Genomic DNA, 115,343 nt, shown 5'->3' on the forward strand with positions numbered 1-115,343 from the left:
ACCTGTACTCGCCCGCCCCGCCTCATCAAGCCCTAAATGGTCCATCAGCGAATCGGTCGCATAGCTGAAGATCAGCAGGTAAAAGGCATCGCGCAGATGCTGATTGTAATCAACCCACTCAGGCAACACTTCGGTTTGATAAGTGGTTAGCCGGGTCATTGGACGACTCCTAAAGTTGCTATGCCAGGCCCGGCATAGGTATCCAGATCAATCAGCGAAGTCAAGACCGTGCCTGGCCTTGGTTTGCCGGATCGCCTCTTGAACGGCAATCAGGCAATCATCACGGTAGCGCTCCAGCTCGGCAATACTACGCTCGCCTTGCTGGGCCGCCGTGCCTTCGACCACGCTGTCGATCAGGCCTTCAGTCAACTCTGGCGCCTCCAGATAGGTCCAGGGCAGTTTCAATGCCGGGCCAAACTGATTCATAAAGTGCCGCATGCCAGCATTACCACCGGCCAGGGTATAGGTCAGGAACGTACCCATGAATGACCAACGCAGGCCAGCGCCAAAGCGAATTGCATCATCGATCTCGCCCGTGGTCGCAACGCCATCATTGACCAGGTGCAGCGCTTCACGCCACAAGGCTTCGAGCAGGCGGTCGGCGATAAAGCCCGGCACTTCCTTGCGCACATGCAACGCACGCATGCCGATGGCCGTATACACCTGCATCGCGGCCTGTACCGCTTCGGGCGCGGTGTTCTCGCCACCGACCACCTCGACCAATGGCAGCAGGTAAACCGGATTGAACGGATGCCCCACCACGCAGCGTTGCGGGTTTCGTGAGTCGGCATAGAACTCGCTGGGCAAGAGCCCCGAAGTGCTTGAACCGATCAGTACATCTGGTCGTGCAGCAGCGCTGATCCTGGCGTGCAGATCGAGTTTCAACGCCAGCACTTCGGGCGCGCTTTCCTGAATAAAATCCGCATCGCGCACACAGTCTTCAATGCTCTGGGCAAAACGCAAGCGATCCTGCGCGGCACCTGGCGCCAGGCCTTGCTGCTCAAGCGCAGGCCAGGCGTTGGCTACACGCTGGCGCAATGCAGCTTCAGCACCCGGTGCGGGGTCCCACGCCACCACATCGAGGCCATGGGCCAGCGCCCGCGCCACCCAGCCACTGCCGATCACACCGGTACAAATGGCCGCAAAGGTCTTTACTTCAGTCACAAATTTCATATCGGCTCCTTCAAATCGCAAGCAGAGCTGGTCGGGCGTGTCGCCCAACCAAGATGGTTAGATAGCTTTGAGCTTCATCTTTTCGCGACCTTCGGCGGGGGTCAGTGCGCGGCCACCCAGGCGCTGGATGATTTCAATCACGCGCTCGACCAACTGGCCGTTGGTGGCATGAACACCGCGATCCAGCCAGATATTGTCTTCAAGACCGACACGAACATGGCCGCCCAGCAACATGGCTTGCGCCGCCATTGGCATTTGCGTGCGACCAATGCCAAAGCCGGCCCAGGTTGCGCCCGCAGGCAGGTTATCGACCATGGCCTTCATGCTCACGGTATCGGCCGGAGCGCCCCACGGAATGCCCAGGCAAAGCTGGAACAACGGATCTTCGAGCAAACCTTCCTTGAGCATTTGCTTGGCAAACCAGAGGTGGCCGGTGTCAAAGATTTCCAGCTCGGCCTTGACGCCCAGCTCGGTAATGCGTTTAGCGCCAGCGCGCAGCTGGGCAGGAGTGGAGACATAGATGTAGTCGCCATCACCAAAATTCAGGGTGCCGCAATCCAGGGTGCAGATTTCCGGGCGCAGCTCTTCAATATGCTTGAGTCGCTCCAGCGGGCCGACCAGATCGGTACCAGCGCCAAACTCCAGCGGCTGCTCGCCAGGACCGATCTCAAGATCACCGCCCATACCGGCTGTGAGGTTGATAATGACATCGGTGTCGCTTTCACGAATGCGTTCGACCACTTCGCGGTACAACACGACATCGCGGCTTGGCTTGCCGGTTTCAGGATCACGCACGTGGCAATGTGCAACCGTAGCGCCTGCCTTAGCCGCTTCGATTGCCGCATCGGCAATCTGTTTAGGAGTCACGGGAATTGCCGGGTGTCGGCCGACTGTATCGCCAGCCCCGGTGACTGCGCAGGTGACAATGACTTCATAATTCATGGCTGTGACTCCTAATTCCAGGCAACAGAAACCCATACGTGGACAAAGCCGCGCATGGGGTTTTCAGGGTTGGTTTACTTCAGCGCGGCAATTGCGCTGTCTGCAGGCTTACCGTCAAAGGTGGTGACACCCTTGAGCCAGCCGCTGACGACTTGTGGATTAGCCTTGATCCAGTCGCGGGCGACATCTTCTGGCTTTTTACGATCCATGATCGGCTGCATCAGCTGGCTTTCCTGCTCACTGGTGAAGCGCATGTTGCTCAGCAGTTGATTCACGTTCGGGCAACGCTCGGCGTAATCTGGCGCGGTAACGGTCGAAACCGTGGCAGCGCCATCATTCGGGCCGAATACATCTTCAGTGCCGGTCAGGTAAGTAATTGGGTGTTGCAGGTTCATTGGGTGCGGCTTCCAGCCGAAGAACACGATTGGCTTGTTGCTGCGCGTGGCCCGGTTTACCGCAGCCAGCATGCCCGCCTCGCTGGACTCGATCAGCTTGAACTCGCCCAAGCCAAACTGGTTGGTATCGATCATCTTCTGAATTGCGGTATTGGCGCCTGAACCGGCATCAATGCCGTAGATCTTGCCATCGAGCTGATCCTTGAACTTTGCAATATCAGCCATGGTTTTCAGGCCTTTTTCTGCTGCATAGGTCGGCACGGCAGGCGCAGCGACGGCGTCACTGAGCGATGGCGTGTCCATTACCTTGACCGCTTTTTTCTCAAGGAACGGCTGGATGTTGTCATCCATGATCGGCTTCCAATAGCCAAGGAACACATCGATCTGGTCTTTCTGGATACCGGCGAAAATAATCTGCTGCGATGCTTGGGTCTGCTTGGTTTCATAACCAAGCCCTTCAAGCAAAGTGGAGGCCACAGCGGTGGTTGCAACAACATCCGTCCAACCGACTGCACCGACACGCACGTTCTTACAGCTTGCTTGATCCGCAGCCAACAACGACGAGCTGCACAGGGCGAGTACACAGCCACCGGCGATTGCATTTAGACGTTTCATGGTTTTGCTCCCTCACTTTACGGTTTATATCCAAGGCCTCGGTGTGCAGCAAAACAGCCTGCGACAGGGCCTGGATTTTGTTCTGTAGAGGCCGTCAAGCCCCTCCGTGTTCGGACTTGATAGCGCCCGATGCAGCCACAATACCCAAGACAGCGCTGGATAAAGCGCACTTTAGCGACTACTTGTGGAACTATAGCGACTGCGGCGCAATCAGCTTTACGGCGCCGAGCCGTACCTAACCAAGCCCTTCAGAGGTGAACCAACGCAATGCCAACAACCTTCTGGTTCCTGCTGCTTCCGGGGTTTTCGATGATGGGCTTGATGTCCTCGATCGAGCCGCTGCGCGTTGCCAATCGCTTTAAAGACGAGCTGTATGACTGGCGCCTGCTCAGCGTGGACGGCGGCCCGGTGCAAGCCAGCAATGGCATGTCGCTGAACGTTGAAAGCGCGCTGGATCACGACGACTGGCCGCATACGGTGTTCGTAATCAGCGGCTTCGAACCACTCGGCGGCTACAGCCAGCCATTGTCGGCATGGCTGCATCGGCTTGATCGCGAAGGCGTGGTGATAGGTGCAATAGACACCGGCAGTTTTATCCTGGCCGAGGCCAAATTGCTGGACAAACAACGCATTACCTTGCACTGGGAAGCAATCAACGCATTCCAGGAACGCTACCCGAGCCTGAAGGTTACCCAGGAATTATTCGAAATCGATGGCAAACGCATCACCACGGCTGGCGGTACATCGACCATAGACATGATGCTGACGCTGATTGCCCGCGATCACGGTGAGCCCATGGCGGTGAAGGTGTCCGAACAGTTTGTCCTCGGCCGCATTCGCTCACGCCAGGACCATCAGCGCATGCAGGTCACCAGCCGCTACGGGGTGCATAACAAAAAGCTCAGCCAGGTGATCGCCGAGATCGAGCGGCGCAGTGAAAACCCACTCACCCCACAACAGCTGGCTGACCTGGTGCAGATCACCCCGCGCCAGCTTGAACGCTTGTTTCGCCAGCACTTGAATGACACGCCGGCCAACTTCTACCTCAACCTGCGCCTGGATAAGGCCCGGCAATTGCTCCGTCAAAGCGACATGAGCGTGCTCGAAGTCGCCCTCGCCTGCGGGTTTGAGTCCTCCTCCTATTTCTCGCGGCGCTACCGCAAGCGCTTCCAGACCAGCCCCAGCCAGGATCGCCACGAGCACCAATAGCCTGCTGGCGGATACGCTCCGCGCGTGTCGCGCCCCAACAGAGCACCGGGCGTAGGGTGCCTCCCACCATTGTCAGCGCATCCAGATGCCCAGTGGACGGTAATTATTTGCCCGCCAGCCGGAATACAAAGCTGCGCCCATTGTTCGAGAGCCGGTGGACACGCTTCGCCCTGTCACACCCCAGGTGGTGACGATGGCTAGGGAGGAACACCCTTTATCCTTCCATCAGATGACCTATCCGTTTGCGACCTGGGCTTGACGCTTTCGGCAATCCCTCAGTCGTTTTTGCATCGGGTTACTTCACCCCCCGGGGATATGCTCACCTCAAAGCGTCATCAATAGATATGACGTCACAACTTGAGGGGACAGCCTGATGAGCCCAGCCGAACTACACGCCGACAGCATCGTTATTGACGGGCTGATCATCGCCAAATGGAACCGCGAACTCTTTGAAGACATGCGTAAAGGCGGCCTCACCGCAGCCAACTGCACCGTGTCGGTCTGGGAAGGTTTCCAGGCCACGGTGAACAACATCGGCGCCAGCCAGAAGCTGATCCGCGAGAACAGCGACCTAGTGATGCCGGTACGCACCACGGCCGATATCCGCGCGGCGAAAGAGCAAGGCAAGACCGGAATCATCTTTGGCTTCCAGAACGCCCATGCCTTTGAAGACCAGATTGCCTATGTTGATGTCTTCAAGCAGCTTGGCGTTGGCATAGTGCAAATGTGCTACAACACCCAGAACCTGGTGGGTACCGGTTGCTATGAGCGCGACGGCGGTCTTTCCGGATTTGGCCGCGAAATCGTAGCCGAGATGAACCGCGTCGGCATCATGTGCGACCTGTCTCACGTGGGCTCCAAGACCAGCGAAGAAGTCATTCTCGAATCGAAAAAACCTGTGTGCTATTCGCACTGCCTGCCAAGTGGACTCAAGGATCACCCGCGCAACAAGTCCGATGAAGAACTGAAGTTCATCGCCGACCACGGCGGCTTTGTCGGCGTCACCATGTTTGCGCCCTTCCTCGCCAAAGGCATCGATTCCACCATCGATGATTACGCCGAAGCCATTGAGTACGTGATGAATATCGTCGGTGAGGATTCCATCGGCATTGGCACCGATTTCACCCAGGGTCACGGCCAGGAGTTCTTCGAATGGCTGACCCACGACAAAGGCTACGCACGCCGCCTGACCAGCTTCGGCAAGATCGTCAACCCGCTGGGCATCCGTACCGTGGGCGAATTCCCCAACCTCACCGAGACCCTGCTCAAGCGCGGCATGCCCGAGCGCGTGGTGCGCAAGGTCATGGGCGACAACTGGGTCCGTGTGCTGGCTGATGTCTGGGGCGAATAACCCTGGCGCAAAACAGCTAATGAACGGGTATGAGCCCCGTATTTTTCAAGGCAAGGCCCTGGCTTTGCAGACCTGGGATTTTTGGAGTTTGAACATGTCCACACACGCACCCGAGATGCCGATCCAAGTTGATGATGAAACCGGGGTTTGGACCACCGACGCCCTGCCGATGCTCTATGTTCCGCGGCATTTCTTCGTCAACAACCACATGGGCATCGAAGAGGTTTTGGGCGCAGATGCCTATGCCGAGATTCTCTACAAGGCCGGCTATAAATCCGCCTGGCACTGGTGCGAAAAAGAGGCTGAATGTCACGACCTGAAAGGCGTGGCCGTATTCGAGCACTACATGAAACGTCTTTCGCAGCGTGGCTGGGGCCTGTTCAAGATCGAGCACATCAATCTGGACAAAGGCACCGCCGAGGTGCGCCTCGAACATTCGGCATTTGTCTATGTATACGGCAAGTGCGGACGCAAGGTCGACTACATGTTCACCGGCTGGTTCGCCGGCGCCATGGACCAGATTCTCGAAGCCAGCGGCAGCCCAATCCGGACCGTAGCCGAGCAAGAGTTCGGCGCCTCCGAAGAAGGGCATGAGCACGGGCTTTTTGTTGTTAAACCTATTTGACCCAGCCGTTTTAAAGCACCATCAGCTGAGGAGTAAGAAATGGCTTTCGAGGCAATGTTCCAGCCGATCCAGATCGGCAAACTGACTGTCCGCAACCGTGTAATCAGCACGGCGCACGCCGAGGTGTACGCCACTGATGGCGGTATGACGACCGAGCGTTACGTCAAGTATTACGAAGAAAAGGCCAAGGGCGGCATCGGCCTGGCGATTTGCGGCGGATCATCGGTCGTTGCCATCGACAGCCCGCAGCAGTGGTGGAGTTCGGTCAACCTTTCGACCGATCGCATCATCCCGCACTTCCAGAACCTGGCCGACGCCATGCACAAGCATGGCGCCAAGATCATGATCCAGATTACCCACATGGGCCGCCGTTCTCGCTGGGACGGTTACCACTGGCCAACGCTGATGTCGCCATCGGGTATCCGCGAACCGGTTCACCGCGCCACCTGTAAAACCATCGAGCCCGAGGAAATCTGGCGGGTCATCGGCAATTACGCCCAGGCCGCACGCCGTGCCAAGGAAGGCGGGCTCGATGGCGTCGAATTGTCGGCTGTGCACCAGCACATGATCGACCAGTTCTGGTCGCCACGGGTCAATAAGCGTGATGACGAATGGGGCGGCACCTTTGAGAAGCGCATGCGCTTTGGCCTGGAAGTGCTTAAGGCGGTACGTGCGGAGGTCGGCGATGACTTTTGCGTGGGCATCCGTTTGTGCGGTGATGAGTTTCACCCGGACGGCCTCACCCACGAAGACATGAAGCAAATCGCCAAGTATTACGACGATACCGGCATGCTCGACTTTATCGGCGTGGTCGGCTCGGGGTGCGACACGCACAATACCCTGGCCAACGTGATTCCCAACATGAGCTATCCGCCTGAGCCCTTCCTGCATCTGGCGGCGGGCATCAAGGAAGTGGTCAAGGTGCCGGTGCTGCACGCACAGAACATCAAGGACCCGAACCAGGCCACGCGCATCCTTGAAGGCGGCTATGTCGACATGGTCGGCATGACTCGCGCGCACATCGCCGACCCGCACCTGATCGCCAAGATCAAGATGGGCCAGGTGGACCAGATCAAGCAGTGTGTCGGCGCCAACTACTGCATCGACCGCCAATACCAAGGCCTGGATGTACTGTGCATTCAAAACGCTGCCACCTCCCGTGAATACATGGGTGTGCCACACATCATCGAGAAAACCACCGGGGTCAAACGCAAGGTGGTCGTGGTCGGCGGTGGCCCGGCCGGGATGGAAGCTGCGCGTGTGGCGGCGGAGCGTGGCCATGATGTGACCCTGTTCGAGAAGAAAGACCAGCTCGGCGGGCAGATCACCACGGCATCCAAAGCCCCGCAGCGTGACCAGATTGCCGGTATCACCCGTTGGTTCCAGCTTGAGCTGGCACGCCTGAACGTAGACCTGCGCCTTGGTACTGGCGCCGATGAAGCGACGATTCTCGACCTGCGCCCGGACATTGTTGTGCTGGCCAACGGCGGCCATCCCTTTGTCGAGCAAAATCCGCAATGGGGCGCGCAAGAAGGTTTGATCGTCAGCAGTTGGGACATCCTCGATGGCAAGGTCGCGCCAGGCAAGAACGTGCTGGTCTACGACACCATTTGCGAATTCACCGGAATGTCAGTGGCCGACTTCCTCGCGGACAAGGGTGCACAGGTCGAGATCGTCACCGACGACATCAAGCCCGGCGTCGCCATCGGCGGTACATCGTTCCCCACTTACTACCGCAGCATGTACCCCAAGGAAGTGATCATGACCGGCGATTTGATGCTGGAAAAGGTCTACCGCGAAGGCGACAAGCTGGTCGCGGTACTGGAAAACGAATACACCGGCGAGCATGAGGAACGGGTGATCGACCAAGTGGTTGTGGAGAACGGCGTACGTCCCGACGAACGCCTGTACTACGCACTCAAAGATGGCTCGCGCAACAAGGGACAGATCGACGTCGAAGCACTATTCGCCATTCAACCCCAGCCTTGCCTGAGCGAGAGCGGCGATGGCTACTTGCTGTTTCGTATCGGTGACTGCGTTGCCCAGCGCAATACGCACGCAGCCATCTACGATGCCTTGAGGCTCTGTAAAGACTTCTGATCGCCCGCTGAGCGCGCTGAGCAGAGTTGTTCGCCTTGCCAATAGAACCATATTGGCTGCGGTGAACGCCTTGCTCGGCATACTCAGTGATTCGATCGGGTGACTGATGGATTGATAAGAGCAAAGGCTTGGGCTCAGAGCTATTCGTTGGTGAGTTAGCACTAGACCAACTTGCCCTGGATTATGCGGTCCCGCCAAGGAGACCCAATGATGTTGAATACCGTTTTGCCAATTCTGCTCTTTGCCGCGCTGGCGCTGGCCGTGATCGGTGCCATGAAACGCTTTGCCATGTGGCGCCGCGGCAGGGCTGCCCAGGTTGACTGGATCGGCGGGCTGCTGGCCATGCCACGCCGCTATATGGTCGACCTGCACCATGTGGTCGCCCGCGATAAATATATCGCCAACACCCACGTCGCCACCGCCGGAGGCTTCGTCCTGGCGGCGGTGTTGGCCATTTTGGTACATGGCCTTGGCCTGCATAACAGGATTTTGGGCTTCACCCTCTTGGTTGCCACTGGGCTGATGTTTGTGGGTGCGCTGTTTGTGGCCAAACGCCGCCTCAACCCACCGGCACGGCTGTCGAAAGGGCCGTGGATGCGCCTGCCGAAAAGCCTGCTGGCGTTTTCCGCCAGCTTGTTTATTGCCACATTGCCGGTTGCCGGGATTCTGCCAGCAGGCTTTGGTGGCTGGCTGCTGGCGGCAATTCTGCTGCTGGGGATCGCCTGGGGCGTTAGCGAACTGTTCTTCGGCATGACCTGGGGCGGACCGATGAAGCACGCCTTTGCCGGGGCACTCCACCTGGCCTGGCACCGGCGTGCCGAACGTTTTGGCGGTGGCCGTTCCACTGGGTTGAAAGCCCTCGACCTGGATGACCCGCAGACGCCACTTGGGGTTGAGAAACCCAAGGATTTCACCTGGAACCAGTTGCTTGGCTTTGATGCCTGCGTGCAATGCGGTAAATGCGAAGCCGCTTGCCCGGCCTTTGCCGCAGGCCAACCGCTAAACCCGAAAAAGCTCATTCAAGACATGGTTGTTGGCCTGGCTGGTGGCACTGACGCCAAATTTGCCGGCTCGCCCTATCCGGGCAAGAAGATCGGCGAACACAGCGGCGCTCCGCACCTGCCTATTGTGTCACTGGACGGCAAGGCCCTGGTCGACGCTGAAACACTGTGGTCGTGCACCACCTGCCGCGCCTGCGTTGAAGAGTGTCCGATGATGATCGAGCACGTCGATGCCATCGTCGATATGCGCCGTCACCTGACGTTGGAAAAAGGCGCCACACCCAACAAGGGCGCTGAAGTACTGGAAAACCTGATTGCCACTGACAACCCCGGCGGTTTCGCACCCGGCGGACGCTTGAACTGGGCTGCGGATCTCGACCTCCCCCTGATGCGCGACAAGCAAGAGGCCGATGTACTGTTCTGGGTCGGTGACGGTGCCTTCGACATGCGTAATCAACGCACCTTGCGCGCACTGGTCAAAGTGCTTAAAGCCGCCAATGTCGATTTCGCCGTGCTTGGACTGGAAGAGCGCGACAGCGGCGATGTGGCGCGCCGGCTTGGTGATGAAGCCACTTTCCAGCAGTTGGCCAAGCGCAATATCAGCACACTGGCGCAATACCGCTTCAACACCATCGTCAGCGCCGACCCGCACAGTTTTCATGTACTGAAAAACGAATACGGTGCTTTCGGGGGGGACTACAGCGTTCTGCACCACAGCACCTATATCGACCAACTGATCAGCAGCGGAAAACTCAACCTGAGCCAGCACCAGGGGGCCTCGGTTACCTATCACGATCCTTGCTACCTCGGACGCTACAACGGTGAATATGAAGCCCCGCGCAGCGTGCTCAAGGCAATTGGTATCGAGGTCAAGGAAATGCAGCGCTCTGGTTTTCGCTCTCGTTGCTGCGGCGGCGGCGGTGGCGCACCTATCACCGATATTCCGGGCAAACAGCGGATTCCAGACATGCGCATGGTCGATATCAAGGAAACCGGCGCTGAAATTGTCGCGGTGGGCTGTCCACAATGTACCGCCATGCTTGAAGGTGTGGTCGAGCCTCGCCCGCAAATCAAAGACATCGCCGAGTTGGTTGCCGAAGCCTTGGTTGAAACAACCGCGACTCGCCCTGCCCAACGCGAAGCAGTGGAGGCCGTATGAGTGACATTATTCGCCGCGACCCGCGTGCCGAGTGGATAGCACGCAATCGCCTGCATCCGCTGCATTCGAGCATGCAAAGCAGCGTGACTCGATGGCTCAGCGCAGCAGGAGTAACCCGCAAAAACCCGCATGCCGTAGGTTTTATTGGCCCCAACGGCATCAAGCGTATCGACCGCTCGGGGGCACAGCAAAGCAGCGGCAGCAAGCGCAGCAGCCCAACGGCTGAGAAGCAATTGCCACTGCATATTGTCGAGCAGCCGGCATTCCATATCTGTGTGGTGCCTGACATGGTCGGTGGTCGCCTGAGCAGCCACGACAAGGACCTGCTTGGCCTTGCCCATAAACTGGCCGGCACAGAAGGCGCCGTGGTTGCGGTTGTCTTTGCCGAGCATAAGGAAAACGGATTCGACACCGCAGGCGTCGACCGGATCCTGCACTTTACTGATGCCGTGTTTGATGGCTACTCGCCAGAGCAGCGCGTGCAGGCGCTGGTGCGAGTTGAAAACCAGCTTGAGCCGCGCCACTGGTTACTGCCAGACAGCCGTAATGGCGGCGGTGAACTGGGGCGCAGGCTGGCCGCGAGCTTGTCAGAGCGTCCGGCAACCCGTGTTTGGCAAGTCGCCGATGAGCAAAGTATCGGGCGCGCAGGTGCTGGCCAGCAGGACCTGCACCGTCCCGCGCCACGCCTGATCCTGGCCTCTGCCGAATGCGCAGAGCCGATCAGTGAAACCCGTCATCAGGCGCAACCCATGCAGCTGCAAGACGCAATCAACCCGAGCCGCTCGCGCATCAAGGATCTGGGAGCGGTGGCTGTCGACCCGGCGTTGATTCCAATGGCAGAGGCTGAATTTATCTTGTCCGGCGGCAATGGCGTGAGCGATTGGTCATTGTTTCACCAGGCAGCCGAGACATTGGGCGCAACCGAAGGCGCATCGAGGGTGGCCGTCGATGACGGGTTCATGCCACGCAATCGCCAAGTGGGTGCGACCGGAACCTGGGTCACGGCGCGGGTCTATCTGGCCGTGGGTATTTCAGGCGCCATCCAGCACTTGCAAGGTATAGGCGCGTGCGACAAGGTGATCGCAGTGAACATGGACGCCAATTGCGACATGGTTAAACGCGCTGATCTGTCGGTCATTGGCGACTCGGCGGCCATCCTTCAAGCATTGATCGCACGTATCGATGCTCATCGTCAGGGAGGCATTCGCGATGCAGCCTAGCCCCATGGACACAACAGCGCTCAATGTCGTGGCGCTGGTTTCAATCGGTGCCCATCCGACCTCCGGCAGGCCCCGGCGCGCCGAACAAGATGCCCGCGCAGTCGAACTCGGCTTGCGTCTTGCTGGCGAAGCCATGCAAGTGGTGCATGCTGGCGACGCGCGACAGGAAGCCTTGCGCGGTTACCTGGGCATGGGCATCAAGCAACTTCATGTACTTGAGCAACCGGCGCAAGCCGATGTGCTGCATGCGCTGAGCGATTATTTACTCGACAGCGACGCCCAGCTGATCCTGACCGGCAGCCAGGCTGAAACCGGCGAAGGCTCGGGCATGCTGCCCTATTTGCTGGCCGAGCAACTCGGCTGGCCAATTGTGGTGGGGTTGGCCGAGGTTGAGCGCATCGACCATGGCATTGCCCATGTATTGCAAGCCCTGCCTCGTGGCCAACGCCGACGCCTCCAGGTACAGATGCCCTTTATCGCCAGCGTCGACAACGCCGCCCCGCTCGCCAGGCAAAGTGCTTTCGGTCCTGCACGGCGTGGCGAGCTGACCGTAACAGCCGCCAATGTCTGCCCGGACCAGCTGTTCAAGGAAGGTCAATTGCAGCCGGCGCGACCACGCCCTAAAAGGCTTAAGGTCATCAAGGCCAAGACCGGCGCAGAACGGATGAAAGCGGCTACGGCCAAGGCATCAGGCGGTGGCGGCCAGGTCCTTAAAGACTGCTCGCCAACCGAGGGCGCCGAGGCTATCTTCAAATTATTAATGGATGAAGGCGTGCTGCGTTAAGCCGCCAGCACAGGAGATTAATCATGATGCACGCTGACCTGATCGACCAGGAAGACCTGCGCGAACGCCTCAATGCCATCGGCCTGGCGATTCCATCAGGAGCGAGTGCTGAACAAGCCTGCGCTCAGGCCGTCAGCGGCCTGAGCCCGGACCGGGCAGTGGCGTTACGCCGCGTAGTCGAAGAATTGCTGGGCGGCAGCGCGACCCTGCTGCCAGCCGTGCGCGAAGCCGTTTCCCGCACCTTGTTACCGGCACTGGTGCCTAAACCGAAATAAACCGGCATTTATGCCTTAGGCGCATGGCATTTTCAGGAGCCAAGGCTGCTGGCGTCCGGATAATCTGTCTGAACGGTTTCAGCCATGGCGGACTGCTTGGCGTTGTCGCGCCCCGTTAATCACCACCAATGGCGGGCAAACTGCGCGTTGCCCGCCCGACTCCAAGCCTTTAAATACGCACGCTGGCAAAGGTAGACTCGCCTTGCGCACGCGTCAGCGCAGCCATGGCGCTGGAGGACGAAGGCCGCATCAGGTCTTCGGTCACAGGCACCAGCGAGACGATCTTCGACAGGCTGTTGCCTGCACGTTCATCACGCGGTGGAATACCAAAGTACTCGCGGTAGCATTTGGAAAAGTGTGGCGTCGAAACAAAGCCACACACCGAAGCCACTTCGATAATCGACATCGAGGTCTGCTTGAGCAACTGGCGCGCACGAATCAGGCGCAGCTTCAGGTAATAGCGCGACGGCGAACAGTGCAGGTACTTCTGGAATAACCGCTCCAACTGGCGGCGCGACACATCGACATAACAAGCCAGCTCGTCGAGATCGATGGGCTCTTCCAGGTTTGCCTCCATCAAGGCCACGATTTCCTGCAGCTTTGGCTGGTTGGTCCCGAGCATGTGCTTGAGTGGAACCCGCTGATGATCCTGCTCGTTACGAATTCGCTCGTAGATAAACATTTCGGAGATGGCCGCGGCTAATTCGCGCCCATGTTCGCGACCGATCTTGTGCAGCATCATGTCCATCGGCGCGGTGCCACCAGAGGAGGTGTTACGGTTGCGATCAATCGAAAACAGGCGCGTGGTAATTGCCGCACGAGGGAAGGCTTCCTGCATGGAAGCCAGGCATTCCCAATGCACGCTGCAATCATAGCCATCGAGCAGACCCGCCTTTGCCAAGGCCCAGCTACCCGTGCAGACAGCGCCGATGTGACGTCCCTGGCGCGCCTGTTGCTGCAGCCATTGCAAGTGTTCGCGGGTGACGCTGCGCTGAATATCAACACCACCGCAGACAATCACCGAGTCCAGTTTAGGCACGCTTGAAAGCGAAGCATCCGGGCTGATGTTCAGTCCGTCGCTGGCCGAAACCGTTTCACCCGTCAGTGTAATGGTGTACCAGCGATACAGCTCTTTGCCAGAAAGCTGGTTTGCCATGCGCAGCGGCTCAATTGCCGAAGCCAGTGAAATTAAGGTGAAGTTGTCCAGAAGCAAAAAGCCGATGGTTTGAGGCAACTGGTTCGGAGGCTGCGCCCCGCTGGTTGACTGCGACATTAAGCAAACCCTCACACAAGCACGTAATTAAGCTTTGAGAAGCCTCCGAAAAATTCTGCGCTAGATATCATGGCGTTAAAAAACTGCTAAAAATGCTCGTTCAGACCACTAAAGCCGAGCGCGACCCCGGTCGCTTTTTCGCATTTTTTGCCTTGTACTATCGTCGCTCGTTACCTTTTTCAGAGATTCTTTGACAGCTTTTTTTTGGAGTAATTTTACGATGTGCCAGTGCCGACTCAGGTTCAGGATCAACAGTTTCAGTCTCTGATTGATAAACCCCAGCCAGTACCGCATATCGTAATCAAGCACGCATAGGTCTGGCTTACGGCAACCCCAGACAGGCCCTAATCGCAACGCAAAGGCCATGCCTAAATTGATTAGCCGTTCAATAAAAATGATGAGTTGTCGCAAGCCGTGCAAAACCGGCATTCCCAGTTGCGACAAAGGGTTTCGGAAAACGACCTGAAACCTAGCTACCATGGGGCTTTGAGCATTTCGGTAGCACCATTCAAACGACCGTTTGTAACCAGGCCCCAATTTATATGCAGCGCAGTAACAGACAGGCGGTCAACCAGCGAATCGGGGGTTGTCGAACGCGCTGGCCATACTGCGACAACATGCCCGCACCAAAAGCAGGCATGCCCCGATTTAGTGACCTGCAAATGCTCGAAACTTCAACATTCGATCGCACTCACGGCCAAGCCTCCGCGTGAGGTTTCCTTGTATTTGTCCTGCATGTCCGCGCCGGTATCACGCATGGTGCGGATCACTCGATCCAGAGAGATGAAATGCTTGCCATCACCGCGCAGTGCCATTTGCGCAGCATTGATGGCCTTGACCGCTGCAATTGCATTGCGCTCGATACAGGGCACTTGCACCAGCCCGCCGACCGGATCACAGGTCAGGCCAAGGTTATGTTCCAAACCAATTTCCGCTGCGTTTTCCAATTGCTCCGGAGTGGCGCCTAGCACCTCAGCCAGCCCCGCCGCAGCCATGGCGCAGGCTGAACCCACCTCCCCCTGGCAGCCCACTTCAGCGCCGGAGATGGATGCGTTCTTTTTGCACAGGATACCGATGGCAGCAGCACTGAGCAGGTAATCGACCACGTCGTCTTCGCAGGCGTCGGGGTTGAATTTCATGTAGTAATGCAACACAGCTGGAATAATGCCCGCAGCGCCATTGGTGGGCGCGGTCACCATGCGCCCACCGGCAGCGTTCTCTTCGTTGACTGCCAGCGCAAAAAGGTTGACCCACTCCATTGCCGACAGCGTCGAACCAATCACATTCGGCTTGCCCAACTCTTGCAGGCTACGATGCAACCTGGCCGCGCGGCGCTGAACCTGCAGGCCTCCAGGCAATACGCCTTCATGACGCAAGCCCTGTTCCACGCAATCACGCATGGCCCGCCACAGTTCCAGCAAGCCGCTGCGAATCTGGGCCTTGGTACGCCAGGCTTGCTCATTGGCCATCATCAATTCGCTGACCCGCAAGTTGTGCTGCTGGCACAACTGCAGCAACTGGGCAGCACTGGAGAAATCATAGGGCAGCTCGGTATCATCCTGGTCCAGCTTGCCGGTCGCCGCTTGCTCCTGGTCAACCACGAAGCCGCCCCCGACGGAATAGTAGGTATTGCGATGCAGCTCCTGCTGTTCGGCACCAAAGGCAATCAGGGTCAACGCGTTGGGGTGGTACGGCAGGTTCTCGTCGAGCAGCAACATGTCGCGCTGCCAGTCGAAGCGGATCAAGGGTCCGCCGCCCAGTTGCAATTGCTGTGCAGTCTTCAGAACCTCGATTCGCGGCAGCACCTGACGTGGATCAACACTGTCTGGCAATTCGCCCATCAACCCAATGAGCACCGCATTGTCACTGCCATGGCCGACGCCAGTCGCGGCAAGCGAACCATAAAGACGCACTTCTATACGCTCGATTCGCGCCAGCAGATGGCGTTCCTGCAATGCGCCTAGAAACAGGGCAGCCGCACGCATGGGGCCAACCGTGTGCGAGCTGGAGGGGCCGATACCAATCTTGAAAAGGTCAAATACGCTGATAGCCACGACAGTTTCCTCAAGGGAATTGTTGTTTGGCGGCCATGATCAAGTTTTCAGCGCACAACAGACGCCTGACACCGACTTACTCATATCCAAATCCGTCAATGCCAGTCGCCAGCACTGTTTTGCTGGCTAGAAGCCAAACGGCAATCAATAGCCATGCGCGGTGTTTTTCAACAACATGGGCAGTTTGACTTGCAGGGCATTTCCGGGGGCCTGAAATGCTGTTTATCAAGTTGCCCAAATCAATGAAATATCTAACAAAATCCATCCGGAAAAACCGCGGATAAGAGCGAAAAAAACAACAACGGATCGACGAAATCCACCTCGCGACAGCGGTAAAAATGTGCAATAAAAACTACACTCGAGTGCGAAAAATCGCAAAAAAACAGATTTTTTTCAGATTTTTTTATTTGCGCCACAGCCCCCGAACTACGGCGCCTGCGACCTATCGAAACGCTGCAAACCACGGCCGGCGCGGGTTCTAGCCTTGGCCTTGGGACTAAAAAGTCTGTTATGGTTTTAATAGGTATGCGCAATGTCGCCGCCCAACACGTCAGGGTCGCTAATCGACAATTGTCGCCACTAGAAGCCTATATCGTTGAGTCAGCCGATTTCGTCGCTGTTGCTTGAAACCGAGCAAACAGACCGAGGCAAAGTGCCTTGGACCGAAGTAATAAAAACGTGCTGGCCAACCATCGAACGGGCGCCAGCCCAACAAGAAAATTCGGATGTACGCGCATCTCAGGTTGAGATGTGTTCACCCAAAGGATTGGGCTTCAAAACACTGCCAGAGGGTTTGGAAAGCAGTTTGCAGCACGGCACAACGAGGGTTTATCACAATCACTACACTGAATCGTCCACCGCCTTAGCGGCACATGGAGCGAATCTGTGGTGGCGTTTGATAAAACCTCAAGTGCAATGCAGCAATTGGCCAACCATGTCCTGGAACCACGTAAACCCACACAGACACGAACAGTCGGCATCACCCTGCTTTGCAGGGCTCCGCGTAACTGATCTGGATGTCTTCTGAAGGGGAACAAATCCCATGCAGTCTGGAAAAATCGTCGTAAAGAACCTGTACAAGGTTTTTGGCCAAAATGAACAAGAAGCAATCGACCTGCTTAAAGAAGGTTGGAGCAAAGATAAAATCCTTGCGGAAAAGGGCTCTGTAATCGGGGTCAGCGACGTATCCTTTAGCGTTGAAGAAGGTGAGATTTTTGTACTGATGGGCCTGTCCGGCTCGGGAAAATCCACCCTGATTCGACTGATAAACCGACTGGTCGAACCCAGCGCTGGTGATGTTTTCATCGATGGGCAAAACGTTGCAAAACTGCCCAAGTCCCAATTGATTGACCTGCGCCGCCGCGACATGAGCATGGTCTTCCAGTCCTTCGCACTGATGCCGTCGCGCACCGTGCTGGACAACGCGGCGTTCGGCCTTGAAGTGGCCGGTGTCGGCCGCAAGGAACGTGAAGAGCGGGCAATGAAAGTGCTCACCCAAGTGGGCCTCGACACCTTTGCCAACAAGCATCCCCATGAATTATCCGGCGGTATGCAGCAACGTGTTGGCCTCGCCCGCGCACTGGCAGTCGATCCTTCGATGATCATCATGGACGAGGCCTTCTCGGCACTCGATCCACTCAAGCGTCGTGAAATGCAGGACGTGCTGCTGGAGCTGCAAAAGACCCATCGCCGCACCATCATCTTCGTATCCCACGATATTGAGGAAGCCATGCGCATCGGCAATCGCATCGGCATCATGGAAGGTGGCAAGCTGATCCAGGTCGGGACGCCGCAAGAACTGGTCGATAACCCCGCCAATGATTATGTACGTAACTTCTTCGACACCGTAGACACCAATCGCTACCTCACTGCTGGCCAGCTCAAGGCTGACAGCGTGCCACTTTTCGTCCACAACGGCAGCGCCCCCGACGCCCAAATGGTGTGCCAGAAGCTGCAGGACATGGACAAGCATTACGCATTTATCGTCGACCAGGACAACGTTTTCCAGGGTTCTATCAGCCTTGAAAAAATTGCCCTGCTGGTCGAGGACGGCCAGCCACATGCACTGGATGCCGATGTACTCAAGAAGATTGAATGCGCCCCCGAAGACTTGCCATTGAACGAAGTGATCGAGCGTTTGGTTGATAACGAAGGCCCGATTCCGGTCAAGGATGAAAATGGTCGCTACAGCGGTGCAATCAGCAAGGGTCGTCTGCTGACCCGCATGCAGGGAGACTAATCATGAGCGATAAAAAACTCGACCTCGGCAGTTGGGTAAATGATGTTGTCCAGCACTTGCTGGATAACTACAGCGGCGCATTCGACAGCATTGGCCAGGTTGTCAGCGGCTTCTCCGAAGCTATCGAATCCATCCTTATGTTCCCGCCAGCCTGGCTGTTGATCGCTATTTTTGTAGCCCTGGGCATTTGGCGAATCGGCCTGCGCTTTGCCATTTTCACCGCCGTTTCATTTGTGCTGATCGTCATGACCGGCTTCTGGGAACAAACGGTTGTAACCCTTGGGCTGACCTTCTCGGCAACGCTTATCAGCCTGATCCTGGGAATTCCGCTGGGCATATGGGCGGCTAAAAGCGAGCGCGTGGCGATGATTATCCGTCCCGTCCTCGACTTCATGCAGACCATGCCAGCCTTCGTCTACCTGATCCCTGCTGCCATGCTCTTCGGCCTCGGTCGCGTACCCGGCATCATCGCAACGGTGATCTTCGCGATGCCTCCAGCCGTACGCTTGACCAGCCTGGGCATCCGCCAGGTCAACAAGGAAATCGTCGAAGCCGGTCAGTCGTTCGGCTGTAACGGTCGTCAATTACTGTTCAAGGTACAGCTGCCAAATGCGATGCCATCGATCATGGCGGGCGTTAACCAGACCATCATGATGGCCCTGTCGATGGTGATTATTGCCTCGATGGTCGGTGCAGGCGGCTTGGGTAACGATGTACTGGCAAGCATCCAACGTCTGGATATCGGTCTAGGCTTTGAAAGCGGCATGGCCGTGGTGTTGCTGGCTATCATCCTCGACCGTATTACTGAAAGCTTCGGCACACCTAAGCAAGAGAATAGTCGTAGCAGCGTTGTCTCTTGGTTGAGCGCAAAACTACAACGCCAATAAATAAGCCTTACATTCTAAAAAGACTAGGGAGTTGCCGATGAACAAGATCAAGACACTTGCGGGAGTAGGCCTTCTGGCCTGCGCAATGATGCAAGGCGCATGGGCTGCAGAGCCTGCGAGCTGTAAACAGGTCAAGTTTGCCGAGATTGGCTGGGCCGATATCTCCGCCACCACCGGCGTGGCCATGACCCTGACTGAAGGCTTGGGCTATCAGCCGCGCAAGATCCTCGCTTCAGTGCCTATCGCGTTCACTGGCGTACAAAAGAAACAAATTGATGTGTTCCTCGGCTACTGGGCGCCTTCGATGGATGCGGTCATCGAGCCCTTCCTCAAGGATGACGGAGTCAAGGTTCTGCCCAAGGCCAACCTCGAAGGTGCCAAGTACACATTGGCGGTACCCACCTACGCAGCAGAAGCTGGCCTCAAGAGCTTCCAGGACATCGCCAAGTTCAAGGACCAGCTCGGCGGCAAGATCTACGGCATCGAACCCGGCAATGACGGCAACCTGCTGATCGAGAAAATGATCAAAGGCAACCAGTTCGGCCTTGGCGACTTCCGCATGGTTGAATCCAGTGAAGCCGGCATGCTGGTCCAGGTTCAGCGGGCGGTGAAAAAGAAAGAGCCAGTAGTTTTCCTGGGTTGGGCGCCACACCCGATGAACACCCAGTTTGACCTGACCTACCTGTCCGGCGGTGACGACGTATTCGGCCCGGATTACGGCGCAGCCAAGGTCTACACCGTGGTTTCTCCCGGTTATGAAGAGCAGTGCCCTAACGTTGGCAAGCTGCTGAACAACCTGCAGTTCACTGTCGAAATCGAAAGCCAGCTGATGGAAAAGGTGCTCGATAAGCAGAACCCGACCACCGTGGCCAAGGAATGGATCAAGGCGCACCCCGAAGCCCTCGACAAGTGGCTTGCAGGTGTGACCACCGTAGACGGTGAAGACGGTGTTGCCGCCGTCAAGAAATTCGTCGGCCTGTAACACAGCCGATTGTTTCAATGCCTTCCCGAGGTATTTTCGGGGAGCTTTGATAGAGCCGGCAAACCCAGTTTGCCGGCTAAACCGGGCGACTCATTTTGCAGTGAGCGTCCCTGTGGCCCCCAAGGGTGCAGCCTGCATCTTTGCAGCTGCAACAAGGCCCGCAATCAGAACGAGCCAGTAAACCTACAACAACTGCCACTCACACTGACGGAGCAAAACCCTATGCGTAGAATCAAATCACTGTGCCTGCAAGGTCTCGGCGTTGCAGCCCTGGCACTTGGCATGTCATCGGCAATGGCAGCTGACAAGCCTGAGCTGAAAATCGGTTTCGTAAACGGCTGGGACGACAGCGTCGCGGTCAGCAACGTTGCGGCTGAAGTACTCGAAAGCAAGCTCGGCTACAGCGTCAAGCTGCAAGCCGTGGAACCAGCAATCATGTGGCAAGGCGTGGCCCGTGGTGATCTTGACGTCACCCTTTCAGCCTGGCTGCCGACTACCCATGGTGAATACTTCAAGCGCTTCAAAGACAAAGTTGAAGTCCTGGGCACCAACTATCAAGGCGCCAAGATCGGCCTGATCGTGCCTGACTACTTCGCGGCAAAAAGCATCGAAGACCTGAACAAGTACAGCAAGGACATCGACGGCAAGATCACCGGTATTGATGCCGGTGCAGGCGTTATGCGCCGCACCGAAGACGCTATCAAAGAGTACAACCTCGACATCAAGCTGATGCCAAGCTCCGGTCCAGGCATGGCAACCGCCCTGGCGCGCGCCGAGAAAGACAAGAAGGCAATCGTTGTAACCGGCTGGATTCCACACTGGATGTTTGCCAAATGGAAACTGCGCTTTCTTGAAGACCCGAAAAAGGTCTTCGGTGATGACGAGCACGTAGACACAGTGGCCAACCCGGCACTGGCTACCAAAGCGCCAGACGCTGCTGCCTTCCTGAAGAAAATCTCCTGGAGTGGTGAAGAAGTCGGTTCGGTCATGCTGGCCATCCGTGAAGGCGCTGACCCTAAAGACGCCGCCAAAAAGTGGATTGCCGATAACCCTGAGCGCGTAGCTGAATGGCTTAAATAAGCCCTATTGACCTCGGTATTAGAAAGCGGACTTCGGTCCGCTTTTTTTATGGCCAAACAATCCAGGCTTAATCGGCAGGCAGACACTTGCTAAGCAGCGCTAGCAAGGTTTCGCGCTCTGCATCGCTAAGAGGGGCGAATGCAGCCGTTTCAGCCTCATAAAAGATTGCCAGTGCCTGATCCTTTACCTGGGCGCCTTGCCTGGTGAGGCTCAACTGCACGCTGCGTTGATCTTGCGGGTCTGGCTCGCGCTTTATCCAGCCGCGCGCCTCAAGGCTGCGTACCCTGCGTGTAATCAAGGCCTTGTCACAGCCATTGAGTTTTGTCAGCGCGAGCGGGTTGAGGCCCGGCTGCTCCGCCAACTGTTCCAACAGCAAGACATCTGGCGGATTAAGCGCAAGATTGGCATCGCGCAGGTCGCGCAGAACATGGTGTTTCATACCCATGATCAGACGACGCAGGGTGCGGGATAACGCTTGGTTGGTCACGGCGGAAACACTCAGAAGTAAGGATTCTGTAAACAATGTTGACTCAATCAACCTTATCGCGAGAATGTTGACCCCATCAACTATATCGCCATATAAGCTGGACCAGCCTGCTGGACACAGCAACGCGGATTACCAGCAGGTCGTAATGGAGAGCAGGGCATGCAAGGCTTCTTTAAACCCTTACTGATTAGCTCGATAGCTGCATTGAGCCTTGTATTGACTGGCTGCAACGACAGCAGCGCTCCCACAGAAAAAAAGCCACAACAGGTTGGCGTAGTCACCCTCAAAGCCAAACGCTTCGAGCAAACAGTCGAGTTGCCTGGCCGCACCACGGCACTAAGGATTGCCGAGGTTCGTCCGCAGGTTGATGGCATCATTCTCAAGCGCCTGTTCGAGGAAGGCCATGATGTAAAGGCAGGCCAGGTGCTCTACCAGATAGACCCGGCCACTTATCAAGCAACACTGAAGAGTGCCGAGGCGACGCTGGCTTCAGCCAGGGCCAAAGCCAAGCGCTACCAGTTATTAGTCGCCAGCCAGGCGGTGAGCCAACAGGATTACGAAGCCGCACGGGCCGCCAGCCTCGAGGCCGAAGCCGCCGCGGACCAAGCCAGGATCAACCTGCGCTATAGCAAGATCACAGCCCCCATCAGCGGCCGCATCGGGCGCTCGGCGATTACCGAGGGCGCGCTGGTGACCAATGGCCAAAGCACCGCCCTGGCCACCATCAAGCAATACGATCCTATTTATGTCGACGTTACCCAGTCGGTCAAAGACCAACTGGCGCTGCGCTCGGCCATCGCCGCAGGAGAGCTCGACAAGGCCGGCAAGAACCAGGCGCAAGCCCGGCTGATTCTTCCGGACGGCAGTCAATACCAGCACACTGGCACGCTACAGTTTTCCGAGGTTTCTGTTGACGAGACCACCGGCTCGGTCACCTTGCGTGCAGTATTTCCCAACCCCGACCATATCCTGCTGCCCGGAATGTTCGTGCATACCAAGTTGATTAGCGGCGTGCGTAAAAAAGCCATACTCGCGCCCCAGCAAGGCATTACCCGCGACCACAAGGGCGAGCCTGTTGCCATGTTGGTGGATGCAAACAACAAGGTTGTGCTGCGCCCAATCACGACCCACAGCACCTCCGGCAGCAACTGGCTGGTCACCGCAGGGCTCAAGGATGGCGACCGCCTGATCACCGAAGGCCTGCAATATGTATTGCCTGGCGACAGCGTCAAACCTGTTCCAGCCCAGAACATCAAGGCCGAAGTTGAAGCTGAACCGCAAGCCGAGGTCGAGACAGAAGTCGACCCTGCCACCATTCCGGCACCTGCCGCTGACCCTCAATAAGGAGCGGCACGCATGTCTCGTTTTTTTATCGACCGGCCGATCTTTGCCTGGGTCATTGCCCTGATGATCATGCTGGTCGGCAGCCTGGCCATCCTCAATCTGCCGATCAACCAGTACCCGAACATCGCCGCACCGGCCATCGGCATCAGGGTCAACTATCCCGGCGCCTCAGCACAAACCGTCCAGGACACTGTCGCCCAGGTGATCGAGCAGCAACTCAATGGCCTCGACAACCTGCGCTATATCTCCTCGGAAAGTAACTCAGATGGCACCATGACCATCACGGTGACGTTCGACCAGGGCACCGATGCCGATACCGCTCAGGTACAGGTGCAGAACAAGTTGCAACTGGCAACGCCTCTGCTGCCGCAAGAAGTGCAGCAGCAAGGAATTCGTGTCACTAAGGCCGTGCGTAACTTCCTGATGATCGTCGGTGTGGTATCGACAGACGGCAGCATGGATCGCGACGACCTCGCCGACTACATAGTCTCCAATATCCAGGATCCACTGCTGCGGGCCAAAGGCGTCGGCGACTTCCAGATTTTTGGTGCGCAATACGCCATGCGTATCTGGCTCAACCCGGAAAAGCTGAACAACTACCAACTGACGCCGGTGGATGTCAAGACCGCCATTCAAGCGCAGAACGTGCAAATTTCATCGGGCCAGTTCGGTCAATTACCCGCCCAGTCTGGCCAGCAACTGAATGCGACCATCATTGGCAAAACCCGGCTGCAAACCCCGGAGCAATTCGAAAACATCCTGATCAAGGTCAACGCTGATGGTTCCCAGGTCCGTCTTGGCGATATCGCCAAGGTTGAACTGGGAGGAGAAAACTACAGCACCTCGGCAGAATATAACGGCAAGCAAGCCGCTGGCATGGCCATCAAGCTGGCCACTGACGCCAACGCGCTGGAGACGTCAGCAGCCATTCGCAGCACCCTCGAAGACCTCAAGCCATTCTTCCCGAAAGGCCTTGAAATTGTTTATCCCAACGACACCACCCCAGTGATCGCCGGCTCGATCAAAGAGGTGATTTTCACCCTGATGGAAGCCATAGTCCTGGTGTTCTGCGTGATGTACCTGTTCTTGCAGAACTTCCGCGCCACGCTGATCCCGACCCTGGCCGTGCCGGTTGTGTTGCTTGGCACTTTTGCGGTGCTCGATGCATTCGGCTTCAGCATTAACACCCTGACCATGTTCGGCATGGTGCTGGCCATTGGCTTGCTGGTGGATGACGCCATCGTAGTGGTCGAAAACGTTGAACGGGTGATGGCCGAGGAAAAGCTCTCCCCGCTTGAAGCCACACGTAAATCCATGGGCCAGATCCAGGGGGCGCTGGTCGGCATTGCCTTGGTGCTGTCTGCCGTATTCCTGCCGATGGCGTTCTTCGGCGGCTCGACCGGCGTTATCTATCGTCAGTTCTCAATCACCATTGTTGCCGCCATGAGCCTTTCGGTACTGGTTGCACTGATCTTCACCCCAGCGCTGTGCGCGACCCTGCTCAAGCCGATCAAGGACGGCCAGGTTCACAGCAAGCGGGGCTTCTTCGGCTGGTTCAACAACACCTTCGAGCGCGGCGTAAGCGGCTATGAGCGTAGCGTTGGCAGTATTCTCAGGCACAAGCTGCCCTACCTCATCCTCTACGCATTGATCCTGTGCATCATTGCCTGGATGTTCAGTCGTATTCCCAGCGCCTTCCTGCCCGAGGAAGACCAAGGCTCGTTCTACGTTCAGGTGCAAACACCCGCAGGCTCCAGCATGGCCCGGACCAAGGATGTAGTGGATCAGGTGCGCGACTATCTGCTCGATGAAGAAGGCGATATCGTCGAGTCGGTGTTCAGCATCAGCGGTTTCAACTTTGCAGGGCGCGGTCAAAGCTCCGGCATGGCCTTTGTTACCCTCAAGCCTTGGGAAGAACGTCCCGGCGAGGTCAACAGCGTGTTCAGCCTGGTAACCCGCGCCCAGGCGCGCTTTCGTTCGATCACCGACGCCCTGGTGTTTGCCTTTGCCCCGCCCTCGATCCGTGAGCTGGGTAACTCCAGCGGCTTTGACATGTTTCTGCAAGACCGTGCAGGCGTCGGCCACGAGGTCATGACTGAAGCGCGGGATCAGTTGCTCAGGATGGCACGTGAGAACCCGGCACTCACCGGCGTGCGGGCCAACGGCCTGAAGGACGAGCCGCAATACCAACTGGAAATCGACGATGAGCGAGCGCGAGCCCTGGGCTTGAGCCTCAACGACATCAACAACACACTGTCGATTGCCTGGGGCTCCAGCTACGTTAACGACTTCATCGACAAGGGACGGGTAAAGAAAGTCTACCTGCAAGGCGAAGCGGCGGCACGCATGTCCCCTGAAGACTTGAACAAATGGTATGTGCGCAACAGCGACGGCAAAATGGTGCCTTTCAGCGCCTTTGCTGGCGGCAAATGGGTCTCGGGCTCACCAAAGCTGCAGCGCTATAACGGCGTTTCAGCCATGGAGGTTCTCGGCGCGCCAGCCGAGGGCTACAGCACTGGCGATGCCATGCAGGCGATGGAGGAAATGGCCGCCCAGCTGCCGGTGGGCGTGGGTTATTCCTGGACGGGCATATCCTATGAAGAACGGCTTTCTGGTTCACAAGCTCCAGCGCTGTATGCCTTGTCGATGATCTTTGTGTTCCTGTGCCTGGCCGCACTGTATGAAAGCTGGACCATTCCGCTGGCGGTCTTGCTCGTGGTGCCGCTGGGCATCGTCGGTGCGCTGCTGGCGACCAGCATGCGCGGACTGTCCAATGACGTGTTCTTCCAGGTTGGCCTGCTCACAACCATTGGCCTGGTGGCAAAGAACGCCATTTTGATCATCGAGTTCGCCAAAGAACTCAACGACCAGGGCAAGGGCCTTGTCGAGGCCACGCTGCAAGCCTGTCGCATGCGTTTGCGGCCGATCATCATGACCTCGCTGGCCTTTATCCTCGGCGTGGTGCCACTGGCCATATCCAGCGGTGCAGGCGCGGGCAGCCAGCATGCAATAGGCACAGGCGTTATCGGCGGCATGCTTAGCGCCACCCTGCTGGCCATCTTCTGGGTGCCATTATTCTTTGTCCTGGTCAGTTCCTGGTTTAAACCCAAAAGGCGTGCAAGGACTGCGCAGGATGAGGTGCAGCCATGAATAAATTTACCCTGAGCCTGCTCAGCCTCGCCCTGCTCAGCGGCTGCTCGATGAACCCGGAATACAGCCAGCCGGAGTCACCGGTTACTGCAGTTTACCCAAGTGCCGGTGCTTACCCCGCCCAGGGCACTACCGAAGCGGCGCAACTGCAGGAATGGCGCAGTTTTTTCAAGGACCCTGCGCTGATCAAGCTGATCGAGCAATCACTTAACAACAACCGCGACCTGCGTGTTGCGGCCTTGAATGTAGAGGCGTATCAGGCGCAATACCGCATCCAGCGGGCCGAACTCTTTCCCGAGGTAAACGCCAATGGCACGGGCACCCGCCAGCGCATACCGGAAGGCGTCAACCAGAGCAGCGACTCAAGCATCAACAGCCAATACAGCGCCACCTTGGGTGTCAGTGCCTGGGAGCTGGATTTCTTTGGCCGCCTGCGCAGCCTTAACCAGGCGGCGCTGGAGCAGTACTTCGCGACTATCGAGGCGCAACAAAGCGTGCGCATCAGCCTGATCGCCAGCGTTGCCAATGCCTGGTTTACCTTGCAAGCCGACCGACAACTGCTGGAACTCACAGAGCAGACGGTCAAGACCTACCAGGACAGTTATGACCTGACCAAGCGCAGCCTGGAAGCAGGGGCTGTTTCGGCGATTGTTCTGAGTCAGGCGAAAACCTCACTCGATAGCGCCAAGGTGGTATTGGCCCAGTATCGTCGGCAAGTGGCACAAGACCAGAATGCACTGGTGCTATTGCTCGGCAGCGACCTGCCGCAAAACCTGCCAGCCAGTCCGCAGCTGAGCGATACGTTGCTCACGGAAGTACCGGCCGGCCTGCCCTCGCAGCTGCTGCAACGTCGCCCGGATATTCTTCAGGCAGAACACCGGCTCAAAGCCGCCAACGCCAATATTGGCGCTGCCCGCGCGGCCTTCTTCCCCAGCATCAGCCTGACCGCCAATGCAGGCACAATGAGCTCGTCATTGTCGGACTTATTCAGTGGTGGCAGCGGCACCTGGCTGTTCCAGCCAGAAATCAACCTGCCGATTTTCAACGCCGGACGCCTGAGGGCATCACTGGACGTGGCTGAAATCGAGAAAAACAGCCAGGTCGCGCAATACGAAAAAGCCATTCAACTGGCCTTTCAAGAAGTCTCGGATGGATTAACCGCGCGCCTGACCTACAAAGAGCAGCTCGCAGCGCAACAGGCATTACTCGACAGCACCCAGCAGTACTTCGATTTGGCGCAGCAGCGCTACCGTGGCGGGGTCGACAGCTACCTGATCTTCCTTGATGCCCAGCGCTTGCTGTTTCAGGTGCACCAGGACTTGATCAGCGACCGCCTCGCCCAGCTCAGCAGCGAAGTGAACCTGTACAAAGCCCTGGGCGGAGGCTGGCAACCGGGAAGCGAGCTCGCCGACGGATCAGAACCCTAGCCCGGGCTTGCCCTTACTGCGCCAGTGCGAACACCTCGGCCAGGTGCGCCGCATAGCGTTTGCGATCCTGTTCGATTGCCGGGGCCTTCATCACATCGTTACAGATGAAGGTCGGCAGGCCACTCATACCCAGAAACTGGTTGGCCTTGTGAAACGGCAGGTACACCGCATCAACGCCTTTGCCGGCGAAGAAGTCAGACGGGTCATCAAAGGCCTGGGTTGGCGCATTCCAGGTCAATGAAAGCATGTACTGCTTGCCCTGCAACAAACCACCGCTTCCGTATTTCTGCGAGCTGTCGGAACGCGTTCGCCCATCATTGGCGTAGAGGCTGCCATGGCCTGCGGTAAACACCTCGTCTATGTACTTCTTGACAGTCCAGGGCGCGCCCATCCACCAGCCCGGCATTTGATAGATGATCACGTCTGCCCAGAGGAATTTCTCAACCTCCTGCTGAATATCGTACCCCTCATCGATACGGGTTGTTTTCAGCTCAAGACCTGCGTGATCAAGCACCTGCAACGCAGTCTCATGCAGGGTGCTGTTATAGCGCCCTGCTGAGTGAGCGAACTGTTTACCACCGTCGAGCAGCAAAACTTTATTCATAGTGTCGGCCATCCCAATAAGTTCAAAGTTGCGCGCAGTCTAATGGCCCCGCGCGCAGCTAAAAACAGGCTGCCGGGCAAATAATAATTGCTTAAAAATCACGAATAAAACTTAATTTACTGACTTAAAGTGAAGCTATCAATCCAGCCTTCCTTGAGTGCACCTTATGAACCAGCCATACGCATTTATCCTCGACGCCTACACCCAGCCGGAACAGTCTGAGGCGTTTGCCGAACTGTTCGCCGGTTATATCCAGTCCAGCCGCGCCGAAAGTGGCTGCATCGAATACCACATGCTGCGCGATCCAACTGAGCCTAGCCGTTTTACCTTTTATGAGGTTTGGCAAGACCAGGCGGCCTTCGACAAACACGTCGCCCTACCCCACATGCGCCAATTCCATGAGCAACGCATGAACTACCTGAGTCGCGAGTTGCAGGTGCGCATGATCAATCCCATCACGCCATCCACCTGGCAGCCGATGCCGCCGGTTGGCAGCGCATAAGCGAGGCTAATATTGATTGATCGATCAATAAAAAAGGCCATAGACTGGCGCTCCTTTCATGTACCCATTGGAGTCTCTGATGCCCAAGGTCGGAATGCAGCCGATCCGCCGTTCACAGCTAATAGCCGCCACGTTGCAAGCTGTTGACCAGGTTGGCATGAGTGACGCCAGCATTGCCTATATCGCCAAGCTGGCTGGCGTTTCCAACGGCATCATCAGCCATTATTTCCAAGATAAGAACGGCTTGCTCGAAGCCACTATGCGCCACTTGATGCTGGCCTTGAGCGATGCGGTCCGCTCAAGGCGCAGCGCGCTCAAGGACAACAGCCCAAGGGCTCACTTGCGTGCAATCATCGACGGCAACTTTGATGACAGCCAGGTCAACGGCCCGGCGATGAAAACCTGGCTGGCCTTCTGGGCCAGCAGCATGCACCAACCTTCGCTGCAACGCTTGCAACGGGTCAACGACCACCGCCTTTACTCCAATCTTTGCGGGCAATTTCGCCGCGTGCTGCCTCAAGAACGGGCACGCACTGCCGCACGGGGCATGGCCTCGCTGATCGATGGCCTATGGCTGCGTGGCGCATTGTCCGGCGAGGGTTTCGATACCGCCGAAGCGCTCAACATCGCCTATGACTATCTCGATATGCAGCTCGGCGACGCTGCCTAACTCTCTGCACAGCAGCGAAATACTCTGCAAGTTGCCAGCTCGCTGCAGGGCTGAGCGCTGCTCTGGCTCGGCACTCAACAACCTGTAAACCGCGTAGAGCCTGTCGCTAACAGAGCGGTTTCGGTCGCCCGCAGGATTTTTGTTGATTGATCGTTCAATAAAAATAACGTAGCCTAATGGCATCATTTCCGGCCGTCACAACGCAGCTAAATACGCACTGCTCAACCGCCGACATATCCGACAAATGCGCATCAAGCATTTTGTCTGCCTTGCACAGCACCACGAAAAGAGGATTTCCCATGGCTCGTTTCGAAGACCAGAAACTCTATATTGGCGGCCGCTACGTCGACTCCAGCAGCGGCGCCACATTCGAAAGCATCAATCCCGCCACCGGTGAAGTCCTGGCCAATATCCAGCAAGCCAACCAGCAAGATGTCGATCAGGCGGTAGCCAGCGCCAGCGCAGGGCAAAAAGTCTGGGCCTCCATGACTGCCATGCAGCGCTCAAGAATTCTGCGCCGCGCTGTCGATATCCTACGCGAACGCAACGATGAACTGGCTGAACTTGAAACCCTAGACACCGGCAAGCCCCTGTCGGAAACGCGCTTTGTCGATATTGTCACCGGCGCCGATGTACTTGAGTACTACGCGGGCTTGATCCCGGCTATCGAAGGCGAGCAGATTCCGTTGCGTGACAGTTCATTCGTCTACACCCGCCGCGAACCCCTTGGCGTAGTGGCCGGTATTGGCGCGTGGAACTATCCAATCCAGATCGCCATGTGGAAATCCGCACCAGCACTGGCGGCTGGTAACGCGATGATCTTCAAGCCCAGTGAAGTCACCTCGCTGAGCGCGGTGAAACTGGCTGAAATCTACACCGAAGCCGGGGTTCCGGACGGTGTATTCAACGTCCTCACCGGAAGCGGCAGCACGGTTGGCCAGATGCTGACCGAGCATCCGGGCATCGCCAAGGTGTCTTTCACCGGCGGCACCGTCACCGGCAAGAAAGTCATGGCCAGCGCCTCCAGCTCCTCGCTGAAAGAGGTGACCATGGAGCTGGGCGGCAAGTCTGCATTGATCATCTTTGAAGATGCGGATCTCGACCGCGCCGCCGACATTGCGATGATGGCCAACTTCTACAGCTCAGGCCAGGTCTGTACCAATGGCACCCGGGTGTTTGTGCCACGCATGCTGCAATCGCGCTTCGAGAACAAGATTGCCGAGCGGGTCAAGCGTATTCGCCTGGGCGATCCGCAGGACGAAAACACCAATTTCGGCCCCCTGGTCAGCGAAAACCACATGCACAACGTGTTGCGTTATATCGAGACTGGCAAGGCCCAAGGTGCACGTTTGCTCTGTGGCGGCGCACGCGTGACCGAGGGCGAATTTGCCAAAGGCACCTATGTGGCGCCAACCGTATTCACCGACTGCACCGATGACATGACCATCGCCCGCGAGGAGATCTTTGGTCCGGTCATGAGCATTTTGGTCTACGACACCGAAGATGAAGTGGTGCGCCGCGCCAACGATACCGACTATGGCCTGGCCGCTGGCCTTGTGACCCGTGACCTGAACCGTGCCCACCGGGTTATCCACAAGCTCGAAGCCGGTATTTGCTGGATCAACACCTGGGGCGAGTCTGCTGCCGAAATGCCTGTGGGCGGCTACAAGCAGTCTGGTGTTGGCCGCGAGAATGGCCTGAGCACATTGACCCACTACACGCGCATCAAGTCGATTCAGGTTGAATTGGGCGATTACGCCTCGGTTTTCTAAACGCCAGCCACAGGGCCGGCAGCGCTGGCCGGCCCTCGTTTAGCACGACGCTCCAGGCAGTGCCGTCACTGTGCAGAGCGCGCCATCGCAACCGCCGCAACGCAGGTAAAGATCATGAAGCAGGAATTTGACTACATCATCATTGGCGCTGGCTCAGCTGGTAATGTGCTGGCCGCCCGACTCACCGAAGACAGCGATGTCAGCGTACTGCTGCTCGAGGCCGGTGGCCCGGATTATCGCCTGGATTTCCGTACGCAAATGCCTGCTGCGTTGGCCTTTCCCCTGCAAGGCCGTCGCTATAACTGGGCGTACGAAACCGACCCGGAACCGCATATGAACAACCGGCGCATGGAATGCGGTCGCGGCAAGGGCCTGGGCGGCTCATCGCTGATCAACGGCATGTGCTACATCCGTGGCAATGCCATGGATTACGACGGCTGGGCAAAAAATGCCGGGCTCGAAGACTGGAGCTATCACGACTGCCTGCCGTATTTTCGCAAGGCCGAGAGCCGCGACATTGGCGCCAATGCCTATCATGGCGGCGATGGGCCTGTGAGTGTATGCACGCCGAAAACCGGCAACAACCCGCTATTCCAGGCCATGATAGAAGCCGGAGTGCAGGCCGGTTACCCCCGCACCGACGACCTCAATGGTTTCCAGCAGGAGGGCTTCGGGCCAATGGATCGCACGGTCACGCCAAAGGGCCGTCGCGCCAGCACCGCTCGCGGCTACCTTGACCAGGCCCGTGAGCGCAGCAACCTGACGATAGTCACCCATGCCCTGACCGACCGTATCCTGTTCAGCGGCAAGCGTGCGACTGGCGTGGCCTACTTGCAAGGCGACAGCAATACCCCGGTGAACGTCACTGCACGCCGAGAAGTGCTGCTGTGCAGTGGCGCGATCGCTTCGCCGCAAATACTGCAACGCTCGGGTGTTGGCCCGGCAGCCTTGCTCAAGGAGCTGGACATTGCCCTGGTCCACGACCTGCCAGGCGTGGGTGAAAACCTGCAGGACCACCTGGAAATGTATCTGCAATACAGCTGCAAACAGCCGGTGTCGCTCTACCCTGCCCTCAAGTGGTGGAACCAGCCGGGCATTGGCGCCAAGTGGATGTTCATGGGTGATGGTGTTGGCGCCAGCAACCAGTTTGAAGCCGGTGGCTTTATTCGCTCACGCGAAGAGTTCGAATGGCCAAATATTCAATATCACTTCTTGCCCGTGGCGATTAACTACAACGGCAGCAATGCGGTCAGCGAGCATGGTTTCCAGGCGCACGTGGGTTCCATGCGTTCACCAAGCCGTGGCCGTGTGCGCGCCAAGTCTAAAGATCCACGCCAGCACCCAAGCATCCTGTTCAACTACATGGCGCACGAGCAAGACTGGCAAGAATTCCGCGACGGCATTCGCATCACCCGCGAGATCATGGCGCAAGTTGCGCTAGACCCGTACCGTGGCCGCGAAATCAGTCCTGGCGCCGATATCACCAGCGACGCGCAACTGGACAACTTTATCCGTGAACATGCCGAGACCGCATTCCATCCATCCTGCTCCTGCAAGATGGGTGAAGACGAGATGGCAGTGGTTGACGGCCAGGGCCGAGTGCATGGCCTGCAGGGCTTGCGCGTAGTCGATGCCTCGATCATGCCGCTGATCACCACCGGTAACCTGAACGCCCCAACCATCATGATGGCCGAGAAAATCGCCGATAAAATTCGCGGCCGCGAGCCTCTACCGCGCAGTACCGCCCCTTACTTTGTTGCCAATGGCGCGGTAGTGCGCGGGCCAGCCATGCGTACAACGGCAACCGCTCGATAAGCCGGCAAACAGCAGGCCGCGACAACGCGAAGCTTGTCCAGCGGTGTTCAATCAATAGCCGCAGGTTTGTCCTGTGGCTGGGCACTGCTCGCGTATCTGCGAACAACGCTGGATAACGCCTTCTTCGGCAGTGAAGATTGGTTCTTTGGCTGATCGTTAGCGGGCTTGTGTGCATGGTCGGCAAGCTTCGCGTTGCACAGCCTGCTCGTTGTCCCCACACCGTAAGCCGAACCCTCTAGCCCGCTGCATTGCTCAGCAAGGGTTCACAGATTGCATTACAGTTGTAAGGATCTGCTGTGACCGAGGTTCTCTATGCTGCCGCTTGACGCACGCACAGCCCGCCTGCTGCCCTGGATTGTTGCCATCGCGTTTTTCATGCAAACGCTCGATGGCACCATTCTCAATACTGCCCTGCCGAGCATGGCCCATGACCTGGCCGAAGACCCCTTGCGCATGCAATCGGTGGTCATCGCCTATATGCTCACCGTGGCCCTGCTCATTCCTGCGTCCGGCTGGATTGCCGACCGTTTTGGCACCCGGCGAATATTCTTTGGCGCAATCTTGTTGTTCAGCCTCGGCTCGCTGCTGTGCGCACTCTCGCAATCACTCAACATGCTGATCGGTGCCCGGGTCATCCAGGGCCTTGGCGGCGCCCTGATGATGCCGGTCGGGCGTCTGGTGGTGCTGCGAGCCTACCCGCGTAGCGATCTGGTGAGGATCATGAGTTTCATCACCCTGCCGGGCTTGCTGGGGCCCCTGATTGGCCCAACCCTGGGCGGTTGGCTGGTTGAATACACCAGTTGGCACTGGATTTTCCTGATCAATCTACCGGTGGGCGCACTGGGTTGCTGGGCAGCATTCAAGCTGATGCCTGATCTGCGCGGGCCGCACCGCACACGCTTTGATGCCATAGGTTTCATCCTGTTCGGCACCTCAATGGTGCTGATCACCATTGCCCTCGAAGGCTTGGGTGAGTTGGGCATGGCCCATGTCCGAGTGATGTTGCTGCTACTTGGCGGACTCGCCTGCCTGGCCGCTTACTGGCTCAGGGCCGGGCGCACGGAAAACGCGCTGTTCTCGCCCAAACTGTTTAACACCCGCACATTCGCCGTCGGGATACTGGGCAATATGTTCGCTCGCCTGGGCAGCGGCTCGTTGCCGTTTTTGACGCCGTTATTGTTGCAACTGGCCATGGGTTACTCACCGTCTCAAGCGGGCATGAGCATGATCCCGCTGGCGCTCGCGGCGATGCTTATGAAGCCGCTGGCCAAACCATTGATTGATCGCCTCGGCTACCGCCGCATCCTCACGGGCAACACCTTGCTGCTCGGCGCGCTTATCGCCAGCATGGCCCTGGTTGATGGCAATAGCTCGCCACTACAGCTCATCGTCCAGTTGTCGCTCATTGGTGCCTTCAACTCACTGCAATTCACCGCCATGAATACCGTGACCCTGATCGATCTGCGCGACGATGAAGCAAGCAGTGGCAACAGCTTGCTGTCGGTGGTAGTGCAACTGTCGATGAGTATCGGGATTGCAGCGGCGGCGGCGTTATTGAGTGGTTTCAGTGCAGAAAACAAAGGTAATCCCGATGCGGTTGCCTGGGCGTTCCAAGCCACCTACCTGTGCATCGGTCTACTCTCGATGTTCGCGGCCGCGATCTTCCTGCAACTTTCCCCGGCCGAAGGACGCAGCCCAAGGCGGGCCAACCCTGAAGTCGACCCACAGGACTAGCCAGCCTGGCTCGCGAAATGCTGTGGCATGCGCAGGCGGCGACCTGTAACCCAGGGCGCGGCTTCAGCTGTAGAGCAAAATCACCACCAGAGGCCCAAGTGCGGTAAGCAACACGTTGGCAATCGCATAGGGTACGGTAAAGCCCAGTACCGGCAAGGTGCTGCCAGCGGCGTCAGATGCAGCAATCATCGCCGCGTCCTGGGTTTGCGAGCCTGCCAGCGAGCCGACCAGAATCACTGTCGGAATCGCCAGCACGAAGCGACCAAAAAACAAGCCGACCAACAGCGGGATAAACGTCACCAAGGCGCCACAGCCGAGCACCAACAGGCCCTGGCTTTGCAATGCGGCGTAGGCTTGCGGGCCTGCAGACAGGCCCACCACGGCGCAAAACAGGGCCAACCCCAAATCCCACAAGACGCGCCCAGCCGGTGCGGGCATGGCGGCATTGCGTGGTGAGCGCGCGTTCCACCAGCCAATCACCAAGCCGGCAACCAAAGCACCACCGCCACTGCCCAAAGTCACCGCCACGCCGCCGATGGTCACCGCGGCCAAACCAAACACCGTGCCGACACCCAAGCCAAGGCCAAGCCAGACCAGATCCGTGCGCTCATCACGCGACACAATCGGGCCAATCATCTGCTGGATCCGGGCGATATCTTCCGGCAATCCCGAGAGCACCAATACATCACCGTTAAGCAGCACCAAATCCTGATGCATGGGCAACTCACGCCCTGAGCGGGTGACACGCTCAAGAAAAACCCCACGCGCCATCTCGCCTGCGCGCAGGGCGATCTCATGCACGGGCAGGTTGTGGTATTGATGGTTACTGAACACCAGCTCAATGGTTTCGATGGTCGCGCCCAGCAGCTCGGGTTCCTGAACCTCGCGTCCGACTAAACGCCGGGCCTGGATAAGATCTTCCCGGCGCCCGACCATCAGCAATAAATCGCCGCGTTGCAAAACCACCCGGCCAACGGTTTCTATCCAGGCATTGCCGCGTTTAATCCGCTCACAGGACGCGCGCCCCGGAAGCATGGCTTCGAATTCAGCAATGGTTCTACCCGCCAGGCGCCTTACTTTGTAGACCCTGCGCTCCACCGGCCGCAGATTCAAGCCGATGGTGTCGTCCTCGATATGCTGCGCCTCATAGCGTCGCGCATCTTCAGCCAGGTCGACCCCAAGCAGGCGCGGGCCGATTTGCGAACAGAACAGGACCACGCCCACGGTGCCGAGAATATAGGTCAGGGCATAAGCCACCGCGGCATTGCCCTCCATCAGCATCAGCTCATCATGACTGATTGGCAGCGAAGCCAATGCGCCATACCCCGTACCGAGCATGGCGGTCTGGGTCATGCCGCCTGCCGCCAACCCCAAAGTGGTGCCGATATCCAGCTGGAAATACCAGGACAACAACATCGCCGTGCTCAAGCCGGTTGCGGCAATAACCAGGGTCACCACGGCCTGCTTCAAGGTTCCAAGGCCAAGGGATGCAAAAAACTCAGGCCCACCCCGGTAACCGACGGCAAATACAAAGAGTGAAAAGGCCAAGGTCTTGATTTGCCCCGACAAGGCAAAGCCATCGTCACCACCGAGCAGGCTGCTCAACACCGCAGACACCAACAGCACCCCGGCGGCATTGCCCAGGCTGAAGCCAAACAGCTGTATCCGGCCCAGGCCTACACCCAGGGCCAGGCTGAAAAACAGCATCACTTCGGGATGCTCACCCAGCCACTGGATTAAGACGTCCATTACAACCTCCTGTTGGCAAGCCAGCGGTACCCTGCGCGAAAGTTTCCGGATTCAAGGCTACTGTTCCAAAGCATAGGCGCAGATTTAAAAATCCCCTTGCCGGCATCCAACTATTTTCCGGTGCTTCGGTCGGCCCGAGCACAGTGCCGGGCGCCGCACCTGTTACACTGCGCGCCATTTCGTTTTTGCAGGTCTGTATCGTGACTAACACCGCCTTTTCATCTTTGCCACTTTCGCCCGCCATGCTGGCGAATCTCGAATCGCTCGGCTATGCGCAGATGACCCCGATTCAAGCGCAAAGCCTGCCGGTGATACTCAAGGGCATGGACCTGATCGCCCAGGCCAAAACCGGCAGTGGTAAAACCGCCGCCTTTGGTATCGGCCTGCTCAACCCGCTGAATCCTAGATTCTTCGGTTGCCAGGCACTGGTGATGTGCCCGACTCGCGAGCTGGCCGACCAGGTGGCCAAGGAAATCCGTCGTCTGGCGCGTGGTGCTGACAACATCAAGGTATTGACCTTGTGCGGCGGCGTGCCGTTTGGCCCGCAGATCGGCTCGCTTGAGCACGGCGCACAGATCATCGTTGGCACACCGGGGCGTATTCAGCAGCACCTGGCCAAAGGCACGCTCAAGCTCGACGGCCTCAACACGCTGATTCTCGATGAAGCCGATCGCATGCTCGACATGGGGTTCTACGACAGCATCGCCGAGATCATCAGCCACACCCCGGATCGCCGCCAGACGCTGTTGTTCTCGGCCACCTATCCGAGTGCCATCAAGCAGTTGTCGGCCTCGTTCATGCGCGACCCGCAGCGGGTAAAAGCCGAAGCCCTGCACGATGACACGCAAATCGAGCAGCGTTTCTATGAGATCTCCCCGGAGGAACGCATGGATGCCGTGGTCAAGGTGCTGGCAAGCGCTCGCCCGGAATCAGCCGTAGCCTTCTGCTTCACCAAGCAGCAATGCCAGGAAGTGGTTGACCACCTGAGCGCCAATGGTATTTCCGCCGGTGCGCTCAATGGCGACCTTGAGCAGCGCGACCGTGACCAGGTGCTGGCGATGTTTGCCAACCGCAGCCTGAGCGTACTGGTGGCAACCGATGTGGCAGCGCGTGGCCTGGATATCGATGCCCTCGACATGGTGATCAACGTAGAGCTGGCCCGCGATTCGGAAACCCATATCCACCGCGTTGGCCGTACCGGTCGCGCAGGAGCCAAGGGTGTGGCCGTAAGCCTGGTTGCGCCACCTGAAGCGCACCGCGCCCAAGCGATTGAAAAGCTCCAGCAAGGCGCCCTCAACTGGCAGCCCCTGAGCAGCCTCAAGCCCCTGGTCGGCGAACCCTTGCAGCCACCGATGATTACCCTGTGCATTGGCGCCGGACGCAAGGACAAGCTACGTCCCGGCGACATTCTCGGTGCACTGACTGGCGATGCCGGTATTGCTGGCACCCAGGTCGGCAAGATCGCTATTTTCGACTTCCAGGCTTACGTGGCAGTCGAGCGCGGTGTTGCCAAGCAGGCCCTCAAACGCCTCAACGACGGCAAGATCAAAGGCCGCAGCCTGCGCGTTAGAGCGCTTTAGGCCCGTCGACCCAGCGCTTGCCAGTCAAGCGCTGAAACAAAACGACCAGCGCTCGCTCTATTGCCTTGATGGACTCTCCAATCAAGGCAGGAGCAGCACATGAACGCTCGCAAATTATTTACCAGCCTGATCCTGATGGCGGTCAGCTCGATGAGCGCTGCAGCCGAAGGACTGGTTAGGCTTAAAAGCCCCTACGATGTCAGCCAGACGATGCAACGTGTCGAGCATGCAGTCGGCACCCGTGAGCTGACGGTTTTTGCCAAGGTCGATCATGCTGCCGGCGCGGCGAAGGTCGGCTTGCCCCTGCAGCCGACCCAACTGCTGATATTCGGCAACCCCAAAGGTGGCACGCCGCTGATGGAGTGCGCGCAGACCTCGGCAATCGATTTGCCGCTCAAGGTCCTGGTCTGGCAGGATGCCTCGGAACAAGTCTGGGTCGGTTACAACGATCCAGCGTACATAGGCGCACGGCACAGTGCCGGCGACTGCCCGGTAATTGGCAAGCTGCAAGCCGTTCTGCAGGCCATCGCCGATGAGAGCGTCGCGCCTCAAGCACCCTGATCCGGCGATACGCGGCTGGCGCCTTCGGGTAATATGCCCGCACTTTGTGCCTGGGTTGAGGAAGTTGCTGTGCTCGCTGCGAATGTTGTGATCATCGGTGCCGGTGCCGCCGGACTTATGTGCGCCCTGACTGCGGCGGGTCGGGGTCGTAGTGTTCTGTTGCTTGACCACGCCAACAAGGCGGGCAAGAAGATCCTTATGTCTGGCGGTGGGCGCTGCAACTTCACCAACATGTATTGCGAGCCGGCCAACTTCCTTTCGGGCAACCCGCACTTCTGCAAATCAGCCCTGGCGCGCTACAGCCAGTGGGACTTTATCGGCCTGGTCGCCAAGCATGGCGTGCCCTATCACGAAAAAAAGCTCGGCCAGCTGTTTTGCGACAACAAGTCCAGTGACATCCTGCAAATGCTCTTGGCTGAATGCGCGGAAGCAGGCGTTGACCTGCGCCTGGATACCTCGGTCAAAACCATCAGCAAGCAAGAAAGCGGCTACAGCCTTGAAACCACCCTTGGCCCGGTGCAATGCCAGTCGCTGGTCATTGCCACGGGCGGGCTTTCCATCCCGACCCTGGGCGCCACGGGCTTTGGTTATCAGGTCGCCAGGCAGTTTGGCCATGAGCTGCTGCCAACTCGCGCAGGCCTGGTGCCATTTACCATTACCGACCCGCAACTCAAAACCCTGTGCACGGAACTGTCCGGCACTTCGGTTGAAGACTGCATGGTCAGTTGCAACGGCACCAGCTTCCGCGAAAACATCCTGTTCACCCACCGTGGACTGAGTGGCCCGGCCATCCTGCAGATTTCCTCGTACTGGCAACCTGGCGACAGCATCGCAATCGACCTGCTGCCCCATATCGATCTTTCCCAATGGCTGGCAACCCAGCAACTTGAACGCCCTAACTCCGAACTCAAGACCCTGCTCGCGGAGCTTTTCACCAAGAAAATGGCAGCTTTGCTTGCCGACAGCTGGTTTGCCTCCAAACCCATGAAGCAGTACACACCGGGCGAACTGAAGACTATTGCCGAGGCGTTATCCAACTGGCAATTGGTGCCCTCAGGCACCGAAGGCTACCGCACGGCGGAAGTCACCCTGGGCGGAGTCGACACCCGCGAGGTTTCATCGAAAACCCTTGAGTCTTTGAAGTCCCCAGGGCTTTACTTTATCGGCGAAGTACTGGATGTCACCGGCCACCTGGGCGGGTTCAACTTCCAGTGGGCCTGGGCATCAGGCTATGCAGCCGCCCAATATGTCTAACCACTGAGCCGGGACCAAACCGACCTGAATAGACGGCTCGGCAACCCAGATCTTTGGCGCAAATTAATCCTGGCATGGAACTGCCGCTTGGCTGTGTGATCTGCTTTATTAGATAGAGTATTTGTAGCACGAGTGTCTAGCTGACAGTTGTCCGACCCTGCACAGGATTATCCGCTACATGACTCAAGACCAAGGATTGATCTTTGCCATTCTCGCCATCACCATGGGCTTGTTTATCTGGGGTCGCTGGCGACACGACATAGTCTCGCTCGGCGCATTGCTTGCCTGTGTTATCTGCGGCCTGGTGCCCGACCGGGACGCCTTCGCCGGCTTCGGCCACCCTGCGGTAATCACGGTCGCCTGCGTGCTCGTGCTCAGTCACGGCCTGCAGATTACCGGCGCGGTGGATGCCTTGGCGCAGCGGGTTATCCCCAAGAAAGCCGGGCCATTGCTCACCATGGCCGCACTGACCATTCTCGGCGCCATGTTGTCGGCCTTTATGAACAACGTCGGCGCGCTCGCCTTGCTGATGCCGATCGCCTTGCAGGTCGCCAACAAGCAATCGATGCCGCCAGGCCGCGTCCTGATGCCGCTCGCCTTCGGCACCATCCTTGGCGGCATGACCACCTTGATCGGTACGCCACCCAACTTGATAGTCTCCAGCTTCCGCGCGAAAACCGATGCGGGTCCATTTAGCATGTTTGACTTCAGCATGGTCGGCGTCGCTGTCGCCCTGATCGGCATTGCCTTTATCTTGCTGATTGGCTGGCGCCTGGTGCCAAAACGTCAGGTCGGCAATGCGGCCAGCTTCGAAACCGGCACCTACCTCACCGAAGCACGCGTACTCAAGGGCGGCAAGGCCGTTGGCCAGAGCATTCGAGAAGTCGAGCAATCGCTGGAGGAAGCCGACGCACAGATTGTAGCCATGGTGCGCAACAAAATGCGTCTCTCCGCGCCCAACCCGCGCCGGGTGCTTGAGATTGACGACGTGCTGGTGATCGAGGCCGAACCCGAGTCATTGGGTAGCGTCTTGAGTAATCTCGGGCTGACCCTGGAAGCCAGTGACTCGGCGAAAAAGAACAAGGAAGCAGACCCGAAAAATGAACGCGAGCCCAGTACCGGCGAAGACCAGCCAGAGGCCGAGGATTCGGACAAGAAGGACAATGGTGAAGCCAGTGTGCTGCAGGAGCTATTGGTCAGGCCTGATGCCCAGCTGATCGGCCGCACGGCCAGCGGCACCAGGTTGCGCAGCCGGTACTCCATCAACCTGCTGGCCATTTCCAGGCAAAGCCACCGCTCTGTCAAACGCCTGCGCTCGACACAAATCCAGAGCGCCGATGTATTGCTGATGCAGGGTTCATTGGATGACATTGCCGAGTTTGCCGCCGACTATGGCTGCGTGCCCCTGGCTGATCGCGCAATCAGCATTCCCAACCCGGGTCAGGCCGGGCTGGCCATTGGTGTAATGGTCTGCGCTATTGCCCTGTCTGCGTTCGGGCTGTTGTCTGCTGCGGTTGCCTTTGCCTGCGGGGTGCTGGTGTTTATGGTGATGCGCGTGGTGCCGTTGCGTTCGCTGTACGAGTCGATCGACTGGCCGGTGATTGTCTTGCTCGGTGCCTTGATCCCCGTGGCTGGCGCCATGTCCAGCAGCGGCGCGGCGGACTTGCTGGCCCGGCTGCTGATGGAAAACATCGCGCAGGGGCAACCTGTCGTGGTGCTTGCGGTATTGCTGATCGTCACCATGACCCTGTCAGACTTTATGAATAACGCCGCTACCGCCGCCGTGATGTGCCCGATTGCGTTGAGCCTGGCGACTCAGCTTGAGGTCAACTCAGACCCCTTGCTGATGGCGGTGGCCATTGGTGCATCCTGCTCCTTCCTCACCCCAATCGGCCACCAGAACAACACTTTGATCCTCAGCCCTGGCGGGTTTCGTTTTGGCGATTACTGGCGCCTCGGTTTGCCGCTGGAAATTGTCGTGGTCTTGGTCAGCGTGCCAATGCTGCTGTGGGCCTGGCCGCTGTAACGACCAGGCCCGCAAGCAACTCAGAGCTGTTCAAGCATGCCGGTTGCGCTGTGATACTCCAAGCCATGGGCTTCTGCCACACTGGAGCAGGTCAGCCTGCCCTTGGCAACGCTGAGGCCGTTGCACAGGTGCTGGTTTTCTTCGAGGGCACGACGTGGCCCCTTTTGCGCCAACTCGATAACAAAAGGCAGGGTTGCGTTATTGAGCGCCAGTGTCGAGGTGCGCGCCACAGCGCCCGGCATATTGGCCACGCAGTAATGCACCACATCATCGACTACATATGTTGGCTCTGCATGGGTTGTGGCTTTGGATGTTTCAGCGCAACCGCCCTGGTCAATGGCAACATCCACGAGTACGGCACCAGACTGCATCTGCTTGACCATTTCGGCACTGATCAACTTCGGTGCAGCAGCCCCTGGAATCAGCACCCCGCCGATTACCAGGTCGGCCGCCAGGATCTGCTCACGCAAGGTCGAACCCGTCGAATACAGGGTAGTGATGCGGTTACCGTATAACGAGTCGAGTCGGCGCAGGGCATCGACGCTTTTATCCAGCACAGTGACATCAGCCCCCAGGCCAACGGCCATGGCCAAGGCATGACTGCCAACCACACCGCCGCCGAGAATCACCACTTTACCTGGCGCCACGCCAGGCACCCCGCCGAGCAGCACGCCACGGCCGCCCTTGGCTTTTTCCAGGCAATTGGCGCCGGCCTGGATCGACATACGCCCCGCCACTTCGGACATGGGCGCCAGCAAGGGCAAGCGACCATGGGCATCGGTCACGGTTTCATAGGCGATACAGGTGGCACCGCTGTTGATCAGGTCATCGGTTTGCGGGCGGTCCGGGGCCAGGTGCAAATAGGTGAACAGGGTCTGCTCCGGGCGAAGCCGGGCACGCTCTTGGGCCAGCGGTTCCTTGACCTTGACGATCAGTTGCGCGTCAGCGAAGAGCGCCTCGACGCTGGTCATTATTTGCGCCCCGGCGGCCACGTAATCGGCATCGCTAAAACCGATTGCAGCACCAGCCTGTGTTTCGACCAGCAACTCATGGCCCAAGGCAGATAATTCAGCAACAGAGTGAGGTGTCAGGCCGACACGGTATTCATGGTTCTTGATTTCTTTGGGTACGCCAATACGCATAGCCACCTCCGGCAGGTCAGGTATGTCAGTGTTGTATCTCCTAAGTTTAGGAAAACTGACGTACAAGCCCGTCTGAAATAACCACTGATTTCAGTTAAAACGCCTGAAATCCAGAGTAATTCGGCACTAATCAGGCGCTTGATCAGGCAACAAGCACATCGCGGGTCAGTTGCCTTGGCCAAACAACAACTTGCGCGCCTGCGCCGAAACCAGGGCATCCGGGTCCGGGTTTATCTGATCGACCAGGGCATAGGCGCGCTGCACTGCAGGTCGCTCGGCAACACGCTCCAGCCAGGCAGCCATATTGGGAAAGTCAGCAAGATCCTGCTTCTGCCCTTCCCAGCCCCTGGCCCAGGGGTAGATGGCCATATCGGCAATCGAGTAGTCACCGGCAACATAGTCGCGCCCCTCAAGCTGTCGGTTGAGAACGCCATACAGACGCGCCGTTTCCTTCACGTAACGCTCGATTGCGTAAGGGACAGGCTCAGGCGCATAACGATTGAAATGGTGATTCTGCCCGGCCATTGGGCCGAGCCCACCCATCTGCCAATGCAACCATTGCAAAACCTCGGTACGGGCGCGCAACGAGCGTGGCAAAAACTGCCCGCTCTTGTCACCCAGGTATTCAAGGATCGCGCCCGACTCGAACACGGCAAGCGGTTCACCACCATCGGCGGGCTCATGATCGACAATGGCCGGGATACGGTTGTTCGGCGCTATCTTCAGGAAGTCAGCGGCAAATTGTTCCCCTTTACCGATATGCACTGCACGAACCTGATAGCTCAAGCCCGATTCCTCAAGGAAGATACTGATCTTGTGGCCGTTGGGCGTTGTCCAGTAATACAGGTCGATCATGGCTTACCTCCGATCAATTCAAGCCGCGCGTTTTACCACCCCGAACTCAGCCTCATAGCGCTTTAGGATACGCTGGAACCAAGCGTCGACTGCCGATTCGGCAGGCCATGGCTGCTCGCCAAGGCACCAGGCCCAGAAGAACAGACCTGCGACCAGATAGTCGGTGCCTGCAGGTTGCTCGCCATCCAGATACGGTTGTGTCTTGAGCCAGGCTTCAAGCGGGCCAACCGCCAGTACAAATGAGTCCAGGCCAAGCTGCCTGTCGGCAAAGGCTTCCAAGGTCATGCCAAGGGCTTTCTCACGGCTAGTGCGGAAATAGTCCTTGTCCGCGTCATCAATTGCAGCGTACACCCGGGGTACCAAGAGCTTCAGCAGTGGCATGCGCAATGCGGTAAAGGTCAGTTTTTCCAGCAATCGCGCGCGGTTGGCAGCCAGGCTGTCGCCGAGCAAGGGTTGCTGCGGATAGGTGGCGTCCAGGTACTCGAATATGGCAACACTGTCGTTCACCACGGTTTCACCATCGCGAATGACCGGAACCAGGTTTTGCCCCGAGCACGCCAAGGGCTCTTTGTCGGTAAAGCGCAAGGGGCTCCCAGTAAATGGCAAGCCCTTGTGCGCCAGTGCCAAGCGCACCCGCCAGCAATAGGGCGAAAACAGAATCTCTGGGTCAGCGCCCCGTAGTTCGAATAGCTCCAGCATGCATGCCTCCTTTTTTAGGACTGATCAGTCCATATTTTGCTAAAAAAATTACCTTAACTGGCTCATCACCAGGTCCACGGTGGATGCGATTCGCTGCGCCGACACCCCCGACTTTACTTGCGTGCGCAAACCACTGATCACGGCTTGCAGGTAAAACCCCAAGGCTTCGGTGTCAGCCTGCGCACTCAATTCCCCCACGGCTTGGGCGCGCTTGAGCGCAGCGCCCAAGACCTGGGAAAAACCTTCTGTGGCCTGTTTGGTCAGGCTCAGGATCTCGGGTTGATTGAGCGAGAACTCATTGGCCACATTGACCAGCATGCAGCCGCGCGGTATGCCATCAAGGCCATCGTCATCGAGCACGCCCAGCAAGCGACCGCGAATGTACTCAAGGGGCGAGCTTGCTTGCTCGAGTGACTCGATCAACAGTGCCTGGCGGTGCTGGCAATAACGCGTAAAGGCCGCCTCGAACCAGGCCTGTTTGCTCGGGTAGGTTTGATACAGGCTGCTTTTCGACAAGCCGGTAGCCGCAAGCAGATCTTGCAGCGACGTGGCTTCATAGCCCCGCTGCCAGAACACCTGCATGGCGCTTTCAAGGGCTTGCTCGGGGCAAAATGATTTAGGGCGTCCGCGATTCATTGGCACATTTAGAACCGATCGGTTCCAAATATCAAGCCCGAGGTTCAACCCGTTCATTGGCGACTGCCCGCAGCCTCGCATGTATCGCCTGACCGGTAGCACTCGTCATAACTGATCCGTTAATCTGCAAGCACTCATGCAGCAAGGCCAGCCGATGACTCGTCCTTCATTACGCCAATCTTTGCGCCGTCTCTGGGCGTTGGACAAATTCAGCTACAGCCTGCGCGTCTTTATCGCACTGAGCGGCAGCCTGATCCTGTGCTGGTCGCAGGACCAGATGCACGCGCTGATCCCACTCTTCCTCGGAGTTATCGCCAGCGCCCTGGCCGAGACCGATGACAGCTGGCAAGGTCGCCTGACGGCGCTCTTGGTGACACTGTGTTGTTTCAGTGCCGCTGCGCTGACTGTGGAGTGGGTCTTTGGCTACCCTTGGCTATTTGCCGCTGCGCTGGCCGCCTCGGCCTTCTCACTGACCATGCTTGGCGCACTGGGCGAGCGCTACGCAACACTGGGCTCGGCGACACTGATCCTGGCGATCTACAGCATGATCGGCGTAGAGCAGCGTGGCGGCACCAGTGGTTCGCTTGTGCAGCCCATGCTGTTGGTTGCGGGCGCCGCTTGGTATGGCTTGCTGTCGGTAGTCTGGCATGCGCTGTTTTCCAATCAGCCGGTCCAGTTGAGCCTGGCCCGGTTGTTCCGTGAACTGGGCCGCTACCTGAAGCTCAAGGCAGCCCTGTTCGAGCCGCTGCGCCAATTGGATGTCGAGGAGCGCAGGCTGGCACTGGCGAAACAGAATGGCCAGGTGGTCGCCGCGCTCAATGCCACCAAGGAAATAATCCTGCATCGCGTCGGCAACGGCCGGCCTGGACGCAAAGTCAGCCGTTACTTGAAGCTGTATTTCCTGGCCCAAGACATTCATGAACGCGCCAGCTCATCGCACTACCCGTACAACGAACTGGCTGAAGCCTTCTTCCACAGCGATGTGATGTTTCGCTGCCAGCGCCTGTTGCGGCTACATGGCGAAGCCTGTGAGCGGCTGGCTGAGGCGGTCGAGTTACGTCAACCCTTTATGTTTCGCGAGCTGTGCAGCCAGGCCCTGGCCGATCTGCATGATTCGCTCGACTATCTGCGCCAGCAAGCCAGCCCCACGCAGCGTCATCTACTGCGCTCACTCAATGCCCTGGCCAACAACCTGGGCACCCTGGACAACCTGTTCAGCAATGCCAGCAACCCCGATGCGCTGGCGGACGAACAAGACAGCAGCCTGCTCGATCGCGAACCACAGTCGTTCAAAGAAGTTCTTAACCGCTTCCGCGCCCAGCTCACACCCAGCTCATTCCTGTTTCGCCACGCATTGCGCCTGGCGATTGCGCTGACAGTCGGCTATGCCGTGCTCAACTGGATTCATCCGGCGCAAGGCTACTGGATATTGCTGACCACGGTGTTTGTCTGCCAACCCAATTACGGCGCGACACGGCGCAAGCTGGTCCAGCGGGTGAGCGGCACGGTACTTGGCCTGCTGATTGGATGGGCATTGTTTGACCTGTTCCCAATCCCGCTGATCCAGTCGCTGTTCGCCGTAGCAGCCGGGGTTGCATTCTTCGCCACGCGCACCAGCCGCTATACCCTGGCCACCGCCGCCATCACCTTGCTGGTGCTGTTCTGTTTCAACCAGGTGGGCAATGGTTACGGGCTGTTTATACCGCGCCTGGTCGATACCTTGCTCGGCAGCTTGATTGCAGGGCTGGCTGTGTTCCTGATCCTGCCAGACTGGCAAGGCCGCAGCCTCAACCGCATGGTCGCCACAACCCTAAGTTGCAACAGCACTTATCTGCGACAGATCATTGAGCAATACGCCCAGGGCAAGCGTGACGACCTCCGCTACCGGCTGGCGCGGCGCAATGCCCACAACGCCGATGCTGCGCTGTCGACCACGCTGGCCAACATGCTCATGGAGCCAGGCCATTTCCGCAAGGAGTCGGACATTGGTTTTCGCTTCCTGGTGCTGTCGCACACCTTGCTCAGCTATCTCTCCGGCCTCGGCGCGCATCGCGGTGAAATCCAGCTGGATGAAACCCAGCAACACCTGCTGACCAGTGCCGAGCAACTGGCGGCCAGTCTCGATGAAATCGCCAGGGGCCTGATTGATAAAAGCGGCGTGGCGATTCACAGCGACGCAGAAGAACAGCTTGCCCTTGAACTGGAACAGGTTCCCGATGAACTGGACGACCAGCAGCGCCTGGTGCAAACCCAGCTGGCGCTAATTTGTCGGCAGTTGGGCCCTATTCGCACGGCCTCGGCGCACTTGCTCAAAGGCGCAGCCCCCGACTAGGCCCGTGCACGCCGCCAATAGCAGGCTCAGGCCAGTCGCGCCTTGGCCGCCTGCGCCCGGCGTCGAATGGTCAGGTCGATCTTCAGGCAAATGGCCGCCAGCGCCAGAAAACCAATACCCAGCGAGGCGCGGGTGACATCCGTGCCGAACAGCTCGGATAACCACTGCGCGATTCCCGAAGGATTACTCGCCAACAGAGCCCCCAGCGGCACTACTATTCCCAGGAAGCAAAAGCCAATTGCACGTAACAGGTCCATCAAAGATCCTCCGGCCGGGCCTAACCAGCGCAGTATTTTCAGCAGTGACCAACTATCGTCCAAGCACTGACTTGGCAACACTAGACCTTGGTGCAAGACAATTGCAACGTTCCCGCAACTCGGTCATTTCAGTTACCCTGCGCGCCAGCTCCCACCCAGTAGCCACTGCCCATGGATAAATCACTGCTGCAGCAACTCGTACTGACCCGCCTTGAGGCAGACCTGCAGGCTGCGACGCACGCTGCGCAAGTCGCGCACGAAAGCGCAACCCATGAAGAGAACATCGCCGAGAACAAATACGACACCCTGGGCCTGGAAGCGGCCTATCTGGCAACCGGCCAGGCGCGCAGGGTCGAGGCAATCCGCCAGGCAATCACCCTGTGGCGTCAGTTGCAGCTGCGCCCTTTCACAGAAGAGTCCGGCATCGCCCTGGGCGCATTGATTTGCCTGGCGGATGAAGATGCAAGCGAGCAGTTGTTTCTGCTCGGCCCCAACGGCGCGAGCATGAAGTTGCACCATGGCGAGCGGAGCATTCAGGTAATCAGTCATGAGGCCCCGCTGGGCAAAGCCATGCTCGGCAAGACCCTTGGCGATGAAGTGATCTTGAAAATTGCCAATGGTACGCAACACTTCGAGGTTCTATGGGTCAACTAACCTAAGATTAGAAGACTGAGCAACACTAGGTTGCAACAGCCACATCATCGACGGAGAGCCCCATGGAACAGCCTGTTCATGATCTACCCAGCTTGTTTGCCCAACTCGGCTTAGCCAACGACCCCGCAAGCATCGACGCATTTATCAGCACCCATTCGCCACTGCCTCAAGACTGTGTACTGGCCGAAGCCAGCTTCTGGAACAAGGCCCAGGCCGCTTTCCTGCGTGAAGAAATACGCGAGGATGCCGACTGGGCGGAAATCGTCGACCAGTTGAACCTGATGCTACGCGGTTGACGCACCTCAAATAGCAGCCAGGCACTAACGGCCAGCCCGATGCTGGTCTAGGCTCATACAGCCATCACTTTAGATTGTTGGAGCCTGTATGAGAGTCCTTCGCCTTACGCGACTGTGCTTGCCCTTGTGCTAAGCTGTAGTTGGCCCATCGGCGCTGGCCGCCGAATCGCAAGAGGCCCCGGACAGCGCGGTGACCGCCGAGGCCCGGGCTGTCTATGAGCGTATGCACACCAGCCTGCAGGCGCTCAAACGGTACTCCGTCAGCGTGCAGTCGAGCCAGGACGAGGTCCTCGACTACGGCTACAAGCTGCAACACAACTCACAGGCAACCCTCGATGTGCAAGCGCCCACGCACTTGCGAGCGCAGATCAGCGGCGAAGCGCCGCGCCTGATCGTCTACGACGGTAACACCCTGACCCTGGCCAGCCCAGAACAGGGTTATTACGCCCAAACGCCCGCCCCGGCGACCCTCAACCAACTGGTCAACGGGCTGATTGCCCATGATGTTGAAATGCCCCTGGTCGACTTTCTCAGCCAAACCCGGCAAGCGCAATTCCTCGCGGGCGTTAAGCGTGGCGTGCTGGTCGATAGCGAACAGATCGATGGGCAAACCTGTGACCACCTGGCCTTTCGCGAACCAACTATCGACTGGCAACTCTGGGTCAGCCAAGGCGCGCAGGCGTTGCCTTGCAAACTGGTGATTACGACCCGATACACCCTCGGTGATCCGCAGTACCAGGCGACCATGAAGTGGAATACCAATCCCGGTTTTGCAGCCGATCACTTCACCTTCGTGGCTGGCAAGGATGCCAAGCGTATTCCCTTCACCCGAGACAGCGTTGCGCCCCAACAGGAGCCACAGCCATGACAGCTCAAGTACCGCAGCTCCTTGGTTATTTGGCCCTGTCATTGCTGCTAATCGGTGCGCCACTGGTTGAAGCCGCTCGCCTCGGCGGGCACGGCGCTGGTGGAGGCGTGAGGGCACACAGCTCGGTGAGCCATGCGCGTGCGGCAAGCCAGCCGCGGGTGCAACCGAACCGCAATATTCAGCGTCCGCCAGTCAGGCGCGACAATAACGTCAATATCAATAAAAACATCAACATCAACGATAACCGCAACTATCGCCACGGCGACGTCGATATAGATGTCGACCATCACGGCTGGGGCTGGGACGAAGACGTAGATATCGACGTTGACCACAATGGTCGGGGTGACTGGGATATCGACGTCGATGTCGACCATCACCACCCGGTGGCGACTGCGGCCATTGTCACTGGCAGTGTCTTGGCCATCGGCTCGATGATCAACAGCCTGCCGCCCAACTGCCAGCAGGTCTACCGCCACGGCAACGAATATTACTACTGCAATAACCAGTACTACCAAGCGCAATGGAACAACAACTCGGTGGTCTACGTTGTGGTCAACAATCCATAGGCCACCGGCGCATTCAAGCCTGCGCCTTGGGCAGTTCCAGCCAGGTCAGGTAAACACGCAGGTCGAACTCGATTTGCTGGTAGCCCGGCAGCATGTATTCGCAAAGCTTGTAGAAGGCCTTGTTGTGCTCGGACTCTTTAAGGTGCGCCAGCTCATGCACCACGATCATGTTCAGGAACTCTGGGGCTGCATCCTTGAACAGCGCAGCCACGCGAATCTCTTTCTTGGCCTTGAGCTTGCCGCCCTGAACCCGTGAAATCGCAGTGTGCAGCCCCAATGCACGATGCGTCAGGTCGAGGCGGTTATCGAATAGCACCTTGTCGATATTCGGCGCATTGCGCAGGTGCTCTTGCTTGAGCCCCATTGTGTAGCTGTACAGGGCCTTGTCGCTCTGCACACTGTGCTTGCCACTGTATCGCTGCGCCAGGTAGTCACCCAGGCGACCCTGGTCTATTAATTGGCGTACCTGATCTTGCAGTGCAGCGGGATAGGCCTGCAGGTATTTAAGCGGCGTCATGGTCACAGATTACAGCGCAATGAGGCAGACCATTATGCCGCAATGCCTCACTCGGTCGGAATGACTTTGAGCACCCGCCCTTCAGCGTTGTCGGTAAGCAGGTAGATGTTGCCATCCGGACCGCCGAACACCCCGCGAATCCGCTCATCGAGCTCTTCGAACAACACTTCCTGGCCCGCCAGCATGCCATTTTTCATGCGGATTCGCCTGACGCTTTTTTCCGCCAGTGTCGAGGCAAACAAATCACCCTTCCAGTATTTGAAGCCTGAGCCGCTGTAGAGCATCAAGCTGGAAGGCGCGACCGAAGGTGTCCATTGCAGCAAGGGTTGCTCCAACCCAGGAAGCTCGGTGTAAGGCGAGATTTGCGCGCCGTTGTAATCGACTCCGTAGGTGATCAACGGCCAGCCATAGTTGACGCCCGGCTTGATCAGATTCAGCTCATCGCCGCCCCGCGGGCCATGCTCGTGGCTGTAGACACGCTTGAGCTGCGGCGCATAAACAATGCCTTGCACGTTGCGATGGCCGTAGCTGTATACCTCTGGTGCCGCATCTTTGACATCCACAAAAGGATTGTCCTCAGGCACGCTGCCATCGCGGTTGATTCGAACAATCTTGCCCAGATGATTGCTCAGGTCTTGCGCCTGTTCGCGGTAGTCGAAACCATCGCCCAGGGTTAGCAACAAGCTGTTGTCCGGCAGAAAAGCTATCCGCCCGCCATAGTGAGAACTGCCAGCCTTGGCGGGCAGTGCGGTGAACAGGGTTTTCACATCCTGTAACTGTCCATCGACCAGCCGGGCACTGGCAAGGCGCGTGTTGTTGGCACTGCGATCGCCGTAGGAATAGCTGAAGAAAATGCGCTGGTTTTGCTCGAACTCAGGGTCCAGCACCACGTCCAGCAGGCCCGCCTGGGAGGTTGCGTATATCTCGGGCAACCCGCCAACGGCTTGCTCCTGCAACTGGCCGCTGGCGGCGATGATGCGCAAACGGCCGCCACGCTCGGTCACCAACATGCGCCCATCGGGCAAAAATGCCATCGACCAGGGATACTCAAGACCTTCGGTAAAGGTCTCTATACGATAATCGGTGGTGGCTGACGCCGGGCTCAGCCAGAAGCAGGCAAGCAAGAGTACGGCGGATGGGCTACGCGCTTTTTCGATCATGGTAAAACCTTCTAGTCGGCGCAAAATTACGTTGCGGTTCGGCAACGCACGGCAAAAAACAATGCGCCAACACTACCGCTGGCCATTAATCCAAGGGTGCCCACGAACGAACGGTTGGCACCAATAAAGGTCGGCATCGGCAGCACTGCATTAACCAGCGTAAGGCCCAGGAAAATTGCCAGGGCACCCGCCAGGGCGAATAGCATCCAGCGGGCATCAGGTACCTTTTTGCTCAGCCAGGCGGCCATGGGCAGTGCGCAAGCGAAACCCAGCAACACCAGGATCGCAAATACCGGGCTAAACCCCAGAACATCCAGGCAGGTCGTTTCCACGCGCACATCGATTGGCATCGGGGCGCCCAAGGCCTGCAACTGAGCGAGGTTGTACTGTGTTTGTAGAATGCTTCCCACCAGCGTTGTCACCAACACGGCGAGGACAAACTGCAGCAAGACTCGCGAGTTGTTGGGCATAAAGGAGAACATCCTGGGCGAATTATCAGGCAAGTATGAGCCAGACCCGCGCAAGAGGGGCGTTAGGAGTTTTACATGGTTTTTCGTAAAGCCCTCGAGGGCCGTAAAATGTGCGAACAGAGCGCGGCCCAGCGCTACCAAATTCAATGTTCCAGACACCAAAAAGCCCGCAATTGCGGGCTTTTTGGCTGCTGCAAAGGCTTTACTTGACCTTGGAGGCCAGTTCGCCGCTTGCATAACGTTGAAACATAGCTTCGAGTGAAACGGGCTTGATCTTTGATGCATTACCCGCTGTGCCGAAGGCTTCATAGCGCGCAATACAAATATCACGCATGGCTTCTACGGTTTTGCCGAAGAACTTGCGCGGATCGAACTCGCTCGGCTGTTCAGCCATCATGCGACGCATGGCACCGGTTGATGCCAGGCGCAGGTCGGTATCGATGTTGACCTTGCGTACACCGTGCTTGATGCCTTCAACAATTTCCTCGACTGGCACGCCGTAGGTTTCCTTGATGTCGCCACCGTACTGGTTGATGATCGCCAACCACTCCTGCGGGACCGAAGATGAACCGTGCATGACCAAGTGGGTGTTGGGAATGCGCTGGTGAATCGCCTTGATACGGTCGATCGCCAGGATGTCGCCAGTTGGTGGCTTGGTGAACTTGTAGGCCCCATGGCTGGTACCAATCGCGATCGCCAAGGCATCAACCTGAGTGCGCTTGACGAAGTCGGCGGCCTCTTCCGGGTCAGTCAGCATCTGGCTGTGATCCAGAATGCCTTCGGCACCGATACCATCTTCTTCGCCAGCCTGACCAGTTTCCAGGCTGCCCAGGCAACCCAGTTCGCCCTCTACCGAAACACCGCAGGCATGGGCCATGGCCACGGTTTCCTGGGTGACACGCACGTTGTAGTCGTAGTCAGCCGGGGTCTTGCCGTCTTCTTTCAGTGAGCCGTCCATCATCACCGAGCTGAAGCCCAGCTGAATCGAACGCTGGCAAACCGAAGGACTGGTGCCGTGATCCTGGTGCATGCACACGGGGATATGCGGGAATTCTTCGATTGCCGCCAGAATCAGGTGGCGCAAGAACGGCGCACCGGCATATTTGCGAGCACCTGCCGAAGCCTGAACGATGACCGGTGAATCGGTCTTGTCAGCAGCTTCCATGATGGCGCGCATTTGCTCAAGGTTGTTAACGTTGAATGCTGGAACGCCGTAACCAAACTCGGCGGCGTGGTCGAGCATCTGGCGCATGCTGATAAGTGCCATATTTTCCTGTCTCCCGATTGGGCTGTTAATCATCAAAGCCTGTCGCAAGAACAGGCTTAGTTAAATAGTGCTTAACCTTAGGCTACCGCTTAAGGTGCTTTACAACCACGACCAATCAAATCATCAGTGGCAGTACGGTAAATCAAGCCTTCGTTGCCCTTGGTATGAAAGGTCAACATGCCATCGCTGTACATGGCGCCGGAACCCGAAGGCTGGCGCTCAAGACGATGTACGATATCGCCACCGCCGACCCGCACATCCACTGCGTCCTGGGACGAATCGACAAAGCGCCACAGCACTTCAGCCTGACTGTCACAAACCCAGCGTGTCCAGTTATCGGTCGGTGCCTCGGTCGCACATCCAGCGACAAAGCCCAAGCCTGTGAACACAACTGCAGCGCAGAGTGCCTTAACGTTCATCGCATTGCCCCATTAGCAATCGTTCATCAATTCTGGTCCCGCCGCCGGAACCTCATGCCGCAGCACATGTCGGCTAACGCCGTCACGACTGTAACGGTCGTATGTCACCGCCGGCCGTTCTGGCTGCATAAACACCATGTCGCAGTGTTGGTCCTGATCGAGTGCCGCCGAACTGCAAGCCACAACCGACAGGCAAGCGCACAGCAACATGGTCAAGGCACTTAAAGACTTCAACATCACACCAGCCGTTTACAGGTCAGCCAATCAGCAGTTGGTTTCTTCATAGGAGGTACCTGTTGGATCGCCGGTGCTCTGCGATTCGATACGCATATCCTGGTTTTCAGTCGGTGACTCGATGTTGGCAGGGCTGAATATCTTGCAGGCACGCTCATGACGCGCCTCGCTCAAGCAACCTGCCAGCAAGGTGGCAGACGCCAACAAAACCATAGTATTTCGCATCTTAACTTACTCCTTATCCATTCAGCCCAGCTCCTGCTAGGTCATTATGTGACGCCGCAAGGCCAGGTTTAGCCTTTAGCGCGCTGTTCCAACATATCCACAGCAGGCAATACCTTACCTTCAACAAACTCAAGGAAGGCGCCACCGCCAGTGGAAATGTAAGAGATCTTGTCGGCGACTGCGTATTTGTCGATTGCCGCCAGGGTATCGCCACCGCCAGCAATGGAGAATGCCGAGCTTTCGGCAATGGCCAGCGCCAGCGCCTTGGTGCCTTGGCCAAACTGGTCAAACTCGAAGACACCAACCGGGCCATTCCACAGGATAGTCTTGGAAGACTTGAGCAACTCGGCAAATTGCGCGGCGGTTTGCGGGCCGATATCGAGAATCATGTCGTCTTCAGCCACATCAGCGACCAGCTTGACCGTGGCCGCTGCTGACTCGGCGAACTCCTTGGCGACCACCACATCAACTGGCAAGGGTACATTGACCTTGGCCGCGATGGCCTTGGCAGTCGCCACCAGATCCGCTTCGTACAGCGACTTGCCGACCGGGAAACCGGCGGCGGCAAGGAAGGTATTGGCAATACCGCCACCGACGATCAACTGATCGCAAATTTCACTGAGGCTATTGAGCACATCGAGCTTGGTCGAAACCTTGGAGCCAGCAACGATTGCAGCCATTGGCTTGGCGGGATTGCCCAGGGCCTTACCCAGGGCATCCAGTTCGGCGGCCAGCAACGGGCCAGCTGCAGCCACCTTGGCGAATTTGGCTACGCCATGGGTCGAGCCCTGGGCGCGGTGCGCGGTACCGAATGCGTCCATCACGAAAACATCACACAAAGCAGCGTATTGCTGCGCCAATTGATCGGTGTTCTTCTTTTCACCGGCGTTGAAACGCACGTTTTCCAGAAGCACCAGATCACCGGCGGCCAGTTCAACACCGCCCAGGTAATCCTTGATCAGCGGGACCTCGCGGCCGAGCGCCTTGCTCAGATAGTCAGCCACGGGCTTGAGGCTGTCTTCTTCTGAGTACTGGCCTTCGGTCGGGCGGCCGAGGTGCGAGCAAACCATGACCGCCGCGCCTTTCTCCAATGCCAGCTTGATGGTTGGCAAGGAGGCCAGAATGCGAGCGTCGCTTTTTACAACACCGTCTTTTACCGGCACGTTGAGATCTTCGCGAATCAGTACGCGTTTACCTTGCAGATCAAGGTCGGTCATTTTCACTACGGGTTTAAAAGCAGAGGCCATGTATTCAGTCCTTCACGGGGGCTGTTTGGGTGGAAACATTCAAATAGTGTTCGGCAACATCGAGCATGCGATTGGCAAAGCCCCATTCATTGTCGAACCAAGTCAGTATATTCACCAGCCGCGGGCCAGAGACGCGCGTTTGGCTGCCATCGACAATCGCAGAATGCGGGTCATGGTTGAAATCGCAACTGGCATGCGGCAGTTCAGTGTAGGCCAGCAAACCACGAAGCGGACCAGCTTGCGAGGCTTCACGCAGTACCCGGTTGATTTCCTCGGGGCTGGTGTCACAGCCAGTCTGAATCGTGATGTCCAAGCAAGACACGTTAACCGTTGGCACGCGTATAGCTTTGGCCTGAATCCGCCCGGCAAGTTCCGGCATTAACCGCTCAATGCCACGGGCAAGGCCTGTGGACACCGGAATCACTGACTGGAACGCCGAGCGGGTGCGACGCAAATCTTCATGGTGATAGGCATCAATGACCGGCTGATCGTTCATCGCCGAGTGAATCGTGGTGATCGAAACATACTCGATGCCAACCGCTTCATTGAGCACCTTCAACAAGGGCACGCCGCAGTTGGTGGTGCAGGATGCGTTGGACACCAAGCGCTCGGCACCGGTCAAGGCATGCTGGTTAACGCCAAATACGATGGTCGCGTCGATATCCGCTTCACTGGCCATGGGTTGTGACATCAACACCCGTGGCGCGCCCGCGTTGATAAAACGCTGCGCCTCGATGCGCGTGGTGTATTGCCCCGAACATTCGAGCAGCAAGTCGATATCAAGCGCCGCCCAATTGATGCTTTCCGGGGTTTCGCCGCGCAGTACCTTTACGCAATCACCATTGATATGCAGACAGTCGCCGTCGACCCGAACCTCGCCGGGAAAACGCCCGTGGGTTGAGTCAAAACGCGTCAAATATTCAATGCTCGACTGATCAGCCAGGTCGTTAAGCGCGACAATCTCAATACCCGCGCCCTCTCCACGCTCATGCAAGGCACGCAGCACGCAGCGACCGATACGACCGTAGCCATTGAGTGCGATTCTGTAGGGACGCTTGGACATGCTGGACTCAGCTCTCGACAAGGTGCGGGAATAGACTGCAAGTCAGCCGGCAACACCGGCCAACCTGCACGTACAGAGGTTCCTTAGCCTTCAAGCATTTCGGCAGCGGTTTCCAGAATATTCTCGACTGTGAAACCAAAATGCTCGAACAACGCAGGTGCCGGTGCAGACTCACCAAAGGTGGTCATGCCGATGACCTGGCCCTCAAGGCCGACGTACTTGTACCAGAAGTCTGCGTGAGCAGCCTCGATGGCGATACGCGCGCCCACCTGGACCGGCAATACGGACTGCTTGTAGCCGGCATCCTGTGCGTCGAAAACGCTGGTGCACGGCATCGAAACCACACGCACATTCTTGCCCTGGGCCGTCAGCTTGTCGTAGGCCTCAACCGCAAGGCCAACTTCCGAGCCGGTGGCAATCAGGATCAGCTCTGGCTCGCCAGCGCAATCTTTAAGCACATAACCACCACGGGCGATGTCGTTCAACTGGGCGACTTCACGGCCTTGGTGCGGCAGGTTCTGACGCGAGAAGATCAGCGCCGACGGGCCATCGTTACGCTCGATTGCGTATTTCCAGGCCACTGCCGATTCGACCGCATCGGCTGGACGCCAGGTATCGAGGTTCGGCGTTGAGCGCAGGCTGGTCAATTGCTCGACCGGCTGGTGAGTCGGGCCGTCTTCGCCCAGACCGATTGAGTCATGGGTGAATACATAAAGCACGCGCTTCTTCATCAGTGCCGACATACGCACCGCATTGCGTGCGTATTCCATGAAGATCAGGAACGTCGCGCCATACGGCACGAAACCGCCGTGCAGGGCGATACCGTTCATGATCGCGCTCATGCCGAACTCGCGGACACCGTAGTACATGTAGTTGCCGGATGCGTCTTCAGCCGAGACGCCCTTGCAGCCTTTCCACAAGGTCAGGTTGGAACCAGCCAGGTCAGCCGAGCCGCCAAGGAACTCAGGCAACAGCGGACCAAAGGCATTCAGGGTGTTCTGGCTGGCCTTGCGGCTGGCAATGGTTTCGCCCTTGACCGCAACTTCAGTGATATAGGCAGCGGCTTTCTCGGAGAAATCAGCCGGCAGCTCACCGGCCATGCGGCGTTTCAGCTCGCTGGCCAACTCTGGGTACGCGGCGGCGTAGGCAGCGAAGCGCTGATCCCACTCGGCTTCAACAGCAGCACCCGCTTGCTTGGCATCCCACTGCGCATAGATATCGGCAGGGATTTCAAATGGGCCGTGGTTCCACTCCAGCGCCGCGCGGGTCAGTGCGATCTCGTCATGGCCCAGTGCTGCACCGTGGCAATCTTCCTTGCCCTGCTTGTTCGGCGAACCAAAACCGATGATGGTTTTGCAGCAGATCAGCGTGGGCTGTTCGCTTTTGCGGGCAGTCTCGATGGCGATCTTGATTTCTTCGGCGTCGTGGCCGTCAACATTGCGGATCACTTGCCAGCCATAGGCTTCAAACCGCTTCGGCGTATCGTCGCTGAACCAGCCTTCAACTTCGCCGTCGATGGAAATGCCGTTGTCATCGTAGAAGGCAATCAGCTTGCCCAGGCCCAGGGTGCCCGCCAGGGAGCACACTTCGTGGGAGATGCCTTCCATCATGCAACCGTCGCCCATGAAGGCATAGGTGTAGTGATCGACAATCTTGTGACCATCGCGGTTGAACTGGGCCGCCAGGACTTTTTCAGCGATGGCAAAGCCTACGGCGTTGGCAATCCCCTGGCCCAACGGACCGGTGGTGGTTTCAACGCCCGGGGTGTAGCCGTACTCAGGGTGACCAGGCGTGCGGCTGCCCATCTGGCGGAATTGCTTGAGGTCTTCGATACCCAGGTCATAGCCGGTCAGGTGCAGCAGCGAATAAATCAGCATCGAGCCATGGCCGTTGGACAGTACAAAACGGTCACGGTCGGCAAACTCAGGGTTATTCGGGTTGTGCTTGAGGTAATCGCGCCACAATACTTCAGCGATATCGGCCATACCCATTGGGGCACCCGGGTGGCCGCTGTTGGCTTTCTGCACGGCATCCATACTCAAAGCACGGATGGCATTGGCGCATTCACGACGGCTGGGCATCGCTGATCTCCTGAGGGACAAATTTGAAAAGGCACCCATTTTCGCCCACCAAGGCGGTGCGGGGCAATGACAGATAGTCATGCAGCGGCGAATACTTGAGGAAAAGCTGCAATCTTGTCGATTTTCAGCCGTGTAACCGGCAAATCTGCCGTCAGAGCGACATATTTGCAGTCATATCCCGCCGAGTTCGCTCATGCAGGTACAAGCCAGCCCGATTCGCGCTCGAACAGTTGCACCTGGAGCGATGATCGCAAGAAACACTTGGCGAAGGCTCTACCTGAAGCACTGCAACCAGGCCCGACAACAGCAATATCAAAATATTTTGATATTGCTGTTGCTGTATGAAAATTGACCGCTTAGACTGCCCACCTTATGAACATGCGTGTGCCCCAGCTCCGTTTTGAGCCAGCCGATGAACTGGCCGCCCTGTGTAAAGCTGGCGGCGACCCACTGCGCCTCAATGTATTGCGCGCCCTGAGCAACGATTCATTTGGCGTACTGGAACTGGCGCAGATATTTGCCATTGGCCAATCAGGCATGAGCCACCACCTCAAGGTGCTGGCGCAAGCCAAGCTGGTGGCCACGCGTCGCGAAGGCAATGCGATTTTTTACCGTCGCGCCTTCGCCGACAACAAACGTTTTGGTGGCCGGCTGCACAGCGCCTTGCTTGATGAAGTTGATGCGCTAGCCTTACCCGCCGAGGTGCAGGCCCGCATTGCTGCGGTCCATGCCCAGCGTGCAAGCGCCAGCCAGGAGTTTTTTGCGCGCATGGCAGATAACTTTCAAGCCCAGCAGGACTTGATCGCAGGTCTGCCACAGTATCGCGACAGCGTGCTGGCGGTGCTGGATACGCTGGGCTTTGCCGCCAGCGCCAGCGTGATTGAAGTAGGCCCCGGCGACGGCGGTTTTCTGCCTGAGCTTGCGAGTCGCTTTAGCCAGGTGACGGCGCTGGACAATAGCCAGGCGATGCTCGAAATAGCACGCCAGACATGCGACAAAAGCAGCTTGAGCAATGTGCAACTGGTGCTCGCTGATGCGTTGAATGATTCATACCCAAGCGCCGATTGCCTGGTGCTGAACATGGTGCTTCACCATTTTGCAGCGCCGGCAGAAGCCCTTAAACAGCTTGCGGCGCGGGTTAATCCCGGCGGCAGCTTGCTGGTAACCGAGTTATGCAGCCATAACCAGAGCTGGGCCAGGCAGGCCTGCGGCGATCTTTGGTTGGGCTTTGAACAGGACGACTTGGCCCATTGGGCCATCGCCGCAGGGCTGACGCCAGGTGAAAGCCTGTATGTCGGCCTACGCAATGGATTTCAAATTCAGGTGCGGCACTTTGCCAAGCCCGATGAATACACAGGCTTCAGAGCGAATTTCCGCCCGCAGCCGATCTCACCCACCGGTATTAATTAGGAAGACCGATAGATGAGCGAATACTCCCTGTTTACCTCTGAGTCTGTGTCTGAAGGGCACCCGGACAAAATTGCTGACCAGATTTCCGATGCAGTGCTCGACGCAATCATCAGCAAAGACAAGCACGCACGCGTGGCCTGCGAAACCATGGTCAAGACCGGTGTTGCCATTATCGCCGGTGAAGTCAGCACCTCGGCCTGGGTTGACCTTGAAGACCTGGTACGTAAAGTCATTATCGACATTGGCTACGACAGCTCGACCGTTGGTTTCGACGGCGCGACCTGCGGCGTGTTGAACATCATCGGCAAGCAGTCGGTAGACATCAACCAGGGCGTTGACCGCAGCAAGCCGGAAGACCAGGGCGCCGGCGACCAGGGCCTGATGTTCGGCTACGCCAGCAACGAAACCGACGTACTGATGCCTGCACCGATCTGCTTCTCGCACCGTTTGGTCGAGCGCCAGGCAGAAGCCCGCAAGTCTGGCCTGCTGCCTTGGCTGCGTCCTGATGCCAAATCACAAGTCACTTGCCGTTACGACAATGGCAAGGTTGTCGGCATCGACGCCATCGTATTGTCGACCCAGCACAACCCGGAAGTCAGCTACAACGACCTGCGCGAAGGCGTGATGGAGCTGATCGTCAAGCACGTGCTGCCAGCAGAATTGCTGCACAAGGACACCCAGTTCCACATCAACCCAACCGGTAACTTTGTGATTGGCGGCCCGGTTGGCGACTGTGGCCTGACCGGCCGCAAGATCATCGTCGACACCTACGGCGGCATGGCCCGCCACGGCGGCGGCGCGTTCTCCGGCAAGGACCCGTCCAAGGTTGACCGCTCGGCAGCCTATGCCGGCCGTTATGTTGCCAAGAACATCGTGGCGGCAGGCTTGGCCGAGCGCTGCGAGATCCAGGTGTCCTACGCCATCGGCGTGGCGCAACCGACCTCTATCTCGCTGAACACCTTCGGCACCGGCAAGATCAGCGATGACAAGATCATCCAGCTGGTTCGCGAGCACTTCGATCTGCGCCCATACGCAATCACCAAGATGCTCGATCTGCTGCATCCGATGTACCAGCCGACAGCTGCCTACGGCCACTTCGGGCGCAACCCTTATGAAATGACCTTTGACGGTGACACCTTCACCGCATTCACCTGGGAACTCACCGACAAGGCTGCGGACCTGCGCGCTGCCGCTGGCTTGTAATTCAAGCAAGACCCTAAGCCCCGCCAAGTGCGGGGCTTTTTTTGGGCTGAAATTTATAAATCAGCCAGGCCCCGTTAAAAGTCGGGCTGCTGCCAGTGCCTTGGACAACTAGGCTGAGCGGGGTATCAAGGCAACGCAAGGATGCGCATGAACAACCCACTGCTATTACTCATAGCGGTCGCGGCTATTGCCCTGCACAGCGAACCTGGCCTCAGCGCTGATTGTCCGCAATGGCCTGCACAGCAGGCACGGGCTGAGATCAGCCAACTGAGCAGGCAAATTGCCGAATGGGACGACGCCTACCATCGCCAGGGCATCTCCCTGATCGCCGACGAACTCTATGATCAAGCCCTGGCCAAGCAGCAACGCTGGCAACGCTGTTTTCCCTTCGCAGCACAAGACTCGGGACAACCATTGGCCACCAGTCGCGGCACGATCAAACACCCGATCGCCCAGACCGGCCTGAACAAACTGGCCAGTACCCAGGAGCTGGATGCCTGGATCAGCACACGACAGGACATCTGGGTGCAACCCAAGGTCGACGGCGTGGCGGTTAGCCTGATCTATGACAAAGGCCAGCTTCAGCAGATGATCAGTCGGGGCGACGGCCAGCACGGCCAAGACTGGACATCACGAGCACTGCTGATAACCGCCATTCCCAAGCGGATTGCCTCTCAAGACCCGCTCATTCTCCAGGGCGAGCTGTATTGGCGACTGGAAAATCACATTCAAGCCAAAGCAGGTGGCGTCGGCGCGCGCAGCAAGGTCGCAGGCCTGCTCGCTCGCAAACAGCTCGACATTGAATTGGCTGATGGCGTGGGACTGTTTGTCTGGGACTGGCCACAAGGCCCAGCCGATATGAGTGAACGCCTGGAGCGCTTGGATGAATTGGGATTTCGCGATAGCAAGAACTTCAGCCAGCCCATTCAAAATGCTCGACAAGCCCAGGACTGGCGCACCACCTGGTATACCAGCGCCCTGCCCTTTGCCACCGATGGCATTGTCTTGCGCCAAAATGCCCGCCAGGCAGCGCAACACTGGCAGGCCAGGCCACCCTCCTGGGCCGTGGCCTGGAAATACCCGGTTAGCCAGGCGCTGGCGGAGGTGCGTGAAGTCAGGTTCAAGATCGGTCGCAGCGGACGCATCACCCCGGTACTGAGGCTCGCCGCCACACAACTGGATGACCGCATCATCCAGTATGTCAGCGTCGCAAGCATGCAACGTTGGCAGGCAATGGATATCCGCCCCGGTGACCATGTTGCGATCCGGCTATCAGGCCTGACGATTCCGACGCTTGAAAGCGTGGTCATGCGCAGCAGCATTCGCCAACCGCTTACAGCCCCCGATACGGCAACCTACAACCGCTTGAGCTGTTGGCAATATTCAGCAGCCTGCGCCCAGCAATTTATCGCCCGTCTCAGTTGGCTTGGCGGCAAAGGCGGCTTGGACATGCAAGGCGTTGGCGTAGGCACATGGCGCAAGCTTATCGACGCACGGCATCTTGTCGGTTTACTTGACTGGCTCGACCTGAGCCGCGAACAGCTTGAACAAACCGCAGGACTCGGCGACCGCAGCGCCGCGCATTTAAGCCAGCGCTTTAATGCAGCCCGCCAGCAACCATTCGCGACCTGGCTTGCCGCCCTCGGAGCACCGCCCGGACTGCGCCTGCAGCCTGGCGACAACTGGCAACGGCTAGCCCGGCGAGACGCTCGTGCCTGGCTGCAACAACCGGGGATCGGCGAGGTTCGCGCCAAACAGCTTCAAGCATTCTTTGCCCATCCGCAGGTCGTCAGGCTCCAGGAGAAGCTGCACGCGGCTGGAGTTAATGGCTTTTAGCTGTGGTTTCGGCGCCCAGCAAGCGCAGCGCGCGGAAAACTTTAGCGAACAACCGCAGTCAAAATCAGTTCGCAAAAATAATAAAACGGAGCGAACAGCATGCTTAAGCGATCAACACTTATTTTCCTACTCAGCGGCGCCGCACTATTAACCAATGCCGTGATCACGGCCCAAGCCAGCGACCCGCTAAAAAACTGCATCAGTAAACGCCAGGAACTCAGAGACAAAACCGAAGAAGTTGGCAAACTCGGCGATGCAACCCGGCTGGCGAATATCCAGCAAGAACTGGGCAAGCTGGAAGCACAGTGCGCAAAACTAGGCCTGCACTCAACCCAAGGCACAGAAGTGTCCGAAGCCCAGTTAAAGGTCAGCGCCCGCAAGAAAAACCTGGTTGCAGCACTCGGCGCGGGCGATGCCAACAGCATCGCCGAAAGCCAGAAACTACTGAGCAAGGCCCGCAAAACCCTTGAGCAAGTGGAGTCCCAATCTACGCGCAGCTAGTAAAGCCTTGGGAAGCTCTGAAAAAAGGAAGCGAGCGAAGACAGGACAAAGCGCAACGGGAGTAATAGCCAAGGGCCAGCGCAGCCGCTCCAGGGGCTCCTCAGTGGTTGCGGAACTCCTGATGGCAGGCCTTGCAACTGTCTTCAACAGCCTGCACCGGCGCAACAAGGTCCGTGCTTTTCAATGGCTTGGCAGTGGTTGCCACCACCAGTGCAGCAGTGTTGGCCTCAAGCTCATCTGCTAACTGCTTGAACCGCGCCTGACGCTTCCAGACATCATCACGGGCATTGGTAGCATCTTGCTCCTTGACCTGCGGAAAGTGCTGCCATGGCGTTTTCGACAATGCATCCAGCTTGGCAGCCCCCTCAATAAACCGCTGCTGGTCAAAAACGATACGCCCACGCATCATGCCGCCAAGGTCTTCGCTGGTCTTGAGCATCTGCTTGAAAATAGCCTGGCGCTGACCCAGCGGTGAATTGGGATCAACACCCCCACAGGCGACGAGGGTCAGACTGGCCAACAGAACAAGTAAAACATTTCTCAGCTTCATAACACCTTCGCGCCGCAATCAGGCTCAACAAGCCCGACAGTATCCATGCTCCGACCGCGCCGGCCAAGCGCGGTAATTTGCCGCACGCAGCGACTGCCACGGGATTTGTCGCATAAATACCTGGTCGCCCAACTGCCGCATAGCCCCTTAGGCTCAGGCCGCAACCACAAACAAGCTGATAATCAGGCCCATATTGATAAACCACATGAGCGAACGCACGGGCGCAAGATCGGCAAGGTAACAGGCGGTGTAGAGGATCCGGCTGATGATAAAAGCAATCGCCAACTGATCAATTAGGCTTTGCTGGGCGCCACCGGCCATGTGGGCGATGATCACCGCAGCAGCAAAGGCCGGGGTGACTTCAAAACCATTGAGCTGGGCATTGTTGGCACGTCTGGCGACGCCTTCAACACTGCCAAGATAGGCCCTCGGGTCATGGTTGTTTCGCGGGGTAAAGCCTTGGCTAAGGCCTTTGGCCAGCGCGGTCGACACATAAGGCAGGAAGATCGCAATCAGTACGCACCAGAAGGCAATGGTCATAACAGCTCCGCTGTAAGTCAGATAGGCCCTACAGCTTGAGCTGCAGGGCTCTGATCGTCCATTGTCAGAAGCGCTAACTTGAAGGCAAATCAGGCAATCATGCGGCTAATTTGCCGTTGGCTAATACACAGGCGAGCGACGTCGCGACCCGCTCAGACCTTTACCCCCCAAAAATTGCCAAGTAATTGCCCAAGACGACCACAGTGTTACACCCATGGCGACAGAAAGCCTTGGGCAAAACCGCCTGGCCCGCTATAATCGCCCGGTTTCACGTGACCGACACCGCTTCGGTTACGCCCGCCACCCATCCGAGGGGCGCTGCAGCAGACCCTGGTCTGTCAGGCTCGGATGGGGCGTTAACCATACGCATCAACGGCGCCCATTCGCAGACAACGAATGGAGACTCATTTTATGAGCGCTGTTATGACGCCTGAAGGTTTTACCGATTTTAAAGTGGCTGATATTTCCCTGGCTGCCTGGGGCCGCCGCGAAACCATCATCGCTGAATCCGAAATGCCAGCCCTGATGGGCCTGCGCAGCAAATATGCTGGCCTGCAACCGCTCAAAGGCGCCAAGATCATCGGCTGCATACACATGACCATCCAGACCGCTGTGCTGATCGAAACCCTGGTGGCGCTGGGGGCAGAAGTGCGCTGGTCATCATGCAATATTTTCTCGACTCAAGACCAGGCCGCTGCTGCTATCGCCGCTGCTGGCATCCCGGTATTTGCCTGGAAGGGCGAAACAGAAGAAGAGTACGAGTGGTGCATCGAGCAGACCATTCTCAAGGATGGCCAGCCTTGGGATGCCAACATGATCCTCGACGACGGTGGCGACCTGACCGAGATCCTGCACAAGAAATACCCGGCCATGCTGGATAAAATCCACGGTGTGACCGAAGAAACCACCACTGGCGTACACCGCCTGCTGGATATGCTGGCCAAGGGCGAGCTGAAAATCCCGGCAATCAACGTCAATGACTCTGTCACCAAGAGCAAGAACGACAACAAGTACGGTTGCCGTCACAGCCTTAACGACGCCATCAAGCGCGGTACCGATCACTTGCTCTCGGGCAAGCAAGCGCTGGTAATTGGCTACGGTGACGTGGGCAAGGGTTCCTCGCAGTCGCTGCGCCAGGAAGGCATGATCGTCAAGGTCTCCGAGATCGACCCAATCTGTGCCATGCAAGCCTGCATGGACGGTTTCGAACTGGTTTCGCCCTACATCGACGGCCTCAACGACGGCACCGACGCTTGCATCGACAAGGCCCTGCTGGGCAAGATCGACCTGATCGTGACCACCACCGGCAACGCCAATGTGTGTGACGCAGGCATGCTCAAGGCCCTGAAAAAGCGTGCCGTTGTCTGCAACATCGGTCACTTCGACAACGAAATCGACACCGCTTTCATGCGCAAGAACTGGGCATGGGAAGAAGTCAAACCGCAGGTACACAAGATCCACCGTACCGGCACTGGCAGCTTCGACGCGCACAACGATGACTACCTGATCCTGCTGGCCGAAGGTCGCCTGGTCAACCTGGGTAACGCCACTGGTCATCCAAGCCGCATCATGGATGGCTCGTTCGCCAACCAGGTTCTGGCGCAGATCTTCCTGTTCGCGCAAAAGTACGCCGACCTGACTGCCGAGCAAAAAGCTGAGCGCCTGACGGTTGAAGTCTTGCCGAAGAAACTCGACGAAGAAGTGGCACTGGAAATGGTCAAGGGCTTTGGCGGCGTAGTCACTCGCCTGACCCAAACCCAAGCTGATTACATCGGCGTAACCGTTGAAGGCCCTTTCAAGCCGGATGCTTACCGCTACTAAGTAGCCGACTGGCCGCATGCCTGCACACAGTTGTGCGGCCAGTGCTCACAAGGACATCGTCATGAGTCAAGAACGCCGTTTCAGCTTCGAGTTTTTCCCGACCAAAACCGAAGCCGGACACGAAAAGCTGATGGCCACCGCGCGCCAGTTAGCAACCTACAACCCGGACTTTTTCTCCTGCACCTATGGCGCAGGCGGCTCTACCCGCGATCGCACCGTCAATACCGTCTTGCAGCTTGATGGCGAGGTCAAGGTTTCGACCGCGCCACACCTTTCCTGTGTCGGTGACAGCAAGGCCGAGCTGCGCGAACTGCTGGACCTCTACAAGAGCAACGGCATCAAGCGCATCGTCGCCCTGCGTGGTGACTTGCCGTCAGGGATGGGGATGGCCAGTGGCGAGTTGCGCTATGCCAATGAACTGGTCGGCTTTATCCGCGAAGAAACAGGTGATCACTTCCACATCGAAATTGCTGCATACCCGGAAATGCATCCGCAAGCACGCAACTTTGAAGATGACCTGGCCAACTTCGTGCGCAAGGCCAAAGCCGGTGCCGACAGCGCCATTACCCAGTACTTCTTCAATGCCGACAGCTACTTCTACTTCGTCGAGCGCGTGCGCAAGATGGGCATCGAGATTCCGATTGTGCCGGGTATCATGCCAATCACCAACTACAGCAAGCTGGCGCGTTTTTCGGATGCCTGTGGCGCCGAGATCCCACGCTGGGTGCGCAAGCAACTGGAAGCCTACGGCGATGACATCGACAGCATCCAGGCTTTCGGCCAGCAAGTGATTACAGAAATGTGCGAGCAACTGCTGCAAGGTGGTGCGCCAGGTCTGCACTTCTATACGCTGAACCAGTCCGAGCCTAGCCTGGCGATCTGGAACAACCTGAAGCTGCCGCGCTGACCAATGCTTCAAGGCCGTTGTTACACAGATTGAAGCCTTGGCCCTGTGCTCTGCCGCAGGCCCAAGGCAGTGCTATAAATACCCCTGTATGCAGCAATTTCAGCGCCATTAAGCAGGCAACTACTGCGCAACGGCCAAGCTCTGTTATACTCGGGACTTCCCGCCAGGCTTGCGCCCGGATGCTAGCCCCTCCCAGAGGCAGCAGTACCGGACGGGATTGCGCGCCCCACGTGCGATTCAAGCCAGGCAATACACCATAGGGCTACGCCCTCACTAGACAGGATTTCACATGTCCTTTGCTTCCCTCGGTCTCTCCGAGGCTTTGGTTCGTGCGGTCGAGTCCGCCGGCTACACCCAGCCAACTCCGGTGCAACAGCGGGCTATTCCCGCCGCGTTGCAAGGTCGCGACCTGATGGTAGCGGCACAGACTGGCACGGGTAAAACAGGCGGTTTCGCCCTACCAATCCTTGAGCGCTTGTTCCCCAACGGTCACCCGGACCGCGAACAACGTCACGGCCCGAAACAACCACGCGTACTGGTGCTGACACCAACCCGTGAACTGGCCGCCCAGGTGCATGACAGCTTCAAGCTGTATGCCCGCGATTTGAAATTCGTCAGCGCCTGCATCTTTGGCGGCGTTGGCATGAACCCACAGGTCCAGGCACTGGCCAAGGGCGTTGACGTTCTCGTCGCCTGCCCCGGCCGCCTGCTCGACCTTGCCGGCCAAGGCAGCATAGACCTGTCGCACGTCGAGATCCTGGTGCTCGACGAAGCCGACCGCATGCTCGACATGGGCTTTATCCATGACGTCAAAAAGGTCCTGGCCCGCCTTCCGGCCAAGCGCCAGAACCTGTTGTTCTCGGCAACATTCTCCAAGGACATTACCGACCTTGCAGGCAAGTTGCTGCACAACCCCGAGCGCATTGAGGTCACGCCGCCGAACACCACGGTAGAGCGTATCGAGCAGCGCGTATTCCGCCTGCAGGCCAGCCACAAGCGCGCACTGCTGGCTCACCTGGTAACCGCCGGTGCCTGGGAACAAGTGCTGGTCTTTACCCGCACCAAACATGGCGCCAACCGCCTGGCCGAATACCTCGACAAGCGCGGCCTGCCCGCAGTTGCGATTCACGGCAACAAGAGCCAGAACGCTCGCACCAAGGCTTTGGCTGACTTCAAGGCCAACAAGGTCCGCATTCTGGTTGCCACGGATATCGCCGCTCGCGGCCTGGATATCGACCAACTGCCGCACGTGGTCAACTTCGAACTGCCTAACGTTGAAGAAGATTACGTGCATCGCATTGGCCGCACTGGCCGTGCGGGTCGCAGCGGTGAAGCGATCTCGCTGGTAGCGCCAGACGAAGAAAAGCTGCTGCGCGGCATCGAACGCATGACCAAGCAGAAGATTGCCGATGGCGACATGATGGGCTTCGACCCCAGCACTGTTGAAGCTGAGCGCCCAGAAGTCCGCGAACCACGTCAACCGCGCCAACAGCGTGCCCCGCGCCCGGCCACACCGGATGGCGAGCGTCATGGTGGCGGACGCAAAGACAAGGGCAAGGACACCGGTCGTGCAGCCAAGCCTGCTGGCAGCCGTGATGGCCGTGGGCGCAAGCCTAGGCCGCAAGGTGAACGCAGCAATCGCCCGGCAGTAGCGGCCATTCCTGTATTGCCTCCCGACCGGGCTCCTGACGAGTTCCGCGACGACGAAATTGATAACTTTGGTAACCGTGTAGACTACGTCAGCCCGAACCAGAGCAAGCCGCAGAACCGTGGCCGTCGCCCGGCAGCCGCCGCAGCACAGCCAGTAGGTCAACCACGCAGCCAGGGCCGCGGCCCACGCAACAATGGCAGCGCTGACGGCGCTCAAAAGCCACGCGGTAGCGGCCAAGGCAAGCGCCAGGCAGGCCAGGGACGCAATGGCTCTGGCGCCAATCGTTCGCGTCCGCCACGCGACCGTGAACGCAGCACCTCACTCAATCGTGACGAACTGCCACGTAGCGAGAGAAGTGCAAGCAAGGCGACAGAGAAACAACCTGTCATCATGCATAAAAGCTCGCGCCTTGATCGGTTCCCGACCCCGGAACAACTCGATCAGCTACCAAGCAGCCGCCCACGCGGCGAAAAGCCAGCCCTGCTAACGCGTAACCGCGACGAGTAACCCGGCATTGGCTGCACCCAACAACGCCAGCCGAGTGCTGGCGTTGTTGTATCTGCAGGTCACGAACTGCAGATGCGTCGCCCATAAAAAACGCCGGCACTAGGCCGGCGTTTTTTATGGGCAGCCAGTAATTACTGACGAACACCTTCGAACGAAATGATCAGCTCAACTTCTTGCGAAGCAGGGCCCAGGTCTTTTTCGATGTTGAAGTCTTTCATCTTGATCGTGGTGGTGCCTTCAAAACCCGCGCGGTAGCCGCCCCATGGATCATCACCTTCACCCACGAACTTGGCCTTGACGACAACAGGCTTGGTCACGCCATTGAGGGTCAGGTTGCCGGTCACGTCGGCAGTGCCATCGCCAGTCGATTTAACCGAGGTCGACTCGAAGGTGGCAGTCGGGTTTTTGCTGACGTTGAGGAAATCGCCGCTGCGGATGTGCTTATCGCGCTCGGCGTGGTTGGTATCAACGCTTTCGGTCTTGAGGGTTACTTTAACTTTGCTGGCTTCTGGCGCTTTGGCGTCGTAGCTGAAGCTGCCATCGAACTCTTTAAAGGTGCCGTACAGCCAGCTGTAGCCCAAGTGGTTGATCTTGAAGTTAACAAAGGCGTGCTGGCCTTTGGTGTCGATCACGTAATCGGCAGCAGAAGCCTGACCCGCGCCGATCAAAGCAGTACCTAGTGCAAGTGCAGCAAGCGTTTTTTTCAACATGGAATCGTCCTTTCAAAGTGATCTTGCAAAAATCATGGTGCAAGGTTTCAGGGATGCGCGGAGCAGGCCGCGCGATTCAACAACTAAGGAACCTCTGAATTTATTCGCGACCGAGCATGCGTTTCAGCGTGCTGTCACGGTCAATAAAGTGGTGCTTGAGCGCCGCCAAGCCGTGCAGACCGGCAAATATGACGATGGCCCAGGCCAGATATTCGTGGACCAACCCGGCCCAGTCCTCTTGATCAGGAATGCTGGTCAAGGTCGCCGGCACTTCGAACCAACCAAAAACGCTGATACCACGGCCATCCGCGGTTGAAATCAGGTAGCCGGCGATCATCAGCACAAACAAGCCGATATACAAAAACGCGTGGCCCCATGTGGTGGCCAACTGCGTCATGCGGCCATGGCTTTGCAAATGCCCCGGTGGCGGGCTGATCCAGCGCCAGGTCAGCCGCAGAAGCATGGCGACAAACAGCAAAATACCGATACTTTTGTGGACCATCGGAGCAACGGTGTAAACGCTGCTGTAGTAATCAAGGTCGACCATCCAGAAGCCGAGGCCGAACAAACCAAATACCGTCACTGCCACCAGCCAATGCATCAAAATACTGATCACGCCATAACGTGATGAAGAGTTGCGCCACTGCATCAATATGTTCCACAAAACCATGACTATTTAAGTTGGGCCAAGATTAGCAACAAAACTATCGATATAAAGCGTAAATTTTCGCTTTGAAATATCGGGAAATACGATAGCTAATCATGCCCCGCTGTTTTCACACTGAACCTCTGTGAATCTAGAGCCTAATGACCGGCCTGCGTTACAACAAGGCTGCGCAGTGACCAGGGCATCAGGGGCGTCCGTCTCATCGGCTCGCCAAGCCTGGCGGCTTGAAACCCAATCATCAATTGAGCCCAAGCCCGGCATTGCCATCTGGTAGGCTGTGCCTAAAGATTTGGAGAACCCAATGAGCCTGAACGATCAATGGATGCAACGCGACCTCGCCGTAGTTTGGCATCCTTGCACGCAGATGAAAGACCACGAGCAACTGCCCCTTGTACCGATCAAGCGCGGCGAAGGCGTATGGCTCGAAGACTTCGATGGCAAGCGCTACCTTGATGCGGTCAGCTCCTGGTGGGTCAATGTCTTTGGCCACTGCAACCCGCGAATCAATCAACGCATCAAGGATCAGGTCGACCAACTTGAGCATGTGATCCTCGCCGGGTGCAGCCACCAACCCGTCATTGAATTATCCGAGCGCCTGGTCAAGCTGACACCGGACGGGCTCGACCGGGTGTTTTACGCCGACAACGGCTCGTCGTGCATCGAAATCGCCCTGAAGATGAGCTTTCATTACTGGCTCAATATCGGCCAACCTGCGAAGAAGCGCTTCATCACCCTGAGCAACAGCTACCACGGCGAAACCGTCGCAGCCATGTCGGTCGGGGATGTCGCCCTGTTCACCGACACCTATAAAGCCCTGCTGCTCGACACGATCAAAGTCCCCAGCCCGGACTGCTACAACCGTCCGAAAGGCGTCAGTTGGGAAGAACATTCGCGCCTGATGTTCACCCATATGGAGCAAGCCCTCGCCGAGCATCATCACGAGGTTTCAGCCGTCATCGTCGAGCCGCTGATCCAGGGCGCGGGCGGTATGCGCATGTATCACCCGGTCTACCTGACGCTGCTGCGAGAGGCCTGTGACCGTTATGGCGTGCACCTGATCCTGGATGAGATAGCCGTTGGCTTTGGTCGCACCGGCACCATGTTTGCCTGCGAGCAGGCTGGGATTCGCCCGGATTTTCTATGCCTGTCCAAAGCACTGACAGGCGGCTATCTACCGCTGGCCGCCTGCCTGACCACCGACACCATTTATCAAGCCTTCTACGACGACTATTCCACCTTGCGCGCGTTTCTGCACTCCCATAGCTACACAGGCAACCCGCTGGCGTGCGCTGCGGCGTTGGCGACACTGGATATCTTCGAGCAGGACAATGTCATCGAAGCCAACCGTGCACTGAGCCAACGCATGGGCGATGCGACTGCTCATCTGGCAGACCACCCAAACGTTGCCGAAGTCCGTCAGACCGGCATGGCCCTGGCAATCGAAATGGTCGCTGACAAAGGCAGCAAGACCCCGTACCCCTGGCAGGAACGGCGCGGCCTGAAAGTCTACCAGCACGCCCTGGAACGCGGCGCATTGCTGCGTCCACTGGGCAGCGTTGTGTACTTCCTGCCGCCGTATGTAATCACCCCGGAGCAGATCGACTTTCTCGCAGAAGTGGCGAGCGAAGGGATTGATATTGCCACCCGCACCTCGGTCAGCGTGGCCCAGGGCAATAGCAACTATCCCGGCTTTCGTGATCCGGGCTAAGCGATTCAGGTGTGAATTTCAGGCTGCTAATGCCAAATATGGAAATGGAGAACGAAAGATGGAGTGGGTGTCATTAGCCCTATCGGCCAGCGCGCTGATAATTGTGGTGCTGTATGTCGGTGTTGCCAGCCCTGGGGCAAAGAGAAAACGGCTCAAGCGGGCACTCAAGGCTGTGCCTGAGTTTGATCGAGGCCAATACCTGTTCAAGCGCCGTTACCCGCACTTTAAATATGGCACCGGCAGCTATGGCGTGCCTGACGTGAAGTTCATACACGAAGGCACGACCCTGAAAATTGGCGCCTACTGCTCAATTGCCAAGGGCGTCTTGATCCTGCTTGGGGGCAACCACCGCACCGACTGGGTGAGCACCTACCCTTTCCCAGCCATGTTGAAACAAGCCCGCCATATCAAGGATTACGAAGAATCACGAGGCGATGTGCTTATCGGCAGCGATGTCTGGTTGTGCGCCAACAGCACGATTTTATCCGGCGTCACCATCGGCCATGGAGCTGTGGTGGCGGCCGGGGCGCTGGTTTGCAAGGATGTCGCACCCTTTTCGATTGTCGCGGGCAATCCCGCTCGAGTAATTGGCTGGCGTTTTGATGAGCAAACCCGTGAAGCACTGTTAGCCAGCGAGTGGTGGAACTGGCCACAAGAAGAAGTCGCCAGCGTTGTCGAGCGCCTGTGCTCTGAAGATACGGCAGGGTTCCTTGAGTACGCCCGCAGCCGCAAACCAGCACCTTGAGTTTTTGTTTAATACTCGACCCTTTTGCAGAGCCCAACCCCTGAGGCAGCCGCTTGCATCAACCGCGTGAGGCATTAGTCTTTCTGGCCGGTACTCGCGAGCGCTGATGGCCCGAAGGCGTTTATTTCCAGCCCCCGAAAGAGCCGGTATCACCGGCGTCGGTGCCTTTTAATCAGGAGTTCGACACCGAGCTATACTGCCTGAGCCCACAATTGAGATGCAATTTTCTGAATTTTACCTCTGACCCCAAGTCCTAATAAGAACAATGCTGAATCTAGAGGTTCTCGCTATGGTAATGCACTACGAAACAACCGATGGTCAAGTTGCATGCGGTCGAGACAACGACAATTTGGATTCCACCAGCAAAGCAAACAAAGTGACCTGTAAAACCTGCCTTGGCTCGCATGTAATGCAGGACATTGCTGGAGCCGCGAAACCCAAGAAAAAGGCCAAGAAGCCGGCAAAGAAACAACCCAAGAAAAAAACTGTACCGAGTTCAACATTCGACTGGAAATACGAATGGGCGGTCATGTGCCATGACCTTCGACCTAATGATCGACTTCCACGCGGTTTCGAGTCGATTGAAGTCTGACGCTGGAGTGATCAAATGAGATCAAGGGCTGTCTCTTTCTACCGGATGGATAAACAGGAACAGCCCGACACTGCGTTACTTGGCTTCTTTAATCACGGTTCCCAAAGAGGCATCTTTTACCAAATAGCGGCCCTCTAACTCACTGAGAGAAACCAAGCTGTTTCGTGCCATTAAAAAGCCTACTTCGACATTTTGTTTAACATACTGGATTTCACCTGCTTTGACATTCACGACCAACTCGGCCCAGTTTTCAGCCTTCGAGCTTAGTGTGTGCTGACCAGGCTCAACATAGAAATAGATGTACTCATTGGCACGTGTATATCCCATTTCGGAGTCTGACTCCTGATCATCAAGAAACACGTTAAAACGTACCAGCCCCCCAGCCAAGCTAGGGCGGACAATATAAAGCAGCCCTTTATCGGCAACCGCCTCTTTCGGCAATGTGTACCCAGCCAGCTCTGCTTGCATCTTGTCTGGTGAAGGCGTCGAGGCACATCCATAAAGAAGGCTCATGCACACAAGTGAAAGTATTTTAATTATTTTCGCAGTCATTTTTAGCTCCCTGGCTACGTGCGCCATTATCGTTATGTTAAGAGTTGCTATCACCTCAGCCTCTCAGCAAAACCGCTGACCCGCCTTGTCGGCGTGCGGCGTGAGAACTCTTGGAGGGTGGGCATGGTGCGCCAATCAGTAGCAGACAGCACGATGCACAAGCCAAATAAAGGCAAAACGCCATCATTCAGATTGTGCGCGCGACATTAGCACGAAGCGGAAGCTTTGCTACAGGCGAATTGATGGATATGTGACAGGGGTTTTGCCCTACTGCACGAGAGCCATCAAAAAGTCAGGCCACAGTTTTCAGCGACAGAAACAAGAGCCACAACCCAAAAGGAACTGCTATTGGGTATGGCTAATTAATCCAGCGATTGACCGAACTGAACCCAGATACATCTGCTGTTTGCAGAGCCTGGCGAGCTCTTTGTGCCGATCAGCAATTGAGCACTCCAAATTGACCGAAAGATCACGCCACCTCATTGGTGCGCATCAGCTGTTCATCAATGGAAACAACGGATGATCCATAGCTGCGCCAGCTGGCAATTCCTTATCCAACCCTGGGAAAGGTGGCGAGGTTGTCCAAGTGCGCGGGGCGTGGGTCATGTCGTCACCTAGCAGGCGCACGGAGAAGGCCCGACGGCGATTCTGCCCGCTGACGCCGCCAGAGGCATGCAATGTCAGCATATTGAAAAACACCGCATCGCCCGGTTCCAGCGCCCAGCCAAGAATCGGGAAGTTGTCGCGCTGCGACTCAATATCCGGTAGTTCGCCCAGCGAGCCTTCGGGAAACCATTTGGCCTGGTTATCAAGAAAGGTACGCGGCATCAGCCAGGGGCCTTTATGGGAGCCGGCAATGAACTCCAGCGTCGCTTCCCGCGAGACCGGGTCAATGGGCATCCACATGCTGATGTTCTGCTGGCCTTCGACATTGTAGTAAGGCTGATCCTGGTGCCATGGAGTACGCTGGCGGGTCCCCGGCTCCTTGACCAGCAAATGATCGTGGTACAGCCGAACCTGCTGGCTGCCCATCAAGCGGCGGCCTGCCTCGGCCAAGGGCGAATTGAAGATAAAGTCGCGGTAGGCGGGGTTTTCCTGCCAGTTGCAAAAGTCCTCGAAGAACCAGCCAGGGTCATCTGGCTGGCTGGCAACCTTGGCCCTGGGACTGGGGTTGCGCAGGTTGTGCTCGATGCCTGCGGCGAGCCCACTGATTAACGCCTGATCGAATAAGCCGCGAATACAGATCGCGCCGTCGCGCTGAAAGGCATCAATGGTGTCCTGGTCGATAAGTGCATCAAGTGAAGCAGTCGTATGCATGGCAAGCAGCTCCTTGTCGGGCCATCATTCAAAGGTCGGCAATTCGTCATCCAGCGCATCAATCAGACGGCTGAAAAACGCCTCGCAGCGTTCAAGTTGGTCAAACTCAATGTATTCGTCCGGCAAGTGCGCCTGATGGATACTGCCGGGCCCGCAGATAAGCGCCGGGATACCCAGGCTGGCGAGAAGCCCCGCCTCACAGCCAAACCCAAGGGCCACGGGATTGCTGTCGCACTGGGCCAGCGCCGCGAGCCAGTTGATGTAGCCCTGGCGCTGCTCGTCGAGCTGGGGGTACTGGCCGACACACTCGAGCTCCAGCCGCGCCTGTTCGGCCAGCGCCTGAATCGGCGTTGGCATGGCCTGTGGATAGGCGGCGGACAAACGGCTGAGAACCTCCTCACTGTCCTGCCCCGGCAGGGTGCGCATCTCGAAGTCCAGCTGGCAGCGCTCGGGAATCTTGTTCAGGGCACTGCCGCCCTGGATCAAGCCGGTGTGCACCGTCGACCACGGCGGATCGAAGCGGTGATCCGGTGGCGTGTTCAGGCGCTTTTCCTCGGCCAGGCGACGAATCTCCAGAACCAGCCCCGCCGCGACGTCAATGGCATTGACCCCACGTTCTGGATATCCAGAATGCCCGCCAACACCATGGACAGTGGCGCGCATGGCAACATGCCCCTTGTGCGCATTGCCGATACGCATCGGGGTTGGCTCGCCAATAATGGCGCCACGCAAGCGGTGCTCCTGAAGGCGCAGGTGCGGCAACATCAAGGGCGCACCCAGGCAGCCAAGCTCTTCATCGAATGAAAGGGCCAGCACCACTGCATTGCGCTGCAGGCGATGCCTGGCTTTGACCAGGCTGTTCAAGGCGATGCCGATAAAACCTTTCATGTCCGCACTACCCCGTCCGTAGAGTCGGCCTTGATGGCGACGAGGCACAAAGGGTTGCGTAACACTCCAGTCAGCCGGGTCAGCCGGAACCACATCGCTATGCCCGGAAACCAGTATGGCAGGCGCATCCTTGGGGCCGAACTCGGCAATCAGGTTGGCCTTGTTGCCATCGGCGTCATGGATCAAGGTCACCGCAATATCGTGTGATTGCAGCCACTGCGCAACAAAGTTGATCAACTCCAGGTTGCTACGTGAGCTGGTGGTATCGAAGGTGATCAAGCGCTCGATCAACTCAAGCGCGTCGCGCGAAAGGGGTTCTTGCATTGTCAGCTCTCCAGCCACGATCAGGCTCCGGTCCATATAAAGGTGTTGGCAACGACGACCAGCACAGCGCCAAGAGCGTAGAGCATCAGAATCAAAGGCAGCATGAAACGCATCCAGCGCGCCCACGGCACGCCGGCAATGGTGAGACCTGCGATCAACCAGCCTGCGGTCGGAGTGAAGGCATTGGAGATACCGTCACCAAATTGAAAGGCCAGCACAGCGACCTGGCGATCCACCCCGGCAAGATCAGCGAGCGGCGTCATGATCGGCATGGTCAGCGCGGCCTGGCCGCTGCCGGAGGTAACCACGAAATTCATCAGGCTCTGGGATGCATACATCCCCAGTGCCGCCAGGTTCGAAGAGCTGTTGCCGACAACGGATACCAAGCTGTGGATGATGGTGTCGATGGTCATGCTCTGTTGCACGATTACCACGATAGTGAAGGCCATGCCCACGGCCAGGGCGCCATCGACCATATCCTTGCAGCCCTCCGAAAAGGTCTGGGCAATGTCATTCGCTGGCATGCGGGCAATGATGCCGCTGACGATGCCAAGGATCAGGAATATCCCGGCCATTTCCTTGAGGTACCACCCCCAACTGCTGACCCCGATGATGATCACCACCAGGGCCAAGCCAAAGGCGGCCAGAATTCCCAGGTGACGGGGCTCAAGCTGCACCAGCTCCGACTGGCTCACGCCTTGCTCGGGCACGGCCAGATCGGCAATTACACTCCGGCTCGGGTCACGCTTGACCCGTTGCGCATAGAACATGACATAGCCCGCGCTGAGGGCAACGAACAACAGCCAGCAAAACATGCGGTAGCCCATGCCGGAGAACAGCGGCAGCTCGGCAATCGATTGTGCGACACCAACATTGAACGGGTTGAGAAATGAACCGGTATAGCCAATGGCCGTGCCAATAAGGGGAATTGCAGCAGCGACCACGGCATCGTAACCGGCACGCCTGGCCAGCGGCAGGAGAATGAAGATGTAGACGATACTGCCTTCGATCATGCCGTAGGTAGCGGAGCACAGTGCAAAGAAGGTCATCATCAAGGGGATGATCAGGATTTCACGGCCAGCAAGGCGCGACAGCAACAAATTGACCAGCCCCTCCAGCGCCTGGCTACGACGCATGACGCCAAAGGTGCCACCGACAATAAGCAGGAAGAAAATAATCGACGAGCCGCTTTTCATGCCCTCGAAGAAAGCGTTGAAAAAAGCCAAAGGGCCAATGGCCTGATGCTCGACCCAGTGATAAGTCCCGGCGACAATCACCGAGCGGCCTTGCTCATTGACCAGGCGTTCATAGCTACCGCCGGGAATCACCCAGGTAATCAGCGCGGCGAGTACGGCCAGAACAAAGAGAATGACAAAAGCATGGGGAATCGCTTTTGGGCTGGGTGATCTCAAGCTGACATCGCTTGCCATGGTGGTATTTGACATTGTTATCACCAGTGGAGTTGGCCATTTCTGCTGGCACATATTTGTTAGCTTGCTATGTTAATTGCAAAACCAAGCCGATTGCACCAATCCTGGGCATATTGACCGGTCAGTTATGCCGAATTAATCCCCAAGACTGCCTTACCGGGAGCATTCCTACGTCGGCGCAGTGCGCTGAAGCAGTACCAAGACTGTAGAGCTGCGTTTGATCAGGGTGGGGGCAGATAACCTGTGCGCGGAAAGGAAGAAGCGGCGTAATGTCCTGCATGAATGGAATCCTTTTCAATGCGGATATTTATTTTTGTATATACATTGAAATTTGATACTACCGCCAGACATAGCGCTGTCAAGCCATTAATCACGAATCACATGATGGCTAATCGATCTTACGGGAGCAGGTACAAACAAATGAGTATACATTTGATGAGCAGACGCAAGCCCCAGCGGCCTGGCCACTATTTGTGGCGAACACTAAAAATGGGGGCGACATCGCAGGCACCAAGCATGGACTGCGCAGCCATGCTTTTGCGCCTGATGTGCCAAATGTTCTAGATAGAATTGATAGCCTTCATCGTTATAGAAACAAACCGAGCGGTTGTTTCCCCTCTGAATCAGATGCAGAGACATCCTAGGCAACAGTAGTCTTACTCGACGTGGCATTGGAAACTCCTTTTCCATTCGCAACAGTCTGAGGCTTGTAGTGGTCAACTAATCCCAGACACGACGTTAAGTTTCTGCTCAGCCTGAGCGGGCGCTAGCCCGCCATTGAATAAATGAGGCCGTATCCAGTTGTAGCGATGCATCAAGTAATGGCTGATGTCCCGTTGCGCCTGCTGAACCGACATATAACCCACTGAAGGTATCCACTCGGTTTTCAAGCTTCGAAATACACGCTCCATCGGCGAGTTATCGTAGCAATTGCCCCGGCGACTCATGCTCTGGCTGATGCGGTACCGCCACAGGCGCTGTCGGAAGTGGCGACTTCCATATTGCGACCCCTGATCCGAATGAAACAGCAGCCCTTGAGGCTTCCCGCGTTGCTCATAGGCCATATCCAGCGCCCTGGTGACCAAGTCAGCATCCGGGTTTCCTGACAACGCCCAACCCACTATCCGGCGAGCATAGAGATCCATAACCACGGCCAAGTAGTGCCATTTCCCTTGCGCCCAGATGTAGGTGATGTCACCGCACCAAACTTTGTTTGGCTCGGGAACGTTGAACTCACGATTCAGCGTATTTGGAATGTCAGGTCGCTCAATCGTTGCTTTTTTGTAGGCATGCGAGCCCGGCTGCTTGCTGATCAACCCCAACTCCCGCATCAAGCCACGCACCTTGAAGCGCCCGATTTGCTCACCATCTTCCTGCATCATCGACACGATACTGCGGCTGCCAGCAGCGCTTCGACTCTGGGTGAACAGTTCGTTGACTCGACTGCGTAATCGAATTCTCTCAACACCCGGAGAACGCCGCCTGAGGCGATGGGCGTAGTAAGTCGAGCGGGTGATTTCGAACACCTCGCACAAACAATCAACAGGTTCATGGGCGCTTAGCTGATGGATCAGCGCGAACGCTCGAGATCTTCCGACATCAAGAGCGCGGTAGCCTTTTTTAATATCGATTTCTCTCGCTCGAGCCGAGCAATCCGAGCTTCCAGCTCTTGGATTTTTTGCTGCTCTGGAGTCAGCGCCTTACTTTTAGGCGTCACGCCTGTTCGCTCTTGCTGGAGCTGATCGACCCAACGACGCAGAGCTGTCTCACCAATACCCAGTGAGCGACTGGCCTCGATGAAGCTGTAGTTTTGCTTGAGCACGAGATCAGCAGCCTCGCGTTTGAATTCAGGGGAAAAGGTACGGCGTTGCTTGGTCATATGACACCTCGTTCTGACGAGTATTCTCGCCTAAATGGGTGTCCGGTTTCATTAGACCACTGCACTCAGCCGCAGGCATAATAATAGCAATAATAGGGGACAGACCACGTTTAATTCAAAATCTCAGCCAGAAAACGTGGTCTGTCCCCTATTTACTGCCTGGTCGGTGATTATTTCGGACAGACTTTCGGCTCCGTCATCTTAATCGGGTCTTTGATCGGGTAGCCCGGCCGTCCATAATCCGCGCAGCTGGTGGTCACTTTCACTTTATCGCAGGGCATAAAATGTACCGTGACCCCACAGGTCTTTTGCCCCGTATAGTCCGGCACGGGTACAACCGCACTATGCTGCCGGTTGTTTTCACTCATTTTTTTTACCCAGGCCAAGTACTTGGCAGTGTCTGCGAACCCGGGAAAACCTTTCGTTGACGCTTCACCACTTTCCCAATCAACCTTCACCGTCATCCCCGGTTGCCACTTCGAGGGCACGCCATAACAGCAGCCACCGCCGCCCCCCTGATACGGTCCAATAGCGTCAATGCCCGACTGCCCGTCGACGCTGAAATGGTTAATGGCCCATTTGGTATGGTTAATCGCCTCAATGGTGCCGCCACCTCCGCTCTGCACACCTGCCTGGGCCGATGGCTGGCTACAGCCTGTCAGCAGCAAGGCGCCCAGCGCCACGAGGTAAAGTTTTATTTTCATTTCATATTCCTTTAATCAATGAACAGATAACGTGCGTCTTGCTTAGCCGTGACTGCCAGACAGGCATGGCTAAGCATTACAAAACAAGGGAATTACAACGTCAGCGTGGGTATTACTGCGGACAGACTTTCGGCTCCGTCATCTTAATCGGGTCTTTGATCGGATAGCCCGGCCGTCTGTAATCTGCACAGCTGGTGGTGACCTTTACTTCATCACAGGGCATAAAATGTACCGTGATCCCACAGGTCTTTTGCCCCGTATAGTCCGGCACGGGTACAACAGCACTGTGCTGTTTATTCTGGGCCTTCATTTTCTTTTCCCAGGCTAAATACTCATCCCGTTTATCAAAACCCGGAAACCCGTCCATATCTCCGACACCCGTTTCCCAATCAATCCTTACCGTCATACCCGGCTGCCACTTCGAGGGCACGCCATAACAGCAACCGCCACCACCGCCCTGATACGGCCCGATAATGTCAATGCCCGACTGCCCGTCGACGCTGAAATGGTTGATCGCCCATTTGGTATGGTTAATCGCCTCAATGGTGCCGCCGCCTCCGCTCTGCACACCGGCCTGAGCCATTGGCTGGCTACAGCCTGAAAGCAGCAAAGCGCCCAGCGCCACGAGGTAAAGTTTTATTTTCATTTCATATTCCTTTCATCAATGAACTGAATCACCCCTGATTTCGTAACAAGAACAATAGAGGAACAATAGGGGACAGACCACGTATAATTCAAAATCCCAGCTAGAAAAACGTGGTCTGCCCCCTATTTACGCCATATTCAGCCTAAGCTTCTACATCTAAACCTGCCGCTTAATTTTCAAGGATAAATAAAGTCTATACTTATTTTAACTTTAACTAAGTCCAAGGTTACCTCACAGCCACTCCACGCTGGCAGCCCTCCTGTAAGTTTATTCTCAACATACCAACTGCGAAGCTCTGTTAAAAGGTCTAAAATATCTGTATTGGCTCGCCCGCCTGCCGTGAACCAAGCAACGTTACCTTGTTCATCAATGTAGTCATACTCACAGCTATCTAGCTCTTGGGATAACTGTGCGCGCATTATAATTTTACAGGCTCCGCCGGGAGCAATTTCAAATAAAATACCCCCAATGTCATTGTAGATATCATCATCACTACGCATCAATTTCCACCCGGTGAGTTTTTAAATACAATCTCTTTTAGACGAGCACCAATAATAGGGGACAGACCACGTATAATTCAAAATCTCAGCTAGAAAAACGTGGTCTGTCCCCTATTTACAGTTGCTTTTGGGCCATCAAACCTTCGGCACTATTGAAAACAAGGCTCCACTCATTGAATAACTGCCTATATAGCTCCTTGCCTTCTCTGAACTTCTTTTCAAGAAGGCAGAGTCCAACTCTCCAGGCTCTTGATCGCAATACCAATTGTCATAGGTCTGTTCGGGAGACTCGTCGACCAGTTGATATACATCCCCTCCGAGCACTGGGAATCCTAAAGCTTCAAGCTCGTTAATGGCACGTACGGCTTCATCACGCTCCAAGGCCCAGTTCTTTACTCCCACACAACTCAGAGAAACCCCACAGCTTAGGATGGAGTCAATCTGCTCTGACCATATAACACTCATAGCTCACTGCCCCGGATTCGGCTTAAACAGACGATGATTAACTGTTCCATCCGGCTCCTTTATGAACTCGAACACTCCTTGCTTTCCACGATACTCGCCTGGAATTTTCAGTATATCTCTGAACAATACATTTAATCCAAAATCTCACCCAGAAAACGTGGTCTGCCCCCTATTTAAAGAAATCACCTGCAACGGAGTTTACTTTTGCACCAACTAATCATCAATAATAGGGGACAGACCACGTATAATTCAAAATCTCAGCTAGAAAAACGTGGTCTGTCCCCTATTTACGCTTTAACTAAAACCCCAGATGCTTTGTCTGCTGCTTGCATTGCCGGGTCAACAGTCCACGTCTTAGAGGCAGTTGCTTTTGCACCAACAGAACCGTCAAAACTAACTTATAGCTCTACTTCAGGCCTAATCCATACAGCAATGGCAACCTCATCACTAAGTGAGATCATCGCACTCTTTGAAAATTGGACAAGGCGTATCTTGTCACCCATATCGTAATCACCAATACAGATCCAGCCCGTAGCCATATCCTTAAACATCTGCCACAGGTTCGAGCCGGGAATTTCAATTGCTACACCTGCAACCAACTCAAAACCTGCAGATTCAATATATATACTTCCACAGTCTATATGATTCATTGGCATATGCTTTGGTTCGCAATTGATTAGTGGGCATAACCCCCATGGATAAAGTAGCCTTCCTGTCTCAACGCCCACTTCAATCTGAAGAGTACCAATGACTAAAGAACAGCATCCTTGCCCTCCGGTCCTCAAGGCAATCTCTTCGCGAGAACAGTCAACAAAATCTATTGAGTATTCTGACTCTCTATAGATCAACCGCCCAGAAAGAGGCTCTTCCTTTAAATCACATTTAAAGCCAGCATACGTCATGACTACTGCCCGCTCTTGAATAGAAAGTGAAGTACTGTATTAGTCTTAGGATCCACAACCAGCTCATAGGTGCCTTTGCTTCCATTCATTGTTCATTGGACATCCCAGCGGAGAGCGCCTGGTACTCCCCGTGGATCAGTAATAATAGGAGACAGACCACGTTTAGTTCAAAACCCTAGCCGAAAAACCGTGGTCTTTACTTTATTTCCCTTATGCCGACGGCCTCAGGCACCTGTAGCGATGCTCAAAGCGGCACTAGTGCCTGCGCACAACACGGGCGTCAAACAGGCTAAACTGCGCGTCCCTGCATTCAGTTAATAGTTTGCCCATGCGCCTATCTCGCTTTTTTATCGATGCCCCGCTCTCCATTGGCCAGCATGCGCTGCCTGAGGCGCAGGCTCATTACATCAGCCGCGTGCTGCGCCATGGCGTTGGCGATGCGGTGCAATTGTTCGATGGCAGCGGCAATGAGTTTCTTGGCGAGTTGATCGAGGTGGGCAAAAAGGCCGTCAGTGTTGAGCTGCGCCAGTGCATCGCAGGTCAGCCGGAGTCGCCGCTGAGCATTCATCTGGGTCAGGGGTTGTCCCGTGGCGAGCGAATGGATTGGGCGATCCAGAAAGCCACGGAGCTGGGTGCAACCGAGATCAGCCCGATCGTCAGCGAGCGGTGTGAAGTCAGGCTCAAGGATGAACGTGCTGACAAGCGCATGGCGCATTGGCGGCAAGTGGCGATTAGCGCTTGTGAGCAGTGCGGTCGCTCGGTGGTGCCGCTGATCCATCCACCCATCAGCCTGAATGACTGGCTGGCGCAGATAGATGCACAGCTGAAACTGGTGCTGCACCCGGTTGCAGAACCGCTGGAAAGCCACGCCAAGCCCCAGTCGCTGGCATTCCTGATCGGCCCTGAAGGCGGCTTGAATGACGCCGAGGTCGAGCAGGCTAAAGCCCAGGGCTTCCATGCGGCGCGTTTAGGTCCACGGGTATTGCGCACTGAAACGGCGCCTGTGGTGGCACTGAGTGTGGCGCAGCAATTGTGGGGCGATTTTTAAGCCGCAGCGGCCCCAACGCAAAACGCCAGCTTGCGCTGGCGCCTGCAACGACCACTCAACCTAGATCAGGCCTGCGTCTTCCAGTAACTGCTCAAGTGCAATCAGGTCGGGGATCTTCAGCACATCATCGCCAATTTGCACCGCATCCAACTCCAGCGGGGCCAGGCTGGCGCCGGGCACTGTCACCAGGTCGTTGGCGACCTTTACCGAGCGCGGAATCCCCTGCACCAGCAGGGCGATAAACTTAACCTTGTCCCGGCCGCCGGATGCGTTGATCACAGCCACCCGGGCGTTGCCGCCGATTTGCGCCTGGCCGTCACTGGCCGCTTCGAATGACAACAGCGGCAGACGCAGATCCCGCCAGTTGATCTGCCCCAAGAACCATGCTGGCATGCCTGCGCTGGTTTGGGGTGCGCGATAGGGAATCAACTCGGCAACCACTACGTTAGGCAATAGCAGCGTGCGGTCTGCCAGCGGGATAGCCAGGCATGTGAGGCTGGCGACGCTGTTTTCGATGGTTTGGCTCATGGATATGTCCTGATCAGGCATTCGAATGGCGGCACTGCTCTGCCAGATGATTAACCAGCCCGAGCGCCAGTTCGCGCGGGTCGGCGCTGTAGTCGCTATACCCTCCCTCACGCAGGCTATCGGGCATGCTTGGGCACAGGCAAGTGTCGGCGCGCTGGGTCCAGACAAGTGCATTCTGGCGCTTGACGTATGCAGCGGCTGCACTGCCGTCGCTGCCCATGCCGCTAAAGACGATCACGCCGCACTGGTTGCCAAACTGCTGGGCCAGATTCAACATCATCTGGTCAATCGAAGGGCTGTAAGGCTCGGGCCAGGCACGCTGGGTAATGTGCATGGCGCCGTCGCCATCAAACTCAAGTTCACGGCTGATCGGCACAACTATCACTTCCCCGCAACGCACAGTGTCACCGTCCCGTGCTGGGTTGACATGCCATTGGCTGTGCCGGCCAACCGCCTGCGGCAATACCGACTCAAAACTGGCATCGATATGCTGTGCGTATATGAATCCAATTGGCAAGCCGCCGGGTAGCGCATCCAGAAAAGCCTTCACCGCTGCCGGGCCACCCATTGATGCAGCCAAAAGCCAGACCTGCCGCGCAGGCTCGCCAACAACCAGTTGCGTATTTGCCAGCGCTTGCGGCAGTTCCAGGCGCGTTGGACGCTGCGCCTCGGCCAGTAGCGCCTCAAGCGTAGGCCCGACCGCTTTTGACGGATCGCCCACCAGCTTCTTGAGCTTGGCAAACAGGCTGCGCTCCCAGCGCGGATAGTTCTCGGAGTGGCGCTCAGGCGCATGGCCTTCCCCAAACAGCACCGGAGCAGAGGTGGTCTCGAGCAGGTTATCGACCAATGGCGAGTCGTCCGACTGGGCCAGGTCCACCAGCCACAGGTCAGCCTCGCAGGCCTGCAACGCCTCTTCGTCAAGGCGCGCTGGATCACTGTTCATAACCACTTCATAGCCACTGCCCGCCAGCGCCTGCTGCAGCACATGGCGCTGCAGGGATGTATCGGCAATAACGGCGATGCGAGCGGTGGCTTTCTCGGTCATGTGCGCTTAACCAGCTGATTGATGCTCTCAAGCAGGAGCGACTCTTGGTAAGGCTTGCCCAAGTACTCGTTGACCCCGATGCTCAGTGCCCGCTCGCGGTGTTTTTCACCGGTACGCGAGGTGATCATGATGATCGGCAAGTCCTTGAGACGTGAGTCGTGGCGGACCAGGGTCGCCACCTCAAAACCATCCATGCGCGGCATTTCGATATCCAGCAGCATGATGTCCGGCTTGTGCTCTTGCAGCAGCGAGATGGCATCGACACCATCCTTGGCGGTCAGCACGTTCATACCGTTACGCTCAAGCAAGCGGCTGGTTACTTTACGCACGGTTACCGAGTCATCGACCACCATCACCAGCGTTGGCCGATCAGCTTCAATCTCCGCCTCGCTGGCTTTGTGGCTGACCAGGCGAGGTTGCATCTGGTTAAGCAGGTGAGCGTGCAACACACGGATGGTGGCCAGCAGGTCGAGAATGACCACTACGCGGCCGTCCCCAAGGATGGTCGCACCGGAAATACCGTGAACACCGGCAAATTGCGGACCGAGGCTTTTCACCACGATCTCACGGGAACCGGCCAGCGAATCAACCTGCACCGCGACCGTATGCTCGCTGGAGCGCACCAGGATCACCGGCAGCGGCAGGCTTTGCCCAACCAGTTTGGGTTGCTGGCCGTTGTTGAGCAGGTCACCGAGATAACGCAATTCGTAAGCCTGGCCCGCGTACTCGAAGCGTGGTGCATCCGGTGCGTAATAGGCCTCAAGTTCGTATGGCGAAACGCGCACGATACCTTCGATGGTGTTCAGCGGAATCGCGTAGAGATCCTCGCCGGAATACACCATCAATGCACGATTGACCGACACGGTAAATGGCAGGCGAATCAGGAAGCTGGTGCCCACGCCCGGCGTCGAGTCGATACTCATCGAACCGCCGAGTTGCTTGACCTCCGAATGCACCACATCCATGCCGACGCCACGACCCGAGATTTGCGTAACCTTCTCAGCGGTGGAGAAACCCGCCTCGAGGATGAACTGCAAGACTTCGTAATCGCTAAGGTCGGAATCCGCATCCATCAGGCCACGTTCGATGGCCTTACGACGCACCGCATCGCGGTTGATCCCGCCACCATCGTCGGTCAGGGTCAAGGCGATATCACCGCCTTCACGGCCCAGGTTCAGGCGAATGGTGCCTTGCGCGGGCTTGCCAGCTGCGCGGCGCGCATCGGCTGACTCGATACCGTGGTCCACGGCGTTACGCAACATGTGCTCAAGCGGCGCGACAATGCGTTCGAGAACGGTACGGTCCATCTCGCCATCGGCATTACCGACCACGAACTCAACCTGCTTGCCCAACTCGCCCGCTACCTGACGAACGATCCGCCGCAGACGCGGTATCAAGCGCTCGAATGGCACCATGCGCGTACGCATCAGGCCTTCTTGGAGCTCGGTATTGACCCGTGCCTGTTGCAGCAGCAGTGTCTCTGCGTCGCGGTTACGGGCGGCCAGGGTTTCTTTGAGGTCAAGCAAGTCAGACGCCGACTCGAACAAGGCACGCGACAAGGTTTGCAGCTGTGAGTGACGGTCCATTTCCAGCGGGTCGAAATCCTCGTAGCCGGAACGCTCAGCCTCGGCCTGATAACTGCTGAGGATTTGCGCCTGGGTTTCGGTATCCAGACGTCGCAACTGGTCACGCACCCGGTCAATGGTCGCTTCCATCTCGCTGAGGGTGAAACCAAAGTCACTGACCTGCTGCTCTACCCGGCCACGGAAAATCGAGGTCTCACCTGCCAGGTTAACCAGCCCCTCAAGCAGCTCGGCTGGCACCTTCACCAACTCCTGCGGAGCACGACGCGATGCGGCCTCCTGCGCAGCTTCCTGGGCGCGGCGAACAAAAGGCAAGACCTTGTTCACCAGTTCCTGGGCCGGCATGGCACTGGCAGCGACAATAGGCGCAGACAGGTTTGCCTGGTAATCCGCCACAGGTGCAGACGGCGCAGCCTCAACCGGAGCATCAAGGTGCTCATTGGCCAGGCGCTCACGCAACAGCTCGACTTCGTTGACCAGCCCTTCGTAACCCGACTGCACATCGAGGAAAATACTTTCTGGCCAAGGCGCAGGTTGTTGTTGCGCTTCGCTCAGATGCTGTTCGAGGTCGTGCGCCTGGTCGCCCAAGCGCTTCTGGCCCGCCAGGCGAGCACCACCCTTGAGGGTGTGCAGGACACGCAGGATGTCATCAATGGCGCTGGAATCGTCACGGTTGACATCCCAACGGCCCACTGCAACTTCCATGGCTTCGAGCAGGTCGTCGGCTTCCTCGAGGAAGATATCGAGGATGTCCGACTCTTCTGCGGCATCGCTGGAGTCCTCAACCGCCTGCAGGTGAACACTGGACGGCATGCTCAGTTGTTGGCCCGGATTGTTGCGGAACTGCTTGATGGCCTCGATCAGCGCCTCGCCATTGGGCACGGGGCGCTGATCACGAACCGCTTCAAGCATGGCCGCCAGGCTGTCGTGGGCAAGTTGCAGCAAGGCAAATAGCTCAGGGCTCGCACGCAGGCGCCCGTCGCTCAGGCCTTCATAAAGAAATTCAAGCTCATGGGCAAGATCACCAACCTCTGCAATCTCGGACATCCGCGCGCCCCCCTTGAGGGTGTGCAGATCGCGCTGCAGAGATTCCAGTTCAAGGCTGTTATCGACATCGTTGATCCAACGCTGCAAGGCCGCAGCCGAACTGTCGAGCAGATCAAAACCTTCCTCAAGGAAAATCTCGACCAGCTCCTGGTCACGTTCGTCATTGAGCGGTGTTGGCAACACGGGCTCAGCGACGGGCTCGGCTGACATGCTCAGTTCAGGTAGCGGCTCGCCTTCATCCGGCACGGCATCACGTGCTTCGAAATCCGCTGGTTCAGCCGCGACGTCCTCGCCTTGCGGCACTTGAGCATCAACTGGCTCGGCGTCGAGGGCCTGCTCAAGTGCTGGAGCTTCATCTTCTGGCTGATCGATCGCAGGCTGTTCTGCCTCTTCGTCAAGTTCAGCCAACGGCATTTCGTGTTCAGGCTCGGCAGCTTCGCGGTCGTCGTCCACAGGCTCATCGAGCGGCTGGTTATCCGCGTTCGCCTGGTCACCACGAATAAAGGCGGCAATGGCAGCAATCAAGTCATCAGCCGGAGCGATATTGGCTCGGGCTTGCATTTGTTCGACTTGCACGGCCAACCGGTCGTGGCTTTGCTGAAGCAAGCCGGTGAGTTCCGGTGCAACATCCAGCCGACCATCGAGCAGGCGCTCATAAAGGGTCTCAAGCTCATGACCAAGATCGCCCACCGGCTTGATATTGGCCATGCGCGCGCCACCCTTGAGGGTATGCAGGTCACGATATAGCGCTTGCAGCGGCGTCTTGTCCTCAGGATTGGCCAGCCACTGGTCGAGCGAAACACTGGCGCTCTCCAGCAGGTCGACCGCTTCCTCCAGGAAGATCTCGACCATTTCACTGTCCAGGGCCTCATAGGCATTGGCATCGGCTGATTGCTCATCAAGCTCCTGCCCGGACGCTGCTTCAGCTGTGCTTGCAGGCAACTCGGTGTCTTCCGCCGGGTCGACAAAGCCGTCTTCAGCCGCTGCCTCATCTGCCTGCGACTGCAGCGCGGCAGTGGCGGCATCCAGTTCGATAATATCGATACCGTTGTTATCGGGGCTCGACAACAATGCCAGCTTGGACGGGTCTAGCGCCTCGCCAAGCAGGAGCCGCAGGGCTTCGACACGTTGCGGCTCGGCACTGACCTGCAATCCCGCTGCAACCTGGTCCATCATTCCGATCAGCGCTTCATGGGCAAGTTCTGCCTCGCTGAAGAAACGCTCGCTAACCGCCAGGCTACCTTCCTCGACTGCGCCATACAGATCAAGCAATGCCTCGCACAGCTCATCGATTTGCGGCAACTCGGCCATTTCAGCGCCACGCCCGAGCATGGTCAGCTCATCAAGCAAGGCGCTGAGCTCCTGACGCTCGAACGGATGCTCGCGCCAGTTGCGCAACAGCTTCTCGGCATCGAGCAGGATGTCCATGCCTTCAGCCAGGAAAATGCTGATCAACTGGGGATCGCGCACCTCGCCCAACTCACTTTTGCGATTGCTTTCGGCCGTATCCAGGCGTTCCTGGTGCAGCTTTTGTACATCGTCGAGAAAGGCTTGCGCACCCGGCAACACCGCCAGCGGATGTTCTTCAAGCTGGGCAAGCGCGAGGCGGAACAACTGTTCGGCGCGACGCAACAGGTCTGCCTCGGAGATATCCAGGGCGATCAGGTTGGTCTTGAATTCCTTGACCAGCTTTTCCAGCGGCGCTGCGATCTCGGCGACCGGCAAAATGCCCGCCATGTAGGCGCTGCCTTTAAGCGTGTGCAAGGCTCGCTGCAAATCATCGGTAACCGGCTGCGGCAACTCACGCTCGCAATCCGCCAGGAAACGCAGCAAGGTCTCGAGGTGGGTTTCAGCTTCGCTTCGGAAGATATCCAGCAACTGCGGGTCGAGCATCTCATCGCGCTCGCCCGAGGCCGGCAGGACATCCGCTGCTGCAACGGATTCAGCGGGAGCCGTGGCCACGGACGGGCTAATACGTTGCCCCTTGGCCAGAGCATGGGCAGTCATTGCCAGCAGATCGACATCATCACGCTGGCGCTGCGCCTTATTGGCATATTCGCAGACCAGTTCGGGGATCAGCTTGATCACCTCGCTGATTACCTGCTGCACATCCGCATCGGCTTCGATGCTGCCGTCCAACACTCGATTGAGCAGGTTTTCTACCGACCAGGCCAACTCGCCAATCACCAGAGCACGGACCATCCGGCCACTGCCCTTGAGCGTGTGAAAGGCCCGGCGAACCTCAATCAGGGCTTCCTTGTTCTGTGTATCGGCGCACCATTGCGGATAATACTCGGCGATGGTTTCGAGCACTTCACCGGCTTCTTCAATGAAGACTTCAGCCAGCTCGTCATCGAATGGCTCTTCATCGGCAGGTGGCGGCAACAAGCTCGGCGGCACATCGTGCGCAGGCGGATTAACCACCTGTACGGGAGCTGCCATGACATCCGCGATGGACAGCGGTTTTTCAGCCTCCTCGCCTGGGGCTTGTTCAGGCTCGCTCAGGCTCGGCAGCTCAACGTCCGGCAGGCCCAATGCGGCGATATCTTCATCATTCCAGCTGGCTTGCGGCTCCAGGGAGTCGAGACTAAAGGCCTCAAGCTGCAAGTCTGGGTCATCCAGTGAAAATGCCGGGCTTTCATCCAACTGCACTGTTGGCAGTTGTTCATCGGCAGGCGCATCGGCCGGTTCGAACTCCAGCTCGCCAAAGTCAAAGTCGACCAACTCGATATCGTTTTCGCTGTTGTCCTCGACCGGCGTGATCTCGGCCAGGTCGAAGTTCAGCTCATCATTACCGGCCGATTCGAGATCAGCAAAGTCAGCATTCAAGTCATCAGGCGCTGGTTCGGACTTTGGCGTTTCAGCATCGAGTTGCTGCTCGAGCGCCGTCTCGAAGCTGTCACTCGACAGGTCGATATCCAAGGGCGCGTCTGGCTCGGCAATCGAATCAGCGCTGATTACCTCGATATCGTCCAGCGGGTTGGCCAAGGGCTCGAAATCAGTTTCGCCAAGGTCCAGGTCAAAATCTGGCAACGCGGATTGCGGGTCGGCTTCAGTGCTGGCATCGAGTTCGGGTGATGCTTGTGACTCGGGTTCTGCAAACGCCTGCGGCGCATCAGCCTCCTGAGGCTGGTCAAGAATCGACGCCTTTTCGTGCAGCGGATAACCCAGGCTCTCAAGGCTTTCTTCAGCCACGTCGAGAATCAAGTTGCCCTGGCTGGCGTGATCATCGCCCAAGCGTTCAAGGTAGTACTCGACGCTGGTAATCGCATCGGCCAAGGTGTCGAGGCTTTGCCAGTTAGGCACGGCCTTGCGCGCCAGCAGTTGCTCCTGAATGTAGCGGTTGCAGGCATTGAGCAGTTGCGCGGCGCGCTCCAGTGGAATCATCGCCAAGCCGCCGCGCACTTGCGTCAGCAGCTCAGGCACGCGGGCCAGGTGATCGTGATTCCACTGCGAGGCAATGAATTCGATAATCGCATCCTTGGCTTGCTCGAGGCCGGTACGCGCCTCCTTGATCACCAACTGGTGGATTTGCCCAACGTCGGTCGTTGGCAAATGGTTTTCTTCACTGGTGCCCTCTTCCGAGGGGCCAACCATGCCGGCCAGCGTCGCCTCGACATAGAGCAGCGCGCCCGCCACATCCATCAACACGGCATCGCTCGGCTCGCGCAAGCCTTGGGCCAAGCCTTGCACCACGGCAATCTGGTCGATAATGACCTTGCGCGGCTGGGCAAAGCCCAACACCGCCAAGGTGTCCGAGATCTGCTTGAGCGGCGCAAGCAAGGATTCCAGCTCGACAATTTGTACGCGGTCGCTGCGCACAAACAGATCAAGACTGTCTTTGACCCGAACCAACTCCTCACACAGCGCACCGACTACCGAACGCATGGCATTGCGATCCGGTCCTGCCAGGTTGGCACGTTCGGCGTCTACCGTTTCATCGTCTGGCAAGGCTTCATCCAGGCGATATTGTTCCTTCAACGCGGCTATGCGCGGGGTCTGGTTGTTGGCCTTGGCGACGTAGAACAGCAGGTTCTTGATCAACTCATCCGGCGCAGGCTGGTTGAACCCCTCCGCGCCCTGGCTCATCAAGCGCTTGAGTTCTTTATCGACCTCACGCAACAGGCCGCGTACCGAACTGCCATTGGCGATACTGCCGCTGGCCAGGCCTTCAACGACACCCGAGGCGGTCTGCCACAACGCGCCGAGCGGGGCGTCCTTGCACAAGGCTTCGAGGCGGGCAAATACCCGCGCCATGTAACCCAGGTTGGTTGGCAGGTCTTGGTTACGCAGCACCCCCACCAAGGCCATCTGCAGCATTTGCCGCAGTTTGCGCAGCAGGCCCGGCAACTCGGCGTTGTAACGCTGGGCCAGCGACTCAGTCGACAGCGCAGGCGCCCGCGAGGACATGTCCGGGGTGAACAGGCTGGTTTCCGAGAGCAGCTTTTCACCGCGCGCCGAACGCAGGTCATTGAGCAGAGGCAGCACGACCATTGGCAGGTCGCGACGCGCAGTCTGGATTCGGTCCAGATAAACCGGCATTTGCAAGATAGCCTGCATCAGCACTTCCAGGGCTTCACCCTGATTGCCGACACGGCCTTCCATCAACGCTTGCGAGAGGTGCTCCATCTCTTCCGCGAGCAGAGCCGCGCCGTGGAACTCAACCATCTGCAAGGTACCGTGCACCTGATGCACATAGGTCAAGCAAAACCGCATGCGCGTTGGGTCTTGAGGGTTCTCTACGAACGACTCAAGCGCCTGACGTGCCTGCTTCAGGGTTTCTGCTACTTCGCCTTTGACCCATTCCAGGGCGACATAGTCGTGCCGATCACCCATAGTCACTCCGCTCATAACTTGCCCTTACGGGTAAACGCCAGAACTCGCTCGTCGGCGACCGGTATCAAATCCGGATGCTGCCAACCCGCCACTTCGCCAACTCCAATAACCAGCAGACCACCCGGTGCAAGGCGCTCTGCCAGGCAATTGAGGATCTCTCGGCGACGCCAGCGACGAAAATAAATCAACAAGTTCTGACAAAAAATAACGTCCATACCGGCCATTGGCGCCTTTGCCAACTCCAGTACATTGAGCTTGGCGCAACATACTTGCGACGCCAGTTCCGGTAATACCTTGAAGCCGCCATCGGGCTCAGCGGAAAAATAACGCTGAGCTATATGCGCCTCTAACTGCTCAAGCTTGCGCGCCGCAAAACGCCCTTCACGGGCCTTGCTCAACGCGTTGAGGCTGATATCGGTGCCGGTCACCGCATAATGTGCAGGCAATCCGGCATCCTCCAGCACCTGGGCGGCAGTGATGGCCAATGAATACGGCTCCTCACCACTGGAGCAACCCACGCTCCACAATTCCCATGGCTTATTCAGCGGCTGCTGCAACCGAGATTGCAGGTAACGCTCAAGCACATCAAATGAGGCACGATGACGAAAAAACCGGGTCTCCTGAACCGTTAACCGATCCAGCAGCACAGACCACTCAACCGCGCCACGCGGGCCATCAGTCACCTGACGATAGTAGTCGGCGTATTCATTGACACCCAGCTCCCGCATGCGCGAACTCAGGTTGGTCTGCAAAAACGCCTTGCGCTGCTCCTGAATCACGACACCAGTACGATCTTCGAGCAGAACCTGCCAGCTGTGGAATTCGTCGTTAGACATTTCCAGGACTGGCTGCAAGGCCCACGCACCATGCGGGTTGTCGTGACGTTCGGTCATAATCCTGGGACTCCGGGCAGCGACCTTTGCAAGCCGCTGCGCAGCCATCGATTAAGCCTGCTCCCCTTCCGGCAAGGTAAAGCCGGATACCGACTTACGCATCTCACTGGCCATTTTCGCCAAGTTACCAATGCTCTTGGCGGTTGCGGTAGTACCGGACGACGTTTGCGAGGTGATCTCCTGAATCACGTTCATGGTGTTGGAGATGTGGCCGGCAGACGATGCCTGTTGGCGTGCGGCGTTGGAGATGTTCTGGATCAAGGCCGCGAGGGTCTTGGATACTTTCTCGATCTCTTCCAGTGCAACCCCGGCGTCCTGCGCCAGGCGTGCACCGCGCACCACTTCAGAGGTGGTCTGTTCCATCGAAATAACAGCTTCGTTGGTGTCAGTCTGAATCGTCTTAACCAGCGCCTCGATCTGCTTGGTTGCAGCAGATGAACGTTCTGCCAGACGCTGTACCTCGTCCGCTACCACGGCGAAGCCTCGGCCTGCGTCACCAGCCATGGAGGCCTGGATTGCAGCATTAAGGGCGAGGATGTTGGTCTGGTCGGCAATGTCGTTAATCAGGCTAACGATGTCACCAATCTCCTGGGACGACTCACCAAGGCGCTTGATCCGCTTCGAGGTGTCCTGGATCTGCTCACGGATGTTATCCATGCCGGTGATGGTGTTGTGCACCACCTCGTTACCCTTGTTGGCAATGGCTACCGAACGCTCCGCTACCGCAGAGGATTCAGAGGCGTTCGCCGATACCTGGTCAATCGACACCGCCATTTCGTTGATGGCCGCCGAAGCACCGGCAATTTCCTGCGCCTGGTGCTCGGAAGCCTCGGCCAGGTGCATTGCCGTTGCCTGGGTTTCCTGGGCCGCGCCTGCCACCTGTACGGCGGTCAGGTTAATGGTCGCAACCAGGTCACGCAGTTGGTCGATGGAGTAGTTGATGGAGTCAGCAATCGCACCGGTGAAGTCCTCGGTTACCGTTGCCGCCACCGTCAAGTCACCGTCGGCGAGGTCGGCAATTTCGTCGAGCAGTCGCAAAATCGCCGTTTGGTTACGATCATTCTTTTCAGCCGTTTCAGCCAGTCGGCGGTTGGTCGAACGGACCATCACGATACCAATCAGGATGATCGAAGCCAGTACCAGCAAACCCAGTACATAGCCCACCAGGGTATTGACCTGGCGGCTGTCGGCCAGGCCTTCAAAACCCAGGGACAGGTCCGAGGCTTTGTCGAGCAGGGTTTGCGAAACCGTAAAGATGGAGTTGGCCGACTCACGAACCTGGAACAGCTCTGGCGAGGTCTCGAGAATCTCGTCCACCGAACCCGATACGAATTCGAACAGCTCGGAAATCTCACCCAGACGATCCAGAGCTTCGCTGTCTTCCACCTTGGTGATTTCCATGGCGGCGTTGCCTTCGAGCATCGCATTCAATACGCGACCGAAGAGGCTGGCGTCACGACCGAAGGTGTCGGCGGCCTGCACCGAGTCCGTGTCACCGGCAAGTACCTTGTTCACCGAACCCAGGATACGTTCTGCCAACAGCGACTGGCGCTGGGCAACCGAAACCTGAGCAGCGGGCGCGCCACTTTCCAACAGGATGTCGACGACTTCTTCGTACTCGACCTGCAACTGTGGAATGGTTTCAGCCAGAGTCGCAGCTACCTGGTGCAGCGACAGAACCGTTTGCTCGCTGGCCAGGATGGAGTCGGTGTTTTTACGCAAGCTGTCCCAGTCCTTCTGCACAGCCGCCATTTGCGGCTGCACCAGTTCTGGAGCGGATGGCAAACCGCTTTCAGGGTTGCCATCGGTCAGGATTGCCCAGCGCTTCTGGAAGTCGTTACGTGCATCACGCAACAAACCAAAGGCCTCGGGCGTACCCGTTGCTGCTTCCGTGGCGTTTTTCGCAATACGCTGGGACAGAACACGCAGCTCACCGGAGTGGCTGATGTATTCAGTATCGTAGTTGGACTGGGTGTTGATATAAGCAAAGTTAGCGAACAGCAATACAACTGACACGATCAGGACGATAAACAGCCCCAAAATCAGTGTACTGCTCCGCGTACCCGCGAATAATTTGCCTGCATTTAGTTTTTTCATTATCTGGCCCCCGCCTGGACCGACCGCACTACGGTTCCCATATAACGCCAAAAGGCCGGCAAAGCCGACCCAACCGAAAATCTTATTAAAATGCTACCGCTAGAAAGTCTGGGTTCTGTGCCAGCGCAAATGGGCTGAACACCAACCAAGCTTGCTCACGTTGAAAGACGCCATGAATAAACGGCGCTACCGATGTTTCCAGTGGAGGCAGATCTTCGGAGAATGTATCCACCGAAAAGTGCTGCATACCAAAGACTTCATCGACCGTCAGGCCGGCAAAGATCTCTTGATGGTCCACCACCAACACCCGCCGCTGCTTGCGCAGTGGCGACAACTCATTACCCAGGAAGCCACACAGGTCCATGACCGGAAGCAAGCGACCACGCACGTTTGCCACACCCTTGACCCAGCTCTTCACGCCTGGCAACAAGGTATAACGTGGTTCATGCAATACCTCACCGACCTCACCCATCGGTGCCACGAACAAACGCTCCCCCATCCGGAACCCGATACCACTCCACGTCTGCTGCGCGGTTTGCTGCATAGGCAAGCCAGCCGCAAGCGCACGACAGCGCTGGTCGATCTCGAGAAGTTTTTCAAAGGGTGTTTGTGCGTCGGACATGCCCACTGCAGCCTTTTGGTTAGAGTTTGCCTACTGGCGCGGAATTAACCGGCCAGCACAGCGTTCAGCGTTTTCAGCAGCGTGTCTTCATCAATCGGCTTGGTCAGGTAGTCTTTAGCGCCTTGGCGCTTACCCCAGACCTTGTCAGTTTCCTGATCCTTGGTGGTGACGATGATCACTGGAATGTGATTGGTGTCCGCATCCTTGGTCAGTTGACGTGTCGCCTGGAAGCCGTTCAGCCCGGGCATCACGATATCCATCAATACCGCGTCTGGTTTTTCCTGGCGAGCCAGGGCAACGCCATCGGCGCCATTTTCCGCCTTCAATACTTCATGACCGTGCTTTTCCAGCATTGCGGTCAGCTTGTACATCTCGGTCGGCGAGTCATCAACAATCAGAATTCGAGCCATGGTGCGTCTCACTACTTAAAGGACATCGGTACGTATACGGATGTCAGGATGCTTGTTCCACCGGCATAAAGTCAGGCACATGGTTTTTGATCGCACCGAGCAACTCTTCCTTACTGAAGGGTTTGGTCAGGTATTGATCGGAGCCCACGATTCGCCCTTTGGCTTTATCGAACAGCCCATCCTTCGAGGACAGCATGATCACCGGCGTGGATTTGAAAGCGCTATTATTCTTGATCAGGGCGCACGTCTGATAACCATCAAGACGCGGCATCATGATATCGACAAAAATAATGTTCGGATGGGTATCGGCAATTTTTGCCAAGGCATCGAAACCATCTACTGCAGTAATTACATCGCAACCCACTTTCTTGAGCAGGGTTTCTGCGGTTCGACGAATCGTTTTCGAATCGTCAATGACCATTACTCTCAAACCCTCGGAATGCTGTTCCATGTTTGCCCTACCATCGCCTCGGTGAGTCATTATTTTTTCTGCTGGAGCCAGTTCAGCTCGACCGCCCATCTAATGATGTCGCGTCAAAACACAATAATCTTCAGCCGCCCCGTCACCCTGATTTTGTCGGTGCCAGGCGGTTTATCGCGTGTGAGCAGTGCGGACACAGCCTTTGAACAGGCTCCTTAGATTGACGCCTGAACATCTGACGCCAATAGATTGTTACCCTGATCATTCGGCCTTTTTAGCACACTCTCCAGATGCAAGCTATAAGCTACCGACGCCTAAGGTTTTTTCCTTGAACGACTACACAATCAGCGCCAATTAAAGGCTCGTGTATAGTCTCCAACATCTTATTAACAGCTCACATTGTGACTTTACGGAGAAAAATACATGACCGTTCGTGTCGGCATCGTCATGGATCCTATCGCGCAGATATCTTTCAAGAAGGACAGTTCCCTGGCCATGCTCCTCGCAGCCCAGGCCCGTGACTGGTCGCTGTTCTACATGGAGGTCAAGGATCTGTACCAGGCCAAAGGCCAGGCCCGCGCCCGTGTTTGCCCGCTCAAGGTGTTTTACGACCCCGAGCACTGGTTTGAACTCGGCGCGGAACAAGACATGCTGCTGTCGGACCTGGATGTGATCCTGATGCGCAAGGACCCGCCGTTCGACAATGAATTCGTCTATGCGACCTATCTGCTGGAACAGGCCGAGAATGCTGGCAGCCTGGTGGTCAACCGCCCGCAAAGCCTGCGCGACTGCAACGAAAAGCTCTTTGCCACCCAATTCCCGCAGTTCACCCCGGAAACCATCGTCAGCCGGCGCGCCGACATCCTGCGCGAGTTTGCCCGCGAACAAGGCGACGTCATCCTCAAGCCCCTCGACGGCATGGGCGGCTCGATGATTTTCCGTCATCGCCAGGGCGACCCAAACCTGTCGGTAATCCTGGAAACGCTGACCGCACACGGCACCCAGCAAATCATGGCGCAAGGCTATCTGCCTGCCATTGTCGATGGTGACAAGCGCATTCTGATGATCGACGGCGAACCGGTGCCCTACTGCCTGGCGCGAATTCCCGCAGCGGGCGAAACCCGTGGCAACCTGGCCGCAGGTGGACGCGGCGAGGCGCGCCCATTGAGCGCACGGGACCTGGAAATTGCCCAGGGCATCGGCCCTACCTTGCGTGAAAAAGGCTTGTTGTTCGTGGGCCTGGATGTAATTGGCGACAACCTGACCGAAATCAACGTAACCAGTCCAACCTGCATCCGTGAAATCGATGCAGCCTATGACACCAAGATCGCTGAACGGCTAATGGATGTCATTGCCGACAAACTCAAGGCCGGCAAATAACTTGAGCAACAAGCCCTGAATCGACGCACGCACCACCAGGATTCAGGGCTTGGGGGCCTTTTGGCACTGCCTCGCCTGGGCGTAAATTAAGTAGCACCAGCCAGGACACAAGTTTGAAGCAGGTAGCAGCTTTGCACTTGAAACTTGCAGGCCATGGCCTCTAGTCGGCAGACTGCGCGGCATTCCGAGCTGAACCTTATTTCATGAAATCACCAGCCAAGACCACAAACACACCTTCTTCTGCAGTCAAGCCAGCAGATCGACTGGGCTTCACGCTGTTCCTGGCAGCCGTGCTGCATATCGCGTTGATTCTTGGCTTGAGCTTCAGCCTGGCTGACCCGGTAACCATCAGCAAGACCCTGGAAATCACCCTGTCGACCTTCAAAAGTGAAGAAAAGCCCAAAGAGGCGGACTTCCTGGCCCAGGACAATCAGCAGGGCAGCGGCACGCTCGACCACAAGGCGGCACCGAAAACCACCGAACAGGCCCCCTTCCAGGACACCCAAGTCAAGCACGTGACACCCCCAGCGGCACCACAACCACCCCCAGTGCCCAAGCAAGAACCGAAAAAGGTCGTGGCCACCAAGAAGCCACAACCGCAGAAGGTCCAGGCCAAGCAGGAAAAGGTCAAGCAAGTCGAACCCACCCGCGAGGCGCCGACCTTCGACCGCGAGCAACTGAGCAGCGAAATCGCCAGCCTTGAAGCCGAGCTGGCACAAGAAGTCCAGCAATATGCCAAGCGACCCAAGATTGTGCGCCTCAACGCAGCCTCGACCATGCGCGACAAGGGTGCCTGGTACAAGGACGAGTGGCGCAAGAAGGTTGAACGCATCGGCAACCTTAACTACCCGGACGACGCCCGGCGCAAGCAAATCTACGGCAGCCTGCGCATGCTGGTATCGATCAACCGTGACGGCAGCCTGCATGAAGTGCTGGTACTGGAGTCGTCCGGCCAGCCACTGCTCGACAAAGCGGCGCTGCGAATTGTGCGACTGGCAGCGCCCTATGCGCCCTTCAGCGGTGACCTGGCAGATGTCGACCGCCTGGAAATCATCCGCACCTGGCGCTTTGAGCGCGGCGACCGTTTGTCGAGCAACTAGCCCTGGCAGGACTATTTACTCCATCTGCTGGTTTTTTATCGCCAGCCCATTGAGTAAATCCCTGTTTTGGCTTCCCGGCTCAGGTCGCAGGCTTTAAGCTAGCGCTCATGAAAGATGCCAGCCCTAGCTACCTCAAACATCAGTTGCTCATTGCCATGCCGCACATGGCCGATGAGCACTTTGCACAAACCGTCACCTATATCGTTGATCACAACGAGCAAGGCGCCATGGGCTTGGTGATAAACCGCCCAAATGGCCTTAACCTGGCGGACGTCCTCGAACAACTCAGCGAAGACAGCGAGCCACCGGCTATCTGCGAGAGCCTGCCGATCTTCAGCGGCGGCCCGGTACAGACTGACCGCGGTTTTGTCCTGCATCCTGCTGGCGACAGCTACCAAGCCACCCTTGAGCTTGGCGAACTGGGCCTGACCACTTCACAGGATGTGCTGTTTGCAATCGCCGCCGGTACCGGCCCTGACAAATACCTGATCACCCTCGGCTATGCCGGCTGGGATGCAGGCCAACTGGAAGCTGAAATCGCCGATAACGCCTGGCTGACCTGCCCGGCGACGCAGAACATCCTGTTCGACCTGCCCTATGACCAGCGCCTCAATGCCGCCGCATCGCAGCTTGGCATCAATTTGAGCCTGCTGACCTCACAAGCAGGCCATGCTTGATGGAGCCAACCTGTGACTAGCCCGAACGCGCTGCGTTTATTACTCGGTTTCGATTACGGCACCAAGCAGATTGGTGTGGCTGTCGGCCAGGTAATTACTGGCCAGGCCCGCGAATTGTGCATTCTCAAGGCACAGAACGGCGTACCCGACTGGCAAAAAGTCGAAGCCCTGGTACGCGAATGGCAGCCCGATGCAATAGTGGTCGGCTTGCCACTGAACATGGATGGCAGCCCGAGCGACATGAGCGAGCGTGCTCAGAAGTTCGCGCGCCGCCTCCATGGTCGCTTTAATCTGCCGGTCCACACCCACGACGAACGCCTGACGACCTATGCGGCCAAGGGCGAACGCTTGCAGCAAGGCCAAAATAGCGGTTACCGCGAGCGCCCAGTGGATGCATTGGCGGCGGCACTGCTGCTCGAAGGATGGCTGCAAGAACATATTTCAGGCTGAGCCCGGCTCAGTGTCCAAGGAGCTTGTGATGAACCTACCCGATCCCGCCCAACTGCTGCCCGAAATGGCCAGCGCGCTAATCAGCCACCTGAATAAACGGCAGATCAGCACACCGCGCTTCATTGGTATCCGCACTGGCGGCGTGTGGGTTGCGCAGGCATTGCTTGAAACCCTCGGCAATGAAGAGCCACTGGGCATTCTTGATGTTTCGTTCTACCGCGACGATTTCACCCAGAACGGCCTGCATCCACAGGTCCAGCCTTCTGAGCTACCGTTTGAGATCGAAGGCCAACACATTGTGTTGATAGACGACGTGCTGATGAGCGGGCGGACCATCCGCGCCGCCATGAACGAGCTGTTCGACTACGGTCGCCCGGCCAGTATCAGCCTGGTCAGCCTGCTCGACCTGGATGCTCGCGACTTGCCGATTCGCCCGGATGTGGTCGGCGCAACCCTGTCACTGCCTGGCGAGCAACGGGTAAAATTATCAGGACCGACTCCGCTCACTCTTGAGCTGCAAACGCTCACAAACTGAGACCCCTACCGCGATGACGCCGACAGAAGCCAAACGACCTCTGCAACTCAATGACCAAGGTCAGTTGCGCCATTTTCTTTCGCTTGATGACTTACCGCGTGAGCTACTGACCGAGATCCTCGACACCGCCGACTCATTCCTCGAAGTCGGTGCCAGGGCGGTGAAGAAAGTCCCACTGCTGCGCGGCAAGACCGTGTGCAACGTATTCTTCGAGAACTCCACACGCACCCGCACCACCTTTGAACTGGCGGCGCAGCGCCTGTCCGCTGACGTTATTACCCTGAACGTCTCGACTTCCTCGACCAGCAAGGGCGAGTCACTGTTCGACACCTTGCGCAACCTTGAAGCCATGGCTGCGGACATGTTCGTGGTGCGCCACGGTGACTCAGGCGCGGCGCACTTCATCGCCGAGCACGTGTGCCCGGACGTGGCCATCATCAACGGTGGCGACGGCCGTCACTCGCACCCGACCCAAGGCATGCTCGACATGCTCACCATTCGTCGCCACAAAGGCAGCTTCGAGAATCTCTCGGTCGCCATTGTCGGCGATATCCTGCATTCGCGTGTCGCGCGCTCGAACATGATCGCCCTGAAGACCCTGGGCTGCCCGGATATCCGCGTAATTGCCCCGAAAACCCTGCTGCCAGTTGGCATCGAGCAATTTGGCGTGACCACCTACAGCAACATGGACGCCGGGCTCAAGGATGTCGACGTGGTGATTATGCTGCGCCTGCAACGTGAACGGATGCAGGGCGGGTTGCTGCCCAGCGAAGGTGAGTTCTACCGCCTGTTCGGCCTGACCGAACAGCGCCTGAAATTGGCCAAGCCCGATGCTCTGGTCATGCACCCAGGCCCGATCAACCGTGGCGTGGAAATCGAGTCAGCGGTGGCCGACGGCCCGCAATCGGTGATCCTCAATCAGGTGACCTACGGCATCGCCATCCGCATGGCGGTGCTGTCCATGGCCATGAGCGGGCAAAACACTCAACGTCAACTCAACCAGGAATCCGAGGAGCAGAACTGATGCGTACCCGTATCCTCGGCGCCCGCGTAATTGATCCGAACAGCGGTCTCGACCAAGTCAGCGACCTGTTTATCGAAGGCGGCGTGATTACCGCCATTGGTGATGCGCCAGCGAATTTCAGCGCTGAACACAACCTCGACGCCAACGGCCTGGTTGCAGCGCCCGGCCTGGTCGACCTCAACGTGGCGCTGCGCGAGCCCGGCTACAGCCGCAAAGGCAGCATTGCCACAGAAACCCTGGCAGCGGCAGCCGGTGGCGTCACCAGCCTGTGCTGCCCGCCATTTACCAAGCCGGTACTCGACACACCGGCCGTGGCCGAGATGATCCTCGACCGTGCCCGTGAAGCCGGGCACACCAAGGTCTTCCCTATCGGCGCACTGAGCAAGGGCCTGGAAGGCGAGCAACTGGCCGAGCTGGTTGCATTGCGCGATGCCGGCTGCGTTGCATTCAGCAACGGCCTGGATTGCTTCCGCAACAGCCGTACGCTGCGCCGCGCCATGGAATACGCCGCCACATTCGACCTCACGGTAATATTTCACTCGCAAGACCACGACCTGGCCGAAGGCGGCCTGGCCCACGAAGGCGCAAGGGCCAGCTTCCTTGGCTTGCCCGGCATTCCCGAGACGGCCGAAACTGTCGCCCTGGCCCGCAACCTGTTGCTGGTTGAACAAACGGGCGTGCGCGCCCACTTCAGCCAATTGACCAGTGCACGTGGCGCGCAGTTAATTGCCGAGGCGCAAGCACGCGGCCTGAAGGTCACCGCCGATGTTGCGCTCTACCAGCTGATTCTTACTGACGAGGCGCTGCAAGGCTTCTCTAGCCTCTATCACGTGCAACCACCGCTGCGCACCGCAACGGATCGCGACGGCCTGCGCCAAGCCGTCAAGGCTGGCACTATCCAGGCAATCTGCAGCCATCACCAACCGCACGAAGCCGACGCCAAGCTGGCGCCCTTCGGCGCGACAGAGCCGGGCATCAGTAGTGTCCAGCTATTGCTGCCCCTGGCCATGACCCTGGTGCAGGACGGCCTGATCGATCTGCCGACACTACTCCAGCGCCTGACCATCGGTCCTGCCACGGCCTTGCGCCTGCCGGCAGGCACCCTTGCCGTAGGCCAGGCGGCAGACATCCTGCTATTTGATCCTCAAGGGTCAACGCTGGCCGGGGAAACCTGGTTCTCGAAGGGCAGCAACAGCCCCTTTATCGGCCATTGCCTGCCGAGCGCGGTGCGCTACACCATGGTCGACGGGCATACCTGCTACCAGGCCTGACCGGTTGGCGGCTGCATGCCCGGCACATGCAGCCGCCATCACCCAACAAGCGCACCAGCCTCTCGATAAAAACTGCCGCCGGGCAGTTTTTTGCTTTGTCTGCCCGACAATGCCAATAGCGGTCTAAGCTGAAACCTTATTCGAAAAACCGACTCTGATTTATTCATGGCGCAGCACGCCAGACCAATTATCGCCAAGCCAGCTTCAGGCTTACCGGCCATGACCCGGCCAATTAATTTCCCAGCCAGCCGTAACCTTAGCCTTCAGCCAGCCTCAACAATGACCAGCCTAAACAGCGGAGACAAAAGTTGATGAGCAGCACACTAAGAGCCCTGAACCCAAAGCACACCCAAAACCAGTTGCTTGATCGCTACCTCGCCGTCAGGGGCCGTACCGAATCCTTGATCGCACCACTCAGCCATGAAGACATGGTGGTCCAATCCATGCCCGATGCCAGCCCGGCAAAGTGGCACATCGCACATACAAGCTGGTTTTTCGAAACATTCCTGCTCGCCCCGCACCTGGTTAACTACGGTTTATTCGATCCCAGCTTCAGCTACCTGTTCAACTCCTATTACGAAGCCGTCGGCCCGCGCCACCCCCGCCCTCAACGCGGCCTGATGACCCGCCCCAGCGCCGAGCAAGTGCTCGCCTACCGCAAGCATGTCGACCAACACATGGCCGAGTTGCTGCAAACCCCGCCGAGCCCTGCACAGCACAAGTTGATCGAACTGGGGCTGGCCCATGAAGAACAGCACCAAGAGCTGTTGTTGATGGATATTCTCCACCTGTTCAGCACCTCCTCGCTGAAGCCGGTTTACGACCGGCGCTGGAATAAAACCTCCCGTGGGCGCAAGGGCCAGTTCAAGGCCCATGCCGGTGGCCTGGTCGAGATCGGCCACCAAGGCCAGGGCTTTGCTTTCGACAACGAAGGCCCCCGACACACCACCTACTTGCAGCCATTCGAGATCAGCGATCGCCTGGTGACCAATGCACAATGGCTTGAGTTCATGGACGACGGCGGCTATACACGGCCGGAGTTGTGGCTGGCTGAAGGCTGGGACACGGTACGCAGCCAGGACTGGCAATCACCGTTCTACTGGCAACCGAGCCAGGACGGCTGGAGCCAGATGACCTTGGGCGGCCTGGAGCCGGTGGATCTCGATGCGCCAGTGACCCATATCAGCTATTACGAAGCAGCCGCCTTTGCCTGCTGGGCTGGCGCCCGCCTGCCGACCGAAGCGGAATGGGAAGCTGCGGCCCAGTCGGGCCAGCTGCAACAGGTCGATGACATTGCCTGGCAGTGGACGCAAAGCCCTTACAGCCCCTATCCGGGCTTTCGTCCAGCGCCCGGCGCCGTTGGCGAATACAACGGCAAGTTCATGATCAACCAGATGGTCTTGCGTGGCGGCGCCAGTTTCACCAGCCCCGGCCATACCCGCCTGAGCTACCGCAATTTTTTCCACCCGGAAAAACGCTGGGTCCTGAGCGGACTGCGATTGGCGCGAGACAGCCACAAACCACTGACTGACGAGCACAGCTCATTCCGGCGCGATGTACTCAACGGCCTGGCCGCAGACCACAAGAGCATACCGCCCAAATACTTCTACGATGCCGCCGGTTCAGCGCTGTTCGAGGACATCTGCAAAACCGCCGAATACTACCCAACCCGCGCAGAGACTCGTCTGCTGGGCGATGTTGCCGGTGAAATAGCCGCCACCTTTGCTCCCGGTAGCGCGCTGGTCGAATTTGGCAGCGGTGCCAGCGATAAAACCTGCCTGCTGCTTGATGCTGCCCCGCAGCTGGGTGCCTATGTGCCCATTGATATCTGCCCGGATGCCTTGCAACAAGCCGCGCAGCGCCTAGCCGAGCGCTATCCGGCCTTGCATGTCGTTCCTCAAGTCGGTGACTTCACCCGCACCCTGGCCCTGCCAGCAGCTATCAACCAACGTCCACGGATCGGTTTTTTTCCCGGCTCGACAATCGGCAATTTCAATCAGCAGCAAGCGGTAGCATTCCTCAAGTCGGCCAAAACCATATTGGGCAATGAGGCGCAATTTATTGTCGGCGTCGACATGGTCAAACCTGTCGATATCCTTGAAACGGCCTACGACGATGCGGCGGGGGTAACCGCCAACTTCAATAAAAACCTGCTGGTGCGCATCAACCGTGAACTGGGCGCGGATTTTGACCTGAGCAACTTCGCCCACCAGGCGCTTTGGAACCCGGTAAGACAACGCATGGAAATGCACCTTCTCAGCCTGGTTCCTCAAACCGTGACCATTGCCGGCCAGCGCTTCACCTTCGCCGAGGGCGAGAGCCTGCACACCGAAAACTCCCATAAATTCAGTGTCGAATCATTCACTGCAATGGCTGCAGAAGCTGGCTGGAATGTTGCCCAGCATTGGATCAGCGAAGCACCGCAGGTTGGCCTGTTCAGGCTCAGCCAAGCGGCTGGCTGAAGGCATAGAGCGCCCGATGGCAAACATCGGGCGTCTTGCCTGCGGGCGGCTTGGCAGAGCCTGTATGGCAGGGCTCATCCTGCACCAAAAACGATCAGCTTCCAGTAGCGCTGCCCTGGGCGGATACCATTTGCGGCATGGCGATTTGAGGTTCGCCTGAAACCGCCAGATACTGAATAGAATGCACGCCCATAAAATCCGGCAGCAAATGCTATTTGCCCAAGGCTCGCCCACAAACTTCGGGGCGAGCGATGCTAAAGTAGCCCGATAATTGCTTAAAAATGCCTGTACTGGCTTGAGGATGCTTTTGCCAGCGCTGGAACAACCCAAAAGGTGAATGTGTAATGAACCCAGTTTTGCGATCAGAGATTCAGGCAGCCTTGGCCATTGACCGAGGCATTATCGATGAGAGCAGCGCCAAAGCCGAAATCACTCGCCGCATCGAATTCATCAAGGGCGTACTGCGCAAATCTGGCGCCAAGGCCCTGGTACTGGGAATCAGCGGCGGCGTCGACTCTTCAACCGCCGGGCGCTTGTGCCAGCTGGCCGTCAGCGAAATGCGCGACGAGGGCCACGCCGCCAAGTTCGTCGCAGTGCGCCTGCCGTACAAGACCCAGGCAGACGAGCACGACGCCCAGGCAGCGCTGGGCTTTATCCAGCCGGACATGTCGACTGCCGTGAACATCGCCGATGCCGTCGATGGCCTGATGAACAGCATCCAGCTGGAAGGCATTGAACCAAGCCCAAGCCTGACCGACTTTGCCAAAGGCAACGTCAAGGCCCGCACTCGCATGGTCGCGCAGTACGCCATTGCCAATTTTGTCGGTGGCCTGGTTGTCGGCACCGATCACGCAGCCGAAGCGGTCATGGGCTTCTTCACCAAGTTTGGGGACGGTGCTTGTGACTTGGCGCCATTGTCAGGCCTGACCAAGAGCCAGGTTCGCCTCCTCGCCCAACAACTGGGTGCGCCAGAATCCCTGGTGCACAAAGCGCCGACTGCGGATCTGGAAGAACTTGCGCCGGGCAAGCTCGATGAAGTTGCCTACGGCTGCACCTACATGGATATCGACAACTACCTGCTTGGCAAGCCAGTGTCTGATGCCGCCGCCGAAATCATCGAAGCGGCCTACCTGAAAACGGCGCACAAGCGCGAATTGCCGATCATCCCGACCTAAGTCCAACACTCGAGCCTCCCAATAAAGCCCGGATATTCCGGGCTTTATTGGTTTTGTCATCGACCGCGCTCGCTTTATGACAGTTTTGTTTCAATCCCCTGTTCAGCTATGCGATGCTGGCGTCATTGCCGTAAGCCAACTACAGCTTAAGTAACAACTAGAACGCGTACGGCACCGTCGGCTTGCCCATCAGGGTTTAAACAGCACAGGGAGCCAGCATGCTTACCCTGCTCAATTTATTATCTGCCGTGGCCTTGTTGATTTGGGGCACACATATAGTCCGAACCGGCATCCTGCGGGTTTACGGCTCTAACCTGCGCCGCGTAATCAGCCAGAGCATGTCCAGGCGCTGGCTGGCGTTTATCGCCGGGATAGGCGTCACCGCACTGGTCCAGAGCAGTAACGCCACCGCCATGCTGGTCACCTCCTTTGTCGGTCAAGGCCTGATGAGCCTGACCCCGGCGCTGGCAACCATGCTCGGCGCTGACGTCGGTACGGCCTTGATGGCGCGGGTGCTGACCTTTGATTTGTCATGGCTGTCGCCACTGCTGATCTTTATCGGCGTGATCTTTTTCCTGTCACGCAAGCAAACCCGGCTTGGGCAGATGGGCCGGGTCAGCATCGGGCTGGGATTGATTATTCTGGCGCTGCAATTGATCGTTGAGTCGGCGGCGCCGATCACACAGGCACAAGGTGTAAAAGTGATCTTTGCATCACTGACCGGCGACATTCTGCTCGATGCGCTGGTCGGTGCCCTGTTCGCAATGATTTCCTACTCCAGCCTTGCAGCCGTATTGCTCACCGCCACCTTGGCAGGTGCTGGTCTGATTGGCCTGCCCGTGGCCATCGGCCTGGTGATTGGCGCCAACATCGGCAGTGGCGTGCTGGCCTTTCTCAGCACCAGCATGCAGAACACGGCAGGCCGCCAGGTGGCGCTTGGCAGCCTGCTGTACAAGTTGATTGGCCTGCTACTGATTATCCCAGTGCTCGACCCGCTGGTGGCCTGGATCGACAGCCTCGACTTCAGCCACCAGGAAATCGTCATTGGCTTTCACCTGCTGTACAACACTGCGCGCTGCCTGCTGCTACTGCCCAGCGTGGGTCCAATGGCCAAGCTCTGCAGCTGGCTGCTCCCGCAAAAACCAGAAACCAATGGCGCGGCCAAGGCACGACATCTCGATCCAGCAGCGCTGGCCACCCCTAGCCTGGCGCTGGCCAATGCCGCGCGCGAAACCCTGCGCATCGGCGACTTGATCGACAATATGCTCGAAACCATGCGCGATGTGCTGCATAGCAAGCAGAGCGCTGTCAGCCAGGAGATACGCCGCCTGACCGACGACATTGACACGCTCTACAGCGCCATCAAGCTGTATCTGGCGCAGATGCCGCGGGAAGACTTGAGCGACCAGGACAGCCGTCGCTGGGCAGAGACCATCGAACTGGCGATCAACCTCAAGCTCGCCAGTGACCTGATCGAGCGCATGCTGCGCAAGGTGCAGCAGCAAAAGACCTCGCAGCGCCGGTCATTTTCCGAGACAGGCCTGGAGGAGTTGGCCGGGCTGCACAGCCAGCTCATTGCCAACCTGCGCCTGGGCTTGTCGGTGTTTCTCAGCTCCGACAAGGAAAGCGCCCGCCAACTGCTCAAGGAGAAGCGCCGCTTCCGCGCCCAGGAACGCCGCCTGGCCCATGCCCATGTCAGCCGGTTGCAACGCAAGATAGTGCAGAGCATCGAAACCAGCTCGTTGCACCTGGAGTTGATTGCCGACATGAAGCGCTTGAACTCACTGTTTTGCAGCAGCGCCTACGCCGTGCTGGAAACTGCCGATACCGGCGCGCTGGCGGTGGATGACCTATCCGAAATCAAGCATACAACCTGAATTCAGGGCCAGGCAGGTTAACGCCTGGCCCGTGCTCGTTTACTGGATATCATCTGGCTTGACGATGACCCAGTTCTTGTCCGCAGTGACTGGCAAACCTTCCTTGGCCTGCGCCTCGGCGTTGGTCTTTATCATGCCGTTGAGCTGGTTCATGTACTTGTCTTTGCGGTTGACCCAGAGGTGAATCCCGCCTTTGCTGACGTCGACGCCGTGAAACAGCATGTAGCCATCGCTGTCTGGGGTATCGCCAGCCACCAGGATTGGTTTTTTCCACTGGTCGATATAAGTCAGGATGGCGCCCTGCTTGCCTGCCATCCAAGTGGCTGGCGTCCATAGGTACGGGGTCAGTTCAAGACCGAGATTGGCCTGCTCATCATATGTGCCTGCGGCGACTTGCTTGCGTGCGGTCGTCAGTTGGTGGGTCTGACGATTCTTGAGCAGCAGCGAAACGCCGATTACGTTCTGCGGTTTGACCTTGTAGCCGTATTTTGGGTCTGAAGCGACCATGCGCACCAGCTCCTCTGATGCCGCGCTCACCACATACACCTCAATGCCGTTTTCCATCAGCTTGTTGTACAGCTCAACCTGACCGGCAAACACCTTCGGCGGCTTGACTTCAATGGTCTTGACCGTATCGCCATCGTAATAGGTGCTGGGAACGGGCTTGCCCGAGGCCATCATCTGGTCGACATAGCCCTTGAGCTCCTGCAGCGTGAAGCCGGAAAACACCTGCGCAACCCATGGATAACAAACCATGTCGTCCACTTCGCAAAGGCGATAGTAATAGCTGAACAGGCTTTCCTTGTGCTCAGCGGTGTCCTTGAACGGAATCAGCTTGAGGGAGGGATCGAGTTTTTCACGGGTGATCAGCCCTTTGTTCTCCATGAACGGCAGCAGCGACTCTTCCAGGTCGTTGCGGTAGCTGGTGTTATCCATGTCAAAGACAGCGTAGTTACCCTTGTTGGCATTCGCTGCAATCATGGCCTCAAGTTGCTTGGCTGCCGGTGCTGGCCAATGCTTGAGCTCGGTGGAGAACGCCTGGCCCGCTACGCCCAGGTTCAAACCCAGGCAAAGTGTAGCGGCCAGCAATTTTGGCGCGAGCTTCATAACGGTTCTCTCTTTTTAGTAGAAGAAACAACCGTAACAAAAAATTACCGAGAGGTTGGTGCATTAACGACCCGATGTACGCTGTCGGCGCCACCTGGCCCCGTCAGCTGGGTGCAACGATCACGCGCGGGAGGCGTTCTTCAGTGACACCTGAGTGTTGAGCGTCCAGAAATCATAGAGTACGCCGACAAAGAACAGGCCCCCGGTGAACAGGTAGATGATCCCTGTGATCCACTTACCCTGGTACATACGGTGCACACCGAAAACGCCGAGGAAGGTCAATAGAATCCAGGCGACGTTGTAATCGGTTTCGCCTGCGGTAAAACGCAGGTCAGCTTCCTTGTCCATGGCGGGGATCAGGAACAGGTCTATGATCCAGCCGATAAACAACAGGCCCAGGGTGAAGAACCAGATAGTTCCCGTTACAGGCTTGCCGTAATAGAAGCGATGGGCGCCAAGAAAACCGAAGATCCATAATAGATAACCGATTGTCTTGCTGTGGGTGTCCTGTTGCTGCATAGCTGCTCGCCTCCTGCTTGCATGGAAAATATTAGGACAACCGCGCGATGTGTTGAGTGCCACCGCACTGGATAAATTTTGCGCCCCCCCTTGCTAGCGGAAGCTGCGACCCGGGTTGTCGTCGTTGCTGACTTCCAATGACAAGCCCTGCGCCATGCTGGTCAGGTGATCGCCATCGGTTTCCGAACCGAGCTTGATCATCAGGCGCAGGTCGTTCGCCGAATCGGCATAGAGCAAGGCATCTTCGTAGGTGATTTCACCCTGGCTGTAAAGGTTGTACAGCGCCTGGTCGAAGGTCTGCATACCCTGTTCGGTTGAGCGCTTCATCAAGGCCTTGAGCTCGTGCACATCGCCTTTGCGAATCAGGTCAGCGGCCAGTGGCGTGTTTATCAGGACTTCAATTACCGCTCGCCGGCCTTTGCCGTCCGGGGTTGGAATCAATTGCTGGGCGACGATGGCCTTGAGGTTGAGCGACAAATCCATCCACACCTGGTTCTGCCGATCGGCCGGGAAGAAGTTGATGATCCGGTCCAACGCCTGGTTGGCGTTGTTGGCGTGCAAGGTGGCCAGGCACAGGTGACCGGTTTCGGCGAAGGCAACGGCATGGTCCATGGTTTCGCGAGTTCGCACCTCACCAATCAGGATCACATCCGGCGCCTGGCGCAGGGTGTTTTTCAGCGCGACCTCGAACGACTCGGTGTCGATACCTACTTCACGCTGGGTGACGATGCAGTTTTGATGCTGGTGTATGTATTCGATCGGGTCTTCGATGGAAATGATGTGGCCGCTGCTGTTCTTGTTGCGATAGCCAATCATTGCCGCCAGCGAGGTCGACTTACCGGTACCGGTCGCACCTACGAACAACACCAGGCCACGCTTGGTCATCGCCAGCTTTTTCAGGATTTCCGGCAACTGCAAGTCATCGAGCGTCGGGATATTGGTTTCGATCCGGCGCAATACCATGCCCGCCAGGTTGCGCTGGTAAAACGCACTGACCCGGAAACGACCCACGCCACGGGCGCTAATGGCAAAGTTGCATTCGTGGTTCTCGGTAAACTCGCGACGCTGCTGTTCGTTCATCACCGCATGCACGGTTTCACGGGTTTGCTCAGGTGACATCGCGGTCTTGGTGATCGGCATGATCTTGCCGTTGACCTTCATCGACGGTGGAACGCCCGCAGTAATGAAAAGGTCAGAACCACCTTTCTCGACCATTAGGCGTAGCAGTTTTTCAAAGTCCATTGCTCTATCTCACCGTCACTGTCACGCGTGAACCCTTGATTTATATAGCAGCGCTGCGCGTGTGTCAGCGCTGCCTTCGCTCTGCGCGGTACGCGCAACCCGAGCGGTTGGGCTGTTGCCAGTTAGAAGTTTTCCGGGGTTTTCGACTTCTCACGCGCGCTTTCGCGGCTGACCAAGCCTTTCGCCACCAAACCTTTAAGGCAGGCGTCGAGGGTCTGCATCCCCAGCGAGCCACCGGTCTGGATCGACGAATACATCTGCGCCACTTTGTCTTCGCGGATCAGGTTTCGAATCGCCGGGGTGCCGATCATGATCTCGTGCGCTGCCACCCGACCGCCGCCGATTTTCTTCAACAGTGTCTGGGAAATCACCGCCTGCAATGATTCCGACAGCATCGAGCGCACCATGGATTTTTCTTCAGCCGGGAACACGTCAACCACCCGGTCGATGGTTTTTGCAGCTGAGGTGGTGTGCAAGGTGCCGAACACCAAGTGTCCGGTTTCCGCGGCGGTCAGTGCCAGTCGGATGGTTTCAAGGTCACGCATCTCACCCACCAGAATGATATCCGGGTCTTCCCGCAGCGCCGAACGCAGTGCTTCGGAGAAGCCCAGGGTATCGCGATGAACTTCACGCTGGTTGACCAGGCACTTCTTCGACTCATGCACGAATTCGATCGGGTCTTCGATGGTCAGGATGTGGTGATACTTGGTGGCATTGAGGTAATCGAGCATCGCCGCCAGGGTGGTCGACTTGCCCGAACCCGTTGGCCCGGTCACCAGAACCAGGCCACGCGGCACGTCGGTGATCTTGCGGAACACTTCGCCCATGCCCAGGTCTTCCATGGTCAGGACCTTGGAAGGAATCGTCCGGAACACAGCGCCAGCACCGCGATTCTGGTTGAAGGCGTTAACCCGGAAACGCGCGACACCCGGCACTTCGAACGAGAAGTCGGTTTCCAGGAACTCTTCGAAGTCCTTGCGCTGCTTGTCGTTCATGATGTCGTAGATAAGCGCATGCACCTGCTTATGGTCCAGCGCAGGCAAGTTGATGCGACGTACATCGCCATCAACACGAATCATCGGTGGCAGCCCCGAAGAAAGGTGCAAGTCCGAAGCCCCTTGCTTGGCACTGAACGCCAGCAGTTCTGTGATATCCATGTAACTCCCCAACAGGCTGCTTAAATAACGCTGCACCCGGTTATGCAGTGTTTAAATCAAATCAAACGGCTCAACTAGCACGCGTCGTTGCAGGCAGAATGACGCGCCCTGTCACGTTAGTTTTTCTCAACCAGCGGCCATTGACGTTAGAATGCCCCACACGCAGAGCGAACGGGCCACAGAGCGTAAGTAATGTCCACGATAGCAGAGAATATTGCAAAGGTCGGAACTCGGATCCGTGAGGCGGCGCAAGCCTGCGCACGTCAACCCGAGACAATTGGTTTGCTTGCAGTAAGCAAAACCAAACCAGCCAGCGCCGTTCGCCAGGCTTATGCCGCTGGTGTACATGACTTTGGTGAAAATTATCTACAAGAAGCGCTGGATAAACAGCACGAATTATCCGATTTGCCATTGATTTGGCATTTCATCGGCCCCATTCAGTCAAATAAGACCCGCGCCATCGCTGAAAACTTTGACTGGGTACATTCAGTCGACCGACTCAAGGTGGCACAACGATTATCGGCACAGCGCCCTGCGCACTTGCCCGCACTGAATATCTGCTTGCAGGTCAACGTCAGCCAGGAAGCCAGTAAATCCGGCTGCAGCCCTGAGCAATTACCGGCCCTGGCTGCGGCCGTGAAGGGGTTACCGAACTTGCAGCTAAGGGGACTGATGGCAATTCCAGAGCCAAGCGACGACCCGGCACAACAAAGCGCGGCATTTGCCTTGTTGCGCGAGCTGCAAGAAAGCCTGAATCTCGATCTCGACACATTGTCCATGGGCATGAGTCACGACCTTGAGGCGGCTATTGCCCAAGGCGCGACTTGGGTTCGAATTGGCACGGCGCTCTTTGGT

At 57.4% G+C, this 115,343-nt stretch carries 101 protein-coding genes and 1 riboswitch (2 of these 102 cut by a window edge); of the genes, 51 read left to right on the forward strand and 50 right to left on the reverse strand.

What is annotated here, in order from left to right; translation table 11 throughout:
• The 4 genes from CHB79_RS17630 to choX all read right to left on the reverse strand — a co-directional run.
• Positions 1-159, reverse strand: partial view of a thioesterase family protein gene (locus CHB79_RS17630; RefSeq protein WP_089360858.1) — the 5' portion only. The gene continues 315 nt to the left of window position 1, outside the view; only the first 159 of its 474 coding nucleotides appear in the window; the start codon lies at positions 157-159; its stop codon lies beyond the left edge, outside the window.
• A 48-nt stretch (positions 160-207) separates the two neighbouring features.
• A complete protein-coding gene (locus CHB79_RS17635; RefSeq protein WP_089360859.1) occupies positions 208-1,173 on the reverse strand; it encodes an L-carnitine dehydrogenase in 966 nt (321 codons plus the stop codon).
• A 57-nt stretch (positions 1,174-1,230) separates the two neighbouring features.
• On the reverse strand, positions 1,231-2,115 hold the full coding sequence (cdhC, locus tag CHB79_RS17640; RefSeq protein WP_089360860.1) for a 3-dehydrocarnitine:acetyl-CoA trimethylamine transferase CdhC: 885 nt from the start codon (positions 2,113-2,115) through the stop codon (positions 1,231-1,233).
• 74 nt (positions 2,116-2,189) lie between these two features.
• Positions 2,190-3,125: a choline ABC transporter substrate-binding protein gene (choX, locus tag CHB79_RS17645; RefSeq protein ID WP_089360861.1), complete on the reverse strand. Its 936-nt coding sequence runs from the start codon at positions 3,123-3,125 to the stop codon at positions 2,190-2,192.
• A 267-nt stretch (positions 3,126-3,392) separates the two neighbouring features.
• Between choX and CHB79_RS17650 the strand changes: the two genes are divergently transcribed.
• From CHB79_RS17650 to CHB79_RS17685, 8 genes are all read left to right on the forward strand, one after another.
• Positions 3,393-4,334: a GlxA family transcriptional regulator gene (locus CHB79_RS17650; protein ID WP_089360862.1), complete on the forward strand. Its 942-nt coding sequence runs from the start codon at positions 3,393-3,395 to the stop codon at positions 4,332-4,334.
• Positions 4,335-4,707: 373 nt separating this feature from the next.
• A complete protein-coding gene (locus CHB79_RS17655) occupies positions 4,708-5,685 on the forward strand; it encodes a dipeptidase (RefSeq protein ID WP_010485845.1) in 978 nt (325 codons plus the stop codon).
• Between the two features lie 94 nt (positions 5,686-5,779).
• Positions 5,780-6,310: a 4-vinyl reductase gene (locus CHB79_RS17660; RefSeq protein ID WP_089361009.1), complete on the forward strand. Its 531-nt coding sequence runs from the start codon at positions 5,780-5,782 to the stop codon at positions 6,308-6,310.
• Positions 6,311-6,349: 39 nt separating this feature from the next.
• Positions 6,350-8,410: a dimethylglycine demethylation protein DgcA gene (gene dgcA, locus CHB79_RS17665; protein ID WP_089360863.1), complete on the forward strand. Its 2,061-nt coding sequence runs from the start codon at positions 6,350-6,352 to the stop codon at positions 8,408-8,410.
• A gap of 210 nt (positions 8,411-8,620) precedes the next feature.
• Entirely contained in the window at positions 8,621-10,570 is a 1,950-nt protein-coding gene (gene dgcB, locus CHB79_RS17670; RefSeq protein WP_089361010.1) for a dimethylglycine demethylation protein DgcB, read from the forward strand.
• Entirely contained in the window at positions 10,567-11,790 is a 1,224-nt protein-coding gene (etfA, locus tag CHB79_RS17675; RefSeq protein ID WP_089360864.1) for an electron transfer flavoprotein subunit alpha, read from the forward strand. Before dgcB ends, etfA begins: the two co-directional genes overlap by 4 nt.
• Before the next feature lie 4 nt (positions 11,791-11,794).
• Complete coding sequence (gene etfB / locus CHB79_RS17680) at positions 11,795-12,574, forward strand: electron transfer flavoprotein subunit beta (RefSeq protein ID WP_089360865.1); 780 nt, start codon at positions 11,795-11,797, stop codon at positions 12,572-12,574.
• Between the two features lie 23 nt (positions 12,575-12,597).
• Positions 12,598-12,849, forward strand: a complete 252-nt coding sequence (locus tag CHB79_RS17685; RefSeq protein WP_010485833.1) for a hypothetical protein — start codon at positions 12,598-12,600, stop codon at positions 12,847-12,849.
• Between the two features lie 169 nt (positions 12,850-13,018).
• Here the strand turns inward: CHB79_RS17685 and gbdR are convergent, their stop codons facing one another.
• Together gbdR and CHB79_RS17700 are read right to left on the reverse strand one after the other, a co-directional pair.
• A complete protein-coding gene (gbdR, locus tag CHB79_RS17690; protein WP_010485831.1) occupies positions 13,019-14,122 on the reverse strand; it encodes a choline metabolism transcriptional regulator GbdR in 1,104 nt (367 codons plus the stop codon).
• Between the two features lie 674 nt (positions 14,123-14,796).
• Positions 14,797-16,176 carry an L-serine ammonia-lyase gene (locus CHB79_RS17700; protein WP_089360867.1) on the reverse strand — a complete coding sequence of 460 codons (1,380 nt, stop codon included), beginning with the start codon at positions 16,174-16,176 and terminating at the stop codon, positions 14,797-14,799.
• Positions 16,177-17,218: 1,042 nt separating this feature from the next.
• On the opposite strand from CHB79_RS17700, the gene CHB79_RS17705 reads away from it, so the two are divergent.
• From CHB79_RS17705 to CHB79_RS17720, 4 genes are all read left to right on the forward strand, one after another.
• Positions 17,219-18,415 (forward strand): quaternary amine ABC transporter ATP-binding protein, encoded by a 1,197-nt coding sequence (locus CHB79_RS17705; RefSeq protein ID WP_010485825.1) that lies wholly within the window; start codon positions 17,219-17,221, stop codon positions 18,413-18,415.
• 2 nt (positions 18,416-18,417) lie between these two features.
• Positions 18,418-19,302 carry an ABC transporter permease gene (locus CHB79_RS17710; RefSeq protein ID WP_089360868.1) on the forward strand — a complete coding sequence of 295 codons (885 nt, stop codon included), beginning with the start codon at positions 18,418-18,420 and terminating at the stop codon, positions 19,300-19,302.
• Between the two features lie 37 nt (positions 19,303-19,339).
• Positions 19,340-20,284, forward strand: a complete 945-nt coding sequence (locus tag CHB79_RS17715; RefSeq protein ID WP_010485820.1) for a choline ABC transporter substrate-binding protein — start codon at positions 19,340-19,342, stop codon at positions 20,282-20,284.
• A 222-nt stretch (positions 20,285-20,506) separates the two neighbouring features.
• Positions 20,507-21,364, forward strand: a complete 858-nt coding sequence (locus tag CHB79_RS17720) for a glycine betaine ABC transporter substrate-binding protein (protein ID WP_089360869.1) — start codon at positions 20,507-20,509, stop codon at positions 21,362-21,364.
• 67 nt (positions 21,365-21,431) lie between these two features.
• Here the strand turns inward: CHB79_RS17720 and CHB79_RS17725 are convergent, their stop codons facing one another.
• Positions 21,432-21,887, reverse strand: a complete 456-nt coding sequence (locus CHB79_RS17725; RefSeq protein ID WP_089360870.1) for a MarR family winged helix-turn-helix transcriptional regulator — start codon at positions 21,885-21,887, stop codon at positions 21,432-21,434.
• A gap of 123 nt (positions 21,888-22,010) precedes the next feature.
• Here CHB79_RS17725 and CHB79_RS17730 point away from each other — a divergent pair, with 123 nt between their 5' ends.
• Genes CHB79_RS17730 through adeC form a run of 3 tightly spaced genes read left to right on the forward strand, consistent with a single transcriptional unit; the run spans position 22,011 to position 27,772 of the window.
• Entirely contained in the window at positions 22,011-23,195 is a 1,185-nt protein-coding gene (locus CHB79_RS17730; RefSeq protein WP_089360871.1) for an efflux RND transporter periplasmic adaptor subunit, read from the forward strand.
• Positions 23,196-23,207: 12 nt separating this feature from the next.
• Positions 23,208-26,345 carry an efflux RND transporter permease subunit gene (locus tag CHB79_RS17735; RefSeq protein ID WP_089360872.1) on the forward strand — a complete coding sequence of 1,046 codons (3,138 nt, stop codon included), beginning with the start codon at positions 23,208-23,210 and terminating at the stop codon, positions 26,343-26,345.
• Positions 26,342-27,772 carry an AdeC/AdeK/OprM family multidrug efflux complex outer membrane factor gene (gene adeC, locus CHB79_RS17740; protein ID WP_089360873.1) on the forward strand — a complete coding sequence of 477 codons (1,431 nt, stop codon included), beginning with the start codon at positions 26,342-26,344 and terminating at the stop codon, positions 27,770-27,772. Before CHB79_RS17735 ends, adeC begins: the two co-directional genes overlap by 4 nt.
• Positions 27,773-27,785: 13 nt before the next feature.
• Here adeC and mdaB read toward each other — a convergent pair whose 3' ends face one another.
• Positions 27,786-28,376 (reverse strand): NADPH:quinone oxidoreductase MdaB, encoded by a 591-nt coding sequence (gene mdaB / locus CHB79_RS17745; protein WP_089361011.1) that lies wholly within the window; start codon positions 28,374-28,376, stop codon positions 27,786-27,788.
• Between the two features lie 166 nt (positions 28,377-28,542).
• Between mdaB and CHB79_RS17750 the strand changes: the two genes are divergently transcribed.
• The 5 genes from CHB79_RS17750 to mdtD all read left to right on the forward strand — a co-directional run bounded on the left by CHB79_RS17750 (position 28,543) and on the right by mdtD (position 34,869).
• A complete protein-coding gene (locus CHB79_RS17750; RefSeq protein WP_010485806.1) occupies positions 28,543-28,878 on the forward strand; it encodes a putative quinol monooxygenase in 336 nt (111 codons plus the stop codon).
• Positions 28,879-28,957: 79 nt separating this feature from the next.
• Positions 28,958-29,548 (forward strand): transcriptional regulator BetI, encoded by a 591-nt coding sequence (gene betI / locus CHB79_RS17755; protein ID WP_089360874.1) that lies wholly within the window; start codon positions 28,958-28,960, stop codon positions 29,546-29,548.
• Between the two features lie 299 nt (positions 29,549-29,847).
• On the forward strand, positions 29,848-31,320 hold the full coding sequence (betB, locus tag CHB79_RS17760) for a betaine-aldehyde dehydrogenase (RefSeq protein WP_089360875.1): 1,473 nt from the start codon (positions 29,848-29,850) through the stop codon (positions 31,318-31,320).
• A gap of 114 nt (positions 31,321-31,434) precedes the next feature.
• A complete protein-coding gene (betA, locus tag CHB79_RS17765; RefSeq protein ID WP_089360876.1) occupies positions 31,435-33,135 on the forward strand; it encodes a choline dehydrogenase in 1,701 nt (566 codons plus the stop codon).
• A 312-nt stretch (positions 33,136-33,447) separates the two neighbouring features.
• Complete coding sequence (gene mdtD / locus CHB79_RS17770) at positions 33,448-34,869, forward strand: multidrug transporter subunit MdtD (RefSeq protein ID WP_089360877.1); 1,422 nt, start codon at positions 33,448-33,450, stop codon at positions 34,867-34,869.
• 63 nt (positions 34,870-34,932) lie between these two features.
• On the opposite strand, the gene CHB79_RS17775 is transcribed toward mdtD, so the two are convergent.
• The gene (locus CHB79_RS17775) at positions 34,933-36,618 is read right to left on the reverse strand and encodes an aspartate-alanine antiporter-like transporter (RefSeq protein ID WP_089360878.1); all 1,686 of its coding nucleotides are present in this window, start codon (positions 36,616-36,618) and stop codon (positions 34,933-34,935) included.
• Positions 36,619-36,818: 200 nt separating this feature from the next.
• On the opposite strand from CHB79_RS17775, the gene dbpA reads away from it, so the two are divergent.
• The 4 genes from dbpA (at position 36,819) to CHB79_RS17795 (ending at position 42,039) form a co-directional block, all read left to right on the forward strand.
• Entirely contained in the window at positions 36,819-38,198 is a 1,380-nt protein-coding gene (gene dbpA, locus CHB79_RS17780; RefSeq protein WP_089360879.1) for an ATP-dependent RNA helicase DbpA, read from the forward strand.
• Positions 38,199-38,297: 99 nt separating this feature from the next.
• On the forward strand, positions 38,298-38,759 hold the full coding sequence (locus tag CHB79_RS17785) for a DUF302 domain-containing protein (RefSeq protein WP_089360880.1): 462 nt from the start codon (positions 38,298-38,300) through the stop codon (positions 38,757-38,759).
• Between the two features lie 33 nt (positions 38,760-38,792).
• Positions 38,793-40,013 carry a BaiN/RdsA family NAD(P)/FAD-dependent oxidoreductase gene (locus tag CHB79_RS17790; RefSeq protein WP_425439612.1) on the forward strand — a complete coding sequence of 407 codons (1,221 nt, stop codon included), beginning with the start codon at positions 38,793-38,795 and terminating at the stop codon, positions 40,011-40,013.
• Between the two features lie 178 nt (positions 40,014-40,191).
• Positions 40,192-42,039, forward strand: coding sequence for an SLC13 family permease (locus CHB79_RS17795; RefSeq protein WP_089360881.1), 1,848 nt, complete (start codon positions 40,192-40,194; stop codon positions 42,037-42,039).
• 20 nt (positions 42,040-42,059) lie between these two features.
• Here CHB79_RS17795 and ald read toward each other — a convergent pair whose 3' ends face one another.
• The 4 genes from ald to CHB79_RS17815 all read right to left on the reverse strand — a co-directional run bounded on the left by ald (position 42,060) and on the right by CHB79_RS17815 (position 45,428).
• Positions 42,060-43,181, reverse strand: coding sequence for an alanine dehydrogenase (gene ald / locus CHB79_RS17800; protein WP_089360882.1), 1,122 nt, complete (start codon positions 43,179-43,181; stop codon positions 42,060-42,062).
• A 165-nt stretch (positions 43,182-43,346) separates the two neighbouring features.
• A complete protein-coding gene (locus tag CHB79_RS17805) occupies positions 43,347-44,036 on the reverse strand; it encodes a glutathione binding-like protein (protein WP_089360883.1) in 690 nt (229 codons plus the stop codon).
• A gap of 18 nt (positions 44,037-44,054) precedes the next feature.
• Entirely contained in the window at positions 44,055-44,735 is a 681-nt protein-coding gene (locus CHB79_RS17810) for a glutathione S-transferase N-terminal domain-containing protein (RefSeq protein ID WP_089360884.1), read from the reverse strand.
• A 48-nt stretch (positions 44,736-44,783) separates the two neighbouring features.
• On the reverse strand, positions 44,784-45,428 hold the full coding sequence (locus CHB79_RS17815; protein ID WP_245851557.1) for a TetR/AcrR family transcriptional regulator: 645 nt from the start codon (positions 45,426-45,428) through the stop codon (positions 44,784-44,786).
• 97 nt (positions 45,429-45,525) lie between these two features.
• Here CHB79_RS17815 and yccS point away from each other — a divergent pair, with 97 nt between their 5' ends.
• Positions 45,526-47,703, forward strand: a complete 2,178-nt coding sequence (yccS, locus tag CHB79_RS17820) for a YccS family putative transporter (protein ID WP_089361013.1) — start codon at positions 45,526-45,528, stop codon at positions 47,701-47,703.
• Positions 47,704-47,729: 26 nt separating this feature from the next.
• On the opposite strand, the gene CHB79_RS17825 is transcribed toward yccS, so the two are convergent.
• The gene (locus CHB79_RS17825) at positions 47,730-47,960 is read right to left on the reverse strand and encodes a hypothetical protein (protein ID WP_010485777.1); all 231 of its coding nucleotides are present in this window, start codon (positions 47,958-47,960) and stop codon (positions 47,730-47,732) included.
• A gap of 171 nt (positions 47,961-48,131) precedes the next feature.
• Here CHB79_RS17825 and CHB79_RS17830 point away from each other — a divergent pair, with 171 nt between their 5' ends.
• From CHB79_RS17830 to CHB79_RS17845, 4 genes are all read left to right on the forward strand, one after another.
• Entirely contained in the window at positions 48,132-48,614 is a 483-nt protein-coding gene (locus CHB79_RS17830; RefSeq protein ID WP_010485775.1) for a GreA/GreB family elongation factor, read from the forward strand.
• Between the two features lie 62 nt (positions 48,615-48,676).
• On the forward strand, positions 48,677-48,910 hold the full coding sequence (locus tag CHB79_RS17835; protein WP_010485773.1) for a DUF2789 domain-containing protein: 234 nt from the start codon (positions 48,677-48,679) through the stop codon (positions 48,908-48,910).
• A gap of 190 nt (positions 48,911-49,100) precedes the next feature.
• Positions 49,101-49,778 carry a DUF2092 domain-containing protein gene (locus CHB79_RS17840; RefSeq protein WP_089360886.1) on the forward strand — a complete coding sequence of 226 codons (678 nt, stop codon included), beginning with the start codon at positions 49,101-49,103 and terminating at the stop codon, positions 49,776-49,778.
• Entirely contained in the window at positions 49,775-50,344 is a 570-nt protein-coding gene (locus CHB79_RS17845; protein ID WP_010485769.1) for a hypothetical protein, read from the forward strand. The genes CHB79_RS17840 and CHB79_RS17845 overlap by 4 nt, the downstream gene beginning before the upstream one ends.
• Before the next feature lie 13 nt (positions 50,345-50,357).
• Here the strand turns inward: CHB79_RS17845 and CHB79_RS17850 are convergent, their stop codons facing one another.
• From CHB79_RS17850 to tkt, 10 genes are all read right to left on the reverse strand, one after another.
• Positions 50,358-50,861, reverse strand: coding sequence for a M48 family metallopeptidase (locus CHB79_RS17850; protein WP_089360887.1), 504 nt, complete (start codon positions 50,859-50,861; stop codon positions 50,358-50,360).
• Positions 50,862-50,908: 47 nt separating this feature from the next.
• The gene (locus CHB79_RS17855; RefSeq protein ID WP_089360888.1) at positions 50,909-52,021 is read right to left on the reverse strand and encodes a PQQ-dependent sugar dehydrogenase; all 1,113 of its coding nucleotides are present in this window, start codon (positions 52,019-52,021) and stop codon (positions 50,909-50,911) included.
• A 26-nt stretch (positions 52,022-52,047) separates the two neighbouring features.
• Entirely contained in the window at positions 52,048-52,491 is a 444-nt protein-coding gene (locus tag CHB79_RS17860; RefSeq protein WP_089360889.1) for a hypothetical protein, read from the reverse strand.
• A 202-nt stretch (positions 52,492-52,693) separates the two neighbouring features.
• A complete protein-coding gene (gene fba / locus CHB79_RS17865) occupies positions 52,694-53,758 on the reverse strand; it encodes a class II fructose-bisphosphate aldolase (RefSeq protein ID WP_089360890.1) in 1,065 nt (354 codons plus the stop codon).
• Between the two features lie 89 nt (positions 53,759-53,847).
• Positions 53,848-54,177, reverse strand: coding sequence for an MliC family protein (locus CHB79_RS17870; protein WP_089360891.1), 330 nt, complete (start codon positions 54,175-54,177; stop codon positions 53,848-53,850).
• Positions 54,178-54,189: 12 nt separating this feature from the next.
• Entirely contained in the window at positions 54,190-54,414 is a 225-nt protein-coding gene (locus CHB79_RS17875; RefSeq protein ID WP_089360892.1) for a hypothetical protein, read from the reverse strand.
• Positions 54,415-54,441: 27 nt separating this feature from the next.
• Positions 54,442-54,636: a hypothetical protein gene (locus tag CHB79_RS17880; RefSeq protein ID WP_138943046.1), complete on the reverse strand. Its 195-nt coding sequence runs from the start codon at positions 54,634-54,636 to the stop codon at positions 54,442-54,444.
• 68 nt (positions 54,637-54,704) lie between these two features.
• Positions 54,705-55,883, reverse strand: coding sequence for a phosphoglycerate kinase (locus CHB79_RS17885; protein ID WP_089360893.1), 1,179 nt, complete (start codon positions 55,881-55,883; stop codon positions 54,705-54,707).
• Between the two features lie 4 nt (positions 55,884-55,887).
• A complete protein-coding gene (gene epd, locus CHB79_RS17890; RefSeq protein ID WP_089360894.1) occupies positions 55,888-56,946 on the reverse strand; it encodes an erythrose-4-phosphate dehydrogenase in 1,059 nt (352 codons plus the stop codon).
• 83 nt (positions 56,947-57,029) lie between these two features.
• Entirely contained in the window at positions 57,030-59,027 is a 1,998-nt protein-coding gene (gene tkt, locus CHB79_RS17895) for a transketolase (protein ID WP_089360895.1), read from the reverse strand.
• Positions 59,028-59,399: 372 nt separating this feature from the next.
• Between tkt and CHB79_RS17900 the strand changes: the two genes are divergently transcribed.
• From CHB79_RS17900 to CHB79_RS17915, 4 genes are all read left to right on the forward strand, one after another.
• On the forward strand, positions 59,400-60,437 hold the full coding sequence (locus tag CHB79_RS17900; protein ID WP_089360896.1) for an ArsR/SmtB family transcription factor: 1,038 nt from the start codon (positions 59,400-59,402) through the stop codon (positions 60,435-60,437).
• 12 nt (positions 60,438-60,449) lie between these two features.
• Entirely contained in the window at positions 60,450-61,640 is a 1,191-nt protein-coding gene (gene metK, locus CHB79_RS17905) for a methionine adenosyltransferase (protein WP_089360897.1), read from the forward strand.
• Positions 61,641-61,781: 141 nt separating this feature from the next.
• Positions 61,782-63,476, forward strand: coding sequence for an NAD-dependent DNA ligase LigB (gene ligB, locus CHB79_RS17910; protein ID WP_089360898.1), 1,695 nt, complete (start codon positions 61,782-61,784; stop codon positions 63,474-63,476).
• Positions 63,477-63,575: 99 nt separating this feature from the next.
• Positions 63,576-63,977 carry a DUF1090 family protein gene (locus CHB79_RS17915; RefSeq protein ID WP_089360899.1) on the forward strand — a complete coding sequence of 134 codons (402 nt, stop codon included), beginning with the start codon at positions 63,576-63,578 and terminating at the stop codon, positions 63,975-63,977.
• 100 nt (positions 63,978-64,077) lie between these two features.
• Here CHB79_RS17915 and CHB79_RS17920 read toward each other — a convergent pair whose 3' ends face one another.
• Both CHB79_RS17920 and CHB79_RS17925 read right to left on the reverse strand, forming a co-directional pair.
• Positions 64,078-64,527, reverse strand: coding sequence for a c-type cytochrome (locus CHB79_RS17920; RefSeq protein WP_010485736.1), 450 nt, complete (start codon positions 64,525-64,527; stop codon positions 64,078-64,080).
• A 153-nt stretch (positions 64,528-64,680) separates the two neighbouring features.
• Positions 64,681-65,067 (reverse strand): MAPEG family protein, encoded by a 387-nt coding sequence (locus CHB79_RS17925; protein ID WP_089360900.1) that lies wholly within the window; start codon positions 65,065-65,067, stop codon positions 64,681-64,683.
• A gap of 304 nt (positions 65,068-65,371) precedes the next feature.
• Positions 65,372-65,455, forward strand: a riboswitch (S-adenosyl-L-homocysteine riboswitch).
• Between the two features lie 23 nt (positions 65,456-65,478).
• Between CHB79_RS17925 and CHB79_RS17930 the strand changes: the two genes are divergently transcribed.
• The 3 genes from CHB79_RS17930 (at position 65,479) to rhlE2 (ending at position 69,953) form a co-directional block, all read left to right on the forward strand.
• The gene (locus CHB79_RS17930; RefSeq protein WP_010485731.1) at positions 65,479-66,888 is read left to right on the forward strand and encodes an adenosylhomocysteinase; all 1,410 of its coding nucleotides are present in this window, start codon (positions 65,479-65,481) and stop codon (positions 66,886-66,888) included.
• 61 nt (positions 66,889-66,949) lie between these two features.
• Complete coding sequence (metF, locus tag CHB79_RS17935; protein WP_010485729.1) at positions 66,950-67,795, forward strand: methylenetetrahydrofolate reductase [NAD(P)H]; 846 nt, start codon at positions 66,950-66,952, stop codon at positions 67,793-67,795.
• 289 nt (positions 67,796-68,084) lie between these two features.
• Complete coding sequence (rhlE2, locus tag CHB79_RS17940; RefSeq protein ID WP_089360901.1) at positions 68,085-69,953, forward strand: RNA helicase RhlE2; 1,869 nt, start codon at positions 68,085-68,087, stop codon at positions 69,951-69,953.
• A gap of 131 nt (positions 69,954-70,084) precedes the next feature.
• Here the strand turns inward: rhlE2 and CHB79_RS17945 are convergent, their stop codons facing one another.
• On the reverse strand, positions 70,085-70,663 hold the full coding sequence (locus CHB79_RS17945) for a YceI family protein (RefSeq protein ID WP_029529436.1): 579 nt from the start codon (positions 70,661-70,663) through the stop codon (positions 70,085-70,087).
• A 100-nt stretch (positions 70,664-70,763) separates the two neighbouring features.
• Entirely contained in the window at positions 70,764-71,312 is a 549-nt protein-coding gene (locus tag CHB79_RS17950; RefSeq protein ID WP_089360902.1) for a cytochrome b, read from the reverse strand.
• A gap of 319 nt (positions 71,313-71,631) precedes the next feature.
• On the opposite strand from CHB79_RS17950, the gene CHB79_RS17955 reads away from it, so the two are divergent.
• The 3 genes from CHB79_RS17955 to CHB79_RS17965 all read left to right on the forward strand — a co-directional run bounded on the left by CHB79_RS17955 (position 71,632) and on the right by CHB79_RS17965 (position 74,375).
• Positions 71,632-73,038, forward strand: coding sequence for an adenosylmethionine--8-amino-7-oxononanoate transaminase (locus tag CHB79_RS17955; RefSeq protein ID WP_089360903.1), 1,407 nt, complete (start codon positions 71,632-71,634; stop codon positions 73,036-73,038).
• 58 nt (positions 73,039-73,096) lie between these two features.
• Positions 73,097-73,783, forward strand: coding sequence for a CatB-related O-acetyltransferase (locus CHB79_RS17960; protein ID WP_089360904.1), 687 nt, complete (start codon positions 73,097-73,099; stop codon positions 73,781-73,783).
• Between the two features lie 289 nt (positions 73,784-74,072).
• On the forward strand, positions 74,073-74,375 hold the full coding sequence (locus CHB79_RS17965; protein WP_010485710.1) for a hypothetical protein: 303 nt from the start codon (positions 74,073-74,075) through the stop codon (positions 74,373-74,375).
• A 75-nt stretch (positions 74,376-74,450) separates the two neighbouring features.
• On the opposite strand, the gene CHB79_RS17970 is transcribed toward CHB79_RS17965, so the two are convergent.
• The 10 genes from CHB79_RS17970 to CHB79_RS21950 form a co-directional block, all read right to left on the reverse strand.
• Positions 74,451-74,843 (reverse strand): DUF2846 domain-containing protein, encoded by a 393-nt coding sequence (locus CHB79_RS17970; RefSeq protein ID WP_010485705.1) that lies wholly within the window; start codon positions 74,841-74,843, stop codon positions 74,451-74,453.
• Between the two features lie 576 nt (positions 74,844-75,419).
• On the reverse strand, positions 75,420-76,244 hold the full coding sequence (locus CHB79_RS17975; RefSeq protein ID WP_089360905.1) for a phytanoyl-CoA dioxygenase family protein: 825 nt from the start codon (positions 76,242-76,244) through the stop codon (positions 75,420-75,422).
• 24 nt (positions 76,245-76,268) lie between these two features.
• A complete protein-coding gene (gene argE / locus CHB79_RS17980) occupies positions 76,269-77,456 on the reverse strand; it encodes an acetylornithine deacetylase (protein WP_176443219.1) in 1,188 nt (395 codons plus the stop codon).
• A gap of 20 nt (positions 77,457-77,476) precedes the next feature.
• Positions 77,477-78,901 (reverse strand): YfcC family protein, encoded by a 1,425-nt coding sequence (locus CHB79_RS17985; protein WP_217898872.1) that lies wholly within the window; start codon positions 78,899-78,901, stop codon positions 77,477-77,479.
• Positions 78,902-79,602: 701 nt separating this feature from the next.
• Positions 79,603-80,765, reverse strand: a protein-coding gene (locus tag CHB79_RS17995) for an IS3 family transposase (RefSeq protein WP_089360907.1) whose coding sequence is annotated in 2 segments (ribosomal slippage) — positions 79,603-80,510 and positions 80,510-80,765 — 1,164 coding nt in all. Because the reading frame shifts where the segments join, the coding sequence is not laid out codon by codon here.
• Between the two features lie 170 nt (positions 80,766-80,935).
• Positions 80,936-81,469, reverse strand: coding sequence for a Tli1a family immunity protein (tli1a, locus tag CHB79_RS18000; RefSeq protein ID WP_089360908.1), 534 nt, complete (start codon positions 81,467-81,469; stop codon positions 80,936-80,938).
• Between the two features lie 112 nt (positions 81,470-81,581).
• Entirely contained in the window at positions 81,582-82,115 is a 534-nt protein-coding gene (tli1a, locus tag CHB79_RS18005) for a Tli1a family immunity protein (RefSeq protein ID WP_089360909.1), read from the reverse strand.
• A 176-nt stretch (positions 82,116-82,291) separates the two neighbouring features.
• On the reverse strand, positions 82,292-82,615 hold the full coding sequence (locus tag CHB79_RS18010) for a hypothetical protein (RefSeq protein WP_089360910.1): 324 nt from the start codon (positions 82,613-82,615) through the stop codon (positions 82,292-82,294).
• 135 nt (positions 82,616-82,750) lie between these two features.
• Positions 82,751-83,080 (reverse strand): Imm40 family immunity protein, encoded by a 330-nt coding sequence (gene imm40 / locus CHB79_RS22445; protein ID WP_089360911.1) that lies wholly within the window; start codon positions 83,078-83,080, stop codon positions 82,751-82,753.
• A 398-nt stretch (positions 83,081-83,478) separates the two neighbouring features.
• Complete coding sequence (locus CHB79_RS21950; RefSeq protein ID WP_141133438.1) at positions 83,479-83,982, reverse strand: hypothetical protein; 504 nt, start codon at positions 83,980-83,982, stop codon at positions 83,479-83,481.
• A gap of 328 nt (positions 83,983-84,310) precedes the next feature.
• On the opposite strand from CHB79_RS21950, the gene CHB79_RS18025 reads away from it, so the two are divergent.
• Positions 84,311-85,030: a 16S rRNA (uracil(1498)-N(3))-methyltransferase gene (locus CHB79_RS18025; RefSeq protein ID WP_010485690.1), complete on the forward strand. Its 720-nt coding sequence runs from the start codon at positions 84,311-84,313 to the stop codon at positions 85,028-85,030.
• A gap of 60 nt (positions 85,031-85,090) precedes the next feature.
• Here the strand turns inward: CHB79_RS18025 and CHB79_RS18030 are convergent, their stop codons facing one another.
• From CHB79_RS18030 to pilG, 8 genes are all read right to left on the reverse strand, one after another.
• Positions 85,091-85,558 (reverse strand): chemotaxis protein CheW, encoded by a 468-nt coding sequence (locus tag CHB79_RS18030; protein WP_089360913.1) that lies wholly within the window; start codon positions 85,556-85,558, stop codon positions 85,091-85,093.
• 13 nt (positions 85,559-85,571) lie between these two features.
• Entirely contained in the window at positions 85,572-86,603 is a 1,032-nt protein-coding gene (locus CHB79_RS18035) for a chemotaxis protein CheB (protein WP_089360914.1), read from the reverse strand.
• Positions 86,600-94,069, reverse strand: coding sequence for an Hpt domain-containing protein (locus CHB79_RS18040; RefSeq protein ID WP_089360915.1), 7,470 nt, complete (start codon positions 94,067-94,069; stop codon positions 86,600-86,602). Before CHB79_RS18040 ends, CHB79_RS18035 begins: the two co-directional genes overlap by 4 nt.
• 11 nt (positions 94,070-94,080) lie before the next feature.
• A complete protein-coding gene (locus CHB79_RS18045) occupies positions 94,081-94,962 on the reverse strand; it encodes a protein-glutamate O-methyltransferase (RefSeq protein WP_089360916.1) in 882 nt (293 codons plus the stop codon).
• A gap of 51 nt (positions 94,963-95,013) precedes the next feature.
• The gene (locus CHB79_RS18050) at positions 95,014-97,059 is read right to left on the reverse strand and encodes a methyl-accepting chemotaxis protein (RefSeq protein ID WP_089360917.1); all 2,046 of its coding nucleotides are present in this window, start codon (positions 97,057-97,059) and stop codon (positions 95,014-95,016) included.
• A gap of 85 nt (positions 97,060-97,144) precedes the next feature.
• Positions 97,145-97,681: a chemotaxis protein CheW gene (locus tag CHB79_RS18055; RefSeq protein WP_010485680.1), complete on the reverse strand. Its 537-nt coding sequence runs from the start codon at positions 97,679-97,681 to the stop codon at positions 97,145-97,147.
• A gap of 44 nt (positions 97,682-97,725) precedes the next feature.
• The gene (pilH, locus tag CHB79_RS18060) at positions 97,726-98,091 is read right to left on the reverse strand and encodes a twitching motility response regulator PilH (RefSeq protein ID WP_010485677.1); all 366 of its coding nucleotides are present in this window, start codon (positions 98,089-98,091) and stop codon (positions 97,726-97,728) included.
• 43 nt (positions 98,092-98,134) lie between these two features.
• A complete protein-coding gene (pilG, locus tag CHB79_RS18065) occupies positions 98,135-98,542 on the reverse strand; it encodes a twitching motility response regulator PilG (RefSeq protein ID WP_010485676.1) in 408 nt (135 codons plus the stop codon).
• Positions 98,543-98,935: 393 nt separating this feature from the next.
• On the opposite strand from pilG, the gene gshB reads away from it, so the two are divergent.
• The 10 genes from gshB (at position 98,936) to CHB79_RS18115 (ending at position 110,463) form a co-directional block, all read left to right on the forward strand.
• A complete protein-coding gene (gene gshB / locus CHB79_RS18070; RefSeq protein WP_089360918.1) occupies positions 98,936-99,892 on the forward strand; it encodes a glutathione synthase in 957 nt (318 codons plus the stop codon).
• Between the two features lie 203 nt (positions 99,893-100,095).
• Complete coding sequence (locus tag CHB79_RS18075) at positions 100,096-100,992, forward strand: energy transducer TonB (RefSeq protein WP_010485674.1); 897 nt, start codon at positions 100,096-100,098, stop codon at positions 100,990-100,992.
• Between the two features lie 107 nt (positions 100,993-101,099).
• Positions 101,100-101,669 (forward strand): YqgE/AlgH family protein, encoded by a 570-nt coding sequence (locus CHB79_RS18080; RefSeq protein ID WP_010485673.1) that lies wholly within the window; start codon positions 101,100-101,102, stop codon positions 101,667-101,669.
• Positions 101,670-101,681: 12 nt separating this feature from the next.
• Positions 101,682-102,119, forward strand: coding sequence for a Holliday junction resolvase RuvX (ruvX, locus tag CHB79_RS18085; RefSeq protein ID WP_089360919.1), 438 nt, complete (start codon positions 101,682-101,684; stop codon positions 102,117-102,119).
• 28 nt (positions 102,120-102,147) lie between these two features.
• Complete coding sequence (gene pyrR / locus CHB79_RS18090) at positions 102,148-102,654, forward strand: bifunctional pyr operon transcriptional regulator/uracil phosphoribosyltransferase PyrR (protein WP_089360920.1); 507 nt, start codon at positions 102,148-102,150, stop codon at positions 102,652-102,654.
• 13 nt (positions 102,655-102,667) lie between these two features.
• The gene (locus CHB79_RS18095) at positions 102,668-103,678 is read left to right on the forward strand and encodes an aspartate carbamoyltransferase catalytic subunit (protein ID WP_089360921.1); all 1,011 of its coding nucleotides are present in this window, start codon (positions 102,668-102,670) and stop codon (positions 103,676-103,678) included.
• Entirely contained in the window at positions 103,678-104,949 is a 1,272-nt protein-coding gene (locus CHB79_RS18100; RefSeq protein ID WP_089360922.1) for a dihydroorotase, read from the forward strand. The genes CHB79_RS18095 and CHB79_RS18100 overlap by 1 nt, the downstream gene beginning before the upstream one ends.
• A 311-nt stretch (positions 104,950-105,260) precedes the next feature.
• A complete protein-coding gene (gene egtB, locus CHB79_RS18105) occupies positions 105,261-107,411 on the forward strand; it encodes an ergothioneine biosynthesis protein EgtB (protein ID WP_089360923.1) in 2,151 nt (716 codons plus the stop codon).
• Between the two features lie 344 nt (positions 107,412-107,755).
• Entirely contained in the window at positions 107,756-108,586 is an 831-nt protein-coding gene (gene nadE, locus CHB79_RS18110; protein ID WP_089360924.1) for an ammonia-dependent NAD(+) synthetase, read from the forward strand.
• A 218-nt stretch (positions 108,587-108,804) separates the two neighbouring features.
• Positions 108,805-110,463: a Na/Pi cotransporter family protein gene (locus tag CHB79_RS18115; protein ID WP_010485660.1), complete on the forward strand. Its 1,659-nt coding sequence runs from the start codon at positions 108,805-108,807 to the stop codon at positions 110,461-110,463.
• A 39-nt stretch (positions 110,464-110,502) separates the two neighbouring features.
• Here the strand turns inward: CHB79_RS18115 and CHB79_RS18120 are convergent, their stop codons facing one another.
• The 4 genes from CHB79_RS18120 to pilT form a co-directional block, all read right to left on the reverse strand.
• On the reverse strand, positions 110,503-111,570 hold the full coding sequence (locus tag CHB79_RS18120) for an HAD family hydrolase (protein WP_089360925.1): 1,068 nt from the start codon (positions 111,568-111,570) through the stop codon (positions 110,503-110,505).
• A 120-nt stretch (positions 111,571-111,690) separates the two neighbouring features.
• On the reverse strand, positions 111,691-112,089 hold the full coding sequence (locus CHB79_RS18125; protein ID WP_089360926.1) for an NINE protein: 399 nt from the start codon (positions 112,087-112,089) through the stop codon (positions 111,691-111,693).
• Between the two features lie 93 nt (positions 112,090-112,182).
• Entirely contained in the window at positions 112,183-113,331 is a 1,149-nt protein-coding gene (locus tag CHB79_RS18130; protein WP_010485657.1) for a PilT/PilU family type 4a pilus ATPase, read from the reverse strand.
• A gap of 122 nt (positions 113,332-113,453) precedes the next feature.
• Positions 113,454-114,488 carry a type IV pilus twitching motility protein PilT gene (pilT, locus tag CHB79_RS18135; RefSeq protein WP_010485655.1) on the reverse strand — a complete coding sequence of 345 codons (1,035 nt, stop codon included), beginning with the start codon at positions 114,486-114,488 and terminating at the stop codon, positions 113,454-113,456.
• 192 nt (positions 114,489-114,680) lie between these two features.
• On the opposite strand from pilT, the gene CHB79_RS18140 reads away from it, so the two are divergent.
• Positions 114,681-115,343: the 5' portion of a YggS family pyridoxal phosphate-dependent enzyme gene (locus CHB79_RS18140; RefSeq protein ID WP_010485653.1), read on the forward strand. The gene runs 45 nt beyond the window's last position; only the first 663 of its 708 coding nucleotides appear in the window; it begins with the start codon at positions 114,681-114,683; the stop codon falls past the right edge of the window.

The sequence above is a fragment of the Pseudomonas segetis genome (assembly GCF_900188155.1).
In the GTDB taxonomy this organism is placed as follows: Bacteria; Pseudomonadota; Gammaproteobacteria; order Pseudomonadales; family Pseudomonadaceae; genus Aquipseudomonas; species Aquipseudomonas segetis.

What these genes read in the sequence shown, in the direction of transcription:
- CHB79_RS17635 (WP_089360859.1), bottom strand. Translation starts at nt 1,173, where the DNA reads ATGAAATTTGTGACTGAAGTAAAGACCTTTGCGGCCATTTGTACCGGT.
- cdhC (WP_089360860.1), bottom strand. Translation starts at nt 2,115, where the DNA reads ATGAATTATGAAGTCATTGTCACCTGCGCAGTCACCGGGGCTGGCGAT.
- choX (WP_089360861.1), bottom strand. Translation starts at nt 3,125, where the DNA reads ATGAAACGTCTAAATGCAATCGCCGGTGGCTGTGTACTCGCCCTGTGC.
- CHB79_RS17650 (WP_089360862.1), top strand. Translation starts at nt 3,393, where the DNA reads ATGCCAACAACCTTCTGGTTCCTGCTGCTTCCGGGGTTTTCGATGATG.
- CHB79_RS17655 (WP_010485845.1), top strand. Translation starts at nt 4,708, where the DNA reads ATGAGCCCAGCCGAACTACACGCCGACAGCATCGTTATTGACGGGCTG.
- CHB79_RS17660 (WP_089361009.1), top strand. Translation starts at nt 5,780, where the DNA reads ATGTCCACACACGCACCCGAGATGCCGATCCAAGTTGATGATGAAACC.
- dgcA (WP_089360863.1), top strand. Translation starts at nt 6,350, where the DNA reads ATGGCTTTCGAGGCAATGTTCCAGCCGATCCAGATCGGCAAACTGACT.
- dgcB (WP_089361010.1), top strand. Translation starts at nt 8,621, where the DNA reads ATGTTGAATACCGTTTTGCCAATTCTGCTCTTTGCCGCGCTGGCGCTG.
- etfA (WP_089360864.1), top strand. Translation starts at nt 10,567, where the DNA reads ATGAGTGACATTATTCGCCGCGACCCGCGTGCCGAGTGGATAGCACGC.
- etfB (WP_089360865.1), top strand. Translation starts at nt 11,795, where the DNA reads ATGGACACAACAGCGCTCAATGTCGTGGCGCTGGTTTCAATCGGTGCC.
- CHB79_RS17685 (WP_010485833.1), top strand. Translation starts at nt 12,598, where the DNA reads ATGATGCACGCTGACCTGATCGACCAGGAAGACCTGCGCGAACGCCTC.
- gbdR (WP_010485831.1), bottom strand. Translation starts at nt 14,122, where the DNA reads ATGTCGCAGTCAACCAGCGGGGCGCAGCCTCCGAACCAGTTGCCTCAA.
- CHB79_RS17705 (WP_010485825.1), top strand. Translation starts at nt 17,219, where the DNA reads ATGCAGTCTGGAAAAATCGTCGTAAAGAACCTGTACAAGGTTTTTGGC.
- CHB79_RS17710 (WP_089360868.1), top strand. Translation starts at nt 18,418, where the DNA reads ATGAGCGATAAAAAACTCGACCTCGGCAGTTGGGTAAATGATGTTGTC.
- CHB79_RS17715 (WP_010485820.1), top strand. Translation starts at nt 19,340, where the DNA reads ATGAACAAGATCAAGACACTTGCGGGAGTAGGCCTTCTGGCCTGCGCA.
- CHB79_RS17720 (WP_089360869.1), top strand. Translation starts at nt 20,507, where the DNA reads ATGCGTAGAATCAAATCACTGTGCCTGCAAGGTCTCGGCGTTGCAGCC.
- CHB79_RS17730 (WP_089360871.1), top strand. Translation starts at nt 22,011, where the DNA reads ATGCAAGGCTTCTTTAAACCCTTACTGATTAGCTCGATAGCTGCATTG.
- CHB79_RS17735 (WP_089360872.1), top strand. Translation starts at nt 23,208, where the DNA reads ATGTCTCGTTTTTTTATCGACCGGCCGATCTTTGCCTGGGTCATTGCC.
- adeC (WP_089360873.1), top strand. Translation starts at nt 26,342, where the DNA reads ATGAATAAATTTACCCTGAGCCTGCTCAGCCTCGCCCTGCTCAGCGGC.
- mdaB (WP_089361011.1), bottom strand. Translation starts at nt 28,376, where the DNA reads ATGAATAAAGTTTTGCTGCTCGACGGTGGTAAACAGTTCGCTCACTCA.
- CHB79_RS17750 (WP_010485806.1), top strand. Translation starts at nt 28,543, where the DNA reads ATGAACCAGCCATACGCATTTATCCTCGACGCCTACACCCAGCCGGAA.
- betI (WP_089360874.1), top strand. Translation starts at nt 28,958, where the DNA reads ATGCCCAAGGTCGGAATGCAGCCGATCCGCCGTTCACAGCTAATAGCC.
- betB (WP_089360875.1), top strand. Translation starts at nt 29,848, where the DNA reads ATGGCTCGTTTCGAAGACCAGAAACTCTATATTGGCGGCCGCTACGTC.
- betA (WP_089360876.1), top strand. Translation starts at nt 31,435, where the DNA reads ATGAAGCAGGAATTTGACTACATCATCATTGGCGCTGGCTCAGCTGGT.
- mdtD (WP_089360877.1), top strand. Translation starts at nt 33,448, where the DNA reads ATGCTGCCGCTTGACGCACGCACAGCCCGCCTGCTGCCCTGGATTGTT.
- CHB79_RS17775 (WP_089360878.1), bottom strand. Translation starts at nt 36,618, where the DNA reads ATGGACGTCTTAATCCAGTGGCTGGGTGAGCATCCCGAAGTGATGCTG.
- CHB79_RS17785 (WP_089360880.1), top strand. Translation starts at nt 38,298, where the DNA reads ATGAACGCTCGCAAATTATTTACCAGCCTGATCCTGATGGCGGTCAGC.
- CHB79_RS17790 (WP_425439612.1), top strand. Translation starts at nt 38,793, where the DNA reads ATGCCCGCACTTTGTGCCTGGGTTGAGGAAGTTGCTGTGCTCGCTGCG.
- CHB79_RS17795 (WP_089360881.1), top strand. Translation starts at nt 40,192, where the DNA reads ATGACTCAAGACCAAGGATTGATCTTTGCCATTCTCGCCATCACCATG.
- ald (WP_089360882.1), bottom strand. Translation starts at nt 43,181, where the DNA reads ATGCGTATTGGCGTACCCAAAGAAATCAAGAACCATGAATACCGTGTC.
- CHB79_RS17805 (WP_089360883.1), bottom strand. Translation starts at nt 44,036, where the DNA reads ATGATCGACCTGTATTACTGGACAACGCCCAACGGCCACAAGATCAGT.
- CHB79_RS17810 (WP_089360884.1), bottom strand. Translation starts at nt 44,735, where the DNA reads ATGCTGGAGCTATTCGAACTACGGGGCGCTGACCCAGAGATTCTGTTT.
- CHB79_RS17815 (WP_245851557.1), bottom strand. Translation starts at nt 45,428, where the DNA reads ATGAACGGGTTGAACCTCGGGCTTGATATTTGGAACCGATCGGTTCTA.
- yccS (WP_089361013.1), top strand. Translation starts at nt 45,526, where the DNA reads ATGACTCGTCCTTCATTACGCCAATCTTTGCGCCGTCTCTGGGCGTTG.
- CHB79_RS17825 (WP_010485777.1), bottom strand. Translation starts at nt 47,960, where the DNA reads ATGGACCTGTTACGTGCAATTGGCTTTTGCTTCCTGGGAATAGTAGTG.
- CHB79_RS17830 (WP_010485775.1), top strand. Translation starts at nt 48,132, where the DNA reads ATGGATAAATCACTGCTGCAGCAACTCGTACTGACCCGCCTTGAGGCA.
- CHB79_RS17835 (WP_010485773.1), top strand. Translation starts at nt 48,677, where the DNA reads ATGGAACAGCCTGTTCATGATCTACCCAGCTTGTTTGCCCAACTCGGC.
- CHB79_RS17845 (WP_010485769.1), top strand. Translation starts at nt 49,775, where the DNA reads ATGACAGCTCAAGTACCGCAGCTCCTTGGTTATTTGGCCCTGTCATTG.
- CHB79_RS17850 (WP_089360887.1), bottom strand. Translation starts at nt 50,861, where the DNA reads ATGACGCCGCTTAAATACCTGCAGGCCTATCCCGCTGCACTGCAAGAT.
- CHB79_RS17855 (WP_089360888.1), bottom strand. Translation starts at nt 52,021, where the DNA reads ATGATCGAAAAAGCGCGTAGCCCATCCGCCGTACTCTTGCTTGCCTGC.
- CHB79_RS17860 (WP_089360889.1), bottom strand. Translation starts at nt 52,491, where the DNA reads ATGCCCAACAACTCGCGAGTCTTGCTGCAGTTTGTCCTCGCCGTGTTG.
- fba (WP_089360890.1), bottom strand. Translation starts at nt 53,758, where the DNA reads ATGGCACTTATCAGCATGCGCCAGATGCTCGACCACGCCGCCGAGTTT.
- CHB79_RS17870 (WP_089360891.1), bottom strand. Translation starts at nt 54,177, where the DNA reads ATGAACGTTAAGGCACTCTGCGCTGCAGTTGTGTTCACAGGCTTGGGC.
- CHB79_RS17875 (WP_089360892.1), bottom strand. Translation starts at nt 54,414, where the DNA reads ATGTTGAAGTCTTTAAGTGCCTTGACCATGTTGCTGTGCGCTTGCCTG.
- CHB79_RS17880 (WP_138943046.1), bottom strand. Translation starts at nt 54,636, where the DNA reads ATGCGAAATACTATGGTTTTGTTGGCGTCTGCCACCTTGCTGGCAGGT.
- CHB79_RS17885 (WP_089360893.1), bottom strand. Translation starts at nt 55,883, where the DNA reads ATGGCCTCTGCTTTTAAACCCGTAGTGAAAATGACCGACCTTGATCTG.
- epd (WP_089360894.1), bottom strand. Translation starts at nt 56,946, where the DNA reads ATGTCCAAGCGTCCCTACAGAATCGCACTCAATGGCTACGGTCGTATC.
- tkt (WP_089360895.1), bottom strand. Translation starts at nt 59,027, where the DNA reads ATGCCCAGCCGTCGTGAATGCGCCAATGCCATCCGTGCTTTGAGTATG.
- CHB79_RS17900 (WP_089360896.1), top strand. Translation starts at nt 59,400, where the DNA reads ATGAACATGCGTGTGCCCCAGCTCCGTTTTGAGCCAGCCGATGAACTG.
- metK (WP_089360897.1), top strand. Translation starts at nt 60,450, where the DNA reads ATGAGCGAATACTCCCTGTTTACCTCTGAGTCTGTGTCTGAAGGGCAC.
- ligB (WP_089360898.1), top strand. Translation starts at nt 61,782, where the DNA reads ATGCGCATGAACAACCCACTGCTATTACTCATAGCGGTCGCGGCTATT.
- CHB79_RS17915 (WP_089360899.1), top strand. Translation starts at nt 63,576, where the DNA reads ATGCTTAAGCGATCAACACTTATTTTCCTACTCAGCGGCGCCGCACTA.
- CHB79_RS17920 (WP_010485736.1), bottom strand. Translation starts at nt 64,527, where the DNA reads ATGAAGCTGAGAAATGTTTTACTTGTTCTGTTGGCCAGTCTGACCCTC.
- CHB79_RS17925 (WP_089360900.1), bottom strand. Translation starts at nt 65,067, where the DNA reads ATGACCATTGCCTTCTGGTGCGTACTGATTGCGATCTTCCTGCCTTAT.
- CHB79_RS17930 (WP_010485731.1), top strand. Translation starts at nt 65,479, where the DNA reads ATGAGCGCTGTTATGACGCCTGAAGGTTTTACCGATTTTAAAGTGGCT.
- metF (WP_010485729.1), top strand. Translation starts at nt 66,950, where the DNA reads ATGAGTCAAGAACGCCGTTTCAGCTTCGAGTTTTTCCCGACCAAAACC.
- rhlE2 (WP_089360901.1), top strand. Translation starts at nt 68,085, where the DNA reads ATGTCCTTTGCTTCCCTCGGTCTCTCCGAGGCTTTGGTTCGTGCGGTC.
- CHB79_RS17945 (WP_029529436.1), bottom strand. Translation starts at nt 70,663, where the DNA reads ATGTTGAAAAAAACGCTTGCTGCACTTGCACTAGGTACTGCTTTGATC.
- CHB79_RS17950 (WP_089360902.1), bottom strand. Translation starts at nt 71,312, where the DNA reads ATGCAGTGGCGCAACTCTTCATCACGTTATGGCGTGATCAGTATTTTG.
- CHB79_RS17955 (WP_089360903.1), top strand. Translation starts at nt 71,632, where the DNA reads ATGAGCCTGAACGATCAATGGATGCAACGCGACCTCGCCGTAGTTTGG.
- CHB79_RS17960 (WP_089360904.1), top strand. Translation starts at nt 73,097, where the DNA reads ATGGAGTGGGTGTCATTAGCCCTATCGGCCAGCGCGCTGATAATTGTG.
- CHB79_RS17965 (WP_010485710.1), top strand. Translation starts at nt 74,073, where the DNA reads ATGGTAATGCACTACGAAACAACCGATGGTCAAGTTGCATGCGGTCGA.
- CHB79_RS17970 (WP_010485705.1), bottom strand. Translation starts at nt 74,843, where the DNA reads ATGCAAGCAGAGCTGGCTGGGTACACATTGCCGAAAGAGGCGGTTGCC.
- CHB79_RS17975 (WP_089360905.1), bottom strand. Translation starts at nt 76,244, where the DNA reads ATGCATACGACTGCTTCACTTGATGCACTTATCGACCAGGACACCATT.
- argE (WP_176443219.1), bottom strand. Translation starts at nt 77,456, where the DNA reads ATGCAAGAACCCCTTTCGCGCGACGCGCTTGAGTTGATCGAGCGCTTG.
- CHB79_RS17985 (WP_217898872.1), bottom strand. Translation starts at nt 78,901, where the DNA reads ATGTCAAATACCACCATGGCAAGCGATGTCAGCTTGAGATCACCCAGC.
- tli1a (WP_089360908.1), bottom strand. Translation starts at nt 81,469, where the DNA reads ATGAAAATAAAACTTTACCTCGTGGCGCTGGGCGCCTTGCTGCTGACA.
- tli1a (WP_089360909.1), bottom strand. Translation starts at nt 82,115, where the DNA reads ATGAAAATAAAACTTTACCTCGTGGCGCTGGGCGCTTTGCTGCTTTCA.
- CHB79_RS18010 (WP_089360910.1), bottom strand. Translation starts at nt 82,615, where the DNA reads ATGCGTAGTGATGATGATATCTACAATGACATTGGGGGTATTTTATTT.
- imm40 (WP_089360911.1), bottom strand. Translation starts at nt 83,080, where the DNA reads ATGAGTGTTATATGGTCAGAGCAGATTGACTCCATCCTAAGCTGTGGG.
- CHB79_RS21950 (WP_141133438.1), bottom strand. Translation starts at nt 83,982, where the DNA reads ATGACGTATGCTGGCTTTAAATGTGATTTAAAGGAAGAGCCTCTTTCT.
- CHB79_RS18025 (WP_010485690.1), top strand. Translation starts at nt 84,311, where the DNA reads ATGCGCCTATCTCGCTTTTTTATCGATGCCCCGCTCTCCATTGGCCAG.
- CHB79_RS18030 (WP_089360913.1), bottom strand. Translation starts at nt 85,558, where the DNA reads ATGAGCCAAACCATCGAAAACAGCGTCGCCAGCCTCACATGCCTGGCT.
- CHB79_RS18035 (WP_089360914.1), bottom strand. Translation starts at nt 86,603, where the DNA reads ATGACCGAGAAAGCCACCGCTCGCATCGCCGTTATTGCCGATACATCC.
- CHB79_RS18040 (WP_089360915.1), bottom strand. Translation starts at nt 94,069, where the DNA reads ATGGGTGATCGGCACGACTATGTCGCCCTGGAATGGGTCAAAGGCGAA.
- CHB79_RS18045 (WP_089360916.1), bottom strand. Translation starts at nt 94,962, where the DNA reads ATGACCGAACGTCACGACAACCCGCATGGTGCGTGGGCCTTGCAGCCA.
- CHB79_RS18050 (WP_089360917.1), bottom strand. Translation starts at nt 97,059, where the DNA reads ATGAAAAAACTAAATGCAGGCAAATTATTCGCGGGTACGCGGAGCAGT.
- CHB79_RS18055 (WP_010485680.1), bottom strand. Translation starts at nt 97,681, where the DNA reads ATGTCCGACGCACAAACACCCTTTGAAAAACTTCTCGAGATCGACCAG.
- pilH (WP_010485677.1), bottom strand. Translation starts at nt 98,091, where the DNA reads ATGGCTCGAATTCTGATTGTTGATGACTCGCCGACCGAGATGTACAAG.
- pilG (WP_010485676.1), bottom strand. Translation starts at nt 98,542, where the DNA reads ATGGAACAGCATTCCGAGGGTTTGAGAGTAATGGTCATTGACGATTCG.
- gshB (WP_089360918.1), top strand. Translation starts at nt 98,936, where the DNA reads ATGACCGTTCGTGTCGGCATCGTCATGGATCCTATCGCGCAGATATCT.
- CHB79_RS18075 (WP_010485674.1), top strand. Translation starts at nt 100,096, where the DNA reads ATGAAATCACCAGCCAAGACCACAAACACACCTTCTTCTGCAGTCAAG.
- CHB79_RS18080 (WP_010485673.1), top strand. Translation starts at nt 101,100, where the DNA reads ATGAAAGATGCCAGCCCTAGCTACCTCAAACATCAGTTGCTCATTGCC.
- pyrR (WP_089360920.1), top strand. Translation starts at nt 102,148, where the DNA reads ATGAACCTACCCGATCCCGCCCAACTGCTGCCCGAAATGGCCAGCGCG.
- CHB79_RS18095 (WP_089360921.1), top strand. Translation starts at nt 102,668, where the DNA reads ATGACGCCGACAGAAGCCAAACGACCTCTGCAACTCAATGACCAAGGT.
- CHB79_RS18100 (WP_089360922.1), top strand. Translation starts at nt 103,678, where the DNA reads ATGCGTACCCGTATCCTCGGCGCCCGCGTAATTGATCCGAACAGCGGT.
- egtB (WP_089360923.1), top strand. Translation starts at nt 105,261, where the DNA reads ATGAGCAGCACACTAAGAGCCCTGAACCCAAAGCACACCCAAAACCAG.
- nadE (WP_089360924.1), top strand. Translation starts at nt 107,756, where the DNA reads ATGAACCCAGTTTTGCGATCAGAGATTCAGGCAGCCTTGGCCATTGAC.
- CHB79_RS18115 (WP_010485660.1), top strand. Translation starts at nt 108,805, where the DNA reads ATGCTTACCCTGCTCAATTTATTATCTGCCGTGGCCTTGTTGATTTGG.
- CHB79_RS18120 (WP_089360925.1), bottom strand. Translation starts at nt 111,570, where the DNA reads ATGAAGCTCGCGCCAAAATTGCTGGCCGCTACACTTTGCCTGGGTTTG.
- CHB79_RS18125 (WP_089360926.1), bottom strand. Translation starts at nt 112,089, where the DNA reads ATGCAGCAACAGGACACCCACAGCAAGACAATCGGTTATCTATTATGG.
- CHB79_RS18130 (WP_010485657.1), bottom strand. Translation starts at nt 113,331, where the DNA reads ATGGACTTTGAAAAACTGCTACGCCTAATGGTCGAGAAAGGTGGTTCT.
- pilT (WP_010485655.1), bottom strand. Translation starts at nt 114,488, where the DNA reads ATGGATATCACAGAACTGCTGGCGTTCAGTGCCAAGCAAGGGGCTTCG.